109 protein-coding genes, 2 tRNA genes and 3 pseudogenes (2 of these 114 cut by a window edge) are annotated in these 113,009 nt (G+C 65.6%); 65 read left to right on the plus strand and 49 right to left on the minus strand.

Annotation, left to right across the window (positions count from 1 at the left end):
- Positions 1-437: the 3' portion of an alpha/beta hydrolase gene (locus tag ASE69_RS18325; RefSeq protein ID WP_056489719.1), read on the plus strand. Its footprint begins 331 nt before the window's first position; the window shows 437 of its 768 coding nt (coding positions 332-768); its start codon lies beyond the left edge, outside the window; it ends in the stop codon at positions 435-437.
- Between the two features lie 5 nt (positions 438-442).
- Here ASE69_RS18325 and ASE69_RS18330 read toward each other — a convergent pair whose 3' ends face one another.
- From ASE69_RS18330 to groES, 3 genes are all read right to left on the minus strand, one after another.
- The gene (locus ASE69_RS18330) at positions 443-1,006 is read right to left on the minus strand and encodes a Uma2 family endonuclease (RefSeq protein WP_056489721.1); all 564 of its coding nucleotides are present in this window, start codon (positions 1,004-1,006) and stop codon (positions 443-445) included.
- A gap of 197 nt (positions 1,007-1,203) precedes the next feature.
- The gene (groL, locus tag ASE69_RS18335) at positions 1,204-2,847 is read right to left on the minus strand and encodes a chaperonin GroEL (protein ID WP_056052034.1); all 1,644 of its coding nucleotides are present in this window, start codon (positions 2,845-2,847) and stop codon (positions 1,204-1,206) included.
- A 66-nt stretch (positions 2,848-2,913) separates the two neighbouring features.
- Positions 2,914-3,201, minus strand: coding sequence for a co-chaperone GroES (gene groES / locus ASE69_RS18340; protein WP_056052039.1), 288 nt, complete (start codon positions 3,199-3,201; stop codon positions 2,914-2,916).
- Positions 3,202-3,692: 491 nt separating this feature from the next.
- Here groES and sppA point away from each other — a divergent pair, with 491 nt between their 5' ends.
- Both sppA and ASE69_RS18350 read left to right on the plus strand, forming a co-directional pair.
- Positions 3,693-5,648, plus strand: coding sequence for a signal peptide peptidase SppA (sppA, locus tag ASE69_RS18345; RefSeq protein ID WP_082453233.1), 1,956 nt, complete (start codon positions 3,693-3,695; stop codon positions 5,646-5,648).
- Positions 5,648-6,235, plus strand: a complete 588-nt coding sequence (locus tag ASE69_RS18350; RefSeq protein ID WP_056489723.1) for a GNAT family N-acetyltransferase — start codon at positions 5,648-5,650, stop codon at positions 6,233-6,235. Before sppA ends, ASE69_RS18350 begins: the two co-directional genes overlap by 1 nt.
- Positions 6,236-6,549: 314 nt before the next feature.
- On the opposite strand, the gene ASE69_RS18355 is transcribed toward ASE69_RS18350, so the two are convergent.
- Positions 6,550-7,188, minus strand: a complete 639-nt coding sequence (locus tag ASE69_RS18355; protein WP_056066054.1) for a trimeric intracellular cation channel family protein — start codon at positions 7,186-7,188, stop codon at positions 6,550-6,552.
- Positions 7,189-7,384: 196 nt separating this feature from the next.
- Between ASE69_RS18355 and ASE69_RS18360 the strand changes: the two genes are divergently transcribed.
- Together ASE69_RS18360 and ASE69_RS18365 are read left to right on the plus strand one after the other, a co-directional pair.
- On the plus strand, positions 7,385-7,690 hold the full coding sequence (locus ASE69_RS18360) for a glycine zipper 2TM domain-containing protein (RefSeq protein WP_056489725.1): 306 nt from the start codon (positions 7,385-7,387) through the stop codon (positions 7,688-7,690).
- A 106-nt stretch (positions 7,691-7,796) separates the two neighbouring features.
- On the plus strand, positions 7,797-8,225 hold the full coding sequence (locus ASE69_RS18365) for an OsmC family protein (RefSeq protein WP_056065668.1): 429 nt from the start codon (positions 7,797-7,799) through the stop codon (positions 8,223-8,225).
- 57 nt (positions 8,226-8,282) lie between these two features.
- On the opposite strand, the gene ASE69_RS18370 is transcribed toward ASE69_RS18365, so the two are convergent.
- The gene (locus tag ASE69_RS18370) at positions 8,283-8,504 is read right to left on the minus strand and encodes a hypothetical protein (RefSeq protein ID WP_056052052.1); all 222 of its coding nucleotides are present in this window, start codon (positions 8,502-8,504) and stop codon (positions 8,283-8,285) included.
- A gap of 111 nt (positions 8,505-8,615) precedes the next feature.
- Between ASE69_RS18370 and ASE69_RS18375 the strand changes: the two genes are divergently transcribed.
- The 3 genes from ASE69_RS18375 to ASE69_RS18385 all read left to right on the plus strand — a co-directional run bounded on the left by ASE69_RS18375 (position 8,616) and on the right by ASE69_RS18385 (position 11,378).
- The gene (locus tag ASE69_RS18375) at positions 8,616-9,347 is read left to right on the plus strand and encodes a hypothetical protein (protein WP_156362404.1); all 732 of its coding nucleotides are present in this window, start codon (positions 8,616-8,618) and stop codon (positions 9,345-9,347) included.
- 364 nt (positions 9,348-9,711) lie between these two features.
- On the plus strand, positions 9,712-10,086 hold the full coding sequence (crcB, locus tag ASE69_RS18380; RefSeq protein ID WP_056489728.1) for a fluoride efflux transporter CrcB: 375 nt from the start codon (positions 9,712-9,714) through the stop codon (positions 10,084-10,086).
- Complete coding sequence (locus tag ASE69_RS18385; RefSeq protein WP_082453234.1) at positions 10,083-11,378, plus strand: RluA family pseudouridine synthase; 1,296 nt, start codon at positions 10,083-10,085, stop codon at positions 11,376-11,378. The genes crcB and ASE69_RS18385 overlap by 4 nt, the downstream gene beginning before the upstream one ends.
- 364 nt (positions 11,379-11,742) lie before the next feature.
- Here ASE69_RS18385 and ASE69_RS18390 read toward each other — a convergent pair whose 3' ends face one another.
- The gene (locus ASE69_RS18390; protein ID WP_056489730.1) at positions 11,743-12,237 is read right to left on the minus strand and encodes a DUF1440 domain-containing protein; all 495 of its coding nucleotides are present in this window, start codon (positions 12,235-12,237) and stop codon (positions 11,743-11,745) included.
- Positions 12,238-12,351: 114 nt separating this feature from the next.
- Between ASE69_RS18390 and ASE69_RS18395 the strand changes: the two genes are divergently transcribed.
- The 3 genes from ASE69_RS18395 to ASE69_RS18405 are packed head-to-tail and all read left to right on the plus strand — an operon-like array spanning position 12,352 to position 13,900.
- Positions 12,352-13,011, plus strand: a complete 660-nt coding sequence (locus ASE69_RS18395; RefSeq protein WP_056489732.1) for an HAD-IA family hydrolase — start codon at positions 12,352-12,354, stop codon at positions 13,009-13,011.
- Positions 13,008-13,226 (plus strand): hypothetical protein, encoded by a 219-nt coding sequence (locus ASE69_RS18400; RefSeq protein WP_056489735.1) that lies wholly within the window; start codon positions 13,008-13,010, stop codon positions 13,224-13,226. Before ASE69_RS18395 ends, ASE69_RS18400 begins: the two co-directional genes overlap by 4 nt.
- Positions 13,223-13,900, plus strand: a complete 678-nt coding sequence (locus tag ASE69_RS18405) for an ATP12 family chaperone protein (RefSeq protein WP_056489737.1) — start codon at positions 13,223-13,225, stop codon at positions 13,898-13,900. Before ASE69_RS18400 ends, ASE69_RS18405 begins: the two co-directional genes overlap by 4 nt.
- A gap of 115 nt (positions 13,901-14,015) precedes the next feature.
- Here the strand turns inward: ASE69_RS18405 and gmk are convergent, their stop codons facing one another.
- The 5 genes from gmk to ASE69_RS18430 all read right to left on the minus strand — a co-directional run bounded on the left by gmk (position 14,016) and on the right by ASE69_RS18430 (position 17,357).
- Positions 14,016-14,666, minus strand: coding sequence for a guanylate kinase (gmk, locus tag ASE69_RS18410; protein ID WP_056489738.1), 651 nt, complete (start codon positions 14,664-14,666; stop codon positions 14,016-14,018).
- A gap of 72 nt (positions 14,667-14,738) precedes the next feature.
- Positions 14,739-14,939, minus strand: a complete 201-nt coding sequence (locus ASE69_RS18415; RefSeq protein WP_056052077.1) for a hypothetical protein — start codon at positions 14,937-14,939, stop codon at positions 14,739-14,741.
- Positions 14,936-15,148: a hypothetical protein gene (locus ASE69_RS18420; protein WP_056489740.1), complete on the minus strand. Its 213-nt coding sequence runs from the start codon at positions 15,146-15,148 to the stop codon at positions 14,936-14,938. Before ASE69_RS18420 ends, ASE69_RS18415 begins: the two co-directional genes overlap by 4 nt.
- A gap of 148 nt (positions 15,149-15,296) precedes the next feature.
- Entirely contained in the window at positions 15,297-16,685 is a 1,389-nt protein-coding gene (gene fumC / locus ASE69_RS18425) for a class II fumarate hydratase (protein WP_056489742.1), read from the minus strand.
- Positions 16,686-16,871: 186 nt separating this feature from the next.
- Positions 16,872-17,357: an SspB family protein gene (locus ASE69_RS18430; RefSeq protein WP_056489744.1), complete on the minus strand. Its 486-nt coding sequence runs from the start codon at positions 17,355-17,357 to the stop codon at positions 16,872-16,874.
- Positions 17,358-17,428: 71 nt separating this feature from the next.
- Here ASE69_RS18430 and hisB point away from each other — a divergent pair, with 71 nt between their 5' ends.
- The 9 genes from hisB (at position 17,429) to ASE69_RS18470 (ending at position 23,432) form a co-directional block, all read left to right on the plus strand.
- Positions 17,429-18,016: an imidazoleglycerol-phosphate dehydratase HisB gene (gene hisB, locus ASE69_RS18435; RefSeq protein WP_056489746.1), complete on the plus strand. Its 588-nt coding sequence runs from the start codon at positions 17,429-17,431 to the stop codon at positions 18,014-18,016.
- A complete protein-coding gene (locus ASE69_RS18440) occupies positions 18,013-18,330 on the plus strand; it encodes a YciI family protein (RefSeq protein ID WP_056489748.1) in 318 nt (105 codons plus the stop codon). The genes hisB and ASE69_RS18440 overlap by 4 nt, the downstream gene beginning before the upstream one ends.
- Positions 18,327-18,947: an imidazole glycerol phosphate synthase subunit HisH gene (hisH, locus tag ASE69_RS18445; RefSeq protein WP_056489750.1), complete on the plus strand. Its 621-nt coding sequence runs from the start codon at positions 18,327-18,329 to the stop codon at positions 18,945-18,947. Before ASE69_RS18440 ends, hisH begins: the two co-directional genes overlap by 4 nt.
- Positions 18,944-19,681: a 1-(5-phosphoribosyl)-5-[(5-phosphoribosylamino)methylideneamino]imidazole-4-carboxamide isomerase gene (hisA, locus tag ASE69_RS18450; RefSeq protein WP_056490314.1), complete on the plus strand. Its 738-nt coding sequence runs from the start codon at positions 18,944-18,946 to the stop codon at positions 19,679-19,681. The genes hisH and hisA overlap by 4 nt, the downstream gene beginning before the upstream one ends.
- Positions 19,682-19,919: 238 nt before the next feature.
- On the plus strand, positions 19,920-20,693 hold the full coding sequence (hisF, locus tag ASE69_RS18455) for an imidazole glycerol phosphate synthase subunit HisF (protein ID WP_056489752.1): 774 nt from the start codon (positions 19,920-19,922) through the stop codon (positions 20,691-20,693).
- Positions 20,694-20,697: 4 nt separating this feature from the next.
- On the plus strand, positions 20,698-20,874 hold the full coding sequence (locus tag ASE69_RS22650) for a hypothetical protein (RefSeq protein ID WP_200924200.1): 177 nt from the start codon (positions 20,698-20,700) through the stop codon (positions 20,872-20,874).
- Between the two features lie 32 nt (positions 20,875-20,906).
- Positions 20,907-21,224, plus strand: coding sequence for a phosphoribosyl-ATP diphosphatase (locus ASE69_RS18460; protein ID WP_056489754.1), 318 nt, complete (start codon positions 20,907-20,909; stop codon positions 21,222-21,224).
- A gap of 107 nt (positions 21,225-21,331) precedes the next feature.
- Entirely contained in the window at positions 21,332-21,709 is a 378-nt protein-coding gene (locus tag ASE69_RS18465; RefSeq protein WP_056489756.1) for a histidine triad nucleotide-binding protein, read from the plus strand.
- A 112-nt stretch (positions 21,710-21,821) separates the two neighbouring features.
- Positions 21,822-23,432, plus strand: a complete 1,611-nt coding sequence (locus tag ASE69_RS18470; protein WP_056489758.1) for an amino acid permease — start codon at positions 21,822-21,824, stop codon at positions 23,430-23,432.
- Positions 23,433-23,561: 129 nt separating this feature from the next.
- Here the strand turns inward: ASE69_RS18470 and ASE69_RS18475 are convergent, their stop codons facing one another.
- Positions 23,562-24,560 carry an adenosine kinase gene (locus tag ASE69_RS18475; RefSeq protein ID WP_056489760.1) on the minus strand — a complete coding sequence of 333 codons (999 nt, stop codon included), beginning with the start codon at positions 24,558-24,560 and terminating at the stop codon, positions 23,562-23,564.
- A gap of 484 nt (positions 24,561-25,044) precedes the next feature.
- On the opposite strand from ASE69_RS18475, the gene ASE69_RS18480 reads away from it, so the two are divergent.
- The 4 genes from ASE69_RS18480 (at position 25,045) to ASE69_RS18495 (ending at position 26,854) form a co-directional block, all read left to right on the plus strand.
- The gene (locus tag ASE69_RS18480) at positions 25,045-25,734 is read left to right on the plus strand and encodes an EI24 domain-containing protein (RefSeq protein ID WP_056489762.1); all 690 of its coding nucleotides are present in this window, start codon (positions 25,045-25,047) and stop codon (positions 25,732-25,734) included.
- Positions 25,731-26,102, plus strand: a complete 372-nt coding sequence (locus ASE69_RS18485) for a hypothetical protein (protein ID WP_056489765.1) — start codon at positions 25,731-25,733, stop codon at positions 26,100-26,102. Before ASE69_RS18480 ends, ASE69_RS18485 begins: the two co-directional genes overlap by 4 nt.
- Before the next feature lie 146 nt (positions 26,103-26,248).
- A complete protein-coding gene (locus ASE69_RS18490; RefSeq protein WP_056489766.1) occupies positions 26,249-26,551 on the plus strand; it encodes a hypothetical protein in 303 nt (100 codons plus the stop codon).
- Positions 26,552-26,632: 81 nt separating this feature from the next.
- Entirely contained in the window at positions 26,633-26,854 is a 222-nt protein-coding gene (locus tag ASE69_RS18495; protein ID WP_136188474.1) for a hypothetical protein, read from the plus strand.
- Positions 26,855-26,893: 39 nt separating this feature from the next.
- Here ASE69_RS18495 and egtD read toward each other — a convergent pair whose 3' ends face one another.
- From egtD to ASE69_RS18515, 4 genes are all read right to left on the minus strand, one after another.
- Positions 26,894-27,871 (minus strand): L-histidine N(alpha)-methyltransferase, encoded by a 978-nt coding sequence (gene egtD / locus ASE69_RS18500; RefSeq protein ID WP_056489770.1) that lies wholly within the window; start codon positions 27,869-27,871, stop codon positions 26,894-26,896.
- Positions 27,871-29,139, minus strand: coding sequence for an ergothioneine biosynthesis protein EgtB (egtB, locus tag ASE69_RS18505; RefSeq protein WP_082453235.1), 1,269 nt, complete (start codon positions 29,137-29,139; stop codon positions 27,871-27,873). Before egtB ends, egtD begins: the two co-directional genes overlap by 1 nt.
- A gap of 48 nt (positions 29,140-29,187) precedes the next feature.
- The gene (locus ASE69_RS18510) at positions 29,188-29,772 is read right to left on the minus strand and encodes a cob(I)yrinic acid a,c-diamide adenosyltransferase (RefSeq protein WP_056489773.1); all 585 of its coding nucleotides are present in this window, start codon (positions 29,770-29,772) and stop codon (positions 29,188-29,190) included.
- A 148-nt stretch (positions 29,773-29,920) separates the two neighbouring features.
- Positions 29,921-30,151 carry a twin transmembrane helix small protein gene (locus ASE69_RS18515; protein WP_056052241.1) on the minus strand — a complete coding sequence of 77 codons (231 nt, stop codon included), beginning with the start codon at positions 30,149-30,151 and terminating at the stop codon, positions 29,921-29,923.
- Between the two features lie 83 nt (positions 30,152-30,234).
- Between ASE69_RS18515 and ASE69_RS18520 the strand changes: the two genes are divergently transcribed.
- Positions 30,235-30,585, plus strand: coding sequence for a DUF3147 family protein (locus ASE69_RS18520; RefSeq protein ID WP_056489776.1), 351 nt, complete (start codon positions 30,235-30,237; stop codon positions 30,583-30,585).
- Positions 30,586-30,884: 299 nt separating this feature from the next.
- Here the strand turns inward: ASE69_RS18520 and gluQRS are convergent, their stop codons facing one another.
- On the minus strand, positions 30,885-31,712 hold the full coding sequence (gene gluQRS, locus ASE69_RS18525) for a tRNA glutamyl-Q(34) synthetase GluQRS (protein WP_056490319.1): 828 nt from the start codon (positions 31,710-31,712) through the stop codon (positions 30,885-30,887).
- 92 nt (positions 31,713-31,804) lie between these two features.
- Between gluQRS and ASE69_RS18530 the strand changes: the two genes are divergently transcribed.
- The 3 genes from ASE69_RS18530 to ppc all read left to right on the plus strand — a co-directional run bounded on the left by ASE69_RS18530 (position 31,805) and on the right by ppc (position 35,552).
- Positions 31,805-32,371 carry an HNH endonuclease gene (locus ASE69_RS18530; protein ID WP_056052248.1) on the plus strand — a complete coding sequence of 189 codons (567 nt, stop codon included), beginning with the start codon at positions 31,805-31,807 and terminating at the stop codon, positions 32,369-32,371.
- Between the two features lie 25 nt (positions 32,372-32,396).
- Complete coding sequence (locus ASE69_RS18535; RefSeq protein WP_056489779.1) at positions 32,397-32,771, plus strand: hypothetical protein; 375 nt, start codon at positions 32,397-32,399, stop codon at positions 32,769-32,771.
- A 105-nt stretch (positions 32,772-32,876) separates the two neighbouring features.
- Positions 32,877-35,552 carry a phosphoenolpyruvate carboxylase gene (gene ppc / locus ASE69_RS18540; RefSeq protein ID WP_056489782.1) on the plus strand — a complete coding sequence of 892 codons (2,676 nt, stop codon included), beginning with the start codon at positions 32,877-32,879 and terminating at the stop codon, positions 35,550-35,552.
- A 112-nt stretch (positions 35,553-35,664) separates the two neighbouring features.
- On the opposite strand, the gene ASE69_RS18545 is transcribed toward ppc, so the two are convergent.
- Entirely contained in the window at positions 35,665-36,057 is a 393-nt protein-coding gene (locus ASE69_RS18545; protein WP_200924201.1) for an acyl-CoA thioesterase, read from the minus strand.
- Entirely contained in the window at positions 36,054-38,108 is a 2,055-nt protein-coding gene (locus ASE69_RS18550; RefSeq protein ID WP_056489788.1) for a S9 family peptidase, read from the minus strand. The genes ASE69_RS18545 and ASE69_RS18550 overlap by 4 nt, the downstream gene beginning before the upstream one ends.
- A 622-nt stretch (positions 38,109-38,730) precedes the next feature.
- On the opposite strand from ASE69_RS18550, the gene ASE69_RS18555 reads away from it, so the two are divergent.
- Positions 38,731-40,539, plus strand: coding sequence for an aminopeptidase P family protein (locus ASE69_RS18555; RefSeq protein ID WP_056489791.1), 1,809 nt, complete (start codon positions 38,731-38,733; stop codon positions 40,537-40,539).
- A gap of 6 nt (positions 40,540-40,545) precedes the next feature.
- Here ASE69_RS18555 and ASE69_RS22655 read toward each other — a convergent pair whose 3' ends face one another.
- Positions 40,546-40,683: a hypothetical protein gene (locus ASE69_RS22655; protein ID WP_165895508.1), complete on the minus strand. Its 138-nt coding sequence runs from the start codon at positions 40,681-40,683 to the stop codon at positions 40,546-40,548.
- A gap of 89 nt (positions 40,684-40,772) precedes the next feature.
- On the opposite strand from ASE69_RS22655, the gene ASE69_RS18560 reads away from it, so the two are divergent.
- Positions 40,773-40,847, plus strand: a tRNA-Thr gene (locus ASE69_RS18560).
- A gap of 87 nt (positions 40,848-40,934) precedes the next feature.
- Here the strand turns inward: ASE69_RS18560 and ASE69_RS18565 are convergent.
- Positions 40,935-42,023 (minus strand): Gfo/Idh/MocA family protein, encoded by a 1,089-nt coding sequence (locus ASE69_RS18565; protein ID WP_056490323.1) that lies wholly within the window; start codon positions 42,021-42,023, stop codon positions 40,935-40,937.
- A 42-nt stretch (positions 42,024-42,065) separates the two neighbouring features.
- On the opposite strand from ASE69_RS18565, the gene ASE69_RS18570 reads away from it, so the two are divergent.
- The 7 genes from ASE69_RS18570 (at position 42,066) to ASE69_RS18600 (ending at position 50,291) form a co-directional block, all read left to right on the plus strand.
- Positions 42,066-42,959, plus strand: a complete 894-nt coding sequence (locus ASE69_RS18570; RefSeq protein WP_056490325.1) for an aldo/keto reductase — start codon at positions 42,066-42,068, stop codon at positions 42,957-42,959.
- Positions 42,956-44,023 (plus strand): LLM class flavin-dependent oxidoreductase, encoded by a 1,068-nt coding sequence (locus ASE69_RS18575; RefSeq protein WP_056489794.1) that lies wholly within the window; start codon positions 42,956-42,958, stop codon positions 44,021-44,023. Before ASE69_RS18570 ends, ASE69_RS18575 begins: the two co-directional genes overlap by 4 nt.
- Positions 44,024-44,370: 347 nt before the next feature.
- Positions 44,371-45,618, plus strand: a complete 1,248-nt coding sequence (locus tag ASE69_RS18580; protein WP_056489797.1) for an MFS transporter — start codon at positions 44,371-44,373, stop codon at positions 45,616-45,618.
- 86 nt (positions 45,619-45,704) lie between these two features.
- Positions 45,705-48,038, plus strand: coding sequence for a TonB-dependent receptor (locus tag ASE69_RS18585; RefSeq protein ID WP_056489800.1), 2,334 nt, complete (start codon positions 45,705-45,707; stop codon positions 48,036-48,038).
- A gap of 134 nt (positions 48,039-48,172) precedes the next feature.
- Positions 48,173-48,631, plus strand: coding sequence for a DUF2721 domain-containing protein (locus ASE69_RS18590; protein WP_056065567.1), 459 nt, complete (start codon positions 48,173-48,175; stop codon positions 48,629-48,631).
- The gene (locus tag ASE69_RS18595; protein ID WP_056489804.1) at positions 48,628-49,050 is read left to right on the plus strand and encodes a DUF4345 domain-containing protein; all 423 of its coding nucleotides are present in this window, start codon (positions 48,628-48,630) and stop codon (positions 49,048-49,050) included. The genes ASE69_RS18590 and ASE69_RS18595 overlap by 4 nt, the downstream gene beginning before the upstream one ends.
- A gap of 62 nt (positions 49,051-49,112) precedes the next feature.
- A complete protein-coding gene (locus ASE69_RS18600) occupies positions 49,113-50,291 on the plus strand; it encodes an MBL fold metallo-hydrolase (RefSeq protein WP_056489807.1) in 1,179 nt (392 codons plus the stop codon).
- Between the two features lie 291 nt (positions 50,292-50,582).
- Here ASE69_RS18600 and ASE69_RS18605 read toward each other — a convergent pair whose 3' ends face one another.
- Together ASE69_RS18605 and ASE69_RS18610 are read right to left on the minus strand one after the other, a co-directional pair.
- Positions 50,583-50,969 carry a VOC family protein gene (locus tag ASE69_RS18605; RefSeq protein ID WP_056489810.1) on the minus strand — a complete coding sequence of 129 codons (387 nt, stop codon included), beginning with the start codon at positions 50,967-50,969 and terminating at the stop codon, positions 50,583-50,585.
- A 166-nt stretch (positions 50,970-51,135) separates the two neighbouring features.
- Entirely contained in the window at positions 51,136-51,966 is an 831-nt protein-coding gene (locus tag ASE69_RS18610; RefSeq protein WP_056489813.1) for a ferredoxin--NADP reductase, read from the minus strand.
- A gap of 166 nt (positions 51,967-52,132) precedes the next feature.
- Here ASE69_RS18610 and uvrB point away from each other — a divergent pair, with 166 nt between their 5' ends.
- The gene (gene uvrB, locus ASE69_RS18615) at positions 52,133-54,331 is read left to right on the plus strand and encodes an excinuclease ABC subunit UvrB (RefSeq protein WP_056489816.1); all 2,199 of its coding nucleotides are present in this window, start codon (positions 52,133-52,135) and stop codon (positions 54,329-54,331) included.
- A 51-nt stretch (positions 54,332-54,382) separates the two neighbouring features.
- Here uvrB and ASE69_RS18620 read toward each other — a convergent pair whose 3' ends face one another.
- A complete protein-coding gene (locus tag ASE69_RS18620) occupies positions 54,383-54,760 on the minus strand; it encodes a PRC-barrel domain-containing protein (RefSeq protein ID WP_056489819.1) in 378 nt (125 codons plus the stop codon).
- Between the two features lie 112 nt (positions 54,761-54,872).
- On the opposite strand from ASE69_RS18620, the gene ASE69_RS18625 reads away from it, so the two are divergent.
- Positions 54,873-55,454, plus strand: coding sequence for a hypothetical protein (locus ASE69_RS18625; RefSeq protein ID WP_235518973.1), 582 nt, complete (start codon positions 54,873-54,875; stop codon positions 55,452-55,454).
- Positions 55,455-56,138: 684 nt separating this feature from the next.
- Here ASE69_RS18625 and ASE69_RS18630 read toward each other — a convergent pair.
- From ASE69_RS18630 to ASE69_RS22260, 5 genes are all read right to left on the minus strand, one after another.
- The gene (locus tag ASE69_RS18630; protein WP_056489821.1) at positions 56,139-56,624 is read right to left on the minus strand and encodes a DUF2501 domain-containing protein; all 486 of its coding nucleotides are present in this window, start codon (positions 56,622-56,624) and stop codon (positions 56,139-56,141) included.
- Positions 56,625-56,694: 70 nt separating this feature from the next.
- Positions 56,695-57,321, minus strand: coding sequence for a hypothetical protein (locus ASE69_RS18635; protein ID WP_235518975.1), 627 nt, complete (start codon positions 57,319-57,321; stop codon positions 56,695-56,697).
- Positions 57,322-57,365: 44 nt separating this feature from the next.
- Positions 57,366-58,883 (minus strand): fumarate hydratase, encoded by a 1,518-nt coding sequence (locus ASE69_RS18640; protein WP_056489828.1) that lies wholly within the window; start codon positions 58,881-58,883, stop codon positions 57,366-57,368.
- Between the two features lie 217 nt (positions 58,884-59,100).
- Positions 59,101-59,895 (minus strand): hypothetical protein, encoded by a 795-nt coding sequence (locus ASE69_RS18645; protein WP_056489831.1) that lies wholly within the window; start codon positions 59,893-59,895, stop codon positions 59,101-59,103.
- Positions 59,896-60,143: 248 nt separating this feature from the next.
- On the minus strand, positions 60,144-60,557 hold the full coding sequence (locus tag ASE69_RS22260; RefSeq protein ID WP_156362405.1) for a hypothetical protein: 414 nt from the start codon (positions 60,555-60,557) through the stop codon (positions 60,144-60,146).
- A 172-nt stretch (positions 60,558-60,729) separates the two neighbouring features.
- Between ASE69_RS22260 and ASE69_RS18650 the strand changes: the two genes are divergently transcribed.
- The gene (locus ASE69_RS18650) at positions 60,730-61,512 is read left to right on the plus strand and encodes an NAD-dependent deacylase (RefSeq protein ID WP_056489834.1); all 783 of its coding nucleotides are present in this window, start codon (positions 60,730-60,732) and stop codon (positions 61,510-61,512) included.
- Positions 61,513-61,691: 179 nt separating this feature from the next.
- Here ASE69_RS18650 and era read toward each other — a convergent pair whose 3' ends face one another.
- From era to lepB, 3 genes are all read right to left on the minus strand, one after another.
- Positions 61,692-62,615, minus strand: coding sequence for a GTPase Era (gene era / locus ASE69_RS18655; protein WP_235518981.1), 924 nt, complete (start codon positions 62,613-62,615; stop codon positions 61,692-61,694).
- Positions 62,616-62,887: 272 nt separating this feature from the next.
- A complete protein-coding gene (gene rnc / locus ASE69_RS18660; RefSeq protein ID WP_414883461.1) occupies positions 62,888-63,592 on the minus strand; it encodes a ribonuclease III in 705 nt (234 codons plus the stop codon).
- A complete protein-coding gene (lepB, locus tag ASE69_RS18665; protein ID WP_056489840.1) occupies positions 63,547-64,356 on the minus strand; it encodes a signal peptidase I in 810 nt (269 codons plus the stop codon). The genes rnc and lepB overlap by 46 nt, the downstream gene beginning before the upstream one ends.
- A gap of 125 nt (positions 64,357-64,481) precedes the next feature.
- Here lepB and pgi point away from each other — a divergent pair, with 125 nt between their 5' ends.
- The 3 genes from pgi to gorA all read left to right on the plus strand — a co-directional run bounded on the left by pgi (position 64,482) and on the right by gorA (position 67,977).
- Positions 64,482-65,972: a glucose-6-phosphate isomerase gene (gene pgi / locus ASE69_RS18670; protein ID WP_056489844.1), complete on the plus strand. Its 1,491-nt coding sequence runs from the start codon at positions 64,482-64,484 to the stop codon at positions 65,970-65,972.
- Between the two features lie 144 nt (positions 65,973-66,116).
- A complete protein-coding gene (locus ASE69_RS18675; RefSeq protein WP_200924202.1) occupies positions 66,117-66,494 on the plus strand; it encodes a DUF4174 domain-containing protein in 378 nt (125 codons plus the stop codon).
- Between the two features lie 109 nt (positions 66,495-66,603).
- Positions 66,604-67,977, plus strand: a complete 1,374-nt coding sequence (gene gorA, locus ASE69_RS18680) for a glutathione-disulfide reductase (protein WP_056489851.1) — start codon at positions 66,604-66,606, stop codon at positions 67,975-67,977.
- 79 nt (positions 67,978-68,056) lie between these two features.
- Here the strand turns inward: gorA and ASE69_RS18685 are convergent, their stop codons facing one another.
- Complete coding sequence (locus ASE69_RS18685) at positions 68,057-68,848, minus strand: enoyl-CoA hydratase/isomerase family protein (RefSeq protein WP_056490334.1); 792 nt, start codon at positions 68,846-68,848, stop codon at positions 68,057-68,059.
- 324 nt (positions 68,849-69,172) lie between these two features.
- On the opposite strand from ASE69_RS18685, the gene ASE69_RS18695 reads away from it, so the two are divergent.
- The 5 genes and pseudogenes from ASE69_RS18695 to ASE69_RS18715 all read left to right on the plus strand — a co-directional run bounded on the left by ASE69_RS18695 (position 69,173) and on the right by ASE69_RS18715 (position 76,479).
- Positions 69,173-72,118, plus strand: coding sequence for a carboxypeptidase regulatory-like domain-containing protein (locus ASE69_RS18695; RefSeq protein ID WP_056489857.1), 2,946 nt, complete (start codon positions 69,173-69,175; stop codon positions 72,116-72,118).
- A 75-nt stretch (positions 72,119-72,193) separates the two neighbouring features.
- Positions 72,194-73,642, plus strand: a complete 1,449-nt coding sequence (locus ASE69_RS18700) for a glucoamylase family protein (RefSeq protein ID WP_056489860.1) — start codon at positions 72,194-72,196, stop codon at positions 73,640-73,642.
- A gap of 65 nt (positions 73,643-73,707) precedes the next feature.
- The gene (locus ASE69_RS18705; RefSeq protein ID WP_056489862.1) at positions 73,708-74,904 is read left to right on the plus strand and encodes a thiolase family protein; all 1,197 of its coding nucleotides are present in this window, start codon (positions 73,708-73,710) and stop codon (positions 74,902-74,904) included.
- Between the two features lie 145 nt (positions 74,905-75,049).
- Positions 75,050-75,826 (plus strand): annotated as a pseudogene (locus ASE69_RS18710) (SDR family NAD(P)-dependent oxidoreductase).
- Between the two features lie 5 nt (positions 75,827-75,831).
- Positions 75,832-76,479, plus strand: a complete 648-nt coding sequence (locus ASE69_RS18715; protein WP_056489865.1) for a hypothetical protein — start codon at positions 75,832-75,834, stop codon at positions 76,477-76,479.
- 7 nt (positions 76,480-76,486) lie between these two features.
- Here ASE69_RS18715 and ASE69_RS18720 read toward each other — a convergent pair whose 3' ends face one another.
- The 5 genes from ASE69_RS18720 to ASE69_RS18740 all read right to left on the minus strand — a co-directional run bounded on the left by ASE69_RS18720 (position 76,487) and on the right by ASE69_RS18740 (position 81,605).
- Positions 76,487-76,708 carry a polymer-forming cytoskeletal protein gene (locus tag ASE69_RS18720; protein WP_156362406.1) on the minus strand — a complete coding sequence of 74 codons (222 nt, stop codon included), beginning with the start codon at positions 76,706-76,708 and terminating at the stop codon, positions 76,487-76,489.
- Positions 76,709-76,714: 6 nt separating this feature from the next.
- The gene (locus ASE69_RS18725; protein ID WP_056489870.1) at positions 76,715-78,094 is read right to left on the minus strand and encodes a dihydrolipoamide acetyltransferase family protein; all 1,380 of its coding nucleotides are present in this window, start codon (positions 78,092-78,094) and stop codon (positions 76,715-76,717) included.
- The gene (locus ASE69_RS18730) at positions 78,094-79,101 is read right to left on the minus strand and encodes an alpha-ketoacid dehydrogenase subunit beta (protein WP_056053047.1); all 1,008 of its coding nucleotides are present in this window, start codon (positions 79,099-79,101) and stop codon (positions 78,094-78,096) included. The genes ASE69_RS18725 and ASE69_RS18730 overlap by 1 nt, the downstream gene beginning before the upstream one ends.
- A gap of 56 nt (positions 79,102-79,157) precedes the next feature.
- Positions 79,158-80,447, minus strand: coding sequence for a thiamine pyrophosphate-dependent enzyme (locus ASE69_RS18735; RefSeq protein WP_056490339.1), 1,290 nt, complete (start codon positions 80,445-80,447; stop codon positions 79,158-79,160).
- Between the two features lie 138 nt (positions 80,448-80,585).
- Positions 80,586-81,605, minus strand: coding sequence for a fumarylacetoacetate hydrolase family protein (locus tag ASE69_RS18740; RefSeq protein ID WP_056489873.1), 1,020 nt, complete (start codon positions 81,603-81,605; stop codon positions 80,586-80,588).
- 151 nt (positions 81,606-81,756) lie between these two features.
- Between ASE69_RS18740 and ASE69_RS18745 the strand changes: the two genes are divergently transcribed.
- The 4 genes from ASE69_RS18745 (at position 81,757) to ASE69_RS18760 (ending at position 84,888) form a co-directional block, all read left to right on the plus strand.
- Positions 81,757-81,987 carry a DUF6894 family protein gene (locus ASE69_RS18745; protein WP_056066769.1) on the plus strand — a complete coding sequence of 77 codons (231 nt, stop codon included), beginning with the start codon at positions 81,757-81,759 and terminating at the stop codon, positions 81,985-81,987.
- Between the two features lie 177 nt (positions 81,988-82,164).
- Positions 82,165-82,899 (plus strand): Crp/Fnr family transcriptional regulator, encoded by a 735-nt coding sequence (locus tag ASE69_RS18750; protein WP_235518982.1) that lies wholly within the window; start codon positions 82,165-82,167, stop codon positions 82,897-82,899.
- Positions 82,900-83,124: 225 nt separating this feature from the next.
- Positions 83,125-84,564, plus strand: coding sequence for a DEAD/DEAH box helicase (locus ASE69_RS18755; protein WP_056489876.1), 1,440 nt, complete (start codon positions 83,125-83,127; stop codon positions 84,562-84,564).
- A gap of 57 nt (positions 84,565-84,621) precedes the next feature.
- On the plus strand, positions 84,622-84,888 hold the full coding sequence (locus tag ASE69_RS18760) for a hypothetical protein (RefSeq protein ID WP_056489878.1): 267 nt from the start codon (positions 84,622-84,624) through the stop codon (positions 84,886-84,888).
- A 221-nt stretch (positions 84,889-85,109) separates the two neighbouring features.
- Here the strand turns inward: ASE69_RS18760 and ASE69_RS18765 are convergent.
- The 5 genes and pseudogenes from ASE69_RS18765 to ASE69_RS18785 all read right to left on the minus strand — a co-directional run bounded on the left by ASE69_RS18765 (position 85,110) and on the right by ASE69_RS18785 (position 89,018).
- Positions 85,110-85,778 (minus strand): annotated as a pseudogene (locus tag ASE69_RS18765) (nitroreductase).
- A 124-nt stretch (positions 85,779-85,902) separates the two neighbouring features.
- Entirely contained in the window at positions 85,903-87,198 is a 1,296-nt protein-coding gene (gene hslU, locus ASE69_RS18770; protein ID WP_056489881.1) for an ATP-dependent protease ATPase subunit HslU, read from the minus strand.
- A gap of 119 nt (positions 87,199-87,317) precedes the next feature.
- Positions 87,318-87,860 (minus strand): ATP-dependent protease subunit HslV, encoded by a 543-nt coding sequence (gene hslV / locus ASE69_RS18775; protein ID WP_056066793.1) that lies wholly within the window; start codon positions 87,858-87,860, stop codon positions 87,318-87,320.
- Positions 87,861-88,159: 299 nt separating this feature from the next.
- Positions 88,160-88,393 (minus strand): annotated as a pseudogene (locus tag ASE69_RS18780) (3TM-type holin); the annotation flags it as partial.
- An 88-nt stretch (positions 88,394-88,481) separates the two neighbouring features.
- On the minus strand, positions 88,482-89,018 hold the full coding sequence (locus ASE69_RS18785; protein ID WP_056489888.1) for a glycoside hydrolase family 108 protein: 537 nt from the start codon (positions 89,016-89,018) through the stop codon (positions 88,482-88,484).
- 536 nt (positions 89,019-89,554) lie between these two features.
- On the opposite strand from ASE69_RS18785, the gene ASE69_RS18790 reads away from it, so the two are divergent.
- A complete protein-coding gene (locus ASE69_RS18790) occupies positions 89,555-91,837 on the plus strand; it encodes an NADP-dependent malic enzyme (RefSeq protein ID WP_056489891.1) in 2,283 nt (760 codons plus the stop codon).
- Between the two features lie 219 nt (positions 91,838-92,056).
- On the opposite strand, the gene ASE69_RS18795 is transcribed toward ASE69_RS18790, so the two are convergent.
- Positions 92,057-92,133 (minus strand) — tRNA-Pro (locus tag ASE69_RS18795).
- A gap of 93 nt (positions 92,134-92,226) precedes the next feature.
- A complete protein-coding gene (locus ASE69_RS18800; protein WP_056489894.1) occupies positions 92,227-92,535 on the minus strand; it encodes a putative quinol monooxygenase in 309 nt (102 codons plus the stop codon).
- 170 nt (positions 92,536-92,705) lie between these two features.
- Between ASE69_RS18800 and yajC the strand changes: the two genes are divergently transcribed.
- The 4 genes from yajC to ASE69_RS18820 are packed head-to-tail and all read left to right on the plus strand — an operon-like array spanning position 92,706 to position 96,016.
- Positions 92,706-93,050, plus strand: coding sequence for a preprotein translocase subunit YajC (gene yajC, locus ASE69_RS18805; RefSeq protein WP_056066746.1), 345 nt, complete (start codon positions 92,706-92,708; stop codon positions 93,048-93,050).
- The gene (gene secD / locus ASE69_RS18810) at positions 93,050-94,654 is read left to right on the plus strand and encodes a protein translocase subunit SecD (RefSeq protein WP_056489897.1); all 1,605 of its coding nucleotides are present in this window, start codon (positions 93,050-93,052) and stop codon (positions 94,652-94,654) included. Before yajC ends, secD begins: the two co-directional genes overlap by 1 nt.
- Before the next feature lie 14 nt (positions 94,655-94,668).
- Positions 94,669-95,634, plus strand: coding sequence for a protein translocase subunit SecF (secF, locus tag ASE69_RS18815; RefSeq protein WP_056489900.1), 966 nt, complete (start codon positions 94,669-94,671; stop codon positions 95,632-95,634).
- Positions 95,635-95,641: 7 nt separating this feature from the next.
- Complete coding sequence (locus ASE69_RS18820; RefSeq protein ID WP_056489903.1) at positions 95,642-96,016, plus strand: MTH938/NDUFAF3 family protein; 375 nt, start codon at positions 95,642-95,644, stop codon at positions 96,014-96,016.
- A gap of 126 nt (positions 96,017-96,142) precedes the next feature.
- Here ASE69_RS18820 and ASE69_RS18825 read toward each other — a convergent pair whose 3' ends face one another.
- Positions 96,143-97,318 carry a glycosyltransferase gene (locus ASE69_RS18825; RefSeq protein ID WP_056489906.1) on the minus strand — a complete coding sequence of 392 codons (1,176 nt, stop codon included), beginning with the start codon at positions 97,316-97,318 and terminating at the stop codon, positions 96,143-96,145.
- Between the two features lie 300 nt (positions 97,319-97,618).
- On the minus strand, positions 97,619-98,443 hold the full coding sequence (locus ASE69_RS18830; RefSeq protein ID WP_056489909.1) for a class I mannose-6-phosphate isomerase: 825 nt from the start codon (positions 98,441-98,443) through the stop codon (positions 97,619-97,621).
- Positions 98,444-98,687: 244 nt separating this feature from the next.
- On the opposite strand from ASE69_RS18830, the gene ASE69_RS18835 reads away from it, so the two are divergent.
- Positions 98,688-99,587 carry an outer membrane protein assembly factor BamD gene (locus ASE69_RS18835; protein WP_414883463.1) on the plus strand — a complete coding sequence of 300 codons (900 nt, stop codon included), beginning with the start codon at positions 98,688-98,690 and terminating at the stop codon, positions 99,585-99,587.
- 80 nt (positions 99,588-99,667) lie between these two features.
- Positions 99,668-101,332, plus strand: coding sequence for a DNA repair protein RecN (recN, locus tag ASE69_RS18840; protein ID WP_056489916.1), 1,665 nt, complete (start codon positions 99,668-99,670; stop codon positions 101,330-101,332).
- A gap of 122 nt (positions 101,333-101,454) precedes the next feature.
- On the opposite strand, the gene ASE69_RS18845 is transcribed toward recN, so the two are convergent.
- Positions 101,455-101,799 carry a hypothetical protein gene (locus tag ASE69_RS18845; RefSeq protein WP_056489919.1) on the minus strand — a complete coding sequence of 115 codons (345 nt, stop codon included), beginning with the start codon at positions 101,797-101,799 and terminating at the stop codon, positions 101,455-101,457.
- A gap of 126 nt (positions 101,800-101,925) precedes the next feature.
- On the minus strand, positions 101,926-102,897 hold the full coding sequence (locus tag ASE69_RS18850; protein WP_056489922.1) for an SDR family oxidoreductase: 972 nt from the start codon (positions 102,895-102,897) through the stop codon (positions 101,926-101,928).
- Positions 102,898-103,010: 113 nt separating this feature from the next.
- On the opposite strand from ASE69_RS18850, the gene ligA reads away from it, so the two are divergent.
- From ligA to ASE69_RS18880, 6 genes are all read left to right on the plus strand, one after another.
- Positions 103,011-105,134, plus strand: a complete 2,124-nt coding sequence (gene ligA, locus ASE69_RS18855) for an NAD-dependent DNA ligase LigA (protein WP_056489925.1) — start codon at positions 103,011-103,013, stop codon at positions 105,132-105,134.
- A 205-nt stretch (positions 105,135-105,339) separates the two neighbouring features.
- Positions 105,340-108,810 (plus strand): TonB-dependent receptor, encoded by a 3,471-nt coding sequence (locus tag ASE69_RS18860; RefSeq protein ID WP_056489928.1) that lies wholly within the window; start codon positions 105,340-105,342, stop codon positions 108,808-108,810.
- A 138-nt stretch (positions 108,811-108,948) separates the two neighbouring features.
- Positions 108,949-110,094, plus strand: a complete 1,146-nt coding sequence (locus ASE69_RS18865) for a sensor histidine kinase (protein WP_082453239.1) — start codon at positions 108,949-108,951, stop codon at positions 110,092-110,094.
- On the plus strand, positions 110,091-110,888 hold the full coding sequence (locus ASE69_RS18870; RefSeq protein ID WP_031393111.1) for a LytR/AlgR family response regulator transcription factor: 798 nt from the start codon (positions 110,091-110,093) through the stop codon (positions 110,886-110,888). The genes ASE69_RS18865 and ASE69_RS18870 overlap by 4 nt, the downstream gene beginning before the upstream one ends.
- A gap of 308 nt (positions 110,889-111,196) precedes the next feature.
- The gene (locus ASE69_RS18875) at positions 111,197-112,210 is read left to right on the plus strand and encodes a cell wall hydrolase (RefSeq protein ID WP_082453240.1); all 1,014 of its coding nucleotides are present in this window, start codon (positions 111,197-111,199) and stop codon (positions 112,208-112,210) included.
- A 440-nt stretch (positions 112,211-112,650) separates the two neighbouring features.
- Positions 112,651-113,009 carry the 5' end (the start) of an ABC-F family ATP-binding cassette domain-containing protein gene (locus tag ASE69_RS18880; RefSeq protein ID WP_056489932.1) on the plus strand. Its footprint extends 1,510 nt past the window's final position, so the window shows 359 of its 1,869 coding nt (coding positions 1-359); it begins with the start codon at positions 112,651-112,653; its stop codon lies off the right edge, out of view.

Below are 113,009 nucleotides of genomic sequence, written 5' to 3' on the forward strand. Positions count from 1 at the left end.
CGTTCGTGGATCTGGCGAAGCGGCTGGTGCCAGGCGGCAAGCGGTTCCTGTTTGGCGACGGACTTGGCGCAGCAGTGGCGCTGCACGTGGCCGCGGATCTATCGACTGGAACGAGCGTCGACGGAGTTGTGACGCTCGGCGCGTTCGACTCTTTCGCGCGGTTCGTGCCCGGCCTGGAGCGTGGCCTATATGCAGCGGCGTTCGACAATGTTGCGGCTATCCGTCGCGTGACGATGCCGGTGCTGCTGATGCACGGCCGCAAGGACGAAGTCGTGCCGTTCGCCGCGGCGGAGCGGTTGCGCGCGGCGGCTGGTGGCAAGGCGTTGGTCGTGCCGATCGATGGCGAGGCGTATCACAGCTTCGACTTGAGCCACATCGCACCGGTGGTGTGGCGTGCGCTGGACCAGATTGCGGCGGACGGGGCGGTGGCCAAGTAGCGAGTTTAGTCGCGAGCGAAGATTTCGGTGTGGGGGATCGTCAGGTTTAGTGACGGCAAGACCACGTCGTGCGGCTGGGCGAACATGTCGTCGCGCCATGTCGTTGGTCCGAGACGCTGGACGACGCGGGTCAGTTCGTTCTCGGGGTCGGCGAAAACGATCGTGTCGACCGATGCGAGTTCGCGGTATTCGGCGAGCTTTGCGCCTTGATCTATTTTCGCGGTCGAGCCGGAGAGGACTTCGAAGATTATCCTGGGGTCGTTGAATACGCGCTGTTCTTCGCGTTCGCGAGTTGCCGGATTGCCGCAGAAGACGCTGACGTCGGGGTAGCGCAGATCGGTGTCATTGACCCGCACACCCATGTCGGAGTTGTACGCTCGGCATCCCGTACCGCGGAGCTCCCCGGCTAGGAATACAAGGATGTTGGTGGCAACCCGAGAATGGGCGGGAGTGCCGCCGGTCATCATGCGGATGACACCGTCGACCAGCTCGAACTTGCGGTCGGTGCCGAAGTCGATTGCGAGGAACTCGTCGACCGTGATCTTCTTGTAGAGGGGATCGTGCCGCATGGGTGTGTTTTACCACTTGTCTGCGGACAAACAAAGGGCCGGGGATTGCTCCCCGGCCCTTTGCTTTGGTCGTCTGTTCGGAACGGAGGACCGGCGAAGCCGGCCCTTTTCGTCGGACGGGATCGGTGGCTTGCGCCGCCGACCCGCCGGCCGTTCTGATTTCGTGTCGGGAGGAGCGTCGCTCCTCCCGTCCGAAATCAGAAGTCCATGCCGCCCATGCCGCCCATGCCGCCGCCGCCCATGGGCATGGCGGGCTTGTCTTCGGCCATTTCGCTCACAGCCGCTTCGGTCGTGATCAGGAGGCCTGCGACCGATGCTGCGTTCTGCAGCGCGGTGCGGACGACCTTGGTCGGATCGATCACGCCGGCTTCCACCAGGTTCTCGTAGGTGTCGGTCGCGGCGTTGAAGCCGATGTTCGAGTCGTTGCCGTCGAGCAGCTTGCCCGAAACAACCGCACCGTCATGACCGGCATTCTGCGCGATCTGGCGAACCAGAGCCGTCAGCGACTTGCGCACGATGTCGATACCGCGCGTCTGGTCGTCGTTCGCACCCTCGAGGCCATCAAGCGCCTTGGTTGCGTACAGCAGAGCCGTACCGCCGCCGGGGACGATGCCTTCTTCGACGGCTGCGCGGGTTGCGTGCAGGGCGTCGTCGACGCGGTCCTTGCGCTCCTTGACTTCGACTTCCGACGAACCACCGACCTTGATCACGGCAACGCCACCGGCAAGCTTGGCGAGACGCTCCTGGAGCTTCTCCTTGTCGTAGTCGCTGGTCGTGTTCTCGATCTGCTGGCGGATCGCTTCGGTGCGGCCCTTGATCGTGTCGTGATCGCCGGCACCGTCGACGATGACGGTGTTGTCCTTGTCGATCGTGACGCGCTTGGCGGTGCCGAGCATGCCGAGCGTAACGGTCTCGAGCTTGATGCCGAGGTCTTCCGAGATCATCTCGCCCTTGGTCAGGATCGCGATGTCCTCGAGCATCGCCTTGCGACGATCGCCGAAGCCCGGTGCCTTGACCGCTGCGACCTTCAGGCCGCCGCGCAGCTTGTTGACGACGAGCGTGGCCAGAGCCTCACCCTCGATGTCCTCGGCGATGATCAGGAGCGGACGACCCGACTGAACGACGGCTTCCAGGATCGGGAGCATCGCCTGCAGGTTCGAGAGCTTCTTCTCGTGGATCAGGATGTAGGGATCCTGAAGCTCGACGGTCATCTTCTCGGGGTTGGTGATGAAGTACGGCGACAGATAGCCGCGATCGAACTGCATGCCCTCGACGACGTCGAGCTCGAATTCGAGACCCTTCGCTTCCTCGACGGTGATCACGCCTTCCTTGCCGACCTTCTCCATGGCTTCGGCGATCTTCTCGCCGACTTCACGGTCGCCATTGGCCGAGATGATGCCGACCTGCGCCACTTCCTTCGAACCCGAAACCGGCTTCGAACGCGCCTTGACGTCCTCGACGACCTTGATCACGGCGAGATCGATGCCGCGCTTTAGGTCCATCGGGTTCATGCCCGCTGCGACCGACTTCATGCCCTCGCGGACGATCGCCTGGGCGAGAACCGTCGCGGTGGTCGTGCCGTCGCCGGCGATGTCGTTGGTCTTCGAGGCCACTTCGCGCAGCATCTGCGCACCCATGTTCTCGAACTTGTCCTTGAGCTCGATCTCCTTGGCGACGGTGACGCCGTCCTTGGTGATGCGCGGTGCGCCGAAGCTCTTGTCGATGACGACGTTGCGGCCCTTGGGACCCAAGGTCACCTTGACCGCGTCGGCGAGGATGTCGACGCCGCGGAGGATGCGTTCACGCGCGTCGCGGCCGAATTTTACGTCCTTGGAAGCCATGTCAGCTGCCCTTTCGTATAAGTTGGAAAGTCACGATAAGGTTACACCAAAGTAACCCGGCAGAAGTCAGCCGACGATCCCGAGGATGTCAGATTCCTTCATGATCAGAAGGTCTTCGCCGTCGACCTTGACCTCGGTGCCTGACCATTTGCCGAACAGGATCTTGTCGCCGGTCTTGACGTCGAGCGGGGTGATCGTGCCGTTCTCGGCGCGAGTGCCGGTGCCGATGGCGACGACTTCGCCTTCCTGCGGCTTTTCCTTGGCGGTATCGGGGATGATGATGCCGCCAGCCGTCTTCTCTTCGGCTTCGAGGCGCTTCACCAGCACGCGATCATGCAACGGACGAAAGTTCATGGGGTCCATGTCCTTTTGGATTGTGACAGATTTCTGGCACTCGAGGTTATCGAGTGCCAACGGACGGCATATGTGCCTCGGGGTGCGGCATGTCAAAGGTTCCGGGCGCGAAATTTTTCGGGCGGGCGTGGTATTCGGGCATCGTGGCTGAGGGGGTGAGCCACCACACTGCCGAGCACTGCCGTTCTCCTGCGCACGCAGGAGTCCAGGGTGACGGAGGGCGGTGCTTGCTATCCTGGGCTCCTGCGTTCGCAGGAGAACAAGGAGAGTTGGGTCCATGCTGCCTTCTGCTCCCCTTCCACTTGCGGGAGGGGTTAGGGGAGGGGCTTTCCGGGCGGGGTGCTTGTGGGACTCCCCTCCCCTAACCCCTCCCGCAAGCGGGAGGGGAACTGCGTGGTGGTTGGGTAGATGTGAGGGCTAGAACGCTTCCTGTGTTGGACGCGTAATACAGGGCATTTACCTGTGCGCCACGTTGCTCTAGCTCTCTTGCCATGACAGATACCGCTGCGCCGTCCTACGCCCCCTCCTATGTCGACCCTGCCCGCCCGCCGCGGCGGAAATGGCGGCTCGTGCGGGGCGTGTGGAAGTTCCTTGTCGCGATCAAGGATGCGCTCGTCCTGATCGCGATGCTGTTGTTCTTCGGGCTGATCTTCGCGGCGCTCAATGCGCGGCAGAGCACGACGGCGATCAAGGACGGCGCGCTGGTGCTCGACCTCAACGGCTCGATCGTCGAGCAGCCGGAGGAGCAAGCCGCGTTCGCAGCACTGTCGGGGCAGAGCCGGACGCGGCAGTTTCGCCTGCGCGACGTGGTGCGCTCGATCGATACCGCGCGTACCGATGCGCGCGTGAAGGTGGTCGTGCTCGATCTCGACAGCTTCGGCGGGGCCTATCCTGCGGCACTCGGCGAGGTCGGCGATGCGCTGGCGCGAGTGCGTGCGAGCGGCAAGCCGGTTCTCGCCTATGCGACCGCGTATACCGATGGCGGCTACCGCCTCGCGGCGAATGCGAGCGAGATCTGGGTCAACACGCTGGGGGGCACGATCTTCATGGGGCCGGGCGGCAACCAGCTCTATTACAAGGGCCTGATCGACAAGCTCGGCGTCAACGCGCACGTCTACCGCGTCGGTCGCTACAAGTCGTTCGTCGAGCCTTACACGCGCGCCGACCAGAGCGAGGACGCGCGCGCCGCCAGCACCGCCCTGTATGGCACGTTGTTCGCGCAGTGGCGTGAGGCCGTCGCGAAAGCACGCCCCAAGGCGCAGATCGCGCAGTTCATGAGCGCGCCCGACAAGGTCATCCTCGCCTCGAACGGCAACATCGCCGAGGCGAACCTGCGCGCGGGCATCGTCGACAAGCTCGGCGATCGCACCAGTTTCGGGCGGCGCGTGGCGGAATATGCCGGCAGCGATGCCACCAAGCCGGCGGGCAACTACACCGCGATCAAATACGACGCGTGGGTGAAAGCCAACCCCCTCCCGACCGCGGGCGATTCGATCGGCGTGCTGACGATCGCCGGCGAGATCGTCGACGGCGAGAGCGGCCCCGGCAAGGCGGCGGGCAAGACGATCGAGAAGGCGGTGCTCGACGGGCTCGCCAAGAAGACGCTGAAGGCGCTGGTGGTACGCGTCGATTCGCCGGGTGGATCGGTGATGGCGTCGGAGCAAATCCGGCTCGCGATCCTCGAAGCCAAGCGGCAGAAGCTGCCCGTCGTCGTGTCGATGGGCGGGCTGGCCGCGAGCGGTGGATACTGGGTGTCGACGCCGGCCGACGTGATCTTTGCCGAACCCGGCACGATCACCGGCTCGATCGGCATCTTCGGCGTGATCCCGACCTTCGAGAACGCGCTCGCCAAGATCGGCGTGACCAGCGACGGCGTGAAAACCACGCCGCTGTCGGGCCAGCCCGACATCACCGGCGGCACCACGCCGATGTTCGACGCGATCGCGCAGGCGGGGATCGAGAACGGCTATCGCCAGTTCGTCTCGCGCGTGGCGGCATCGCGGAAGATGACGCCGGCGCGGGTCGACGAGATCGGCCAGGGCCGCGTCTGGGACGGCGGCACCGCGCGCCAGATTGGGCTCGTCGACCGGTTCGGCACGCTCAAGGACGCGATCGACGAGGCTGCCAAGCGCGCCAAGCTCGATCCGGCGAAGGTGCATGCCGAGTATCTGGAGAAGAAGCCGGGCTTCCTCGCGACGATCGCGCAGGATCTGGGCAATGACGGCGACGACGATGCCGCAGACGGGGCCGGCGGCGGCGATGCGTTCGCACACGTCGCAGCGGACCGACGCCAGATGCTCGCGCGGGCGGTCGGCGACATGAAGCGGCTAGCGACGTCGGGCTCGATCCAGGCGCGCTGCCTCGAGTGCGGCGGAATGGGGCCAACGAGTGCGGGTATCGGCGATGCCAAGCTGCTCGACCTGCTGCTGGCGCGGATCGGGTTCTGATGGCTGTGACCGCAACTGGCAACGGCGGCGGGATCGTCATCCGGGCGGCGGTGCCGGAGGATGCCGCGTCGATCGCAGCGATCTATGCGCCGCACGTGCTGGTGGGCACGGTGTCGTTCGAGACCGAGGCGCCGGATGCGCGACAGATGCGCGCGCGGATGGCGGCGTCGGACGGGCTGTACCCGTGGCTGGTCGCGACGATCGGCTCCGAGGGTGGCGTGCTGGCGTATGCCTATGCGTCCGCGTTCCACAAGCGCGAGGCGTACCGGTTCGCGTGCGAGACGACGATCTATGTCGCGGACGCGGCGCAGCGCCAGGGTGCGGGGCGGCTATTGTACGAGGCGCTGATCGATACGCTGCGGGCTCAGGGGTTCACGCAGGCGATCGGGGCGATCGCGCTGCCGAACGATTCGTCGATCAAGCTGCATGAGGCGGTCGGGTTTCGGCGGGCCGGGGTGTACCGCGAGGTCGGGTACAAGAATGGGCAATGGATCGATGTCGGGCATTGGCAGTGCGAGCTGAACGAACCGGCGGTGCCGCCGGTGGAGCCGAAGCGGTTTGCGGATGTTGGGGTTGTGCGGGGGTAGAGCTTCCGCGCCTCACTATAGAAGGCTCGCGCGAACACTCACACCACCCCGGCGGAGGCCGGGGCCCAATTGGTGAGGTTGTAGTAACGTAGCGCGGTCCGTCGTTAGCAACGTCCCCCAATTGGGCCCCGGCCTTCGCCGGGGTGGTGGCGGTGTTGGGAGGCGCTTTCTCCAATGAGCAGAGATAAGGCCGACGAGTGGTAACTGTCGGTTCAAGCTCAACGGACCGCCCTCTCCTTCTTGTTCTCCCGCGAAGGCGGGAGCCCAGACTGGGTCCCCGCCTTCGCGGGGAAACATAGTAAAGGTCGGCGAAGTTAGCGGCGGCCACCGTACGCAGGCAGCGCTAGATGAAAGCGGATCGCAGCAGCTCTGAGTGTAAACCCTGCACTCGCCGCGATCACCGCCGCCAAAGCCAGCGGCACGCCCAGCAACACCAGCCCGACATAACTCGCCGCCGCCAGCGCTGCTGCCGTCACGTACAGTTCGGGTCGCATTAGGATCGACGGCTCGCCCGCCAGCACGTCGCGGATGATGCCGCCGACGCAGGCGGTCATCACCCCCATCAGCGCCGCGGGCACCGGTGGTACGCCGTAGCCGAGCGCCTTCGCCGCGCCGTACACCGCGTACGCCGCGAGCCCGACCGCGTCGAACCAGCCAAGCGCCTCGTCCTTCCACCATCGCTCGGGCGTCACCCAGATCAGCAGCGCTACGCCCAGGCACACGCTCGCGGCGCGCGCGTCGTGCACCCAGAACACCGGCGCGCCGATCAGCAGGTCGCGCACCGTGCCGCCGCCGACGCCGGTGATCAGCCCGAAGAACACGAGCGTCACGAACGTCTGACCGCGCTTCGCCGCCGCCAGCGCACCCGACGCGGCGAACACCGCAAGCCCGGCCAAGTCGAACCACGGTGCGGCGACGGGGAGGATCTCGACGGGCAAGGGCACGGGCAACATCGCGGCGGCGTAACCGGCCTGCCATCCAGCGTAAAGCGGGACCGCGGAATGATGCCCGTCGGCTGTTGATAGCAACGCCCCGATGCCGGCCGCGAAGATGAACGCCAGCATGAACGCGGTGTTGTTTTTGGTTCATGCAACTGGCGCTATAGCGGCTTCGTTATACCAGCAGATCAATTCACTAGGGAGTTACATCATGCGTAAGTTCGTTTTGGCCATGGGCCTCAGCGCAATGGTCCTGCCGACCGTCCTCGTTCCCGTGTCGGCCGCCGATGCGCGCGATCGTCGCGAATGGCGTGGTCGTGACGGCCGCGTCTACTGCAAGAAGAACAACGGCACGACCGGCACGATCATCGGCGGCGTCGGTGGCGCACTGCTCGGCCGCACGGTCGACACCCGCGGCGACCGCACGGTCGGCACGCTGGGCGGCGCCGTCCTCGGTGGACTCGCCGGTCGCGCGATCGACAAGGGCACGAGCAACAACAACCGTCGTTGCCGCTAACACTCATCGGCTAAATCAATGCCGCTATTTCGGTAGTTGCGCGTTGTGGAAAGGCGTCGTGGGAAACCGCGACGCCTTTTTTCTTGTCCGATAAGGGATCAAAACGATGACCACACGCAGCGGTTCGGCAAAGTATGAAGGCCTCGGCAAGAGCGGCAAGGGCCATGTCTCGACGCAGTCGGGCGTGCTGTCCGACAGCCCGTACGGCTTCAACACGCGGTTCGAGAACGAGCCCGGCACCAATCCCGAAGAGCTGATCGCGGCCGCGCACGCGTCGTGCTTCACGATGGCGCTGAGCTTCGCGCTCGCGGGCAAGGGGTATGAGGCCGGCACGCTCGAGACGTCCGCCAAGGTGACGCTCGACAAGGATGGCGACGGGTTCAAGATCACCAAGTCGGCGCTGACGCTGAACGCGAAGGTCGATGGCATCTCGAAGGAGGAGTTCGAGGCGATCGCCGCGGATGCCAAGGCGAACTGCCCGGTGTCGAAGGTGCTTAACGCCGAGATCACGCTGGAGCACAACCTCGCCGCATAACGGCAGGTAGGTTTCGCAATCAGGAGGGCCCGGTGGAAACGCCGGGCCCTTCTTGCGTCAGATGATCCCGCCGCCGAGGCTGAGGCGGAGCGCGAAGATGATGATCAGCACGATGTTGAGGTTGCGGCCGCCGCTGCTCGATGACAGCGCGCCGACCGCGGCCCCGACGATGCCGATCGGGATGACGAGCCAGTTCATCCAGCCAAGCAGCGGGATGAACGCGACGAGGCCAAGCACCAAGGTGACGAGGCCGATGAGGATCGAGACGATGTTCAGCATAGAGTGAACATGGCGAGTCGCATGGGTTCGGGCAAGATCGGCGTCACGCGCTCGACTGGGGACATGCGGAAAACGCTTTCTTCACCGCCTTTCGCGCATAGGATGGCGGTGATGACTTTTCCCTTGCGCCCCGCCCTGATCCTTTTGCCGCTCGCGCTAGCCGCGTGCGGACGGTCGTCGACCGACCAGCAGGATCTCAACAGCCTCGATGCCGAGCTGACCAATGGCGCAGTACGCGATCCGGCGCTGACGTCGTCGCTGGGGGGGCAGATCATGGTCGATCCGCGGCTGGCACAGTCGTCGAATACCGACGCGGTGCGGCCACCGCCTCGGCCGGATAGCGGCGCGGTGCCGCCGGAAGGTCCGCTCAAGGCAGATCCGGTCGATCCGCGGACGCTGAAGCGCGCGCCGACGGCGTCGAATGACTGTCCGGAGTGCAAGTCGGCGAATGGCGCGCTGACGTTGGGGGCACTGGCGGAGCGGCAGACGACGCCGGATGCCGGGGTTTGCGCGCAGAAGATTGGGTATTCGGCGGGGTGGGCTAACCGGTTGCCGGCGGACCTGCCGCTGTATCCGGCGGCGCGGTTGACCGAGGCTGCTGGGGCGGATCGCGATGGGTGTCGGTTGCGCGTGGTGAGTTTTGCGAGTGCTGCGCCGATGCAGAAGATGCTCGACTGGTATTTCACGAAGGCGACCGCGGCGGGGTATTCGGCTGGGCATAGCACGGATGGGCGGCAACATGTGCTGGGCGGGGTTCGGGGGAACGACGCGTATGTGGTGTACGTGACGGCGCGGGCTGGTGGCGGGAGCGATGTGGATCTGGTTTCCAACGCTGGGCGGTGACGAGCGGTTTGGCGCTACTGAAAGCCTCCCGACAATCTTCGCTTGAGATTCACCTCCCCGGCGGAGGCCGGGGTCCAGTTGCGGAACGTCGCTAACTGAGCGCGGTCCTTCGTTATTGCCACCTTTCCAACTGGGCCCCGGCCTTCGCCGGGGTGGTGGTACGCGGGGTGGCGTGTTGGGGTGGCGTCATCTCTTCCCTCCTTGTTCTCCCGCGAAGGCGGGAGCCAGACTGGGTCCCCGCCTTCGCGGGGAAACAATTTGGGATAGGGCGCGCACGGTAATCTCGAACCAACGCAATGGAGCGCCACACGTCTCCACTGCGGCGCACCTTTCCGTTTTGCCCGATTCACGCTAGGGCGCGAGAATGCTTCCCCTTCTCTATGTCATGGTCGGTGGTGCGGTCGGGTCCGGCGCGCGCTATCTGACTGGCCGCGCGATGCTGTCGTTGCTGGGGCCTGACTATCCCTTTGGTACGCTTGCCGTGAATTTGATCGGCGGGTTGCTGATGGGGGTGCTGGTTGGCGTACTCGCCCGCAATACCGCTTCGGAAACGTGGCGGCTGTTGCTCGGCGTGGGCGTATTGGGGGGATTCACGACGTTTTCGGCGTTCTCGTTGGACGTCGTCACGATGATCGAGCGAGGCGCGATCGGCGTCGCGTTCGGCTATGTTTTGGTGTCGGTGATCGGTTCGGTCGCCGCGTTGTTCGCGGGTCTCTCCGCAGTAAGGGCCGTCGCATGACTGCGGGCAAAAGCGATAGCGATTCCGGCTTTCGGGAATTCAACGTCGGGTTCGACGATGACGGCATCCGGCTCGACCGGTGGTTCAAGCGACATCTGCCCGAGACGAGCTTCACGACGGTGGCGATGTGGGCGCGCACCGGGCAGCTCCGCGTCGACGGCGCGCGCGCGACGCCGGGCGACCGGATCGCGGCGGGCCAGATGCTCCGCGTGCCGCCGCCCGAGGCCGACAAGGCCGCCGCGGACGTGGACAAGCCCAGGCGTGTCCGCGAACGCGTGATTTTGTCGGACGAGGAGACCGAGCTTGCGCAGTCCATGGTCATCCACAAGGATTTCCAGGCGTTCGTGCTGAACAAGCCGCCGGGCCTGGCGACGCAGGGCGGGACCAAGACGACGCAGCATGTCGACGGGCTGCTCGATGGGCTGCAGTACGACAACGAAGGGCGGCCGAAGCTGGTCCACCGGCTCGACAAGGACACGAGCGGCGCGTTGCTGGTGGCGCGGACGTCGCGGGCGGCGGCGTTCTTTGCGAAGGCGTTTTCGGGGCGGACCGCGCGGAAAGTCTATTGGGCGCTGGTGGTCGACGTGCCGTCGATCGAGGACGGCATGATCGAGCTGCCGATCGCGAAACAGCCGGGCACCGGCGGCGAGAAGATGCACGTCGACGAGGCCGAGGGCGCACCGGCGCGGACGCGCTACCGCGTGATCGAGCGCGCGGGCAACCGTGCGGCGTGGGTCGAGCTACAGCCGTTCACGGGACGGACTCACCAGTTGCGCGTGCACATGGCGGCGATCGGGCACCCGATCGTCGGTGATGGCAAGTACGGTGGGGCCGCTGCGTTCCTGACCGGCGGGATCTCGCGGAAAATGCATTTGCACGCGCGGCGGATCAAGGTGGATCATCCGGATGGCGGGTCGATCGACGTGACCGCCGAGCTGCCGACGCATTTCGCGGAGAGCTTGAAGCAATTGGGCTTCGAAGAGAAGCTGGGCGACGACCTGGTGCTCGACGAGAAGACCGCGCCGACGCGCGAGCAGATGAAATCGCGGGCTAAGGCGCATGCGAAGTCGGTGCGGAAAGACCGTAAAGGTGAGCGGCGTGGGCGTGGGATTGTCGAGGAAAAAACGACGGGCAAGCCTGCGCCGAAGACAAGTGGGCCTCGGACCGGGGCTGGGTCGAAGTTCGGGGCGCCGCGGAGCGGGCCTCGGGTTGAGGGGGCCAAGCCGGCTGGGCGCGGGCGTCCGGGTGGGGCTGGGAAGCCTGGGCCGCGGAGTGGGCCTGGGACTCGGTAATTGATGGCTGCCGCCTAACGTGCCCTCACCCTTCCCACGGCCAAATGGCCGCGGGCCCCTTCCCTCTCCCCGAGGGGAGAGGGTGAAGTGATCAGACTGGGCGCTCAGGCCTAACCATATTGCGCCACCCCGGCGGAGGCCGGGGCCCAGTTGGGGGACGTTGCTAACGAAGGGCAGGGCTCCGTTATTGCCGCCTTTCCAACTGGGCCCCGGCCTTCGCCGGGGTGGGGTGGTTGGTAAGCGATAGCTTATCCGCACATTCCGCTCCCCCGCGAAGGCGGGGGTCCAGGGGCCACGATCGCGGCGCTGCTTGGTTCCTGGGCCCCCGCGTTCGCGGGGGAACCAGATGAGCGCAGTTAGCGCCCTACTTCAGCCAACCCAGCAGCAACCGCCGCACACCCTCAGTTACCGTCCCGAACACGATATGCGACGCCGCGCTATACAGATGCGTTGTCGGCGCGGTGTTCCACGGCGCATCGCCAAGACCCGCCGCCGGCACCGCCGCCTCGTCGAGCAACGCCGTCGTCGCGGCCGCGAACGCGGTGCCGTAGCCTGCCGTCACCGAAGGCCGGTATTCCGCCGCAACCGCGTAGGCGATCCCCAGGCCTGCCCCGAGTGCATAATGCACAACCTGTCCGGCGAACGGCTTGCGGTCGTCGGGAACGTCGTGGCCGACCAGCACCTGCGACACCTTGTCCGCCGCCTTCTCCGTCGCAGGCTCGGCATCGCTATCCGATGAGGACAGCGCGGCGACGCCGGCCTGGAAGCGGTCCATCACGAACGAGGCGGCGAGGCCTGCGACCAGGCCCACAGCGGCGGCCGCCCAGATGTTTGGGGTGTCGGTCTGTGCGTGCGCCATCGTTGAGTCTCCAGAGGTGTCCGACACGAACCGTTCGCAGGCGCGCGCGTTCCGGTTTGGCGTTCCCTCGCGTGCACGCGTGATCTACGAGGCGGCGATGCGTTGGAAAATCTCATGATCCGTCTTGCCGTGTTCGATTGCGACGGGACGCTCGTCGATAGCCAGGCGAATATCTGTGTCGCGTGCGAGCGTGCGTTCGAGGGCGCCGGGATGATCCCGCCGCCGCGTGCGGACATCCGGCGAATCGTCGGCTTGAGTCTCGTCGAGGCGATGCAGGTCTTGCTGCCGACAGCGGACGAGGCACTGCATCGGTCGCTCGCTACCGACTACAAGAACGCGTTCCATGCGATGCGGGCGAGTGGCGAACTGGCCGACGAGCCGTTGTTCGAGGGGATTGCCGAGGTGATCGAGACACTCGCCGCAGACGGCTGGCTGCTCGGCGTGGCGACGGGGAAGTCGGACCGGGGTCTCGCGCATATCCTCGCGGCGCACGGGATCACCGATCGGTTCGTGACGGTGCAGACCGCGGATCGACACCCGTCGAAGCCCGATCCGGCGATGCTGCTCGCGGCGATCGCGGAGGCTGGTGCGAGGGTGGAGACGACCGCGATGATCGGCGATACGAGCTTCGACATGGCGATGGCCTGCGCGGCCGGTGTACGCGCCGTCGGGGTCGCGTGGGGGTATCACGACGTGCACGAGCTTTCCGATGCGGGTGCGGATGTCGTTGCGACGGCCGTGCCGGATCTGCTGCACATGGTGGCTGCACGATGACCGATGCCGACAAATTGGCGCAGCGACGCTGGTTCGTGCTGGTCGGCGTGCGGCTGGCGGGGGTTGCGGGCGCGTTGCTCGGGCTGATCCTGATCGCGCGCGCGCATGATCTGGGGCCCAAGATCCTCGGGACGGCGATCGTGCTGTCGGCGATGGCGATGATCGCGATCGTGCCGCGTAGTCTTGCGCATCGCTGGCGGAGTCCTGACGCGTGAAGCGGTTCTGGAAAGACGTCGCGATCGATGCGGACCGGGTGGTGACGCTAGACGGCAAGCCGGTGCGGACGCCCGGGCGGCGGCCGCTCGCGCTACCAACCGATGCGCTGGCCGAGGCGGTCGCAGAGGAATGGCGTGCGGTCGGTGAGACGATCGACCCGCGGACGATGCCGCTGACGGGCCTGGCCAATGCGGCGACCGATCCGATCGCGAACGATCCTGCGCAGTTTGCCGCGCGGCTGGCGGCGTATGGCGAAAGCGACCTGCTGTGCTACCGCGCCGACGGTCCGCCGTTGCTGGTCGAGCGGCAGGCGGCGTGGGATCCGCTGCTGGCGTGGGCGCGGGGGCGGTATGACGTGACGTTCGCGGTGACGGCGGGCGTGATGCATGTCGCGCAGCCGGCAGCGACGATCGCGCGGCTGCATGAGGCGGTCGCGGCGTATGACGATTTCCGGCTGGCGGGGTTGTCGCCGGTGGTGACGCTGACGGGCTCGCTGGTGATCGGCCTGGCGGTGATCGAGGGTGAGATCGATGCCGATGCGGCTTGGGCGGCGGCGGGAATCGACGAGGACTGGTCGGTCGAGATGTGGGGCGAGGACTGGCAGGCGACTCAGTTGCGCGAGTTGAAGCGCAAGGAGTTTGGGGTTGGGGTAGAGTTTTTGGGGCTGCTGTAACCTGCTCCCCTCCCTGGAAGGGAGGGGTTGGGGGTGGGTGGGCCTGTTGGCTGACGCAGCGATCCCCCAGCGGCCGACCCACCCCCGGCCCCTCCCTTCCAGGGAGGGGAGAGGACTAGCGCGTCAGTCGGCGGATGAAGCCGATCAGCCCGGTCTGGCGTGACCGCTTCAACCGTTCCGCCGCGAGGATCGTCTTCACGCCGCGGATGCAGCTGTCGACGTCGTCGTTGACCAGCACGTAATCATAGCCGTCCCAGTGGCTGACCTCGTTTGCCGCGCGCGACATGCGGGCTTCGATCACTTCTTCCGAATCGGTGCCGCGGCTGGTGAGGCGGCGATGGAGTTCTTCCATCGACGGTGGGAAGATGAAGACGCGGACGACGTCGCCGCCGGCGATCTGGAACAACTGTTGCGCGCCCTGCCAGTCGATGTCGAAGAGCACATCCTTGCCGGCTGCGAGCAGTTCCTCGACCTGCGCGCGGGGGGTGCCGTAGCGGTGGTTGAAGACGTGTGCCCATTCGAGGAACTCGTCCTTCGCGACCATGTCGCGAAAGCCTTCGAGGTCGGTGAAATGATAGTCCTTGCCGTCGACTTCGCCGGGTCGCACCGACCGGGTCGTGACCGAGACCGACATCTCGAGTTCGTGCTCGTCCGCGAGCAGTCTGCGCGCGATCGTCGACTTGCCGGCGCCGGACGGCGAGGACAGGACGAACAGGACTCCGCGACGACGGAAACCATGCGGGTCGGACGGAAGTGTGTGGGGCATGCGCGCCCTTGCCGCGGACTGCGCATGGGCGTCAACCCATGCGCGGCCTGCGCGTGGTATTACGAAGGCGGATTAATAGCCGGCCTTGCGCGCCTTGTTGCGGTCATAGGCCTTCTTGGCTGCATAACCGCCGCCGAGGATCATGCCGAGCGGGCCCATACGGCGCATCAGGCCCATCGCCACGACGCCCTTGACTGCGCCCGAGGCGCCGCCCGAACCGTCGCGACGGCCCATCTCGCGGCCGACCAATGCACTGATAATACGTCCGATCATGCTTCTGACTCCCCGAAAACCTGGTCCTTGAGTTCCGCTGCACCGCGCAGCACTGCCCAGCCGATCGCGTAGGTCACGGCTAGCGGCACGACGACCTTGAGTACGTTGGCGGTGATCGCACCGATGATCGCGCCGTCCGCGTTGCCGTCATCGCCGCTGAGCGAGTCGATGCCTGCGCCGATCAGCGCGCCTATGGTCGTTGCGCCCACGTAATTTCTCCTGTCCGTGTGGCGGGTTAGCGTTTGGCGGAGGATTGGGTTCCCATCCGCCCACGTGTTCTCCTGCGCACGCAGGAGTCCAGGGTTTCGGGCGGCGCGCTTGGTACCCTGGGCTCCTGCGTGCGCAGGAAAACGGAGGTCAGCGGCCGAGCATCGATTCGGGTTTGACGACGCGGTCGAAGGTTTCGGCGTCGACGAGGCCGAGCGCGAGGCCCGCCTCCTTCAGCGTCAGGCCTTCGGCGTGCGCGTATTTGGCGATCTTCGCGGCGGCGTCGTAGCCGATCTCGGGGGCCAGCGCCGTCACCAGCATCAGCGAGCGGTCGAGCAGCTCGGCGATCCGCCCGCGATTGGGTTCGATGCCGTCGACGCAGCGTTCCGCGAACCCTTCCATTGCAGTCGCCAGCAGGTCGATCGAGCGGAGCACGTTGGCGCCGATTAGCGGCTTGAACACGTTCAATTCGAGGTGGCCCTGCATCCCGCCGACCGTCACCGCGACGTGATTGCCCATCACCTGGCCGGCGACCATCGTCAGCATCTCGCACTGGGTGGGATTCACCTTGCCCGGCATGATCGAGCTGCCGGGCTCGTTCGCGGGAAGGTCGATCTCGCCGAAGCCGCAGCGGGGACCGGAGCCGAGCAGACGAATGTCGTTGGCGATCTTGGTCAGCGCGACCGCCAGCGTGTTGAGCGTGCCCGAGAGGTGGACGAGCGGGTCATTCGACGCGAGTGCCTCGAATTTGTTGCGCGCGCTGACGAACGGCAGGCCGGTGATTGCCGCCAGTTCGTGCGCGATCGCGTCGCCAAAGCCGGCGGGGGCGTTGAGGCCGGTGCCGACTGCGGTGCCACCCTGCGCGAGGATGACCATGCCGTGGCTGATCGCGGGCTCGATACGGTGACGGCAGCGGTAGAGCTGGTTCGCATAACCCGAGAATTCCTGGCCGAGCGTCAGCGGCGTCGCGTCCTGTAGGTGCGTGCGGCCGATCTTAACGATGTCGTCCCAGGCGTTGGCCTTCGCATCGAGCGCGGCGTGGAGCTTGTCGAGCGCGGGGATCAGGCGGTTAGTGGTGGCGATCGCGGCGGCGATGTGGAGCGCGGTCGGGAAGCTGTCGTTCGACGACTGGCTCATGTTGACGTGGTCGTTGGGGTGGACCGGCGACTTGCCGCCGCGGGTGCCGGTGAGGACCTCGTTCGCGCGGCCGGCGATCACCTCGTTGGCGTTCATGTTCGACTGCGTGCCGCTGCCGGTCTGCCAGATGACGAGCGGGAACTGGTCGTCGAGCTTGCCGTCGATGACCTCCTGCGCGGCGGAGTCGATCGCGGCGGCGATGGTTTCGTCGAGGCCGTGGGTGCGGTTTACGCGGGCTGCGGCTTGTTTGACGAGGGCGAGCGCGTGGACGATCTCGATCGGCATGCGTTCGCGTGTGGCGAAGGGGAAGTTTTCGATCGAGCGTTCGGTTTGCGCGCCCCAGTATGCGGCGGCTGGGACTTCGATCGGGCCGATCGTGTCGGTTTCTGTGCGGGTGGTCATAGGGGGAGAACCTTCCGGGGCTTGCGTGGGTCCCTCGCCCCTTCGGGGAGAGGGAGGGAGGAGCCGCAGGCGACGGAAGGGTGAGGGGTTTTGGGAGGAAGCGGCCTTAGCCTCACTCCCCTCTCCCTTCTCACGGCAAGTGCCGCGGGCCCCTTCCCTCTCCCCGTAGGGGCGAGGGAGTTTGGGTCACTTCTTCCGTTTGAAATCCACGGCTACGACGTTCGAGCCATCCTCGATCGGCACCGCGGTCGGGCCGTCGTTTTCCGCTTCGTCGTGGTCGCCGAGCGCGTCCTCCGCACCTTCTTGCGCCTGGAAGCGGAGTTCGAAGCTTACCGCCGGGTCCTGGAACGCTGTGATCGCCGAGTACGGGATTACCAGCTTCGACGGCACCTGATTGAACGACAGCCCGATCGAGAAGCGCTCGTCGTCGACGATGAGGTCCCAGTAGCGGTTCTGCATGACGATCGTCATCTCGTCCGGGAAGCGCTCGATCAGCCGCTTGGGGATGTCGACGCCGGGGGCCTGCGTCTTGAAGGTGATGTAGAAATGATGCTCGCCGGGAAGCCCGCCGGCCTCCGCGACCGAACCGAGCACGCGGCCGACCACGGCACGCAGGGCTTCTTGTACGATCTCGTCGTACGGAATCAGGCTATCGGGCAGTCCATCGGTCATATCCCTTGGGTAGCGCCATTCGGATGCCGGTCAAGATTGCATGCGTCGTGGCGCACGTTATGGGAGGTGGCATGCGCACCGCCACGATCACCCGCTCCACCGCCGAGACGGCGATCGACGTCACCGTGAACCTCGATGGGACCGGCGTGTACGACGTCGAGACCGGGGTCGGTTTCTTCGATCACATGCTCGAACAACTCTCGCGCCACTCGCTGATCGACATCCGCGTGCGGACCAAGGGCGATCTGCACATCGACGAACATCATACCGTCGAGGATACCGGCATCGCGATCGGGCAGGCGTTCGCGCAGGCGCTCGGCGATAAACGCGGCATCGCGCGGTACGGCGATGCGCTGTCGCCGATGGACGAGACGCTGACGCGGGTGGCGCTGGATATTTCCGGGCGGCCTTGGCTGGTGTGGAAGGATTTGTTTTCGCAGAAGCGGCTCGGGGGGATGGATACCGAGATGTTCGAGCATTTCTTTCACAGCTTCGCGCAGGCGGCGGGGATCACGCTGCACGTCGAGACGCTCTACGGGTCGAACAACCACCACATCGCCGAGGCGGCGTTCAAGGGTGTCGCACGTGCGATGCGGACCGCGATCGAGATCGACCCACGCAAGGCCGACGCTATTCCGTCGACCAAGGGAATCCTGTGAGCGATCCCTTTGCGCGGACCGACGCGCCGTTGTGCGTGGTCGTGCTGACCTATGGCGCGCCGCTGGATGCGATCGATGCGCGGATGAAGGAGCATGTCGCTTGGCTCGCCAAGGGCTATGCCGAGGGCGTGTTTCTCGCATCGGGCCGGCAAATTCCGCGTACCGGCGGCGTCATACTGATCCGCGGGGAGAAGGCGGCGGTCGAGGCGGTGGTCGCGACCGATCCTTTCGTGAGCGGTGGGCTGGCGACGGCTGAGATCACTGCATTCACGGCGAGCATGGTCTTGCCCGAGATCGCCGGGCTGCTGAAGTGACGCTCGCGCTGATCGATTATGGCGCGGGGAATCTGCATTCGGTCGAGAATGCTTTGCGGACGGCGGGGTGTGTCGATCTGGTCGTGACTTCGGATGCGGACGTCGTTGCGAAAGCTGAGCGGATCGTGTTGCCGGGGGTGGGCGCGTATGGCGCTTGTGCGGCGGCTTTGCGCGCGGTGCCGGGGATGGTCGAGGCTTTGAACCGGCGGGTTCTGGATGAGGGTACGCCGTTTCTCGGGATCTGCGTCGGCATGCAGTTGATGGCCGAGGCTGGCGAAGAGATGGGGACGCATGCCGGGCTTGGCTGGGTTTCGGGGCGCGTGCGGCGGCTGGAGCCTGGGACGATGGAGGCGAAGGTGCCGCATATGGGGTGGAACGACGTCGTTCCCTCCGTCGCGCATCCGCTGATCGAGCCAGGCGAGGCTTATTTCCTGCATAGTTTTGCGTTCGAACCCTCTGATCCTGGGAGCGCCGACGTGCTTGCGACGACCGACCATGCTCGCCCGGTCACTGCGGCGATCGGTCGCGACACGATGATCGGCGTGCAGTTTCATCCTGAGAAGAGCCAGCGCTATGGCCTGGCCTTGCTCGAACGATTCCTGGAGTGGCGGCCGTGAGCCTGATTATCTTTCCCGCGATCGACCTGAAGGCGGGCCAGGTGGTGCGTCTCGCCGAGGGCGATATGGACCGCGCGACCGTCTATGGCGACGATCCTGCGGCGCAGGCGATGCTGTTCGCCGAGGCGGGTGCGGAGCATCTGCACGTGGTCGATCTCGACGGGGCGTTCGCGGGGGCTTCGGTCAACGGCGACGCGGTGCGGTCGATCGTCGCGCAGTTTCCGGGGCATGTGCAGCTTGGCGGCGGTATCCGGACGCGGGCGAGCGTCGAGGGCTGGTTCGATCTGGGCGTGTCCCGCGTCGTGATCGGCACGGCGGCGCTGGAGGACCCCGAGTTCGTGCGCGGCGTCGCGAAGGATTTTCCCGGCGGGATCGTCGTCGCGGTCGACGCGAAGGACGGCATGGTCGCGACCAAGGGCTGGGCGGACGTGTCGACCACGACTGCCGTCGATCTTGCGCGGCGGTTCGAGGATGCGGGAGTGGCGTCGTTGCTGTTCACCGATGTCGGGCGCGACGGGATGCTCAAGGGGTGCAATGTCGACGCGACGGTCGATCTGGCGCGGTCGGTGGACATTCCGGTGATCGCTAGTGGCGGGGTGAAGGGCATTGCCGAGATCCACGTTCTCGCGTTGCATGTGCGGGATGGCGTCGAGGGCGTGATTACCGGGCGGGCTTTGTATGATGGCCGGCTCGATCTCGCGGCGGCGATGAGCGTGGCGAAGGCAGCAGGATGATTCACGCGGAGACGCGGAGACGCGGAGGAAGTGAGAGCTTTTCGCGCAGAGGCGCAGAGAACGCGGAGGAGGTGTGCGGCAGCATTCATTGCTTCCTCATTGGCAACAGAACCCCGCCCGCCCCAGCGCACCCTTTCTTCTCTGCATCCTCTGCGACTCTGCGCGAAAATTGCTTAGCGGCTTTGCCGCGTCTCCGCGTCTCCGCGTCTCCGCGTGAACAAAACCTTCGGCCCAGCGCATGACGGTTCGCGCGCGCGTCATTCCGTGTCTCGACGTTGCCGATGGGCGCGTGGTGAAGGGCGTAAACTTCGTTGAACTGCGTGATGCGGGCGATCCGGTCGAGCAGGCGCGGGCGTATGATGCGGCCGGGGCGGACGAGCTGTGTTTCCTCGATATCGGTGCTTCCTATGAGGGTCGGGGTACGATTCTCGACGTCGTGCGACGGACTGCGGCGGTGTGCTTCATGCCGCTTACCGTCGGCGGCGGTGTGCGGACGGCGGACGATGCGCGGGCATTGCTACTGGCGGGGGCGGACAAGGTCGCGGTCAATTCGGCGGCGGTCGAGCGGCCGGAACTGGTCGCGGATATCGCCGAGCGTTTCGGCAGCCAGTGCTGCGTCGCGAGTGTCGATGCGCGGCGTTCCGGTGAAGGGTGGGAAGTGTTCACGCATGGCGGTCGGCGCGCGACCGGGATCGATGCGATCACGCATGCGCTGAAGCTTGCCGAACTGGGCGCGGGCGAATTGCTCGTCACGTCGATGGACCGTGACGGCACGCGCAGTGGTTACGACCTCGACCTGATCCGGGCGATTTCCGACCGGGTGAGCGTACCCGTGGTGGCGAGCGGTGGGGTCGGTGGGCTCGACGATCTGGTGGCAGGGATCCGCGACGGGCATGCGAGCGCAGTGCTAGCGGCGTCGATCTTCCATTTCGGGCAGGCATCGATCGGCGATGCGCACGCCGCGCTGGCGGCGGCGGGGATTCCCGTGCGCTCGCCGATGCGTCCGGCCTGATCTAATGATCGCACTGCCCTTCCTCGCGGTGCAATCGGGGCATAGCGGCATCGTTCATCCCCGCACCGGGCCCGAACTGTCGGACATCGCACTCTTCGGGTTTGCAGCGATCGGCGTGTGGCTGGTGCGGCGGGCGTTGCGGAAGCGGTTCGCGAAGACCAAACGACCCGCAGAGGATTGACCCGCCTGCGCACCTGCTCCAGCACGCCGCGCATGGACCCCGTATTCGACCGCCTCGAGGCGACCATCCGCGCCCGCCGCGATGCGCCCGCCGACACTTCCTATACCGCGAGCCTGTTCGCGAAAGGCCGCCCGAAGATCGCGCAGAAGCTCGGCGAGGAAGCCGTCGAGACGGTGATCGCGGCGTGCTCGGGCGACGAAGCGAGCATCGTGCCGGAAGCGGCCGACTTGATGTTCCATCTGGCCGTGTTGCTGGCGGATGCAGGGCTTAGCCTAGACGACGTGCGAGCCGAGTTGGAGCGGCGCGAGGGTGTTGGCGGCTTGGTCGAGAAGGCCGGGCGGACGGGCTGACCTGCCGCTTGCGGGAGGGGGCGGGGGAGGGCATGACGCACATGCTCCGCCGGGATCGGGATGGCCAGCCCCTCCCCTAACCCCTCCCGCAAGCGCGAGAGGAATATATGTCGATCGACGCCACCCAGCCTTATGACGACCAGAACATCTTCGCGAAGATCCTGCGCGGCGAGATCCCGTCGAAGCGGGTGTACGAAGATGACTTTGCGATCGCCTTTCATGACATCAATCCGCAGGCGCCGACGCATCTGCTCGTGATCCCCAAGGGCGCATACGTGTCCTGGGACGATTTTTCCGCGCGTGCGCCAGACGCCGAGATCGCCGGGTTCATCCGCGCGGTGGGCACCGTCGCGCGCGCCACCGGCCTTGTCGAACCGGGCTATCGCCTGCTCGCGAACATCGGGCAGGACGGACACCAGGAGGTGCCGCATCTGCATGTTCATGTCTTCGGCGGGCGCCCGCTCGGGCCGATGCTGACGCGATAGGCCAGCTTCACCGCACTAAAGGATTGCGCGTAATAAAATTGCCATTAGGCTCGGGCGCTTGAGCAAAGGGGGCCATTTGACCCGGCCCTCGCTATCCCCGGGGGACACCGCGTTGATTTTTGGTCGCGTAAAATCGCTGGATGCCATTCTGGCGACGGCAGAGAAAAAGGGTCTGGCGCGAACGCTCAGCGCGTTCCAGCTGACGCTGCTGGGCGTCGGTGCGGTGATCGGCACGGGTATCTTCGTGCTGACGTCCGAAGCCGCGCAGAAGGCCGGGCCGGGCATGTTGCTGAGCTTCGTCGTCGCAGGCTTCGTCTGCGCGGTTGCGGCGCTCTGCTATTCCGAACTCGCGTCGATGGTGCCGGTGTCGGGCTCGGCCTACACCTACACCTACGCCGTCACGGGTGAGTTGCTGGCGTGGATGGTCGGCTGGGCGCTCATCCTCGAATATGCGGTCGGCGCGAGCGCGGTTGCGGTGGGGTGGTCGAACCATTTGGCCGGGCTGCTCGACGGGATCGGCTTCCATATTCCCAACGGGTTGCGCAACGCGGACGCGCTGATGGCGAACGTCCAGGTCGCGTTCGGCGCGACGCCCAACGCAGATCTTCAGACCGCGATGACCGTTGGCGGGTTCATCAACCTGCCCGCGGTGATCGTCATCGCGCTGGTCACTTGGCTGCTGGTGGTGGGCACGACCGAGAGCGCACGCGTCAACGCGGTGCTGGTGCTGATCAAGATCGCCGCGCTGACTGCGTTCATCGCGCTGACGATCCCGGTCCTTAAAGCCGATAATTTTCATCCGTTCCTGCCCTACGGCGTCGGCAATCCGCTGAGCTCGTCGGGTGTCGGCGTGCTGGGTGCGGCGGCGTCGATCTTCTTCGCCTATGTCGGCTTCGATGCGGTTTCGACGGCGGCGGAGGAGACCAAGAACCCGCAGCGCAACGTGCCGATCGGGCTGATCGCCAGCCTCGGCATCTGTACGTTGTTCTACCTGCTGGTCGCGTCGGGCGCGATCGGTGCGATCGGTGCGAACCCGGTGACGACCGCCGATGGCGGTATCCTGGCACCGGGCTCGGCCGAGATGGCCGGGCGTTGCGCGGCGATCGTCGCCGGCGGCGCGATGGAGCCGCTGGTGTGCTCGAAGGAAGCACTCGTCCATGTGCTTCAGGTCATCAACTGGCCGATCATGGGCCGGCTGGTCGGGCTTGCGGCGGTACTGGCGCTGCCATCCGTCGTGCTGATGATGATGTTCGGCCAGACCCGCGTGTTCTTCACGATGGCGCGCGACGGCCTGTTGCCCGCCAAGCTCGCGTCGATCCACCCGAAGTTCCGTACGCCACACGTCGTCACGGTCGTGACGGGTATCGCCGCGGCGATCGCAGCGGCGGTGCTGCCGGTCGGCAAGCTCGCCGATTATTCGAACGCGGGGACGTTGTTCGCGTTCATGATGGTGGCGATCTCGGTGATGGTCCTGCGCAAGACCGATCCCGGCCGCAAGCGTCCGTTCCGCACGCCGGCGGTGTATATCGTCGCGCCGCTCGCGATCATCGGCTGCGTCGGGCTGTACCTGTCACTGCCGTTGACCGCCAAGCTGGTGCTGCCGGGCTGGGGTGCGATCGGGTTGGCGATCTACTTCCTGTATAGCCGCTCGCGCAGTCATGTCGGGCTGGGGCTCGACGATGGTGTAGCAGAGGACGACCGGACGCCTCCGGCCAGCCACTGATCGAGTCCAACGAAAAAAAGGGCCGCGGGAGAAACTCCCGCGGCCCTTTTTTGTGCCTTCGCACCAAGCTTGTTCTCCCGCGGAGGCGGGAGCCCAGTCTGCGTCCCCGCCTTCGCGGGGACACGTGCCTCAGCCGATGTGCTTGGCGGCTAGCGCCTTCATGTCGACCATCGGGCGGGCGCCGACATGACTGATGATCTCCGCCGCGCAGACCGCACCGAGCTTCAGCGACGCCTGCAGGTCGTAGCCCTGCGCCTGACCGTGGAGGAAGCCAGCCGCGAACAGATCGCCCGCGCCGGTGGTGTCGACGACCTTTGCGATCGGCTCGGCCTTCACTTCGGCGCGCGCGCCGTTCTGGATCGCGCAGGCGCCGTGCTCACCGCGGGTGACGACCAGGGTCGGGACCTGTGCGGCAATCTTGGCAACCGCTGCATCGAAATCTTCGGTCTCGGCAAGCGAGGCGAGTTCGCTCTCGTTGGCGAACAGGATGTCGATCAGGCCGTCCGACAGCAGCTGGCGGAAATCGCCGCCGTGGCGCGAGATGCAGAACACGTCGCTGAGCGTAAAGGCGACCTTCCGCCCTGCGTCGCGCGCGCAATCGATCGCGGCGCGCATTGCGGCGCGCGGCTCTTCGGGATCCCAGAGATAGCCTTCGAGATACAGGATCGCGCTGTCGGCGATCATCGCGGTGTCGATCGCGGCGGCGGGGAGGAACTGGCCCGCGCCAAGGAAGGTGTTCATCGTGCGCTGGCCGTCGGGCGTCACGAAGATTAGGCAGCGGCCGGTGGTCGGATCGCCGGCGCGGACGGGGGTGGCGAACTCGATGCCGATGCTGCGGACGTCATGCGCGAAGACCTGGCCGAGCTGATCGTCGGCGACCTGGCCGATGAACCCGCATTTGCCGCCGAGCGCGGCGATGCCGGCGACGGTGTTGGCGGCTGAGCCACCGGAGATTTCCATGCCGGGGCCCATCTTGGCGTAGAGTGCGTCGGCTTCTTCCGACGAGAACATGAGCTGCATCGAGCCCTTGGCGACGCCGATCTCGGTGATGAACGCGTCGTCGGCGGTGGCGAGGATGTCGACGATCGCATTGCCGATCGCGACGACGTCGTAAGTGGGTGTGCTCAAGGGGAAACTCCGGGGGTGCGGGAAAGCTCTGCCGTAAATCGCGGGGGGGATTGGTGCAACTGGTGTGGGGGGTGGGAATGATTGGCCACAACGAACGCAATGATCGAAAAGGGGATTAATAGCTGGGAAAGGCCACCACCCCGGCGGAGGCCGGGGTCCAATTGGGGACGGTGATAACGACGGGCTGCGCCTCATTACGACGACCTTTCCAATTGGGCCCCGGCCCCCGCCGGGGTGGTGGCTTTAATTTGGAAGGGCCAAACTTCGGCGGCTCGGCGGTTTGGATAATCCGTGACACACCCCCCGCCCTCTGCTGTTCCCCCGCGAACGCGGGGGGCCAGGGTCTCGGGCGGTGCTCGTGGTTTAGCTGGGCCCCCGCGTCCGCGGGAGAACGGGACAAGGACGGGCTGCCGAAAAGCCAAAACGACGGAGACACGGCGGAAACGCGCGTTGACCTTCGCCTGCACCCACGGCATCCCGAGCCATGCTCCGCGCCCTCGCCCTCTCGCTTGGCCAGCTTACCGATCCGCCCGTGCTCCGCGTGTTCGTCAAGTCGATGGTCGTCACGCTACTTGTCTTCGCGCTGCTCGGCGCTGGCACGTGGTGGGGTACGCAAGCCGCACTGGCCGCGTGGCTCGACTGGCATTCCGGCGGGCTCGCGGCCGCGTTCGCGCTGTTCGTCACGATCCTGGCGCTGTGGCTGCTGTTCCGTGCCGTCGCGATCGCCGTGGTCGGGATTTTCGCGGACGAGGTCGTCGAAGCGGTCGAGGCGCGGCATTATCCCGACGCGCTGCGCACCGCTCGCCCTGTCCCGTTCGCGCGCAGCCTCGCGATGGGGCTACGCTCCGCTGCGCGCGTCGTGCTCGTCAATCTGGTGATGGTGCCCGTCTACATCGCGCTGCTCGTCACCGGTGTCGGCACGGCGGCCGCGTTCTTCGTCGTCAACGGCTGGCTGCTCGGGCGCGATCTGGGGGACATGGTGGCGGCGCGGCATATGGACGCGGCGGCGATGCGGGGCTGGCGTGCGACGACGAAGGGGAGGCGGTTCGTGCTGGGGCTTGCGAACACCGGGCTGTTCGTGGTTCCGGTCCTCAACATCACCGCGCCCGTGCTGGGGGCCGCGATAGCGACGCATTATTTCCACAGCCAGTATTCTCGCAAAGGCCGACCATGACGCGATTGACCACTATAGCCATCGCGCTGGCACTCGGTAGCGGACTGGCAGGCTGCGCCGCACCGATCGCGAAACCTGCGGTCGGACGCCCGGCGATCCCGTATACGAGCGTCGGCCTGGAACGCGTGCTTGGCCAGGATGCCGCCGGCCTGACCAAGCTGTTCGGCCCACCCGACGCCGACGTCCGCGAGGGCAGCGCACGGAAGCTCCAGTTCCAGAGCGGGATCTGCGTGCTCGACGCGTATCTCTATCCCAAGGGGTCGGATGCCCCCCGCGTGACGTATCTCGACGCGCGAGAACCCGACGGGAGCACGATCGACCGTGCGAGTTGCGTCGCGGCGCTGACGCGACGGGAAGGCGGGAAGTAAAGCACGGTCGCGCAGTAGGCTTGCACTTCTGCGGTCAACGCATCCGATAAAGATTAACCGCGCTGACCTCGTCGATGGGCAACGGGAGCGCGAGATCGGTTCACCGTGCCGTCGCGTGAAGCGATCGCATACGACCCGCCGACACTATGGACGCACGCTCCATCACGCCGCACGACGGTGATCCACCCGGGGGGCCGGAGTCAGTGATCGTGTTGAAGACCATGTGGAATATGCCCGCAAAGGTAGTGCGCGAGCATGCAGCGAACGAAGAGGACATCGGCAAGTCCGTCGCCAGCGGATCTTTGCAAGAGATGGTTCGGGCATTCGATGGGTATGACGACGTCGAAGCGGCGGACCTGATCATTCAGTGCGCGGGCCGCGACCGACCGATCACCTGGGACGAAATCCGGGACCTTCGGCGTATCGAGGCCCAGAGCGCGGGAGACTGACACGCGTCAATATCCCGCTCGTCATGGACTTGGTGCGACGGAGCGTTATGGCGCCTGGAGACCCGATAGCGAAAGACGATCATGGCAACGACCGTAATTACCCCGAGCGGCCCCGGCGCGATGGAAGCCGGCCTGATTCTCGACGAAGACGGCCAGCGCTTCGTCGTGCTGACATTCAAGGAACCGGGGGGCGAGCCGACGCTGGTCACCTTCACGGTTCCGATTTTCCAGCATTATGTCGAGCATCTTGTTCGCACCGCCGCATCGGCTGACGATGAGGCGAACTGGGGCATTCCCGGCTGAGTCTAGGCGGCGGGCAACTCGTCCGGAACAGGCCCAGCCTCAGGGCGCTGGCCGCTCCACCTGAGCTTCGGCCAGATACACGCCGAACAAACCTTCGGTATCGGTCCATGCCGCCACCGGCGTCCATCCGCCCGACCGCAGGAGGATCCGCGCATCCCGTGCGCCATATTTGTGGCTGTTCTCGGTGTGAATCGTCTCACCCACGGTCATCTCGAACGATCGCCCGTCAATGGTGAACGCGACGTCGCGCACCGCCTCCAGATGCATTTCGATCCGAGCGCGATCATCGTTCCACACAGCCTTGTGCCGGAACGCGTCGACCGGGATGTCGCCGTCCAGTTCGCGGTTGATCCGCTCTAGCAGGTTCAAGTTAAACGCCGCCGTCACGCCCTGCGCATCGTCATACGCGGGCACTAGCACGTCCTCGCTTTTGATCCGGTCCATCCCGATCAGCAGCATCGCGCCCACGCCAAGCGAAGACCGCATCGCGCGCAGCAGGTCGACCGCCATCAACGGGATCATGTTGCCGATCGTCGATCCCGGAAAGAACCCGAGCTTGGGCGTATCCGCGATCGTCTTCGGCAAGCTCAGGGGCCGCATGAAGTCCGCCTCGAACGGCAGCACCAGTAGGTCGGGGAACTGATCGCCCAGCACCTTCGACGACTCGCGCAGGAAATCCCCCGAGATGTCGATCGGCACGTATACCGACGGCGCTACGGCATCGAGAAGGATCGGCGTCTTGGTCGACGATCCCGAGCCGAACTCGACGACCGCACGCCCTCCGCCTGCAAGCGTCGCGACTTCAGGGCACGCGGTCTCAAGAATCGAGCGCTCGGTCCGCGTCGGATAATATTCCGGCAGATCGGTGATCTTCTCGAACAGCTCCGAGCCGCGCCGGTCGTAGAACCACCGCGCCGGGATTGCCCGCGGCCGCCGCGCAAGGCCGTCCAGCACGTCCGCACGGAATTGCGGGTCGGCAAGCATCTGCTGGCCGTCCTCGATCTCAGGCTTCAACATCACATATCTTTCGCGAGACGCACACCGGTGAACTGCCACCGTTGGTGCGGATAGAAGAAATTGCGGTAGCTCGCGCGTGCATGGCCGCGTGGCGTCGCACAGCTGCCACCGCGCAGGATGAACTGTGAACTCATGAACTTGCCGTTGTATTCGCCAACGGCACCGGCCGCGGTCACGAAACCGGGATACGGACGGTACGCGCTGCCGGTCCACTCCCATACGTCGCCGAAGAACGCCGGGCCATTCGTCGCAGGCCGAGGCTCGACCGGACCCGCCACGTCCATCTGGTTGCCGCCGTTCGCGTCGTGCGTAGCGGCCGCAGCCTCCCATTCGAACTCGGTCGGCAACCTTGCGCCAGCCCAGCTCGCATACGCATCCGCCTCGAAGAAGCTCACATGCGTCACTGGCGCGGCAGGATCGATCGCGCGTCGGCCGTCGAGCCCGAACCGCGTCCAGCCCGCCTCGCCCTGCTCCCAATACAGCGGCGCGACGATGCCCTCGGCCTTCACCCACGCCCAGCCATCCGCCAGCCAATGCCGCGCTTCGGTGTAGCCGCCATCGGCAATGAACGCCGCCCACTGGCCGTTCGTCACGGTACGGTCCGCGATCGCATGCGGTACCAGCAGGGCGGCGTGACGCGGTCCCTCGCAATCGAATGCGAACCCATCGCCGTCATGCCCGACCTCGACGATCCCGCTCTCGCGCGCGATCCACCCGATCGGCCCCGGCATCTCGACCGGCACTTTCCGCGGCGCCGGCCACATCGCCGGCTCCAGCGGGTTCTCGGAAAACATGTGGAGGATGTCGGTCACCAGCAGCTCCTGGTGCTGCTCCTCGTGATGACACCCAAGCGCCACCAGCGCCTGCGCATCCGCCGATAACTCAGACAGCGCATCGAGCAGCGCCGCATCGACATGCGCGCGGTACGCCCGCACTTCGTCAAGCGACGGCCGCGTCACCATCCCGCGTCGATCGCGCGCGTGGCGTCGCCCCTCGGCCTCGTAATAGCTGTTGAACAGAAACGGAAAACGCTCGTCGTGGAGCGCGTAACCGGCGACATGATCGCGCAATACGAACGTCTCAAAGAACCAAGTCGTATGCGCCAGATGCCACTTGGTCGGCGACGCATCGTCCATCGATTGCACCGTCGCGTCCGCATCCGACAGCGGCGCGGCAAGCGCCAGCGACAGCGCGCGTACGGCGGAGAAACGCTCGCTCAGATCCGACGAAGGAGCGGGGGTGAGATCGGGACGAATAGGCTGCGGCATCGGTTATCCTTCAATGCGTCGCCCAGTACCGCAACGCGCGAACGCCGATCACGCCTGCGCGCGCGTAGCCCCCGGTCGCCATAGAACGTCGCCGGCCCCGTTTTGGTTCACTACGCGCGACGCCACGAACAGGAAATCGGATAGCCGGTTAACATACGCTAATGCCTCGGGATTCAACGGCATATCGTGCGTCGCCGCGACTGCGGATCGCTCCGCGCGACGCGAAATCGCCCGCGCCAGATGCAGCGCGGCGGCCTGCGGCGATCCGCCCGGCAGGATGAAACTGCGCAACGGCGCGAGGTGCGCGTTCATCGCATCGATCTCGCGCTCGAGTCGCTCGACCTGCGCCGGCACGATCCGCAGCACCATCTCCGACGGTGCAAATCCGTCGTCGGTTGCAGGCGTCGCAAGGTCGGCACCAAGATCGAACAGGTCGTTCTGGATCCGCTCCAGCGCAGCGGCGAGCGGATCATCGCCAAGCGCCACCACCGCCACTCCGATCGCGGAGTTCGCCTCGTCGACATCGCCGATCGCCTGCATCAGCGCGCTGGCTTTCGACATGCGCGAGCCGTCGACCAGCCCCGTCGTGCCGTCGTCACCCGTTCGCGTGTAGATCTTGTTGAGCTTGACCATCGGTCGATTCCTTCTGTCCGACCATGCAGTGCCACAAGTCCGTCACCCTAGCGAAAGCTGGAGTATCCCTCGTCGCTCGCGACATCCACCTGACATCGAGATCCCAGCTTGCGTTGGAATGACGGTCATTAGGAAAGTGCGTTAGACTCTAGTTCCGTCCCGCCGCGAACAGGATCACGACGACGATCAGGATCGCCAGCGCCTGGAAGAAGATCCGCTGCTGCATCATCCGGTTCGATTTGAGCGACGCCGCGCTCGGGCCGTTGCCATCGCGGACCTGCGCCGTGCCCTCCTGCAGGAACGACACGACGCCCCGCACCAGGGCCACGACGGTCGCGATCATCGCCGCGATCAGGAGGATGACGAGGAATGTGTTCATGAAGGGAATGTAAGCGCACCGGATGCTGCTAGCAATGGCCGTAGCAGTGTTGCGGAACCCTTCGTGATGCGCGCAAATGCTGCATGTTATACTTGACGCTGAAAGCCTTGATTTCCGGCATTCTTATCGCCGCCGCCTCGGAGATCGCCAAGCGCTATCCCGGCTTTGGCGCGCTGGTCGCCTCGCTGCCATTGGTGTCGGTGCTAGGCATGATCTGGCTCTGGCGCGACAAACCTGATCCACGGACGATGGCCGCGCACGCCGGCGCGACCTTCTGGTACGTCCTGCCATCCCTGCCGATGTTCCTGCTGATCCCGGCACTGCTCCGCCACGGCGCGCCGTTCTGGGTATCGCTGGTGGCGGGGTGCGTGCTGACGATCGCGCTGTATGCGGCGATGACGTGGGCCGCGCCAAGGCTGGGGATCGAGCTTTAGCGCACCCACTCCAAGCAAGAGCACCACCCCGGCGAAGGCCGGGGCCCAATTGGGAAGGCCGAGGTAACGAAGCGATAAGCCTCATCATCACCGTCCCCCAACTGGGCCCCGGCCTTCGCCGGGGTGGTGGCACGTTACAGGCGTCGTACCCTGCTACTCTAATGTTTCCCCGCGAAGGCGGGGATCCAGGCTGGGCTCCCGCCTTCGCGGGAGAACAAGGAGGCACGGGTTACGATCCGTTTCCCGCCACACCTTGCTTGATCAACACGCTCACGATCAGCAGCGCAAGCCAATCGCCATCACCCGCTCCGTACCCGAGCCGCCAACGCCACCCCATCCTCACCACCATCACGCATCTCAGCCAGCGACAAAGCCCCATCCCGCTTGGCCAGCCGCCGCCCCGCCGCATCTACCACCAGCGGATGATGATGATACGCCGGTACCGGCAACCCTAGCAAAGCCTGCAACACCCGGTGCACGTCCGTCGCCGCGAACAGGTCCACCCCGCGCACCACGTCCGTCACGCCCTGCGCCGCATCGTCGAGCGTCACCGCCAGATGATAGCTCGCCGGCGCATCCTTCCGCGCCAGCACGACATCCCCCTGCGCAAGCGGATCCGCAACGACGGTCCCGGCGATCGCATCATGCCACGCAAGCACGCCGGTAACCGCCACAGCCTTCGCCATGTCGAGCCGCCAGCAATGCGCCAGATGCATCCGCGCAGCGACCTCCTCCGCGCTCAGACCGCGACAAATCCCCGGATAGACCGGCCCGACATCCCCCTGCGGCGCCGACGCGCTCGCCGCGATCTCCGCCCGCGTACAGAAACAGGGGTAAACCAGCCCGCGCGCCTTCAGCCGCTCCAGCGCAGCGTCATACGTAGCCAGCCGCTCCGACTGGAACACCAGCGAATCCCAACGAAGCCCAAGCCACGCCAGATCCTCCAAAATCCCCGCGACGAATTCAGGCCGACTCCGCGTTCCATCGATGTCCTCGATCCGCAGCAGGAACCGCCCGCCCCGCTCCCGCGCATAGTCATGCGCGCGGATCGCCGACACCGCGTGGCCCAGATGCAACCGCCCGGTCGGGCTCGGCGCGAACCGCGTTACGACCGGTCCGTCGCTCACCACGCTTGACCGACCGCTACGCGCCGTGCTGTCATGGCGGTGTCATCGCTGTCGTCCATAGGGCGCTCTGCGAAGCCTGAGTGGGAGGAGCCGTGTTTCACCCCGATCTGATGCGTCATCCGGATGGTTGTCCGGCGCTCGTGCTGAATGCCGACTACACGCCGCTTTCCTACTATCCGCTCAGTGTCTGGCCGTGGCAAACCGCGGTCAAGGCTGTCTTCCTCGACCGTGTCGACATCGTTGCCACTTACGAACGCGAAGTCCGCAGCGCCAATTTCGCGCTGAAGCTGCCCTCGGTGATCGCGCTCAAGCAGTTCGTCCGACCGTCGCAATTTCCCGCCTTCACCCGCTTCAACCTGTTCCTGCGCGACAAGTTCACCTGCCAATATTGCGGCAAGCTGCGCGATCTCACCTTCGACCATGTCGTCCCCCGCGCGCAAGGCGGTCGTACCACGTGGGAGAACGTCGTCACCGCCTGCTCGCCCTGCAACCTCAAAAAGGGCGGTCGCACGCCGAAACAGGCGGCGATGCCGCTGCATATCGAGGCGATCCGCCCGACCAACTGGCACCTTCAGGAACACGGCCGCAGCTTCCCGCCCAACTACCTGCACGACACGTGGCACGACTGGCTCTATTGGGACATCGAACTCGAGGCCTGACGGCATCGATACGACGGGAGATTCTATGCAGGTGAAACTGGTAGCGGCGCTCGCCGCGACGGGAATTCTGGTGTCCGCGTGCGGCAACAAGGATGAGCAGCGCGCGCAGGCTGACGCCAATGCGGTCGGCTTCGTGCCGCCCTCGGTAACCTCGCGGCTCGATTTCGGCGCCAGCATGGAACGCCGCTTTCGCACGCTCGACCGCAACGGCGACGATCGCGTCGCCAAGGACGAACTGCCCTCGCCCAACGCGCGCATCAAAGCATTCGACCGCAACAAGGACGGCGTCATTACCGCGATCGAATGGAGCGAAGGCACGCTCGCCTGGTTCGACAGGATGGACCTGAACCACGACGGCACGGTGACGTCGGAAGAGCGGGCGGAGTCGCGTAAGCGCTGATCTCCGCAACAATGTGTCGTGTAACGCTCTAGACAAGCGACTATTTAAGCGTGACGCGTGGTGTTCATAGTTGACCTAAACCCTGCCGCAGCGCAGCAGGGAAACATGGCTAGCCTCCCCGCAATCGCGAACAATTCCGACATCCGATTCCTCGGCAAACTGCTCGGCGACGTCATCCGCGCCTATGGCGGTGAACGTCTGTTCGAGGCGACCGAGACGATCCGAAAGGCGTCGGTCGAGCGCCACCGCGACGTGTCCGAAGGCAAGGCGCGCGACGACCGCGCGGTCGACCTCAGCCTCGAAAAGCTCAGTCTCGACGAGACGCTCGACTTCGTTCGCGGGTTCATGCTGTTCTCGATGCTCGCCAATCTCGCCGAGGACCGCCAGGGCATCGCCGCGGAAGACGGCGCCGATCTCGCCTCCGCGATCGCCCAGCTCGAATCCGAAGGCATCGACCGCACCCAGATCCGCACGCTGCTCGACCACGCGCTGATCGCCCCCGTGCTCACCGCGCACCCGACCGAAGTGCGGCGCAAGAGCATGATCGATCACCGCAACCGCATCGCCGAGCTGATGGGCCTGCGCGATCTCGGCCGCGACACGACGCCCGACGGCGACAGCGTCGACGACGCGATCCTCCGCCAGATCGCTTTGCTCTGGCAAACCCGCGTCCTGCGCCGCGACCGCCTCTACGTCACCGACGAGGTCGACACCGCGCTCAGCTACCTGCGCGACGTGTTCCTTCCCGCGCTCCCCGCGCTCTACCAGCGCTGGGACCGCGCGCTCGGCGAACGCACGCCTAGCTTTCTCCGCCCCGGCAGCTGGATCGGCGGCGATCGCGACGGCAACCCGTACGTCACCGCAGATTCGCTCAAGACCGCGCTGGCAAAGGCGAGCGAAGCCGTCCTCGGCTATTATTGCGACGCGGTGCACGCGCTCGGCGCCGAGCTCTCGATCTCGACCGAACACGCCCCCGCCGATGCCGCGGTGCAGGCGCTCGCCGACGCCAGCGGCGATAATGCCGCCAGCCGCAGCGACGAGCCCTATCGCCGCGCGCTCTCCGGCATCTACGCCCGGCTGTCCGCGACGCACGACGCGCTCACGGGGAAGCACTCCCCCCGCCCCGGCCGTCTCGTTGGCGAGCCCTATGCCAACCCCGCCGACTTCCGCGCCGACCTCGTCACGCTCGCGCATGGCCTGGGCATCGCGCTGAAGACCGGCGGCGCGCTCGGTCGGCTGATCCGCGCGGTCGAGACGTTCGGCTTCCACCTCGCCACCTTGGACCTTCGCCAGAACAGCGCCGTCCACGAACGCGTCGTCGCCGAACTGCTCCAGGTCGCCGGCGTAGAAGACGAGTACCTCGCGCTCGACGAAGACGCGCGCGTCGCGCTGCTCCGGCGCGAACTCGCCAATGCCCGCCCGCTCACCTCGCGCTTCGCCGAATATTCGGAGGAAACCGCCGGCGAACTTGCGATCGTTCAGGCCGCCGCCGACGCGCACGCCGCCTACGGCCCGGCGTGCATCACCAACTACATCGTCTCGATGGCGCAATCGGTCAGCGACCTGCTCGAAGTGAACCTCCTGCTCAAGGAAGCCGGCCTCTATCGCCCCGGCGAAACCCCGACCGCGGCGATCATGGCGGTCCCGCTGTTCGAGACGATCGGCGATCTCGAAGCCGCCCCCGCCGTCATGACCGCCTGGTTCGCGCTCCCCGAGATCGCCACCATCTCCAAGGCGCGCGGCCATCAGGAAGTGATGATCGGCTATTCGGACAGCAACAAGGACGGGGGATATCTCACCTCCACCTGGCAGCTCTCGAAAGCCTCGACCGCACTCAAACCCGTCTTCGCAAAGGCTGGCGTCGGCATGCAGCTGTTCCACGGCCGCGGCGGCGCGGTCGGGCGCGGCGGCGGCTCGGCGTTCCGCGCAATCCGCGCGCAGCCCTCGGGCACCGTCCAGGGCCGCATCCGCATCACCGAGCAAGGCGAAGTCATCGCCGCCAAATACGGCACGCGCGACGCCGCGATGACCAATCTCGAAGCGATCGCGTCGGCCACGTTGCTCGCGAGCCTCGAACCCGAACGCCTGTCGAACGCCGACAACGCAAGCTTCTCAGCCGCAATGGACACGCTCAGCGACACCGCATTCCACAGCTACCGCGACCTGGTCTACGGTACGGAGGGTTTCCGCACCTTCTTCCGCCAGATGACCCCGATCGCCGAAATCGCCGGCCTCAAGATCGGCAGCCGCCCCGCCAGCCGCACCAAGTCCGACCGCATCGAAGACCTCCGCGCGATCCCCTGGGTGTTCAGCTGGGCGCAGGCGCGCGTCATGCTCCCCGGCTGGTACGGGGTAGGCCGTGCGATCGCCGATTTCGAGGACAAGGCGCTGTTGAAGGACATGGCGCAAGGCTGGCCGCTCTTCGCCTCCGCGCTGGCGAACCTGGAGATGGTGCTCGCCAAGTCCGACATCGGCATCGCCGAACGCTATGCCGGGCTGGTCGAGGACGGCAAGCTCCGCGAGATCTTCACCACGATCCGCGACGGCTGGCACCAGACACACGACGGACTTTTGCAGGTCACCGGCCAGTCCCGCCTACTCGAAAAGCACCCCGCCCTAGACGCCTCGATCCGCCTCCGCCTCCCCTATATCGAGCCGCTAAACCTCCTCCAGATCGAACTGATCAAACGCCGCCGAGCAGGCGAGGACGACCCCCGCATCGGCGAAGGCATCCTCCTATCCATCAACGCCATCGCCACCGCCCTGCGAAACAGCGGCTAAATCTGCTCCCCTCCCGCCTGCGGGAGGGGTCGGGGGAGGGCGTGCCCCACCGACCGGACGCCAGTACGTACGTCGCGCCCTCCCCTAACCCCTCCCGCAAGCGGAAGGGGGATTACGAGTAAAACGGCGCAGCGACATCCTCGCGCACCCGCATCAACCGCCCAGTCGCGCGGTCGAGCAAAGCCCAAGTGGTCACCGCCTGCAGCTTCACCTTCCCATCATCCCCGACGAACCGCACATGCCGATCGAACCGAGCCCCCTTAGGAGCCCCCTCGACCCAAGTCTCACCAACGACGGTCTCCCCCGCAACGACACTCCCGCGGTAATCGATCTCATGCCGCGTCACGACCCACACATACGCCAGCTTGTGCTCGGCCGGCGCCACAGCCTCCCAATGCGCAGTCGCGATGGCCTGGATCCACTGCACCCAGACCGCATTGTTCACATGCCCAAGCTCATCGATATCCGCGTCCTGCGCCGTGATCGAGAGCGTGAACCGGCTCACCCCGCGACGCCCAGCTGCCACAGCACGAACGCGTGTTCCTCCGCGCCCTCCCGCAGCGATTCGAACCGCCCCGACTTGCCGCCATGCCCCGCGCCCATGTTGGTCTTGAGCAGCAGCACATTGTCGTCGGTCTTCATCAACCGAAGCTTGGCCGCCCACTTCGCCGGCTCCCAATACGTGACGCGCGGATCGTTCAACCCGCCGCTGATGAACATCGGCGGATAAGCCTGCGCCTTGACGTTGTCGTACGGCGAATACGATCGGATCAGCGCGAACGCCGCCTCGTCCTCGATCGGATTGCCCCACTCCGGCCACTCGCCCGGCGTCAGCGGCAAGCTCTCGTCGAGCATCGTGTTCAGGACGTCGACGAACGGCACATCGGCGATAACCGCCCCCCACAGCTCGGGATCGGAATTGACCACCGCCCCCATCAGCTCGCCGCCAGCGGACCGCCCCGCGATCGCGATCTTCCCCGCCGACGTCCACTGCGCGTCGACCAGCGCCTTCGCCACATCGACGAAATCGTTGAACGTGTTCGCGCGCTTCTCCAGCTTACCATCCAAATACCATTGCTGGCCCAGATCATCGCCGCCGCGGATATGCGCGATCGCATACGCGAACCCGCGATCGAGCAAGCTCATCCGCCCGGTCGAGAAGCCCGGCGGGACCGCATAGCCGTACGCACCATAGGCATAGAGGAACAAAGGCGCCGACCCATCGCGCACGAACCCGGCCGGATACACGATCGAGACCGGGATCTCCGTCCCGTCCCGCGCGGTAATCTTGAGCCGCTCGGTCGCGTATTTCGCCGCGTCATACCCGCTCGGGATTTCCTGCACCTTGAGCATCGTCCGCTCACCGGTATCGACGTCATAGTCGTACACCGTCCCCGGCGTGACCATCGACTCATACCCCAGCCGCAACACCGTCATGTCGTATTCGGGATTGTCCCCCAGCCCGGCGACATAGCTCGCCTCGGGGAAGTCGATCCGCTTGCCCTCGGTCGGCGTCTCGTACCGGTGGATCGCGATCTGATCCAAGCCGTCCTCGCGCCCATCGACGACGAAGAAGTCCTGATAGCACTCCACGCCCGTCATATAGAAATGCGGCGAGGCCGGGATCAGCTCGCTCCACGCATCCGGCTCCTCGACCAGCGCGGTGCACAGCCGAAAATTCGGATCGACGTCGTTGGTATGGATGAACAGCGTCCCGTCATGCTCGTCGACATCATATTCGCGACCCACCTTCCGCGCCGACACGAGGATCGGCACCGCCAAAGGCTCGTGCGCCGGCAGCAGATACAGCTCGCTGGTCACATGATCGCTGGTGGCGATCACGATCCATTTCCGCGAACTCGTCTCGCCGACCCCGACGCGGAAGCCCTCGTCCTCCTCGTGGAACAGCACGACGTCCTCGGAGATCGGCGTCCCCAACCGGTGGAACCGCGCATTGTCCGTCCGCCACTGCTCGTTCGCCAACCCGTACAGGAAGCCCGCATCGTCCGCGGTCCAGACGATCTCGCTGAGCATCCCCGGGATCACGTCGGGCAGATGCTCGCCGGTATCCAGGTCCTTGACCCGAACCTCGAACCGCTCGCTCCCATTGTCGTCGATCGCATAGGCGAGATAGCGCCCGTCATTGCTGACCGAGAACGCGCCGAGCCGGAAATACTCATGCCCCTCCGCCAGCGCCGGCTCGTCGAGCAACAGCTCGTCGTCACCGCCCGCAACGGGCTTCCGCCACCATTTCTTATACTGCCCGCCGGTCTCGTACGCGGTCCAGTAGAGCCAGTCGCCATCCTTCTGCGGCACCGAGGATTCATCCTCCTTGATGCGCGCCTTCATCTCTTCGTAGATCGTATCGACCAGCGCAGTGTGCGGCGCCATCTGCTCCTCGAAATACACATTCTCGGCCGCCAGATACGCCAGCACGTCGGCGTCATCGACCTCCGGATAGTTCGGATCCTTCAGCCACGCATACGGATCCTCGATCGTCACGCCATGCGTGGTGAAGCTGTGCGGGCGCTGTTCGGCGATGGGGGGCGTGGTCATGCCGGTGTGTTAGCCGGGCGGAGGGTGGAAGCCAAACGCTGCGGCGTTGCAGGCGTGACGGCCGACCCAGCCAACACCACCCCGGCGAAGGCCGGGGCCCAATTGGAAAGGTTGCACTAACTGCGCGCAATCCTCCGTTATTGCCGTCCCCCAATTGGGCCCCGGCCTTCGCCGGGGTGGTACAAAACTTCGGTGGCGCCCCTAACTCTGTTTCCCCGCGAAGGCGGGGACCCAGACTGGGCTCCCGCCTTCGCGGGAGAACAAGCAGCAGGAACGCGCGATAGCAGCTAAGAACACCACCCCGGCGGAGGCCGGGGCCCAGTTGGCAAGGTCACCGTAACGAAGCGCGGTCCTCCGCCATCACCGCTCCGACTAGCCACGTCCTACCTCGGGAAAATGGTCGAAAGTACCGGCCAACGCTGCAAGCGCATTCCCTCCCCCGCCCGCGCCCGCTGTCCTACCCATCTGCTTTCTGTCACAACCCCCGGCATGACCGTGACCGCCCGATCCACACCCCTATCCATACCGTCGCGCCCGTCCCCCACGCCCACCGGATGCCTGTATTGAAACCTCGCCAGCGTCTGCACTTTCTATACTTCACTTTTGACGAGAGACCGAACCGATGACCCCGACCGCCCGCTTAGCCGACCGCCTCGTGGCCCTCCGCGCCCAGCTAACCGCCGATGATCTCGACGGTTTCGTCATCCCGCTCACCGACGAACACATGAGCGAATATGTCGGCGGCTACGCGCAGCGCCTCGCCTGGCTCACCGGCTTCGGCGGCTCGGCCGGCACCGCGGTCGTCCTCGCCGACCGCGCCGCGATCTTCACCGACGGTCGCTACACGATCCAGGTCCGCGAACAGGTCGACGGCGCGCAGTGGGACTATGCCGACGTCCCCCAGACCAGCCCCGCCGCCTGGCTCGCCAAGCATGCCCCCGAAGGCGGCCGCATCGGCTACGACCCGTGGCTCCACACCGGCACCTGGGTCGCGGAAGCCACCACGGGCCTCGCCGACCGCAGCGCGACTCTGGTAGCGGTCGACACCAACCCCATCGACGCGATCTGGACCGACCGCCCCGCCCCCTCCCCCGCCAAGCTGACCGTCCAGCCCGACCAGTTCACCGGCGCATCCTCCGCCGAAAAGCGCGCGAAGATCGCCGACTGGCTCTCCGAGCAGAACGCGGACGCGGTCGTCCTCACGGCGCTGGACTCTATCGCGTGGGCGCTCAACGTCCGTGGCGGCGACGTCGACCACACCCCCGTCGCGCTGTCCTATGCGATCGTCGGCGCGGACGGCACGACCGACCTGTTCGTCGCCCCCGACAAGCTCGACGACGCGGTCCGCCAGCATCTCGGCAACGCCGTCCGCCTCCACGACCGCACCGCCTTCGCCGCCGCCCTCGCGACCTATGCCGGCAAACGCGTCGCCGCCGATCCAGAACGCGCGGTCGCCGCGATCACGCAAGCGCTGCAGGCGGGCGGCGCGAAGATCCTGCCGCTGCGCGATCCGGTCGTGCTCGCCAAGGCGATCAAGAACCCCGTCGAGATAAGCGGCCACCGTGCCGCCTCCGCACGCGACGGCGCCGCACTCGCGCGTTTCCTGCGTTGGGTCGAAAGCGAATGCGTGAAGGGGGGGCAAACCGAACTCAGCGCCGCCGCCAAGCTGCTCGCCTTCCGCGAACAGACCGGCCTGCTGAAGGATACCTCGTTCGACACGATCTCCGCCACCGGTCCGCACGGCGCGAGCCCGCATTACCATGTCACCGAGGAGTCGAGCGCGCCGATCGAACCCGGCCAGCTCTACCTGATCGACTCCGGCGGCCAATATGCCGACGGCACCACCGACGTGACGCGCGTCATGCCGATCGGCGAACCGACCGAAGAGATGCGCGACCGCTTCACGCGTGTCCTGAAGGGCCATATCGGCATCGCCACCGCGGTCTTCCCCGACGGCACGATGGGTGGCCAGATCGATGCGTTCGCGCGCCGTCCGCTATGGGAAGCTGGCCTCGATTTCGCGCACGGCACCGGTCACGGCATCGGCGCGTATCTCGCGGTGCACGAGGGTCCGCAGCGGATTGCCTCGCCCAATTATCCCGGCGGCGCGGCGATGGAGCCCCTGCGTGCCGGCATGATGCTGTCGAACGAGCCCGGCTACTACAAGGCGGGTGAATACGGCATCCGCATCGAGAATCTGATCCTGATCGAACCGCGCGCCATTCCCGGCGCCGACCGGGAGATGCTGGGCTTCGAGACGCTCACCTTCTGCCCGATAGAACGCACGCTGATCGAGCCGGCGTTGCTGACGACCGAAGAGCGCCAATGGGTCGACGACTATCATGCACAGGTGCTGGCGGTCCTGACCCCGGAAATGACCGACGCGGCGGATCGCGCCTGGCTCACCGCCAAATGCGCGCGATTGTCTTAAGGGCGGTCAACTAGAGGAATCATCCTTGGTCGCAGGCGCCGCCCCGACGGCGCGCGCCTGCGCCTTCCTGCGCCGCAGGTTCTCGCGCAGCGCTGCGGCCATGCGTTCGGCCTTCTCCGCCGCCTTTCGATCCCGATCATCCATAAATATGCCTTACATTGCGGCGCGGTGCCTTGACAATGATCCCGCCCTCGTCTCTTAGCCCCACTCCGCCGGCAGCGATGCCAGCGAGTGCTGCCGTAGCTCAGTGGTAGAGCGCATCCTTGGTAAGGCTGAGGTCGTGAGTTCAATCCTCACCGGCAGCACCATTTTCTTCCTGTATGTCACCGTGACGACCATTCCCTGCGGGGACACCGACTTCCGTCGGGGTCCGTATTGACGCTTCCGCGAACGTTCTAGAGCCCGAGTTCGGCCATCGTCACAACGCGGTGCTCGCGAGCGCTGATCTCGGCGGCGGTGCCGATCGCGACGGCGCGCAGGCCGTCCTCCGCGGTGACTTGGACCGGCCCCTCCCCGCGGACCGCTGCGGCAAACGCAGCGTGCTGGTAGTAGGTCGCGCCTTCGTGTGAGCCGGCCGCCTTGGCAGCGGGGTCTACGACGACGTGGGTACGCTCGACCTGCTTCGCGTTCAGGAAGCCGACACGGGGGGAATAGACCAGTTCACCCGCCGGGATCAGCACGTCGAGGCGGGCGGCATCACCGGTGGCGGACATCTCCTCCTGGTTCTCGGCACCGTCGGCGAACATGCTGAGGTCGAGCATCGCGCGCACGCCGTTGGCGAAGTCGACAGTTGTGAAGCTGTTGTCGATGATGTCTGGGCGTTGGCCGTCATAGCGTTCGTCGAGATGGTTCACGTCCATCGCGCCCGAGCAGTATACGCGGACCGCTTCCGAGCCGACGATCAGCCGCATCAGGTCGAAGAAATGGCAGCATTTCTCGACCATCGTGCCGCCGGTGTTGGCGGAGAAGCGGTTCCAGTCACCGACCTTGGGCAGGAACGGGAAGCGGTGTTCGCGGATCGAGAGCATCTGGAGCCGGCCGACGCGGCCTGCGCGCACCTGATCGATGAACGCGGCGGCGGGGGGCATGAAGCGATATTCCATGCCGGTCCAGAACGGCTTTGCGTGAGTGGCAGCGCGCTCGACGATCCACCGCGCATCGTCGATCGTCGTCGCCAACGGCTTCTCGCAGAGGATCGCGGCGTCCATGGCGAACAGCCGTTCCAGCACGTCGCGGTGCGTGTTGTTGGGCGAGGCGATGACGATCGCGTCGACGTCGGCGCCCTTCGCGAACGCCTCGACCGTGTCGAACCGTGCGACATCGGCGGCGCGGTCGCCGAGCGCTTCGCCCAGTGCATCTGTCGCCCAATCGATCGAGGTCGCGACCGGATCGGCGATCGCCACGATCTCAGCACCGGGCAAGATCGCCAGGTTGCGAAGGTGTTCGACGCCCATCATGCCCGTTCCGACGACGCCGTATCTGATCGTGGCTACCAAGCTGTCATTCCCTATGCCATGGCCGCCTGCATGACGACGATCCGCCTTTCCAACGACCTTCGCCCGCTCGGCAAGAGCGAAATCCTTGTTTCACCGATAGCCTGGGGCATGTGGCGGCTGGCCGGAGAGGTCGCCCCGGTCCACGCCATGATCGAGGCGGCCTTGGGGGCCGGGATCAACTTCTTCGATACCGCCGATATCTATGGCTGCGACGTGCCCGCCGGGTTCGGCTCGGCGGAGGAACTGTTCGGGCGTGCGCTGGCCGAAGACCGGTCATTGCGTGCGAAAATGGTGATCGCGACCAAGGCGGGCATTCGTCCCGGCATCCCGTATAATTCGAGCGCGACGTATCTTGCCGATGCGCTCGACGCGTCGCTGACGCGGATCGACCTCGAGCAGGTCGACCTGTACCAGATCCACCGTCGTGACTTCCTGACGCATCCGCAGGAGGTGGCCGAAACGCTGACCCGGATGGTCGAGGCGGGCAAGATCCGCAGCATCGGTGTCTCGAACTACAGCGTGGACGAGTTCGACGCGTTGCAGGCTTTCCTCGGCCAGCCGATCGTCAGCACGCAGCCCGAGTTCTCGCCGCTGCGCACTGCGCCGCTGTTCGACGGGACGCTCGACCACGCGATGCGGCTCGATGTCGCGGTGATGGCGTGGTCGCCGCTCGGGGGCGGACGGCTGGCGCAGGGCGATCATCCAGCGGCCAAGCTGCTGGCCGAGCATGGCGCGCGCTACGACGTCGATGCGGCAACCGCGACGCTCGCGTGGATCATGGCGCATCCGGCGCGGATCATTCCGATCGTCGGCTCGCAGAATCCGGCGCGGATCGCGGCGTCGGCGGATGCATACGAGGTCGAGTGGACGCGGGCCGAATGGTATGGCGTGCTACAGGCCGGGATGGGCGAGAATTTGCCATGAGCGACTTGCCTCCCTGCGAAATCAGCTGGTTCTCGGCGCTGTGCGACGACGATTACGAGTTTCTCGGCGTGCCCGACGCGGCGCTGAAATCGAGCTGGGAGCATTGCCGCGACATCGTCGTGCAGGCGGAAACCGCGGGGTATGACAATATCCTGTTGCCGTCGGGCTATGCGCTGGGGATCGACACGACCGCGTTCGCCGCGGGGATTGCGCCGATGCTGAAGCGGTTGCGACTGCTGATGGCGGTGCGGATCGGCGAGAGCTGGCCGCCGCAGCTTGCGCGCCAGATCGCGACGATCGACCGGATGCTCGGCGGGCGCCTGGCGATCAACATCATTTCGAGCGACCTGCCGGGCGAGAAGCTCGAGAGCGCGCCGCGGTACGCGCGCACGGTCGAGGCGATGCACATCCTGCGAACGTTGCTCGACGGCAAGCCGCTCGATCATGACGGCGCATTCTGGAAGCTGAAGGTCGATCCGCCTCGGGTGACGACGGTGTCGGGGACGTGTCCGGCGTTGTATTTCGGGGGGCTGTCGGAGGCTGCGCGCGATGCGGCGGCGACCAATGCCGACGTGTATCTGATGTGGCCGGATACGATCGATGCCGTGCGCGCGATCGTCGCGGATTTGCGGTCGCGAGCGGCGAAACACGGCCGCACGCTTAAGTTCGGCTACCGCGTCCATGTCGTCGTCCGCGAGAGCGAGGCCGAAGCCCGCGCTGCCGCCGACCGGCTACTCTCGAAGCTCGACGATGCCGAGGGTCGTGCGATCCGGGAGCTCTCGCTGGATTCGCAGTCGGCCGGCGTGCGGCGTCAGGCCGAGCTGCGCGAAGGATCGGACGACGGCTATGCGGAGGCGAACCTCTGGACCGGGATCGGCCGCGCCCGCTCGGGCTGCGGCGCGGCGATCGTCGGCGATCCGGATCAGGTACTGGCGAAACTGAACGCGTACCGGGCGGAGGGGATCAATGCGTTTGTTCTCTCCGGGTATCCGCATGCGGCCGAGGCGGATCTGTTTGCGCGGCATGTGTTGCCGCGGATCGAGCATGGGCCTTTGGTGATCTGAGCAACTCGACCCCTCCAACAATCGACCACCCCGGCGAAGGCCGGGGCCCAATTGGGGGACGGTAGTAACGTAGGGCGGTCTGTCGTTACTGGGGACTTTCCGATTGGGCCCCGGCCTCCGCCGGGGTGGCATTGGGTTGGCGATGCCCTTTCCCCGTCCCCCTCCTTGTTCTCCCGCGAAGGCGGGAGCCCAGTCTGGATCCCCGCCTTCGCGGGGAAACAAGCGTGCTCGAAGGAGATGGCCGCGAAGCCAATCCGGAGTGAGCCCTACCCCCTGCAACCAAATAACCGGCTCCGCGAAGAGAAACTGGCTAGCCTCCCCGCCACGCTCGTCCATGCTAAGCGCGTATGACCCAGCCTACCAAGACCGTCGCGCAACTCAGCGCTCGCGCCCGCGCGCTGTTGTTCGCGCTCGTCGTCACCGCCGGTATCCTCAACCTCGTCGACCGCCAGATCATTTCCGTCCTGAAGCCGATCATCGCCGCCGATCTCGGCTGGAGCGACGATGATTACGGGACGCTTGCCGCATGGTTCCAGGGCGGCGCGGCGTTCGCGTTCCTGTTCACCGGGTGGATCGTCGACAAGCTCGGCGTCAAATGGGCGAACCCGATCGGCGTCGCGGCGTGGAGCGTCGCGGCGATGGCGCATGGCTGGGCGCGGTCGATGACCGAGTTCGTGATGATCCGAGTTAGCTTAGGCGCGACCGAGGCGATGGGGACACCGACCGGCATCAAGACGATCGCGTCGGTGCTGCCCAAGAACTGGCGATCGAGCGGGTTCGGCGCGACCAACGCCGCCAACAGCATCGGCGCGATCCTGGCCCCGCTGGCGATCCCAGGTGTCGCGTTGCTGGTCGGGTGGCGCGGGACCTTCGTGGCGGCAGGTGCGCTCGGGCTGGTGTGGGCGGCGGTATGGCTGGTCGCGACGAGGCGCGTGACTTTCTCCCCGCCCCGTCCGGTCGAGACGGACACCGCTCCCCTCATCGAGTACGGTCCGATCCTGCGCAACCGCCAGACCTGGGCGATCGCGGTCGCCAAGATCCTGTCGGACGCGACGTGGTGGCTGTTGCTGTTCTGGCTGCCGGACTTCTTCCACCGGCAATACGGGCTGACCGGCGTCGCGCTCGGCGTGCCGCTCGCCATTGCCTATGGTGGCGCGGCGGTCGGATCGTTGCTCGGCGGCGGCGTTTCGACGCGGTTGCTGAGTCTTGGCTACAGCGTCAACGCGGTGCGCAAAGGCATCTTGCTGGTCGCCGCGCTGTGCGTCCTGCCGATCCCGCTGGTGCTGTACGCAGGCAATTACGCGCTAACGATCGGGCTCATGGCACTGACGCTCGCCGCACATCAGGCATTCTCGACCAATCTCTTCGCGCTGATCGCCGATGTCGTGCCACAGGCCAAGCTCGGCCGCGTGACCGCATTCGGATCGTTCAGCGGCAATGTCGGCGGCATGGTGATCGCCAAGGTCGCGGGGCTCGTGCTCACCGCAGGGCTCGGCTATCTGCCGTTGTTCCTGTTCGCGAGCGTCTCGTACCTGCTCGCGATCGGGTGGATCCAGCTGCTGCTGCCGGTGCTGCGACCAGTCGAGCCGCGCTAAAGCTGACACGACGCGGCGCAATGCCGTTCTTTATACCCATCGTCAGAATGGGAATTAAAAGACGCTATCATTTCGGGAGGGAAACCATGCTCTATCCACGCACCCAGCGCAGTCTCGCGCTACTTGCCGGCACCGCCATGGCCGCGCTCGCCATGCCGGCCTTTGCGCAGGAAGCGCCCACACCCGCTACGCTCGCACCCGTCCCCACCCCCGCCCCGGTTGCGCAGAGCGACGAGGTGATCGTCACCGCGCGCTATCGCAACGAGACACTCCAGTCGGTGCCGATCGCGATCACCGCGGTCAGCGGTCAGTCGCTCGCCGAGCGCCAGTTGAACACGGTCGAGAACATCGCCGCGACGATTCCGTCGGTCGGCTTCCGCAGCGGCGCGTCGAACAAGGATCGCACGATCTTCATCCGCGGCGTCGGTACGATCACGACCTCGCCCGGCGTCGAGCCATCAGTATCGACCGTGCTCGACGGCGTCGTCCTCACCCGCCCCGGCCAGTCGACGCTCGACCTCGGCGAAGTCGAGCGGATCGAGGTGTTGCGCGGGCCGCAGGGCACGTTGTTCGGCAAGAACGCCTCGGCGGGCGTGGTCAACATCGTCACCCGCAACCCGAGCGACGAATTCCGCGCGTTCGGCGAGGCGGGCATCACCTCCGACGAGGAATACCGGATCAAGGCCGGCATCTCGGGCGCGCTCGTCCCCGGCAAGGTGCAGGCGCTGATCGGCGGGCTGTACGACGACTATAAGGGCAACGTCCGCAACGTCGCGCGCAACCAGGACGTCAACGGCTATCGACGCTATGGCGCGCGCGGCAAGCTGGTCGTCACGCCGTCGGACGACCTGAAGTTCACGATCATCGGCGATTACCTCCACTCGCACGATACCACCCCGACCAGCGTCTATGCGGCCACCAGCCGCACGGCGTATCCCACCGGTGTCGTCACCAATTCGCCCGACCTCGCCGCCGCGCTGGGTGCAAGCGGGATCGTCGCGGGACCGAGCAATCGCCGGACCAACAACAATTCGATCACCGACGTGAAGGACGAGAATTACGGCGGGTCGGTCACCGGCGAACTCGCGCTTGGCGATTACCACATCACCTCGATCACCGGTTGGCGGCAATGGCTCAACAACCAGCGCCAGGACTACGACAGCGTCGCCGCGCTCTCGACCGCGTTCCCGTCGGGACAGGACGCAGGCAGCGTCGACACCAAGCAATTCTCCGAGGAACTGCGCCTCACCTCGCCCAAGGGTGGCCTGATTGATTACGTCGTCGGCGCCTATTACCTCCACGCGACGAACGACGAGCGGTACCAGCGCACGCTGACCTCACTCGCGGCCGGCGGCGCGCAAACGACGACCACGGGCGTCGCGAACTACGGCATCACCAACGACAATTACGCACTGTTCGGTGAGGCGAACGTCAATTTCACGCCGAAATTCCGCGGTATTGCCGGCTATCGCTCGACCTGGGACAGCCTCGACTTCTACCACGTCCGCACCTCGACCGCGGATCCGCTCAATACCGGCGCGGCAGCGCTCGACCGGCCCGGGGTCCGCGCGTATCACAACGCGACCGGCGGGATCGACAAGCGCGGCGACAGTTATCGCCTCGGGCTCCAGTATGATCTCGGCGAGCATGCGCAGACCTATTTCACGTACTCGCACGGCTATAAGGGGCCGGCGTACAACGTGTATTTTAACATGCGCTCGCTCAACGCGACGACGCCGCTGGATGAAGTGCCGCTGAGCCCGGAGACGTCCAATTCGTACGAGGTCGGGCTGAAGGGCAGTACTGCGAACCGTGCGCTGAGCTACAGCTTGGCGGCGTTCACGACCAATTTCGACGGGTATCAGGCGAGCTTCAACGACGTCGTCGCGGGGGCGCAGGTCAGCCGGCTGATCAACGCCGGATCGGTACGCTCGCGCGGGGTCGAGGCGGACGTAACGCTGCGCCCGACCAAGGGCCTGACGCTCGACATCTCCGCCGCCTATACCGATGCGACGGTGCGCAACTTCCTCTGCCCGACCGGCGCGCCGACGAGCTGCAACATCAACGGCCAGCCGCTCCCCTATGCGCCGAAGATCAAGTTGTACGAGAATGCGGCGTACAAGTTCGGGCTGACCGATACGCTGGCGCTGGAACTCCAGACCGACGTCACGTTCAGCAGCAAGGTGCAATATTCGCTCGCAGAGACGCCGAGCACGATCCAGCCTTCGTACGCGATCTGGAACGCGAGCGTCGCGGTGCTGAGCGATACGTCCGGCTGGCAGCTGCGCGCGTATGTGAAGAACCTGACGAACACGTCCTATTCGTCGTTCCTCACCGCGGGCACGTTTGCGGGCACGGTGCGGTTCGTGCCGCGCGACGACAAGCGCTATGCCGGGCTGCTGCTGCGCAAGGACTTCTGACCTAGCCCGGAATCCACCTCTGCTGATGTCGTTGCGGCTGGACCGACTCCTTCGGTCGACAAGCCGCTGTAATTGCGGCGCCATGCGGTACGCGCGTTCTTCCTATCGGCCGCGTTTTACCACATGGTGCCCGTATGCCGACGATACCCGCCGTCTCGACGATCGCCCAGACGATCCAGCTTTCGCTAGCGCCCGTATTCATGCTGGCGGGTATCGGCCAGTTACTGAACGTGCTTGCCGGCCGCCTGTCGCGGGTGATCGACCGTGCGCGAAAGCTGGAACACCTCCACGCGAGCAGCACCGGGCCGGAGCATGTCCGCTTCGTCTGGGAACTGCGCCTGCTCGACCGCCGGATGACGATCATCAACGCGGCGCTGTTCCTCGCGGTCTCCAGCGCGATCATGACGTGTATCCTGATCGCGCTGCTGTTCATCGCCGAACTCGCGAAGCTGCATTTCGGGACGTACGTGGCCGTGTGCTTCATTCTCGCGATGATCCTGCTGATCGCGGCGCTGATCTCGTTCATCTTCGAGGTGCGGATTTCGCTCCGCGCATTTCGTATCCGCCCCGAATTGCTGAGGCCTCTGCCATGACCGGCTCGATCGAGAAGCGCCTGTTGCAGGCCGTGATTGCGGTGGCGTGCCTGTTGCCGCTGATCGTCGGCGGCCAGGGTATCCTGCACGGCCCTGCGCCGTTCGGGCATCTAGCCGATGTGCCGAGGGATCTCGACAGCCATTTCCGGTATATCTCGGGGATATTCTTCGCGACAGGTCTCGGGTTCGTGAGTTGCATTCCGAATATCGAGCGCAAGGGGCCGCGGTTCCGGCTGCTCGGCGGGCTGATCTTCGTCGGGGGCGTGTCGCGACTGATATCGTTGATCGCGGTCGGCGTGCCATCGCGGGGCCATGTCCTTGGCTTAGGCATGGAGACGATCGTCGTGCCGTTGCTGATGCTGTGGCAATGGAATTTCGCACGGCGGAATTTCGCGCGGCGGAACGCATTGCGCGCTTGATCTGAACGATGATCGCCAGCGTGCGTTAGGGCGACATCCAATCCCATGCAGACAGGAACGCCGTGACGAGACTATTGAAGATCGTCGGCGGTGCGATCCTGTTGCTGGTCGTGATCGGTGCGCTGATCGTGACGATCGTGCCGCAATTCCTCGACCGGATCTATTATCGCGGGTCGGCGTCGAGCCATTTCGACGGTGCGCGGTTCTTCAATCCCGACGGCGACGCAGATACCAAGCAGATCCAGCCCAAGGGTAGCGGCGGTGGCCGTGCGAGCTTCTTCTGGAAGTATTTCACGGGCAGCGATGGCCGGCCTGCGTGGCCCACGTCGGTCGCGGTGAACCGCGTCGCACCGCCGGCCCAGGTCGAGGGCGAGCGGATGGTCGTGACGTGGGTCGGCCATGCCAGCGTGTTGATCCAGACGCAGGGGCTCAACATCCTCACCGATCCGGTCTGGGCGGAGAAGGCCGGGCCGCTGGGCACGGGGCCGCGTCGTGTCGCCGAGCCGGGGATCGCGTTCGATGCGCTGCCCAGGATCGACCTCGTGCTGGTCAGCCACAATCACTACGACCATCTCGACAAGGCGACGCTGAAGCGGCTCTGGCAGCGCGATCGGCCGCGGATCGTCACGAGTTTGGGCAATGACAGCGTGATCGGCCAGACCGGCGCGCAGGCGACCGCGCTCGACTGGGGGCAGCGGGTGACCATCAAGCCCGGCGTCGCTGTCGTCGTCACGCGCAACCACCATTGGGGCAGCCGCTGGTTCACCGATCGCAACCGCGCCTTGTGGTCGAGCTTCGTCGTGACGCTGCCGGGCGGGAACGTGTTCTTTGCGGGCGATACCGGCATGGGCGACGGCCAATGGCCGGTCGAAGCGGCGGCGCTCGGGCCGGTCCGGCTGGCGCTGATCCCGATCGGTGCGTTCCGATTCGTCGATGGGCAGATGGAATCGGGCAGCCATATCGGGCCGGTCGATGCGGTCGAAGTATATCGCCGGCTCGGCGCGGCGCACGCGATCCCAATCCACTGGGGGACGTTCCGACTGTCGTTCGAGGGGTATGACACGCCACCGAAGCTGCTGGCGGCGGCGATGCGGTGTACGGGGCAGACTGGGTTCGAGCCCGTGGCGATCGGGCGGCCGGTGGAGGTTGCTGGGTATGTGAAGCCGGCAGCGGTTACGCCGATGCCGCGGGAGGCTTTGCTTAAATGCCTCGATACGCCACAGGTTCGCGCGCTCCGCTAAATTCTCCGTCACCCCGAAGCTGTTCGTCGGGTATCCTCTTCAAGCTAGTAAGCTTGTTTCCCCGCGAAGGCGGGAACCCAGACTGGGCTCCCGCCTTCGCGGGAGAACAAGGAGGATGAAGGGTAACGCCGGCCACACATCCGACCACCCCGGCGAAGGCCGGGGCCCAGTTGGAAAGGTCGCAGTAACGGAAGACCGCGTTAAGTTAGCGACGTTCCCCAACTGGGCCCCGGCCTTCGCCGGGGAGGTGTACCCGCTCGGACGCGATAGGCGCCGAACACAGCCCGCGCTTTACCCCATCTTGAACACGCAAAGCTTGTTGCCGTCGGGATCGCGGAAATACGCGCCGTAGAAGCCCATTTCCTCGGGTCCACGCGTGCCGGCAGCGCCTTCGTCCGCGCCGCCGAGTTCGATCGCCTTGGCGTAGACCTGATCAACCTGCTCGCGCGAATCCGCTGCCAGCGCGACCATCGTGCCGTTGCCCGCAGTCGCGGCAGCGCCGTCATAGGGCTTGCCGATCACGAGCATCGGCTTGTCGGGGCCCGCGCCGTAGAAGGTCAACTGGCGGGCGTCGGGCATCTGCATGAGGCGCTTGCCGCCGACCGTCGCGAACAGCGCGTCGTAGAATGCCAGCGCCGAGTCGATGTCGTTGGTGCCGAGCGTCGCGTAACCGATCATGGGTCTCTCCTCTTATGATTGAGGAGCGATATCGACGGGTTGCGCGGGGGACGCAACTAGCTGCTCCCTCGCGAAGGCGGGGGTCCAGGCCCGAACCCTCCCGGCATTCGACGGTGCAGTAATCCCTGGGCCCCCGCGTTCGCGAAAGAACCAAAGCTTAACGCCATCAGCCGACGAAGGCGCGCTCGATCACGAACGTACCCGGCTTCGAATTCGCGCCTTCCTCGAAGCCCTGCGCCTCGAGCATCACAGCGAATTCCTTGATCATCTCGGTCGAACCACACAGCATCGCGCGGTCGGTCTCGGGGTTCAGCTTCTGATCGCCGCGCACCGGATGGCCGAACAACGACGCATCCTCGATCAGCGCGCCGATCCGCCGCGTGGTGCGGAACGGCTCGCGCGTCACGGTCGGGATGTAGTGGAACTGAGTCTGCGCCTCGTCGGCGATCAGCGGGTCCTCCGCCAGCAGCCCAACCATCTCGTCGTGATAGGCGAGATCGCTCACGCGGCGCACGCTGTGCACGACGATCACCTGTTCATACGCAGCATAGACGTCGGGATCGCGCATCAGGCTGAGGAACGGCGCGAGGCCGGTGCCGGTCGAGAACATGAACAACCGCTTCCCCGGCAGCAGCGCGTCGAGCACCAAAGTACCGGTCGGCTTCTTGCCGAGATACACCTCGTCGCCGGGCTGGATCAGCTGGAGCTTCGAGGTCAGCGGGCCGTCCTCCACCTTGATCGACAGGAACTCGAGCTCCTCCGAATAATGCGGCGATGCGATCGAATAGGCGCGCATGATCGGCTTGCCGCCTTCCTGCGGAAGACCGATCATCACGAACTCGCCCGAGCGGAAGCGGAACGTCGAGGGCCGCTCGATCGCGAAGCTGAACAGATGTTCGTTCCAGTGACGCACCCACAGCACCTTGGCGTTGAGGAACGCGGGGGTCTCGGGGATCAGCGCGGGCGCGCGGGTTGCTTCGACGGTCGGGGCGGTCATGCGTCTATTCCTTGGCCTGCGCGCTGGCGCTGGCGGATCGATGGCTTGCGAAACGGTCGCATTATGGGCGCGAGCCGGACGGGTCAACAACAGCTAAACTTGGCATCGGCCAAACAGGTCCCGTGGCCGTTGCCGACTCACCGTATGTTCCCCATATTCCCCCTCGATGGCCATTCAGATCCGCACCAGTCTCGCCGAGCCCGAAACCGGCGAAAGCTTCGTCCCGCACCGCCCGACCGCGCGTCCCGACAAGATCGAGGGCGGCAAGCGGTTCAACCTCGTCAGCGAATACGAACCCGCGGGCGACCAGCCGACCGCGATCGCCGAACTCGTCTCCGCGATCGGCGACGGCGAGAAGGATCAGGTGCTGCTCGGCGTCACCGGCTCGGGCAAGACCTTCACGATGGCCAGCGTCATCAACCGCGTCCAGCGCCCCGCGCTGATCCTCGCGCCAAACAAGATCCTGGCCGCACAGCTATACGGCGAGATGAAATCGTTCTTCCCCGACAACGCGGTCGAATATTTCGTCAGCTATTACGATTATTACCAGCCCGAGGCGTATGTCGCGCGATCGGATACGTACATCGAGAAGGAATCGTCGACCAACGAGTCGATCGATCGGATGCGGCATTCCGCGACCCGCGCGCTGCTCGAACGCGACGACGTGATCATCGTCGCGTCGGTGTCGTGCCTGTACGGCATCGGCTCAGTCGAGACCTATTCGGCGATGATCTTCGACCTCAAGAAGGGCACGACGGTCGACCAGCGCGAGATCGTGCGAAAGCTCGTCGCGCTCCAGTACAAGCGCAACGACGCGGCGTTCCAGCGCGGCAATTTCCGCGTGAAGGGCGATACGCTCGAGATTTTCCCGTCGCATTACGAGGACAGCGCGTGGCGCATCTCGTTCTTCGGCGACGATATCGAGGAGATCATCGAGTTCGATCCGCTGACCGGCAAGAAGGTCGCGTCGCTGAACTCGGTGCGCGTGTACGCGAACTCGCACTACGTGACGCCCGGCCCGACGCTCAAGCAGGCGGGCGAGGCGATCAAGCACGAGCTGGCCGAGCGGCTGAAGGAGCTGGTGCTGGAGGGCAAGCTGCTGGAGGCGCAGCGGCTCGAGCAGCGCACCAACTTCGATCTTGAGATGATCGCCGCGACCGGCTCCTGTGCGGGGATCGAGAATTACAGCCGCTTCTTGACCGGTCGCATGCCCGGCGAGCCACCACCCACGCTGTTCGAATATCTCCCCGACAACGCGCTGCTGTTCGTCGACGAGAGCCACGTCACGATCGGCCAGATCAACGGCATGTCGCGCGGCGATCACCGTCGCAAACTGACGCTCGCGGAGTATGGCTTCCGCCTGCCGAGCGCGATCGACAACCGCCCGCTGCGCTTAAACGAATGGGACGCGATGCGCCCGCCGACGACCTATGTCTCGGCAACCCCGGGCAGCTGGGAGATGGAGCAGACCGGCGGCGTGTTCGCCGAACAGGTCATCCGCCCGACCGGGCTGATCGATCCCCCCGTCGAGATCAAGCCGGTCGAGGAACAGGTGCAGGACCTGATCGTCGAGGTCGGCAAAACGACCGCGCTTGGCTACCGCACCCTAGTCACCACCCTGACCAAGCGGATGGCCGAAGATCTGACCGAATACATGCACGAAGCGGGCATAAAAGTCCGCTACATGCACAGCGACGTCGAAACGCTGGAACGCATCGAACTTATCAGAGATCTCCGTCTGGGCGTCTACGACGTCCTGATCGGCATCAACCTGTTGCGTGAGGGATTGGACATCCCCGAATGCGGGCTGGTCGCGATCCTCGATGCGGACAAGGAGGGCTTCCTGCGCTCCGAAACGTCGCTGATCCAGACGATCGGTCGCGCGGCGCGCAACGTCGACGGCCGCGTGATCCTGTATGCCGACCGCGTCACCGGATCGATGGAGCGCGCGATGAACGAAACGTCGCGCCGCCGCGAGAAGCAGGTCGCGTACAATACCGAGCACGGCATCACCCCGACGACGATCCGCCGCAACATCGGCGACATCATCGCGCACGTCGCGAGCCAGGATCAGGTGACGATCCCGATCGACGAGGACCGTCCGCACATGGTCGGCCACAACCTGCGCGCGTACATCGAGGACCTCGAAAAGCAGATGCGCAAGGCGGCGTCGGATTTGGAGTTCGAAACGGCCGGGCGATTGCGCGACGAGATCCGCCAACTGGAGAACGAGGAACTCGGCCTGCCGGTCGACCAGCAGAAGGCGCCGGTCATGGGTCGCTCTAACGAGGGCAAGCCGGGCACGCGAAAAACGCGTTACGGCAAGAGCCAGAAGATGCGGATGGGGGGCTCACGGTCGCGGTGATCGCGGACGTCACCGGTGCGGGCAACTTACCCGCACCGGTCGAAGTGGAGCTTAACTGACGACGAGGTCCTCGCTGTTCGACCCGTAATAGCTTGCCACACGGTCGGCATAGGCCTGGTCGAACACCGGTGCGTTGTTCGCCCAACTGGGGCCGCCTTCCAGAACGCGCTTGTCGATCGTGACCACGTAGAGGTCGCGGACGGCGTCGAACTGGAGCAGCGAGAACGGCAGCGGGTAGAAGCTCTTGCCCATGCCGAGGAAGCCGCCGAGGCTGAGCACGGCATGCGTGACGCGGCCGGTGCCCTTGTGGACCATGAACGCGTGGACCGAGCCGACATTGTCGCCGTCGCGGCTCTCGACCTTCATCGTGCCGGAGATGTTCGACTGGACGAGCAGCTGGGTCGGCGTCTGGGCGGCGGTATCGGACATGAACGTTCTCCTGATTTCTTCCGTCGCTGAACCGGTATCACCGTGCGGCGGTTCCCGGCTAGCGCGCTTCGTCGTACTTGAGCGACTGCCGGGCGTGCCGCATAGCGATGCGATGCGCACTCCGTCCCCTCACCTCGTCGGCTTGCGATCGCTTGCCCACCCTCTCGTCCTAGCGCGGCTTGCCGGTCTGGCGACGCTCGCGTCGATCGCGGGCTGCGTGCCGCCACCGCGGGCCGAAGCGCCGCCCCCGCCGCGTACCGTGGCCCCGCCCGCTGCTCCGGCACCGCGCCCGGTACCGATTGCTGCGGATTGGCGCGACTGGCCGTATTCGCCGGGGACGTGGGTGTATCGCCGCGATGCGCGCGGTTCGATCGCGTTGTTCGGGCCTGCCAATGCCGATGCGTCGCTGACGGTGCGCTGCGACACGGCTGCACGCCAGGTCTATCTGTCGCGCGCGGGGAGCACGCCGACGCCGCTGACGATCCGCACGTCGAGCGTGACGCGGGCCGTCTCCGTACAGCCGACCGGAGGCACGCCGCCTTATGTCGCGGCCTCACTGATGCCGAACGATTCGTTGCTGGAGGCGATGGGGTTCAGTCGCGGGCGGTTCGTCGTCCAGCAGGCCGGACTGCCGCCGCTCGTCGTGCCCGCCTGGGCCGAGATCGAACGCGTCACCGAGGATTGCCGCGGCTGATTTCGTTGAACCGGCAGTCGCACAGGATTGACCGAAAACTTCCGTAAAACAAGGCTTGTATCGCAGGCGCGGTCGGCACACATTGGCGTTGCGGTCAGGCTTGGCCGCGTTGTTTCAACAAGCGAAAGGAGGTGATCCGATGTCTCATGGTTCAGCAGTGAGTTCGGTTCGGTTCGTTCGGGGGACGCACCGCTAAGTCCGCCGGTCCGCGTGGGGAGTATCCTCTCCCAGTCAACACGTGGTCCATAGGATAGGCGGTACGCATGGTCCTCCGGGCTGGAGCTCTCCGGCCGCTGACCATGTCAGGAGGCTGTCGGTTCGTCGTGAGACGATCCGGCAGCCTCTTTTCGTTTGTGAGAACTACGGGGCGTGGTGGCATGCTGTGCTTGGGGCAAACTCATTGCCCGGCCCGCGCCGCCTAATGTGAGGCCAGTTCCAGACTCCACAGCACTACGTACTTGATCGGTTAAGTTTTGCGGCATTGTATGGCCGAAACTATCCAGAGATTCCGGGACGTTTGGCACGCCGCCGTCCGTGACAGATCGAAGGGGCAGTTCACGTCTTTGTTCTCCCGCGAAGGCGGGAGCCCAGTCTGGATCCCCGCCTTCGCGGGGAAACATGCTGGTTCAGGTACACACGCTGCGCTTTGCTCCGTAGAGGCGTCGGCTGCCCAAGACCGCCGCCCTACAGGAACGACTTCGCCCGGTTAAGGACTATGCTGCACATCCGCGTCTTCACCTGCCCGCCGAGATCGTCGAGTGAAAACGCCTGGCCGTTCGGCGCCTGCACTTCGCCTTCCTGTCCCGCGGCATAGCCCGGCGACGTCTGCACGCCCTGACGTCCGGTCAGACGCTGGAGGATCGACTGCGCGCCGGTGGCCGGGGCCTTTGCGCTGGCCGCTCGTGACGCAGCATTCCGCCCGCCAGTTAAGGCGCCAAGTGCACCGCCTTGCCCGAGCAGATTGTTCTTCAGGCAATAGCCGAGCAATCCGGCAGCATTGCCCGCGCCGATCGATCCGACGTTCGGCAACGCGCCACCGAGCAGACCGCCGAGTCCCCCGAGGCTGCCCAAGCCACCCTGCGTCGACGCCGATTGTGGCGCGGTGGTCTGGGCCGAGGCCGTGGTTGCGAGGGCGAAGGCTGCGACGAGGGCGATTGCGGTCTTGGGCATGATGAGCGTGCTCCGATAAGGACGTATTACCAACAGGACTGGCCGGGGTGCGTTCCGAACTCGACTTCGTTCAGCCGCCCGCGAAGAACGCGTCGACCGATCCACGCTTGGCGCCCAACGCCGCCGCCACCCGTCGGCGGGCATCGTAATACACCAGCGCCGGCGCGGCCGGATCGGTCGTGCGAAGGCGGGCGGCCTCCGCGTCCGTCAGGCTGCTCTCGCGCGCAACATGATCCGCATACCCCTCCTGCTGCCAGGTCGGGAGCATAGCACTGCGCACTTCGCCAAGATGGTTGGCGATCATGATGTGCGTCGTCTCGTGCGCGATCACGCCGGACAGCGTCCGAGTACCGCCGATCACACGACCGTTCGTCACGCGGTCGGCGGCGACGTCGCTGCGGTTGAAAACGATCGCCGCACTGAAGGGCCGGCGGAATGCAAAGGCGCCCGGCGATTGGATCGCCAAAAGGCGCCACCGCCAGCCACCGTTCGTCAGGAACAACGACCGATCGAGCGAGCCGGTGTAGATCGGACTGGCGCGCAGCAACCCTTCCGCGCGCGCCAGTTCGCTGCCGATCCGCGGATCGATCGGACGCTCGGCATAGACGGTGACGGTGCCGACGTGCTGCTCATACGGAAACGCTAGCAACTGCGGCGCGTGGACGACTGCGACGGCAAGCAGAAGGAGGAAGGCCACGACCCACCGGACGGACCCCCGCCCCCTTCTGACTGCGCGCGTCGTCATGCCGGCGTCAGCAAGCCTTCGCGCGCGATCTTCTCGCGCCACACCAACGGCGCGAGCTGGTGGACGTTCTCGCCCGCGGAATCGACCGCGACGGTCACCGGGAAGTCGCTGACCTCGAACTCGTAGATCGCTTCCATCCCGAGATCGGCGAAGCCGACGACCTTCGATCCCTTGATCGCGCGCGCGACCAGATAGGCCGCGCCGCCGACCGCCATCAGATACGCCGACTTGGCCTCCGCGATTGCCTTGGTCGCATCGCCCCCACGCTCGGCCTTGCCGACCATTGCCAGCAGGCCCTGATCGAGCATCATCCGCGTGAACTTGTCCATCCGCGTCGCCGTCGTCGGCCCTGCAGGTCCGACGACTTCCTCGCCGACCGGATCGACCGGGCCGACGTAATAGATCACACGACCCTTGAAATCCACCGGCAGCGGCTCACCCGCATCGAGCATGTCCTTGATCCGCTTGTGCGCCGCGTCACGCCCGGTCAGCATCTTGCCGTTGAGCAGCAGGCGGTCACCATGCTTCCACGTCTGCACGACGTCGGGCGTCAGCGTGTCGAGATCGACGCGGATCGCGGCCTTGTCGGGCGTCCAGTTGACGTCGGGCCATTCCTCCAGCTTCGGCGCCTCCAGATACACCGGGCCTGAGCCGTCGAGCACGAAATGCGCGTGGCGCGTGGCAGCACAGTTCGGGATCATCGCCACCGGCTTCGACGCGGCGTGCGTCGGCCAGTCGAAGATCTTCACGTCGAGGATGGTGGACAGTCCGCCCAGCCCCTGCGCGCCGATGCCGAGCGCGTTGACCTTGTCGTAGATCTCTATCCGCAGCGCCTCGATATCGTTCCTCGGGCCGCGCGCCTTCAGCTGCGCCATGTCGATTGACCCCATCAGCGACTGCTTGGCGAGGATCATCGACTTCTCGGCGGTGCCACCGATGCCAATGCCGAGCATGCCGGGTGGGCACCAGCCGGCGCCCATCTGCGGGATCATCTCGAGCACCCAATCGACGATCGAATCGCTCGGGTTCATCATCTTGAACTTCGACTTGTTCTCGCTGCCGCCGCCCTTCGCCGCGACGTCGATCGAGACGGTGTTGCCCGGCACCATCTCGACATGCATCACGCTCGGCGTGTTGTCCTTGGTGTTGCGGCGGGTGAAGGCGGGGTCGGCGAGGATCGACGCACGCAGCTTGTTCTCGGGGTTGAGATAGGCTTTCCGCACGCCCTCATCGATCACTTCCTGGAGCGAGCGGGTCGACTCGAGGCGGCAGTCCTGGCCCCATTTGACGAAGATCGTGACGATGCCGGTGTCCTGGCAGATCGGGCGGTGACCCTCCGCGCACATCCGGCTGTTGGTGAGGATCTGCGCGATCGCATCCTTGGCGGCGGGCGATTGCTCGGCCTCGTACGCGACGCCCAAGGCGCGGATGTAATCCATCGGATGGTAGTAGCTGATGAACTGGAGTGCGTCGGCGACGCTTTCGATCAGGTCGGCTTCGGTGATGACGGTCATGCAGCGCCTTTACGGATACAGGTTTGCAGGCGTCTTAGCGGTGATCGTGCGATTTTTGAAGACGGGGTCGGTGCGGTGATCGGGGCGCAAACGGCCAAAGGTTACGATAAGGTCACACCAACGGCCCTGGCGTATCCGATGCCACCAAATAGAAAAGGCCGGGATGGCCTTCGCGCCACCCCGACCTTTCCTAGTTATATCAGAGTCTTAGTGCGATTTACATCGGTGGCGTCAGGCCGTCCTTGCCCACTGCGACCGACCTGGCGCCCTTGGAGCCCGGCGAGATGATCGCGAACAGCTTCTGGCCCTTAGCGAGGACGGTGCGCTCGGCTGGCTCGAACCGGACGATCGGCGTACCGACGGGAACGACGACCTGGGCCTTGCCGCCCTTGTACGAGATGCTCAGCTTGGTCTCGCCGGGCTTGCCTGCGTTGCCGGTAACGGTGCCGTTGGTCATGCCGCTCTGCTGCGCGACCGTGCCGTTCGTCATCGCGCTCTGGCCATCGACGGTGCCGTTGGTCATCGCGCTCTGCCCGTCGACGGTGCCGTTGGTCATGGCGCTCGAGCCGCTCATGCCGCCGCCTGCAGCCGCGACCGCGCCGGGGACGTCCCAGGGATAATGACCCTCGCCTGTGCCGCGCATCGCCTCGGGGAAGATGACCAGTTCGACCGCGCGCAACGCGTTGTCTGGACCGGTCGTCGCGGTGCCGATGAAGTCGCCGTCCTTGAGCGTCGACAGGTCGGACTTCACCACCCAGGCGAACTTGGTGTTGGGGTCGAGCGGCACGGTGGCCGACTTGCCGTCATAGGTCTGGACGGTCAGCGCGTCGGTGCCGATCGCGGTGATGACGCCGCGGACGCGGTTAACCGCCGGGGTCGCGCTCGCCGCGGCGCTGGTGTTGCCCATGGCGATGTTCGCGGTCGAGGTGTTCGAGTCCGTCGAAGTCGTCTGACCACAGCCGCCAAGGACCGCGACCACGCCACTCAGCAGCATCAGCTTTTTCGTCAACATCGCATCGGATCCTTCAGTTCTGCCGGCCTAGACGCCGACATGGTACCTGCGAACGGGTCGCGGACGGCCACGGTGGCGTGGTCGATGCTGCTCAACGTCCGACGGGAGAAACCGGACGCATCGGTCCGATCGGATCACGCGATTGCGGCCCGTCCGCTTTTTCGAGTCAGACGTCGGCGGGGCGCAGCGCGGCGGGGGACACTTGGCCCTGTGAAGAGGCGACGGCCGGGACTGAGCCTATCGGCCCCTCACGATACCGGATGACCTCGCGCCATCAGCACGTCGATCTTGCTCTTGGGCATATTGATCAAGAGCCCGTTCTTGTTTTTTGCAAAGGAGGTGAAGTCTACCTCGACGCTACCGATCGCGCTCGACACCGTCGCAAAGCTTTTACCGACGGACTCGACTTTGCCGATCACCAATCCCTTTGAATCGTGAACGTCCAGCCCCTGCCTAATTTCTCCCGGCAGCGTCGGAACAGGCCGCGTCGTCAATCGATTGGAGTCGGCAACGCCTACTTGGAACTCTTCGAAAACCCGCTGACGGTTTAAGTCTCCAGGACCGCTGTTGTTCGGCCCCGCTCCCGCGCCCGCTTGTTGAGCCTGTACTCCGGCCGCCGATGCGATGATTGAGACGATCATACCAAGCAGGACTCTACGCATTTCTTCCTCCCCTAAACATTTTATACTTTCAGCTTATCCTGATTGCGAGCTAACGACAATACTTGGCTATTGCCGCCGCCGAGTTGGCGAGACTTGGTATTGCCCCACCCCAAAGCGGAAAGGCTGCTTTCCACCACTTTCCGACATTCCCTCACTCGCGTATTCTGTCGCCATGCGCGATATCCAGAACATTGTAATCCTGACGGGCGCGGGCGTTTCCGCCGAGTCCGGCGTCCCCACATTTCGCTCTAAAGGCGGCGTAACCTATTGGGATGTTTACGAAAGCGATCTGGCTCCAAAAAGCTATAGGATCGAGGATGTTTGCACGCCCGAGGCGCTCGCGGCGGATCCGGAACTGGTGCACCGGTTCTACGATCTGCGGCGCACGGCTCTGGCGACGGTCGAGCCTAACGCCGCGCACCACGCGCTGGCGCGGCTGGATGCGGCTTGGAAGGGCGAGTTGCTGATCGTTACGCAGAATGTCGATGACCTGCACGAGCGGGTGGGGGCGACGCGGATGCTGCATATGCATGGTGAGTTGTTGTCGGCGCTGTGTGCCGTTTGTGGGGCGCGTGAGCCTTGGTCGGGGGCATTGCCGGAGGGGTCGGTGTGCGACGCGTGCGGGGCCGCGGCGTTGCGGCCGGACATCGTGTTCTTTGGCGAGATGCCGTACCAGATGGAGCGGATCGAGGCCGCGCTGGCGAAGGCCGATCTGTTCGTTTCGATCGGAACTTCGGGCGCGGTGTATCCGGCGGCGGGGTTCGTGCAGACCGCGGCGTATCATGGGGCGCGGACGCTGGAGCTGAACCTCGATCCTTCGATGGGGAGCGTGTTTTTCGAGCAGACGCGGATTGGCGCGGCGGGGGTGTTGGTGCCGGCTTGGGTTGATGAGGTGCTGGGCTCGTTACCTGGCATCCACCCCGGCGGAGGCCGGGGCCCAGTTGGGAATGCCTGAGTAACGGAGCGCTGTCCGTCGTGACGACCGTCCCCCAACTGGGCCCCGGCCTTCGCCGGGGTGGTTGTGGGGCGGGCGCGGGTTGGTGCTGACCTAGGGTGGAAAGATTGTTCTCCCGCGAAGGCGGGAGTCCAGTCTGGGCCCCCGCCTTCGCGGGGGAACAGTCTTTTGGACGAGGGTTAGTCGACCCAGTCGAGGCCCATGTCGCGGTAGACTTCGCGGTCTTCGTCCCAGCCGGGTTTTACCTTTACGTGCAGGTAGAGATGCACGGGCTTGCCGGTGATCGAGGCGAGTTCAATGCGGGAGCGGGCGCCGATTTCCTTGATGCGGACACCGCCCTTGCCGAGCACGATCGCGCGCTGCGTGGGGCGTTCGACGAGGATCTGCTGGTGGATTTCCAACGAGCCGTCCTGGCGTTCGATATACTGCTCGGTCTCGATCGTGCTCGCATAGGGCAGCTCGGCGTGGAGCTGGAGATAGAGCTGTTCGCGCGTGACCTCGGAGGCCAGTGCGCGCTCGGTCGAGTCGGAGACCTGGTCCTCGGGGTAGTGCCACGGACCTTCTGGCATCGCCTTGGCGAGCTGCGTCTTGAAGTGGGCGAGGCCGTCGCCGGTGCCGGCGCTGATGAAGAACGTCTCGGCGAAGGGGAGCAGCGCGTTCAGTTTCTCGGCGTGGATCAGCAGCTTGGTCTTGTCGGCGAGATCGACCTTGTTGAGGATAAGCCAGATTGGCTCGGTCCGGCCGACCAGCGATTCGACGATCGTGGTGACCTTGCCGCCGATCCCGCCCTTGGCGTCGACCACCAGCGCGATGATGTCGGAGCCTTCCGCGCCACCCCAGGCGGCGGCGACCATCGCGCGGTCGAAGCGGCGCTTGGGCTCGAAGATGCCGGGGGTGTCGACGAGCAGGATCTGCGTGTCGCCTTCGATCGCGACGCCCATCAGTTTCGCACGCGTCGTTTGTGCCTTGGGGCTGACGATCGCGACCTTCTGGCCGACGAGCGCGTTGACGAGCGTCGACTTGCCCGCGTTCGGCGCGCCGACGATGGCGACTAGGCCGCAATGCTTGGGGGCGGAGATTTCAGGCGTGGTAGGTTCGGTCACTTAGGCTCTTTTCGGCATCGGGATATTCGGAGGCCATCATACAGACAAAACGCCCTCGCGTCATTCCCGCCAAACTGCGGCCTCACTCGCCGGCGCGTCGGGTGCAGTCCGAGAAGGAGAAATGGTTCACGCGGAGGCGCGGAGATGGTGTGGATGGGGCTCGCGCCGTCTGCGATCATGCGCCGCCGATTATCTCGGAGGCGTTCGGGGCAAGGCCGGAGTTCCAATCGGACCGCCTCCGCGGCTCCGCGTCTCCGCGTGAACCAACCTTCTTAGCCGAGCTTCTCGAGCAGTGCCTTGGCCGCAGCGGTCTCGGCTTCCTGTTTGCTGGAGCCCGTCGCGGTCGCTTCGGCGAGTTTGCCGACTGACACCAGCATCGTGAATTTGGGGGCGTGGCCGGGGCCGGTGCGTTCTACGATGGTGTATTCGGGGGGCTTACGGTTGTGGGCGGCGGCCCATTCCTGGAGCGCGGACTTGGGGTGTTGCGGGGCCTTTGCGCCGGCTTGCACCCTGTCGCCCCAGGCGCCACGGACGAACTTGCGCGCGGCGTCTAGGCCGGCTTCCTGGTACCACGCGCCGATCAGCGCTTCCATCACGTCGCCGAGCACGTTGTCGCTGTCGCTGGCGCCGTCGTCGCGGGCCTGCTTGCCGAGTTTGAGGTGCGCGCGGACGCCGAGTTCTCGCGCGACGTCGGCGCAGACCGGGCCGGTGACGAGTGCGTTGAGGCGTTTCGACAGCGAACCCTCGGGATCGGTCGCGAACAGTTCGTAGAGCCACTCGGCGATGATCAGGCCGAGGACGCGGTCGCCGAGGAACTCAAGACGCTCATAGTTCGCCGCGGCCTGGCTGCCGTGCGTGAGGGCGCGCTCATAGGGGGCGAGGTTGGTCGGTGCGCGGCCGAAGAGCGTCTTCAGCCAGCTGGCGAGATCGCTCAAAAGCCTTCCCCGATACGGCTCCAGCGCGCGGCACTGACCCAGGTCCACGGCTTCAGCCATTCGGCATCGCCGTCGGTCGAGAAGAAGTTGACGACCGCCTTGCCCTCGACGTTCTCGAGCGGGACGTAGCCCATGCCCTGCGGCGCGGGGAAGCGGCTGTCGCCGCTGTCGTCGCGGTTGTCGCCCATCACGAAGATGTGGCCGGCGGGGATCGTGTAGAGCCCGGTGTCGTCGCGGTCGGGGAGTTCGGCCTGGTCGAGGACTTCGTAGCTGCGCCCGCCGGGAAGCGTTTCGCGAAAGCGGGGGTAGCGGCAGATCTGGACGTTCGCGACGACGTCGACGTACGGCGCGCCGCATTTCTCGGCGTTGAAGTTCTCGGTCAGCGGGATCGTGAAGTCGGCGATGCGCAGCTTCGGGATCGCCTTGCCGTTGAGGTAGACGGTGCCCTGGCGCATCTGGATGGTCTCGCCGGGGAGGCCGATGACGCGCTTGATGACGTCGTGGTCGAGCACTTCGGGTGCGCGGAAGACGACGACGTCGCCGCGGGTCGGGGTGCTGCCGAAGATGCGGCCGGGGATCAGCGGGATACCGGCGGGGAGCGACCAGCGCGAATAGCCGTAGTTCCACTTCGACACGAAGAGATAGTCGCCGATCAGCAGCCGGGGCAGCATCGACTCGGACGGGATGCTGAACGGCGCGAAGATGAAGCTGCGCAGGATCAGCACGACCAGTGCGAGCTTCAGCAGGAAGCGGAAGGTTTCGCTTGTTTCGGAGCGTACGGGTTTGGTCTTCACGTCATTTGCCATCCGCGCGGGTTTGCTCAACCTGCGCCTATCGTCAAGCGTGTGCGGGATACGTGTCACCGAAAGAGCGTTGTCGCGGTCTCGCGCTTGCAGCATGACCGGCGCGCACGTCTATCCGGAGAAGTAGCATGACCGCCGACTGGTCCAAGATCGAAGCCCTGCCCGCCACCAAGCTGACCGACCTGTTCGCGGCGGACTCGGAGCGCCTCTCGAAGCTGAGCCTCGATGTCGCGGGGATCCATTTCGACTGGTCGAAGACGCATCTGACCACGGACATGGTCACCGCGTTCGAGGAAATGGCGAAGGCGCAGGACCTGTCGGGCAAGCGCCAGGCGCTGTTCTCGGGCGAGGTCGTCAACGTCACCGAGGGCCGCGCGGTCGAGCACACTGCCGAGCGCGGCGAGGGCAAGCCCGAGAGCGTCGCGATCGCGCAGGCGAGCCACCAGCGGATGCGGACGCTGATCGATGCGATCGAGGCGGAGGCGCTGGGTCCGGTGCGGCATATCCTGCATGTCGGGATCGGTGGGTCGGCGCTGGGGCCGCAGTTGCTGGTCGATGCGCTGGGGCGTGACGACAAAAGGTACGACGTCGCGATCGTCGCCAATGTCGACGGCGTCGCGCTGGAGGACGTGTTCGCGAAGTTCGATCCGGCGGCGACTTTGCTGGTGGTTGCGTCGAAGACGTTCACCACGACCGAAACGCTGATGAACGCCGAAAGCGTGCTGCAGTGGATGACCGAGCATAATGTCGAGGATCCGTATGGCCGCGTGATCGCGCTGACCGCGTCGCCCGAGAAGGCGATGGAATGGGGTGTCGACGAGACGCGTATCCTGCCGTTCGCGGAGAGCGTCGGCGGGCGGTATTCGCTGTGGTCGACGATCGGATTCCCGGCGGCGATCGCGCTCGGGTGGGACCGGTTCGAGGAACTGCTCGAGGGTGCGGCCGAGATGGACCGGCATTTCCGGCTGTCGGCGCTCCACGAAAACGCGCCTGCGCTCGCGGCGTTCGCCGACCTGTATTACACGCAGATCCGCCATGCCGAGACGCGCGCCCCGTTCGCGTATGACGAGCGGTTGCGGTTGCTGCCGAGCTATCTCCAGCAGTTGGAGATGGAGTCGAACGGCAAGTCGGTGACGGTCGACGGGCAGCCGCTCGGGCGGCCGTCGGCGGCGATAACCTGGGGTGGGGTCGGCACCGAGGCGCAGCATGCGGTGTTCCAGCTGCTTCACCAAGGCACGCATCTCGTCCCGGTCGAGTTCATCGCGGTGATCGAGCCGGGCGATACGTTGCCCGAGGAGCATCACCGGGCGCTGTTGCTGAATGCATTTGCGCAGGGTGCTGCGCTGATGGCGGGCAAGCAGGTCGAGGATCCGGCGCGGAGCTATTCGGGCGATCGGCCGTCTTCGACATTGCTGCTCGATGATCTGGATGCGCGGACGCTGGGCGCGCTGATCGCGTTTTACGAGCACCGGGTGTTCGTGAATGGCGTGCTGTTGGGGATCAATTCGTTCGACCAGTTCGGGGTCGAACTGGGGAAGGAAATGGCGAAGGCTGCGGAGAAGGGCGGTCAGACGTTCGATCCTTCGACGGATGATCTTATCAAGCGCGCTTTTGGGTAATTCCGAGGGGAAACCTCTTTCTTGTTCCCCCGCGGAGGCGGGGGCCCAGGATACCACCCGCAGCGCTTGTGACCCTGGGCTCCCGCCTTCGCGGGAGAACTGGAGGGCGCGGGAGAACTGGAGAGGCTGAGGCGTTACATCCTCATGCCTCTAATCCTTGCCATCGCGCTTGCCGCCTCCCCCACCGTGGCGCAGATGAAGTGGGAGCGGCGCGTGTTGATCGTCTCCGCCCCGACCGCTGATGATCCCTCACTCGCGGAGCAACGCCGCGTTCTCGCCGCTTGGAAGAGCAGCGCCGCCGCCCGCGATCTCACCGTTGTCGAAATCGTTGGGGACACGGTCCGTGGCGCGGGCGACCCAGCCGCAGCGCTCCGCCGCAAATATCGCCTCCCCGCCACCTTCACCGCGATCCTCATCGGCAAGGACGGTGGCGAGAAACTGCGCAGTGCCAAGCCCTTCCCCGCCGCCACGCTGGAGGCGACGATCGATGCGATGCCGATGCGCAAGGCGGGGCAGCGATAGGCTGAGCCGATCAGCGTGATCGCCGCGTCGGGGTTGCCGCCTCGAGCCCCCTGCCCCAGATGGCATGCAAAGCCGCTCGCCAGCGGCACGCGACCTACGAGGACTGCCCGTGACCGACACCACATCCGCGACCGATACCCAATTCGACTATGACCTGTTCGTCATCGGCGCAGGCTCGGGTGGCACGCGTGCGTCGCGCGTCGCCGCAGCGCACGGTGCACGCGTCGCGGTCGCCGAGGAATACCGGGTTGGTGGCACATGCGTCATCCGCGGGTGCGTGCCGAAGAAGTTGCTGATCTACGGCGCGCATTTCGCCGAGGATCTGAAGGACGCCAAGCGGTTCGGCTGGCAAGTGCCCGACGATTGCGCGTTCAGCTGGCCGACGTTGCGCGACAACGTGATGGAGGAGGTCGACCGGATCAACGGCGCGTACACGACCACGCTGCAGAACAACCATGTCGACATCATCCACCAGCGCGCGATCGTATCGGGGCCGAATGAAGTCACGCTCGCCGATGGCACGACGAAGACCGCCGCGAAGATCCTGATCGCGGTCGGTGCGCATCCCTTGACCCCGGAGTTCCCCGGCTCGGAACACGGCATCACCTCGAACGAGGTGTTCCACCTCGACGACGTGCCGAAGCGCGTGCTGATCGCCGGCGCGGGCTATATCGCCAACGAGTTCGCGGGGATCTTCCACCAGTTCGGATCGCACGTTACGCTCGTGAACCGCACCGACGTCATCCTGCGCGGCTATGACGAATCGATCCGCGACCGGCTGCTCCAGATCTCGATGAGCAAGGGCATCGATTTCCGCTTCAACGCGGCGTTCGAGAGCATCGAGAAGGACTCGGATGGCTGCCTGACGGTCAAGATGAGCGGGCATGAGCCGATCGTCGTCGATCTCGTGATGTTCGCGACCGGTCGTTTGCCCAACACGAAGGGCCTCGGGCTCGAAACCGCGGGCGTCGAGATGGACGCGGCCGGCGCGGTGATCGTCGATGAGGACAACAAGTCGAGCTGCGCTTCGATCTTCGCGGTCGGTGACGTCACCAACCGGATCCAGCTGACCCCGGTCGCGATCCGCGAGGGGCAGGCGTTTGCGGACACGTTCTTCGGTGGCAAGCCGACACGCGTCGATTACGCCAACGTCCCCGCCGCGGTGTTCAGCCATCCGCCGATGGCTGGCGTTGGCATGACCGAGTCGCAGGCGCGGGAAGCACTTGGCTCGGTTAGGGTGTATTCGAGCGACTTCCGGCCGATGAAGAACGTGCTGGCGGGCCGTAACGAGCGTTCGCTGTACAAGATGATCTGCGATGGCGAGACCGACCGGGTCGTCGGCATCCACATGATCGGGCCGGACTGTCCGGAGATCCTGCAATCGGCTGCGGTGGCGGTGAAGGCGGGGCTTACCAAGGCCGATTTCGATGCGACGGTCGCGCTGCATCCGACGATGGCGGAAGAGCTTGTACTGATGAAGTAGGGCTCGACCCCGCTTCAAGCCTGTTCCTCCGCGCTGGCTAGAGCGCGGTCCGGGCCCCCGCCTTCGCGAGGGAACATTTTCAGGTGCCGGTAAAGTTGCCCGGACGGCGCTCGCTGACGGCGCGGACACCTTCGGCGAAGTCGTTGGTCTTCTGCAACCAGGCCTGTTCGGCGAGTTCGTGATCGGTCTGTGACTGGACCAGCGCGAACAGGTCGCCGCGCATCGTCTTCCGCGTCGATCCGACCGCGAGCGGCGCACCAGCCGCGATCTCCCTTGCGAGCGATAACGCCTCCGCTCGCAACTGGTCCGCGGGTACCACCGCTTCCGCCAGCCCCCAGGCCTCCGCCTGCTCGGCGCGGATACGACGCGCGGTCAGGGCCATCAGCAGCGCGCGCTGGCGACCGATCACGCGCTCCAACACCGCGGAGATACCGAAACCGGGGTGGAAGCCGATCTGGACGAAGTTGGCGACGAACTTCGCATCGGGCGAGGCCACGCGAAAATCGGCGACCAGGGCGAGGCCAAGCCCCGCCCCGACCGCCGCACCCTGGATCGCGGCGACGACCGGCGTCTCGACCGCGAACAGCTTGGCGGCGGCGACGTAGAACGGGTTGCGCTCGCCCTCGGTCCGGTCCGCGGCAACCGGATTGGCATTGACGAGATCCGCCCCCGCGCAGAACACCTTGCCTTCGGATTGCAGGACGATCGCGCGCACCTCGCGGTCGGCATCCGCGGCGGCGAACGCGGCGCCGATCGCCTCGATCAGCGCGAGATCGGCAAAGTTGTGCGGCGGCCGCGCGAACGTGACGATCGCGACATGCCCGTCTCGGATGACGTCGACGCCGGAAAAACCCGAGGGATCATTGGTCATCTTCGGCCTCATTACTGTCGAACGCGGCTAATATGGGCCGCAAACATGGATTGTGGCGATTATGACACGGACCGTCGCCGAATCCACGCCCGACGTCTTCCAGCCATTGGCAGAGTTCGAGAAGCGAGCGTAGAGCCTCGATCCCGGCAGCGCGACAAAGATCATGGCGCCGGGGCCGTCTTCATCGGGAGCGGCAACCGGAGAGGTCCAGGGCATGGGGTCGCGACCGTCGCGAGCAGCAGCATTCGGCACTGCCATCGGCAGGACGGCCCCGATTGTGCCCAGCCATTTGCCGATCCCGTCCAACACAGGGGACTATTCGACATGAAGACCATGATGGTCGCGGCGCTGCGCGCTGCGCTGGTGACGACGACGATCCTCGGTTCGGCAGTCGCCCTGCCGACCACCGCGACCGCGCAGACGACGACCGCCGCGATCCGCGGACAGGTTCGTGATGCGGCGGGCGCGGCGGTGGCCGGCGCCACCGTGGTGGCGGTGAATACCAGCACCAACCAGACCTTCCGCGCCACGAGCAGCGCGAACGGCAGCTATATCCTCAACGGCCTGCGCCCGGCGCCCTACACGATCACGGTCACCGGACCGAACGGCGACGTCTCGGTGCAACGGATTTCGGTGGGCGTCGGACAATCGGCGACGCTCGACGCCGTCCTGGCCGCACCCGCGCCCGCGTCCACCACGCAGACGGACGCGACCACCGGCGGTGCTGCCAATGACGGCGGCGACATTGTCGTCACCGCCGGACGCCTGGTCGAGACGAAGACCTCCGAAGTCGCGACCAACGTCAGCCAGAACCAGATCCGCATCCTGCCGCAGGGCGATCGCAACTTCCTGACCTTCGCCGCGCTGGCCCCCGGCGTTCGCTACAACGACAGCGAGACCAATAAGGGCATCGTCGCCGGTGCCTCGCCCGCAAGCCAGGTCAACGTGTTCATCGACGGTACCAGCCTGAAGAGCCAGACGCTCGGCGGGATCGCCGGCCAGACCGACAGCCGGGGCAATCCGTTCGGCCAGCTCGCGGTCGGAGAGTTCCGCGTGCTGACGCAGAACTACAAGGCGGAATACGAGCAGGCCGGGTCTGCCATCGTCACGGCGATCACCAAGTCGGGCACCAACGACTTCCACGGCGAGATGTTCGGCCAATATACCGATCGCAGCCTGACCGCGGCCAACATCCTCGATCAGCGTGCTGATCGGGGCAAGCCGAAGTTCGAACGCAAGCAATACGGCATTTCGCTGGGTGGCCCGATCATCAAGGACAAGCTCTTCTTCTTCGGCGCGTACGAAGGCAACGACCAGAACCGTGCATCGAGCGTGACGGTCGGCCAGCGCACACCGGAAAACCTCGCCCGGTTCGGCCAGTATGAAGGCACCTATGTCAGCCCGTATCGCGGCGATTTCTACTTCGGCAAACTGACCTTCACCCCCGACGAGCGCCAGGTGTTCGACCTGTCGTTCAGCCGTCGCCAAGAGACCGACGTCTCGGGCTTCGGCGCCAATTTCGGCTCCGCCAACATCGCGTATTCGGCGGCGGTCAACAAGATCAACAAGACCGACACCTATACCTATAAATGGACGTACACCGGCGACAGCTTCGTCAACGAAGCCAACCTGACGTATCTCGATGCGGTATATAATCCTTCCTCGCTGAACCCCGACGATCCAAGCTTCGAATATCAGGGCGTCATCACCTTCGGCGGCAAGGATTCGACGCAGCGGATCAGCCAGCAGAGCTATGTCCTGCGCGACGACCTGACGTATAACGGACTGCAGAACCACGCGATCAAGGGCGGCCTGCGGTTCGCATTCCAAGATTACGATTTTACCAAGAACTTCTTCGTCCAGCCGCGCTACTTCTTCCAGAACGACGCGACCAAGGGACTCGATTTCAGCTTCCCGGCGCAGGCGCAGCTTGGTGTCGGCAACCCGCGGATCATCGCCTCCAATTCGCAGCTGGGCGCGTACATCCAGGACGATTGGGACGTCACCGACAAGCTACAGATCAACATCGGCCTGCGCTGGGACTACGAGAGCAATCTGTTCAACAACAAATATCGCACCCCCGCAGCGGCGGTCGCGACGTTGAACGCCCTTCCGAGGACCGAGTATTTCGACCCGGCGAACTACATCACCGACGGCAGCGACCGCCCGACCCGCAAGGACATGTTCCAGCCGCGTATCGGCTTCAGCTACGATGTGAACGACGACCAGCGCACCGTGATCTTCGGCGGCTATGGCAAATATTTCGATCGCAACGTGTTCAACAACACGCTCGACGAGCAATTCCGCCTGCAATACGCGACCGGCGTCTTCAATTTTTCGCGCGATGGGCAGCCGCGCGACGGGAACCCGACCGTCCGGTGGGATCCGCAATATCTGACCCGCGACGGCCTGCTGGCCTTGCGCGCTACCGCACAGACCGGCCTGCCCGACCTGTTCGCGGTCAAGAACGACGCCAAGGCGCCGTCCACCGATCAGTTCAGCTTCGGCGTGCGCCAGAAGTTCGGCGTGTTCCGCGCGTCGGTGACCGGCTCGTACGTGCGCGGCCAGAACGGCTACACGCACCTGTTCGCGACGCGCAACGCAGATGGATCATGCTGCGACACGACGATCCCGCGGGCGAACGGCTTCGGCAACGTCCTGATCGGTTATGATGGCCTGCGGACGCGCTACAAGGCGCTGCTGGTGACGATCGACAAGGATTATACCGTCGCGTCGGGCTGGGGCTTCAATCTCGCCTATACGCTGTCGAAGGCCGAGCAGGACGGCGGAGACCTGTTCAGCCTCGATAAGCCGACGCCGGACCAATATGGCTGGCGGCCGATCGCCGACCAGGACGAGCGCCACCGGATCGTCCTGTCGGGCATCGCCGACCTGCCGCTGGGCTTCCAGTTCTCGACGTTGACGACGCTCGGCACGGGTACCGCGTTCCAGTTGCAGGACCAGTCGGCGGGGACCAGCGTCAACCAGCAGGTGATCCGGTCGCTGTACCGGCCGAAGAACTGCCTGGGCAGCGTGTTCGCGTTCTGCGAGGTCAATTTGACGCTGCAGAACAACATCAAGGTGTTCAACACGCACAATATCAACGTCGCGGTCGACCTGCTCAACGCGTTCAACAACAAGAATTACGGCGGTTATTCCGGATATCTGGGCGTTGGGCAGGCCTATTCGTTCGACCGCACCACCAACGCGCCGACCAACCTCCTGACCCTCCCGCGGCGGATCCAGTTCAGGGTTGGTTACAGGTTCTGATGCGTTAAGGACGGGCGACCCTTCCAGTCGCCCGCCTGACCTCATGGTCGTGGCGTACCCTGATCAGGAGTTCGGATGCTCGATCGACGGCAGTTTCTCGGCACCGGGGCGATCTCGCTCGGTGGACTTACCGCGGGATGCACATCGGTCGGGCGGCCGCTGGTCAAGGCGATCGAGAGCGTTACAGGCACGGCGCCGCCAGAACCGCCGCCGTCCGCCAACCCGCTGATCGACAATCTGCAGGAGCGAGCTTTCCTGTATTTCTGGGACACGACCGACCCGGTCACCGGGCTGGCGCTCGATCGCTGGCCGACGCCGTCCTTCTCGTCGATCGCCGCGGTCGGCTTCGCGCTGACCGCCTATCCGATCGGCGTCGTCAACGGCTGGATCACGCGCGAACAGGCGCGCAAGCGGACGCTGGCGACGATGGAGTTCTTCGCGATCGCGCCGATGGGCCCCGAGCCGACCGGCAACAGCGGGTACAAGGGATTCTTCTACCACTTTCTCGGCATCACCAAGGGCCAGCGGTTCGCGCGCGCGGAGCTGTCGACGATCGATACCGCGTTGCTGCTGGGCGGGATGCTGTTCGCGCAGAGTTGGTTCGACGGCGATCACCCCGAGGAACAGCGGATCCGCGCGCTGGCCGACCAGATCTACGGCGCGGTCGACTGGACGTGGATCACGCCGCGTGCGCCGTTCCTGTCGATGGGCTGGCATCCCGAGAACGGCTTCATCCCGAGCGACTGGAATATCTACAACGAGGGGATGCTGATGTATCTGCTCGCGCTGGGATCGCCGACGCATCCGCTGCCGCCATCGACATGGGCGGCGCTGACCGCGCAGTTCGAACCGTCGTGGCGCGGCGATCATCTCCATTATCCGCCGATGTTCGTGCACCAGTACAGCCACGTCTGGGTCGATTTCCGCGGCATCCGCGACGCGTATATCGCGACCAAGGGCATCGATTATTTCGAGAACAGCAAGCGCGCGACGATCGCGCAGCGCGACTATGCGATCGCCAATGCGGGCGGGTTCGCGGGCTATGGCCCCGACATCTGGGGACTGACCGCGTGCGACGGGCCGGGCGATTTCAAGGCGACGATCGGCGGGCGGACGCGGGAGTTCTTCAGTTACTCCGAACGCGGGCCCGGCGCGCGCGACGACGGTACGCTCGCACCTACCGCTGCGGTCGGATCGATCGTGTTTGCGCCGGATCTCGTCATCCCCACGATCACCGCGATGCACGATCGATACGGCAAGGGGATCTACGGCAAATACGGGTTCTTCGACGCGTTCAACCCGACGCTGACCGAGATTGGCGAACCGCTGAAGCATGGCCGGATCGTGCCCGGCGTAGGCTGGGTCGACGTCGATTATCTCGGTATCGACCAGGGGCCGATCGTCGCGATGATCGAAAATTGGCGGACCGGCATGGTGTGGAACACGATGCGCCGGAACCCGCATATCCGACGCGGGCTGGACCGTGCGGGATTTACCGGGGGATGGCTTGCGCGGGTGCCCTAAGGTCTTTCCCCGAAGCTGGCGACCGTATAGATCTCGCGCATACCCGATCCTCGAAAGGTTCCAGCATGCGTGAAGCCGCCATCGTCTCGACTGCCCGTACCGCTATCGGCAAGGCGTATCGTGGTGCGTTCAACGCGACCGAGGCGCCGGTGCTGGCGGGGCACGTGATGAACGCGGTGGTCGAGCGCGCAGGGATCGATCCGGCGCGGATCGACGAGGTGTTCTGGGGGGTCGGCAATCAATGGGGTACGCAGGGCGGGAACGCCGGGCGGATGGCAATCTTCGCGGGTGGGCTGCCGGAGTCGGTGCCGGCGTTCACGCTCGACCGGAAATGCGGGTCGGGGCTGACCGCGGTGGCGCTCGCGGCGCGGACGATCATGTGCGACGAGGCGGATGTTGCGCTGGCCGGCGGAATGGAGTCGATCAGCTATACCGTGACGAAGGACGCGCCGCGCTTCGTCAATGCAAGCGTCGTGGCGAAGGAGCCGGCGGCGTATATCCCGATGATCGAGACGGCCGAGATCGTCGCGGAGAAATACGGGATCAGCCGTGAAGCGCAGGACGAGTATGCCGCGATGAGCCAGCAGCGTGCCGCCGCCGGGCTGGCGAGCGGTGCGTTCGCCGAGGAGATCGTGCCGATCACGGTCGAGAAGGCGCTGTACGACAAGCAGGGCGCGCATGCCGGGATCGAGAGCGTCACCTTGTCGCAGGACGAGGGTATTCGCGCGGGGACGACGCTGGAGGGATTGCGCGGGCTGAAGACGGTATGGCCGGGCGGCGAGTTCTCGGGGCCGGGATCGAGCGTGACGGCGGGCAATGCGAGCCAGCTTTCCGACGGCGCGTCGGCGCAACTGCTGATGGATCGCAGGACCGCGGAGGCCGAGGGCAAGGACATCCTCGGCATCCACCGCGGGTTCCAGGCGGCGGGTTGCAGCCCGGCGGAAATGGGCATCGGGCCGATCTTCGCAATTCCGAAACTGCTCGAGCGCGCGGGGTTGTCGGTCGGTGACATCGGGCTGTGGGAGCTGAACGAGGCGTTCGCGTCGCAGTGCCTGTATTGCCGCGATTTCCTCGGGATCGATCCGGAGAAGTACAACGTCAACGGCGGCGCGATCGCCGTGGGGCATCCGTTTGGGATGACCGGATCGCGGTTGGTCGGGCATGCGCTGATCGAGGGACGCAAGCGCGGGGTGCGCTATGTTGTCGTGTCGATGTGCACGGCGGGTGGCATGGGCGCGGCGGGGTTGTTCGAGATCGTTTGATGCGGGCGCCGACCGGGGCGTGCCCTCACCCTTCCCACGGCGAAGATGCCGCGGGCCCCTTCCCTCTCCCCGATGGGAGAGGGGGTTGTTGCCAAGACCTTGGCGGCGGCGCAGGTTCGCGGCTTCTCGGATGGGGAAGCGGGCTATGACGACGGCATTGATCACCGGCGCATCGGCGGGGTTGGGCGAGGGTTTTGCGCGGGCGCTTGCGGCCAAGGGCAATGCGCTGATCCTGACGGCGCGTCGGGTCGATCGGTTGGAGGCGCTGGCGACCTAGCTGCGTGCGGCGCACGGCGTCACGGTGCATGTGTTTGCCGCCGATCTTGCGGATCAGGCTGGTCCGGACACGCTCATTGCGGCCATCGCAGCCGCCGCGTTGCCGGTCGACATACTCGTCAACAATGCCGGGTTCGGTGCGCGGGGGGATTTCGCGGAGCTCGATAGCGCGCTGCAACTGGGCATGATCGACCTGAATTGCCGTGCGCTGGTGGCGCTGACGCATGCCGTGCTGCCGCAGATGATCGCGCGCGGGTCTGGTGGGATCCTCAACCTTGCCTCGGTCGCGTCGTTCCAGCCGGGGCCGTGGATGGCGGTCTATTATGCGAGCAAGGCGTTCGTGCTGAGCTTTTCCGAGGCATTGCACGAGGAGGTGAAAGGCAAGGGCGTGCGCGTGGCGGCGCTGTGCCCCGGGCCTACGCGGACCGAGTTCGCCGATGTGGCGGGGCTTGGCGATACCGCGCTGTTCGAGCGACTGGCGAGCGATCCGGCGGCGGTCGTGCGTGACGGGTTGGCGGCGCTGGCGGCAAACCGCGCGGTGAAGGTATCGGGCGCGCTCAACTTCGCGATGGCCGAGGGGATACGGTTTACGCCACGGAGCATCGCACGGCGGATCGCGGGGTCGTTGCAGAAGGCTCGGGGGTAGCCCCCATGGTATTTGCGGCGATCACGATGCTGCTGTCGAACGCCGTCAGTCTCACGCCGCCACCAACCATTGCGGCGTCGTTGGCTGGGGCCGAGATCGACATCGCGTTCGTCGACGTGTGCCTTGAGACGCATCCTGCGCTTCGTGCGGAGGACTTTGCCAAGCGTAACACTCGATACGTCGCAGAACGATCCAAGTCTGAAGGCGTCTGGGGACCACTTCGCGATTTGGAGGTCGAGGACGACGCGACAATCGCGCACCGGATCTGCCATCGCAACGAAGTTCGTGCGGCGCTGCACCGGATCGACGTAGCGCTCGATGCCCATGCCGCTGCCTTCAAATCCGCCACGCCGGGTATCGATCGAGGGCTGTGGATCGGATCGATGCACGTCTGTGCCAAAGAAGTGCTGGACGCGATGATCGGCGGTGATCCGCCCGCGCTGTCGATCCGGCTGACGAAAGATGCCACTGCCGTGTTGGAGACGGTCATCAGTCGGTCGATCGATACGCCGATCGCCATCCGTCTGGATGGGGCGGTGATCGCACGACCGGTTCCCTATGATCCCATCGCGTCGGGTCGCATGGCGATCAGCGGACCGACCCGTGAGACTCTGGACCGCGTTCTGCGAGCGCTCAGGGTTCCCTGCCCTTAGGCGATCGTCAGCCGACCATGCCGGTTATGGTGATCTGCCCGCCGCGATCGATGATCTCGCCGTCGACCATGCCGCTGACGAGCACCGTCGCGCCGGGTTCGACGATCAGCGTGCCGTCGATCATCCCGGCTATCTCGGCGGTGGCGCCGGCCGGGACGATCGCGGTGCCGTCGAGCATGCCCTCGAATTTACCCTCGATCGTCAGGTCTCCGCGGTGCATGCCCTTCACGTGCGTTCAGTCGGCGAAGAGCAGGACGGGGGTTTCGAGGTACTTCTTGAGACCCTGGACGAAGCTTGCCGCGTCCCAGCCGTCGACGACGCGGTGGTCGCAGCTGATCGACAGGTTCATCAGCTTGGCGCGGACTACTTCGTCGCCCTTGAAGACGGGGCGTTCGACGATCTTGTTGGGGCCGATGATCGCGACTTCGGGGCGGTTGATGACCGGGGTCGTGGCGATGCCGCCGAGCGGGCCGAGCGAGGTTACCGTGATCGTGCCGCCGCCCATCTCGCTGGGGGCGAGCTTGCCGGCGCGCGCGGCTTCGGCGAGGCGGGTGATCTCGGTGGCGAGCTGCCAGACGTTGCGGTCCTGTGCGTCGCGGATCACGGGGACGGTGAGCCCGGCGTCGGTCTGTGCGGCCATGCCGAGATGGATGGCGCCGTGCCGCGTGACCACGCCGGCCTCGTCGTCGTAGCGCGCGTTGAGCATCGGGAAGTCGGGGATCGTCTTGCAGATCGCGACGATCATCAGCGGCAGCATCGTCAGCTTGGGGCGGCCGCCGCGGTTGGCATTGAGGTCGGCGCGCATCGCTTCGAGCGCGGTGACGTCGATCTCGTCGACATAGGTGAAGTGCGGGATCGCGCGCTTCGATGCAGCCATGTTCTCGGCGATGCGGCGGCGCATGCCGATGACTTTGATGGGCTGGTCTTCGCGGGCGCGGCTGGCGTGCGGGGCGTGGTAGCCTTCGCCCGAGCCGTAGCGGAGGTAGGCGTCGAGATCGGCGTGGCGGACTCGGTCGGAGTCGGTTTTTACCGAGGCTAGGTCGATACCGAGATCGCGGGCGCGGGCGCGGACTGCGGGGGATGCGAGCGCGTGCGCCTTATCCTCCCCGGTACGGGGAGGGGGACCATCCGCAGGATGGTGGAGGGGGGCTTCCACGGGCGGAGCGGCCTGCGGGAACATGCCCACCGGCGCAGTATCTGCCACCGGCGGGGTCGTTTGCGGCACGCCCCCTCCACCCCCGGCTTCGCCGGCGGTCCCCCTCCCCGTTTCGGGGAGGATCTCGACGCCCGGGTTCTCTGCTTCGTATTGTTCGGCGGTTTCGGCCTGGGCCGAGGTCAGCGGCGCGGCGACGACTTCGTCCGCGGCGTCCACTGCGTCCGTCTCGATCACCACGAGCGAGGCGCCGATCGACACCTGGTCGCCGACTTCGCCCGCGAGTTCGACGACGATGCCGGTCACCGGCGATTCCATCTCGACGGTGGCCTTGTCGGTCATCATGTCGGCGATCGGCGAATCCTCCTCGACGCGGTCGCCGATGGCGACGTGCCAAGCGACGATCTCGGCCTCGGAGATGCCTTCGCCGATGTCCGGCAGCTTGAAGGTGAAGCGGGCCATTATGCGTCCTTCATGATCTTTTTCAGGGCTTCGCCGATGCGAACCGGCCCCGGGAAATAGGCCCATTCGAGGCTGTGCGGGTACGGCGTGTCGAACCCGGTCACGCGCTCGATCGGCGCCTCGAGATGGTAGAAACAGCGTTCCTGGACGATCGCCGACAGCTCGGCGCCGAACCCGCTGGTGCGTGTCGCCTCGTGGACGATCATGCAGCGACCGGTCTTCTTCACCGACGCCTCGATCGTCTCGATGTCGAGCGGAACAAGCGTGCGCAAGTCGACGATCTCGGCGTCGATGCCGGCCTCGGCGACGACGGCTGCGCAGACATGGACCATCGTGCCGTAGGCAAGGATGGTGAGCGCCTCGCCCGCACGGACGATCTTCGCCTTGCCGAGCTCGATCTTGTAGTAGCCGGTCGGGACTTCGCCTGCGGGGTGCTTCGACCAGTTCTGCGACGGGCGATCCCAGTATCCGTCGAACGGGCCGTTATAGATGCGCTTGGGCTCGAAGAAGAGCGTCGGATCATTGTCCTCGATCGCGGCGATCAGCAGGCCCTTGGCGTCATAGGGCGTCGACGGGATCACCGTCTTGATGCCGGACATGTGGGTGAAGAGCCCCTCCGGCGACTGACTGTGCGTCTGGCCGCCGAAGATGCCGCCGCCGAACGGCGAACGCACCGTGATCGGCGAGGTGAACTCGCCGGCGGAACGATAGCGCAGACGCGCGGCTTCGGAGACGAGCTGGTCGAGCGCGGGGTAGATATAATCCGCGAACTGGATTTCGGGGACCGGGCGCAGGCCGTACGCACCCATCCCGACCGCGACGCCGATGATGCCGCATTCGGTGATCGGGGTGTCGAACACGCGGGTCTTGCCGTGCTTGGCCTGAAGGCCGGCGGTCGCGCGGAAGACGCCGCCGAAATAGCCGACGTCCTCGCCCATGACGATCACGTCGGGGTCGCGCTCCATCATGATATCCATGGCGGAGTTGATCGCCTGGATCATGTTCATGCGGGTGGTGGGCTCGGCGTCCGTTGCCTCGGACTCGGGTGCCTCGATCATGTCGCTCATGCCTTGCGATCCCATGGGCGGCCGCTGGCCGTTTCTTCGTCGAGCATTTGCTGGCGCTGCTCCTTCAGATGCCAAGGCAGTTCCTCGAATACGCCGTCGAACAGCGATTCGAGCGGCTGGTGCAGGCCGTGGCCGAGGATGCCGTTCTTCTCGGCTTCCTTCTGCGCAGCCTTGACCTGCTCGGCGAGTTCCTTGTCCTGCGCGGCGTGGCGCTCCTCGTCCCATTCGCCGATCGCGATGAGGTGGTCCTTGAGACGCTTGATCGGGTCGCCGAGTGGCCAGGCATTGGGTTCGCCTTCGCTACGATACTGGCCGGGATCGTCGGAGGTCGAATGGCCCTCCGCGCGGTAGGTGAAGTGCTCGATCAGCGTCGGGCCCTGGTTGGTGCGCGCGCGTTCGGCGGCCCATTCGGTCGCGGCGTAGACCGCCAGCGCATCGTTGCCGTCGACCCGAAGTCCGGCGATGCCGTAGCCGACCGCGCGCGCCGCGAACGTCGTCGCCTCGGCACCCGCGAACCCGGAGAAGCTGGAGATCGCCCACTGGTTGTTGACGACGTTGAAGATCACCGGCGCGCGGTAGACCGCGGCGAACGTGCAGGCCGAGTGGAAGTCGCCCTCCGCGGTCGAGCCTTCGCCGCACCACGTCGCGGCGATGCGCGTGTCGCCCTTGGCAGCGGAGGCCATCGCCCAGCCGACCGCCTGCGGATACTGGGTCGTCAGGTTGCCCGAGATCGAGAAGAACCCGGCTTCCTTGACCGAATACATGATCGGCAGCTGCTTGCCGCCGAGCCGGTCCGCGGTGTTCGAATAGATCTGGTTCATCATGTCGACGAGGCTCCAGCCCCGTGCGATCAGCAGCCCCTGCTGGCGATACGAGGGGAAGCACATGTCCTCGTAATCGAGCGCGTACGCCGCCGCGACCGCGACCGCCTCCTCGCCGAGCGCCTTCATGTAGAAGCTGGTCTTGCCCTGGCGCTGTGCGCGGAACATGCGTTCGTCGAACGCGCGGAGCAGCGCCATGCTGCGCAACATGCGGCGCATCACGTCAGGCGACAGCTTGGGGTCCCAGGGGCCGACCGCGTTGCCGTCGTCATCGAGCACGCGGACCAACGTATAGGCGAGATCGATAAAGTCGGACGCCTTGTCGGCGGTGTCGGGGCGGCGCGCCTCGCCAGCGGGCGGCACGTCGACTTCGGCGAAGTCCACCGCGTCGCCGGGGCGGAACTTCGGCTCGGGGATATGCAGCGTAAGTGGCTGCAAATTGGCGCGCGGATGCTCGCTTGCCATCGTCATTCCATCTCCATGAGGCCGCTGTGACCGCGGAACACTCTTACCGAGGCTTGTTATTAAATTTCAACGCAGATTGCGAGGGGGAGTTGCGCATTCACGATGTGCCGCGCGGATTTTTCTCCCCCTCCGCAGAATTTAGCCGCCGACGGTCTGCTCGATCACGCCGAAGATCGGATGGCGCTTGTCGTCCTCCGCCCAGATACGGACGACGTCGCCCTGCTTGAGGAACGGCGTGACGGGCTTGCCACCCTTGATGGTTTCGATCGTCCGCACTTCGGCGAGGCAGGAATAGCCGACGCCGCCCTCGGCAACCGACTTGCCCGGACCGCCATCGGCACCGCGGTTCGAGACAGTGCCCGAGCCGACGATCGTCCCCGCGCCCAGCTTCCGGGTCTTGGCGGCGTGGGCGACGAGCGTACCGAAGTCGAACGTCATGTCCTCGCCGGCCTCGGCGCGACCGAGCGGCTGGCCGTTGAGGTCGACCATCAGTTTCCGATGCAGCTTGCCGTCCTTCCACCAGTCGCCGAGCGAGTCGGGGGTGACGAAGACGGGCGAGAACGCGCTGGCCGGCTTCGACTGGAAGAAGCCGAAGCCCTTGCCGAGTTCGCCGGGGATCAGGTTGCGCAAGGACACGTCGTTGGTCAGCCCGACCAGCAGGATCGCCGCCAACGCCTCGTTGCGACTCGCGCCGAGCGGCACGTCGCCGGTGACAACGACCACCTCGGCCTCCATGTCGCAACCCCAGGACTCGTCAGCGAGCGGGATCGGATCGCGCGGACCCAGGAACCCGTCCGAGCCGCCTTGGTACATCAGCGGGTCATGCCAGAAACTGTCGGGCATCTCCGCCGCGCGCGCCTGTCGCACGAGCGCAACATGATTCACGTATGCCGAGCCATCCGCCCATTGATACGCCCGTGGCAGAGGCGACTCGGCGTCATGCTCGTGGAAGCGGCGCATCGGGATCATCTCGTGCTCGAGATCGGTCGACAAATTCTTGAGGTCGATCGAAAGCCGGTCCCAGTCGTCGAGCGCGGCCTGCAGCGTCGGCGCGATGTGGCTCGCATCGGCATACCAGGCGAGGTCGTTGGAGACGACCACGAGCTTGCCGTCTCGTCCACGGATGGTGTCGGGATGCTTCAGGCTGGCCAGTTTCATGGGGCGGATCCTCTATATGTTTGTACGCATCCTACGCCCGTGACGGAGTTCAAGTCGAGCATGCCGCGTGCAGCAAACCTGATTTTGGTAAGAGCGGAGCCAATGTCGACCTGATAGGTTCGAACTTGCGTAACGGTCGAGGAAGGTAAGCATGCCCAGATACTTCTTCGATATCGACAACCATAAACACGTCAACGACGACGACGGCACGAATCTGGCGGACGACGAGGAAGCACGCGTCCAGGCGGTTATCTTCGCAGGTGATTATCTCAGCGATCATCCGGGGATCGCACGCGACGGCGCTCGGTTCAGCGTAGCCGTCCGGAACGAGGCGGGCAGCGTTCTGCTCACGGTCACGGTGACGATCGACGAAACGAGCTAGCCGAACGGCTGGCCTCGTTTTTCGCCACGGTCCCGGCAATCGGGCGCATAAATGTCATAACATGGGTTTTGTCGGCACGGTCAATCCTGGGATAAGGTGCGTATTGTTGCAACGCGCTATTCCAGAGAGGGTGACAGCGAGAAACGAGTGCTCCTGCACTGGATGCGGAGAGTGCACGTGGATATCTCCACCGTGACTGAGAAGGTGTTACGGAAGTTCGAATCGCGGATGGCGATGGGTGCGGACGATCGCGCGCAGATCGCGGCCTTGCCGTTCAAGGTGCGGACGATCGATGCGTCGACCTATATGCTGCGCGAGGGCCAGCGTCCGACGCGGTGCGCTTTCATTCTCGAGGGGCTGGCCTATCGGCAGAAGCTGACGCCGAACGGCGAGCGCGAGATCGTGTCGATCCTGATGCCGGGCGAGTTCGTCGATCTGCAGAACCTGTTCCTCGATGAGTCCGATCATGACATCCAGGCACTGACGCGGCTGACGCTCGCCGAAGTGCCGATCGCGGCATTGCGTCTTTTCATCGAGGCGTGTCCGGCGGCGGGCCAGGCGTTGTGGATCGATGCGCTGGTCGAGTCGTCGATTCACCGCGAGTGGCTGCTAAATGTCGGACGGCGCAATGCGCGGAGCCGGCTGGCGCATTTGCTGTGTGAATTTTCGGTGCGGTTCCAGAAATCGACGCTTGCCGATGCGATGGCGTATGAGTTGCCGATGACGCAGGAGCAGTTGGGCGATGCGCTTGGGCTCACCCCCGTACACGTCAATCGCGTGCTGAAATCGCTCGAGACCGACGGCCTGATCGCGCGCAAGAAGCGCCAGGTGAGCGTGATCGACTGGCCCCGCCTGCGCGATGCCGCCGAGTTCAACGAGCGCTATCTGCACCTCGGCCAGATCCGCCGCTGACCCCGCCATGGGTGCAAAAAGGGGCGAAGGTTGACTTTTCGACCGTGATACGCCAGATGGCCGCTATCGAGGCGTAATGCAGCGTGATTGGACCCTAGCCGGTCTTAGCTCCGCCTCGGTCGTTTCCAACGGGCTTCCCTTTTCACGCGGGGTGTCAAAACACCACCGCCCCTCGCGCGTCCTTGTGTGGATTCGCGAGCCCGGCATCTATTTGAGAGACTATTCATGTCATTTGCAAACCTCGGCCTCGCCGAGCCGCTCGTCCGTGCGCTCGAAGCCAAGGGCTATACCGAGCCGACGCCGATCCAGGCCCAGTCGATCCCGATCCTACTCGAAGGCGGCGATCTGCTCGGCATCGCGCAGACCGGCACCGGCAAGACCGCGGCGTTCGTGCTGCCGTCGATCCAGCGCCTGACCGAAACCCAGAAGCGCGTCCTGCCGACGCATTGCCGCATGCTGGTGCTCGCGCCGACGCGCGAACTTGCCAGCCAGATCGCCGACAGCGCCCGCGCCTACGGCCAGTTCAGCAAGATGTCGGTGACGACCGTGTTCGGCGGCACCAGCATCAACAAGAACCGCCAGGACCTGAGCCGCGGCGTCGACATCCTCGTCGCCACGCCGGGCCGCCTGATCGACCTGATCGAGCAGGGCTTCTGCAACCTGTCGATGATCGAGATCCTCGTGCTCGACGAGGCCGACCAGATGATGGACCTCGGCTTCATCCACGCGCTGAAGAAGATCGTTCGCATGCTGCCGAAGAAGCGCCAGACTCTGTTCTTCTCGGCGACGATGCCGGTCGCGATCCGCGAGCTGGCCAGCCAGTTCCTGCTCGACCCGAAGACGGTGTCGGTGAAGCCGGCTGCGACGACTGCCGAGCGCGTCGACCAGTATGTCACCTTCTGCAACCAGTCGGAAAAGCAGGCGCTGCTGACGATCACGCTGGCCGATCCGGCGATCGACCGTGCGCTCGTGTTCACGCGCACCAAGCATGGCGCGGACCGCGTCGTGAAGCTGCTCGCCGGCAACGGCATCGCCTCAAACGCGATCCACGGCAACAAGAGCCAGGGCCAGCGCGAGCGGGCACTCGGCGAGTTCAAGCAGGGAAAGGTCAAGGTCCTGATCGCGACCGACATCGCCGCACGCGGCATCGACGTCTCGGGCGTTTCGCACGTCATCAACTTCGAGCTGCCGAACGTCGCCGAGCAGTATGTCCACCGCATCGGCCGTACCGCGCGTGCGGGCGCCAGCGGCATCGCCGTCGCGTTCTGCGCGGATGACGAGAAGGCCTACCTGCGCGACATCGAGCGGATCACCCGCCAGAAGGTCCAGGTCCGGTCGCTGCCGGACGATTTCGTCAACCTGTCGAACCAGATCAAGCAGACGCGCGTGAAGACGATGGGCGCCGACCCCGAGGTCCGGATCGACCGTCCGCGCGATCCGGCACGTCCGCGCGCGACGCATTCGCCGCGGGCGACCGGGACGACCGGTCGCAACTATGCGGGTGCGAGCCGTGGTGGCCAGGGTGGCGGCGGCGGTCAGGGCGGCGGCGGTCGTCCGCAGGGCGGTGGTCGTCCCGGCGGCCAGGGCGGCGGTGGCCGTCCGGCTGGCGGCGGCGGTGGTGGCCGTGGTCCGAGCCGCGGCGCGGGCCCGAGCTCGGCACGCTAAGGAGCATTCGTTCGCCTCGCGGGTTTGGTGTAGACCGGTCCCGCGAGGAGAATGCTCATGGACGTTTCCACTACACCTGTCGCCGAACGCGTCGCGCGCGTGCTGGCGGGACAGCGTATCAGCGCGAATGCCGGCGGCGATGCCGAGTCGGCGTCGCGGCTGATCGACGCGGCGTGGGCGGATTATCTGCCCGATGCGCTGGCGGTGCTGAAGACGCTGCGCGAGCCTGACAGAGCGATGGCGGCGGCGGGCGATCCTGCGGTGTGGGAGGCGATGATCCTAGCGGGGATAAAGGGCGCCAAGCCGGTGACGGTGGTCCTCTAAAAACTTGTTTCCCCGCGAAGGCGGGGACCCAGTCTGGGCACCCGCCTTCGCGGGTGAACAAAATGGAGGCGACGCACCGGCCCATATACACCACCCCGGCGAAGGCCGGGGCCCAGTTGGCAAGGCCGGCGTAACGAAGCGCCTTCATCCGTTACAATCGTCCCCCAACTGGGCCCCGGCCTTCGCCGGGGTGGTGCGCCGTTACGTCGTGACGGCTTGAATCAGACGATCACCGTCAGCCATTCCACTTCGTCCGCGCGCTCTGTGCGCAACGCATTGGCAGGCGCGCTTTTGTCCTCGTAGCCGATCGCCACGCCGCAAAAGAGCACGCGGTCTTCGGGCAGATCCAAGACCCTCCCGACCGTCTCCGGATACATCGCCCAGCATTCCTGCGGGCAGGTGGCGAGACCGGCGTCTACCGCGAGCAGCATTAGGTTTTGCAGGTACACGCCGAGGTCCGACCATTGCGGCGGGCCCATGCGGCGGTCGACTGTGCAGAAATAGGCGGCGGGGGCGCCGAAGAATTCGAAGTTCCGAGCGAACCATTTGTACCGCGCCGGCCTGTCGTCGCGGGGGATGCCGATGTGCGCGTACATCGCTTCGCCGACGGCGTAGCGGCGGTCTCGTTATGGGGCGGCAAGGTCGCGAGGGTAGACGTCGTAGGCTGGGGTTTCGTCGGTTGCGCCGGTGACGATCTTTTCAGCCATGATGGCCTTGAGCCCGGTCATGGCGTCGCCTTGGACAATGGCGATGTGCCAAGGTTGGAGGTTGCCGCCGGTTGCTGCCCGGGAAGCTTTTATCGCGAGGTCGCGGAGGAGTGCGGGATCGACGGGGGTGTCGAGGAAGCCTCGGACGGAGCGGCGAGCGGCTATGGCTTCGGTCACGTCCATGGGTTTCTCCTAAATACCCCCCTCTCCGTTCGCCCTGAGCGAAGTCGAAGGGCATGAGACTCAGGGTGCTTCGACTTCGCTCAGCACGAACGGATGGGGGGAAGGTTTGCCTTCCCCCCATTAGTTACAGCACGAACCGGCTCAGGTCGGTGTTGCGGGCGATTTCCTTCAGCTGGCTGTCGACATAGGCGCCGTCGATGACGAGGTTCGAGCCGCCGCGGTCCTCCGCGTTGTAGCTTACCTCCTCGAGCAGCTTCTCCATCACCGTCTGCAAACGCCGTGCGCCGATGTTCTCAATCTCCGAATTCACTTCGGCGGCGATGCGCGCGATTGCGGCGATGCCGTCTTCGGTGAACTCGATGCCGACGCCTTCGGTGGCGATCAGCGCCTTGTATTGCAGCGGCAGCGACGCCTTCGTGTCGGACAGGATCGCGACGAAATCAGCTTCGGTGAGGCCCTTCAGTTCGACGCGGATCGGCAGGCGGCCCTGGAGTTCGGGGAGCAGGTCGCTCGGCTTGGCGACGTGGAACGCGCCCGAGGCGATGAAGAGGATGTGGTCGGTCTTCATCGGGCCGTACTTGGTCGCAACCGTCGTACCCTCAATTAGCGGGAGCAGGTCACGCTGGACGCCTTCCCGGCTGATCGAACCGCCGCGGCCATCCGCGACTGCGATCTTGTCGATCTCGTCGAGGAAGACGATGCCGTTGGCTTCGGCGTCGGCCAAGGCCGCGCGGCTGACCTCGTCCTGGTCGAGGCGCTTGTCGGCCTCTTCCTCGACGAGCTTGTCCCACGCCGCGTGCACGGTGAGCTTCCGGCGCTTCAACTGCTGGCCGCCGCCGAACGACTTCATCATCTCGCCGAGATTGATCATCTGCGGCGCGCCGCCGGGGATCTCGAACGGCGTGGTCGGCGCCTGCTCGACCTCGATCTCGACTTCGGCGTTATTGAGATGGCCGTCGAGGAAGCGCTGCTTGAAGCTCTCGCGCGTCGCTTCACTCGCGTTCTTGCCGGTGAGCGCGTCGAGCAGGCGCGACATAGCTGCCTCCTCTGCCTTGTCCTTGACGGCGACGCGACGGCGTTCCTTTTCGAGGCGGATGGCTTCCTCGACGAGGTCGCGGGCGATCTGTTCGACGTCGCGGCCGACATAGCCGACCTCGGTGAACTTGGTTGCCTCGACCTTCACGAACGGCGCGTCGGCGAGCTTGGCGAGGCGGCGGCTGATCTCGGTCTTGCCGCAGCCGGTCGGTCCGATCATCAGGATGTTCTTGGGCGTGACCTCGTCGCGGAGGTCTTCGCTGAGCTGCTGACGGCGCCAGCGGTTGCGCATCGCGACGGCGACCGCGCGTTTCGCGGCGGCCTGGCCGATGATGTGGGCGTCGAGCGCGGCGACGATGGCCTTTGGGGTGAGCTGGTCGTTCATTTTGTTACCTTCTCCCCTCCCGCTCGGGAGGGGTCGGGGGAGGGCGTGGCCGCAGCGGAAGGCGTGGGTGGGGTGTATTTCAGCCCCTCCCTTAACCCCTCCCGCAAGCGGGAGGGGGATTACGTGGTCGAATCCATCGTTTCGACCGTGAGGCGGTCGTTGGTGTAGACGCAGAGCTCGGACGCTATGCCCATCGCCTTGCGGCACAACACCTCGGCGTCGGTCTCGTATTCGACCAGCGCTCGGGCCGCGGCGAGCGCGTAGTTGCCGCCGGAGCCGATCGCGGCGACGCCGTTCTCGGGTTCGAGGACATCGCCGTTGCCGGTGAGGATCAGCGTGACGTCCTTGTCGGCGACGATCATCATCGCTTCGAGGTTGCGGAGGAACTTGTCGGTGCGCCAGTCCTTGGCGAGCTCAACCGCGGCGCGCAGGAGTTGGCCCTGGTGCGCTTCGAGTTTGCGTTCGAGGCGTTCGAACAAGGTGAACGCGTCGGCGGTCGCGCCGGCGAATCCGCCGATGACGCTGCCGTCGCCGAGGCGGCGGACCTTGCGCGCGTTGGGTTTCATGACGGTCTGGCCCATCGAGACCTGGCCGTCGCCGATCACGACGACCTTGCCGCCGCGGCGGACCGAGAGGATCGTGGTGCCGTGCCATGTCGGCATGGCGTGGGGGTCGTTGCTCATAGGCGCGATGTAGGGTTTGGTTTTGGGGGTGCAACGCCTGTGCCTGAACGCGCGCCGTTCGTGTCGGCTGACCTCCCGTTCGTGTCGTCCATCGTCCCGAGTAGCGATCGAGCTTGTCGAGAGCGCGTATCGAGGGATTGAGGTTGCGCGTGTCACCTGTACCTCGATACGCGCCCTCGATACGCCCGAGGGGGCTACTCGGTCGCTACTCGGCACGAACGGAAAGGGGAGTGCGAGCGGCATGACGTGCAAGTAGGATCTCGGCACGAACGGTATTCCTACCGCCCCTTCCCCCATTCCCGCGCGACCGTGTAGCCGAGATAGCCGGTGCCGAAGAGCGCGTAGAGGGGTTCGGGGATCGCGTTGAGATACGCCGCCATGCCGGCCGCGACCGCTTGCACCATCTGCGGGCGGACGGCGGCGATCAGGCCTGCGGGGATCGCACCGAGCAGCAATGTGTACATCACGTAGAGGAACGTTGGCCGAGCGCGGGTGATCCAGGGGTCTGGTGCTGGATCAAGGGGTTGCGGGGTCATTGGCTGTCTCCGGCAATCTGGAAGTGCACAAAGTTCACACGCTGGGAGCGTTTTCGCAGGGGCCTCAGGTGCGGTTGGCGAGCCAGCCGTAGAGGAAGGCTTCGTTGGCGGGACGGGTCTCGGCCAGCGCGACGTAGCGTTCGCCTTGGAGGGCCTCGATCGCTTTCAGGAGCACGGTTTCGCCGCCGGGTTTGCGGCGGGCTAGGAAGGAGTCGAGCGCGGTGAGCGTGGCGGGGCCGATGCGGCCGTCCAGGATCATGTCCGGGTAGTCGGTGGCGCCGCGGTTGAGCGCATTGAGCGCACGCTGGAGGAAGGTGGTGGCGACTGCGGGGCCCATGTTAATGCCGGTGTCGAAGAGTTCTTCGGCGATTTTCGGGGCTCGGGGGGCGATCTGGTCGAAGGCCGGGCGGGTCCAGTAGAGGCGGTGGTAGATGGTTTCCGCCTGGTCGCGGGGAAAATTGCGCATGTCTCCGGGGTAGCCGTTGGTGCGGGCTACGCTTTCCGTGATGCCGTAGCGGGTGGGGCCGCCTCGGTCTGCGGGGTGGTTCGAGTAGCCGCCTTCGCGGTCAATGACGGCGTCGATTAGGTGGTCGATGGTCATGATGTGGCTCCCGCCCTGTTTGGGGGTGGAGCGAACCATATTGGTTCGCTGTAGGACAGGGGATTCTTGGCGGGTCATGCCCTGCATCGTTCCCTCACTTCCGCTCTCTACCGTTCCCCCGCGGAGGCGGGGGGCCAGGGTTACGGCGGACGCCGCTCGTGATTCCTGGGCTCCCGCTTTCGCGGGAGAACAAAAAAGGGAGCCCGGCCCATCCGGTCAGATCGCACCTCCCCGGCGGCGGCCGGGGTCCAGTTGGGGAACGGTGCTGAGGGAGGGAGGCGCTTCGTTACCTCTGACGTTCCAACTGGGCCCCGGCCTTCGCCGGGGTGGTGGCCAGTTCCCGGGTGGCACTCAGTTCTGGGGTGATGACCAGTTCCAGGGTAGCCGGCGTGCACCCGCCCGCCAAACCGACGCTACGTCCGCGCGGGGTTGGCGGATTGGTGTGCCTAAGGCTATGCGCTCCCTTGAACATTCGCCGCGGGCTCTGTCTGCGCGCTCAACCCGGTCGCCGCCGCGGCCGACAGGTTAGGAAGACCATGGAAGACGATTTCCGCAAAGCCGCGCTCGATTATCACCGCTATCCCAAGCCCGGTAAGCTCTCGGTCGAGGCGACCAAGCGGATGGCGACGCAGCGCGATCTGGCGCTCGCCTATTCGCCGGGCGTGGCCGCTGCGTGCGAGGAAATCGCCGCCGATCCGGACAAGGCGCGGGATTATACCGCGCGGGGCAATCTCGTCGCGGTCATCACCAACGGCACCGCGGTGCTCGGGCTCGGTGCGATCGGTGCGCTGGCGTCGAAGCCGGTGATGGAGGGCAAGGCGGTGCTCTTCAAGAAATTCGCGGGGATCGACTGCTTCGACATCGAGATCGACCAGCTCGATCCGCAGGCGTTCATCGAGGCGGTCCGCGTGCTCGAGCCGACGTTCGGCGGGATCAATCTCGAGGACATCAAGGCGCCCGAATGCTTCGAGATCGAGACGAAGCTGCGCGAACTGATGAACATCCCGGTGTTCCACGACGACCAGCACGGCACCGCGATCGTGTGTGCGGCCGCGGTCCGCAACGTGCTCGAACTGCGCGGCAAGCGGCTCGACCAGATGAAGCTGGTGACGTCGGGCGCAGGCGCGGCGGCGCTGGCGACGGTCGATCTGCTGGTGTCGATGGGGCTCAATCCCGAGAACGTGACGCTGACCGATATCGCGGGCGTGGTGCACAAGGATCGCGGCGACGTGATGCCGCCGAACATGGCGCGTTATGCGCGGACGACGAACGCGCGGACCCTGCCCGACGTGCTGGAGGGGGCGGACATCTTCCTCGGGCTGTCGGCACCGCGCGTGCTGAAGCAGGAATGGCTGCATTTGCTCGCGCCCGATCCGCTGATCCTGGCGCTGGCGAACCCTGAGCCCGAGATCCAGCCGGCGCTGGTGCATGCGACGCGACCCGACGCGATCATCGCCACGGGCCGCTCGGATTTTCCGAACCAGGTCAACAACGTGCTGTGCTTCCCGTTCATCTTCCGCGGGGCGCTCGATGTCGGCGCGACCGAGATCAACGAGGCGATGAAGGTCGCGGCGGTCGACGCGATCGCGGCCCTGGCACGCGCGACCGCGTCCGACGTGGTTGTCACTGCTTACGGTGGCGCAACGCCGGTGTTCGGGCCGACCTACATCATCCCCAAGCCGTTCGATCCGCGGCTGATCCTGCATGTCGCGCCGGCGGTGGCGAAGGCGGCGATGGATTCCGGCGTGGCGACGCGGCCGATCGAGGATTTCGACGCGTATCTGCGTGACCTCGAAGTGTTCGTGTATCGCTCGGGCCAGCTGATGCGGCCGATCTTCGCGCGCGCCAAGCAGGCGGGGCGCTCGATCGCGTATGGCGAGGGCGAGGACGACCGCACGCTGCGCGCGGTGCAGACGGTGATCGACGAGGGGATCGGGCGGCCGGTGCTGATCGGGCGGCGCGAGGTGATCGCCGAGAAGATCCAGTCGAGCGGGTTGCGGATGGCGATCGGCACCGACGTCGAAGTGCTCGATCCGGGTACCGACCGCGAAGTGTTCGACCCGTTGCTGGCCGGATACAACGCGCTGGTCGGCCGTCGCGGATCGCCGCCCGATAGCGCCGAGCGGGCGCTGCGGACCCGGCCGAGCGTGGCGGCGGCGATGCTGCTGCGCGAGGGGCGCGTCGATGCGGCCTTGTGTGGCGGAATCGGCGACTGGTGGACGCAGATGACCTACGTCATGCCGCTGATCCCGCGGATGCCGGGCGTCTCGCGGCTATATGCGATGTCGGCGGTGATCCTGCGCACCGGCAGTCTTTTCTTCTGCGATACGCACGTGACGGTCGATCCGACTGCCGAGCAGATCGCCGAAATGACGTTGCTGGCAGCTGAGGCTGTGCGCGCGTTCGCGATCGAGCCGAAGGCGGCGTTGCTGTCGCATTCGAGCTTCGGTGCGTCGCGGTCGCCTTCTGCGCAGAAGATGCGCGCGGGGCATGCTTTGCTGAAGGCGGCGGCGCCCGAGTTCGAGTTCGATGGCGAGATGCACGGCGATGCGGCGCTGTCGGAGGCGCTGCGACGGCGACTGGTCGCGGACAGTCCTTTGACCGGGTCGGCGAATTTGCTGGTGATGCCGAACATCGATGCGGCGAACATTGCGGTGTCGTTGTTGTCGGCGTCGACCGAGTCGCTGCCGCTGGGGCCGATGCTGCTGGGGCTTGCGAAGCCGTTGCAGATGATGGTGCCGAGCGTGACCGCGCGGGGGATCGTGAACCTCAGCGCGGTGGCGGTGAGTCATGCGGCGACGGTGAGCGAGACGGCTTAACTGTTCTCCGGTCCCCTTCTTCGCCCCTCCCTGGAAGGGAGGGGTTGGGGGTGGGTCGGTTTCCGCCTGTTCGGACCGGTGGGGCTCAAACCGACCTACCCACCCCCAGCCCCTCCCTTTCAGGGAGGGGAGCGCGGTTGTGGGCGAGCGAGCGTCGCGCAAGAACCAACGCACGCCGCTTGGCCAGCAGCGCCGCGTCTTTTCATCGATGTAAGAAAATGGTCGGAGCGACAGGATTCGAACCTGCGACCCCCACACCCCCAGTGTGGTGCGCTACCAGGCTGCGCTACGCTCCGACCGAACGGGCCGCATAGCAGCCCGAGCCGCGCGCTCTACGCAGGGTCGACGCGCGATGCAAGTCGCAACGCCGCTTGCCAGCAAAGATTGCTTCAGTCGCCCATCAGCGTGCGCCAGAAGCTGCCGTCATAGGCCTTCACGCTGACCTGCTCGATGGTGTACGCGCGCAGGGTGCGACCGAAGGCCTTCTGGTGTTCGGCCTGGCCGTGCGCGGCGATCGCTTCGGGACTCGCCCAGCGTTCGGAGATCCGGATCAGGTCGGGATCGACCAGGTCGAGTGCGAGATTGTAGAACTCGCAGCCGTCTTCCGCGGCGCAGGCGGCCATGTGCGCGATCAGCGTGTCCGCGATCTTCGCACCTTCGCCTGCGGCCAGCTTGATATGTCCCATCACCAGAATCATCGCATCTCTCCTGTTTCGCCCCGGTTTCGCCGTGACTTCGTCGTGGTCTCTACACGAACCGTCCGCGCCTGCGTCAGTTGCACGGGACACCAAGCGATGATAGCGGGCGGACCAATGCGACCGGCCGCGCGGCGCGCGAACCGAGCCACCCTTCACAGATACGGAACTCCATGTTCATCTCACCAGCATACGCCCAGGCCGCAGACGGCGCCGCCACGACGGCGGGAGGCGGGATCGCCTCGTTCCTGAGCCTCGCGCCGCTCTTCCTCGTGTTCGTCGTGTTCTATTTCCTGATGATCCGTCCGCAGCAAAAGCGCATGAAGGCGCTGCAGGCGTCGGTCGCTGCGGTGAAGAAGAACGACAGCGTCGTGACGTCGGGCGGGATCCTGGGCAAGGTGACCAAGGTCGAGGATAATGTCGTCGAGGTCGAGATCGCGCCGAATGTCCGCGTGCGCGTCGTCAAGGCGACGCTGACCGACATCACCAGCCCGAACACGAAGCCGGCGAACGACTGATGCTCGACTTCCCGCGCTGGAAAATCGGGTCGATCATCGGGTTGCTGGCGGCATTGTGCCTGCTGGCGATCCCGAGCTTCCTCCCCGAGAGCACCACGAGCCAATGGGGGCGGATACCGCATCCGCACATCAACCTCGGGCTCGATCTCGCCGGCGGCAGTTACCTGCTGCTCGAGGCGGATACCGCCGACCTCGCCGCGACGCGGATCGAGGCGATGCGCGACAGCGTCGCGGGGACGATGCGCAACGGGACGCCGCGGATCGAGATCGGCGACATTTCGACGCGGGGCGGCCAGCTGACCTTCCTGCTGCGTGACCCGTCGCAGGTCGATGCGGCGCGCGAGCGCCTGCTGGCGATCACCGGCGGTGGCGCCGGGATGAGCGGCCAGCGCGAGTGGGACATCAACGTCGTCGACACGAGCCGGTTCGTGCTCAAGCCGACCCAGGCCGGCCTGACCCAGGCGGTCGACACCGCCATGAAGGACGCGACCGAAGTCGTCCGTCGTCGTATCGACGCGCTCGGCACCAAGGAGCCAACGATCGTTCGCCAGGGTGCAACGCGGATCGTCGTGCAGGTGCCGGGGCTGAAGAACCCGCAGGCGCTGAAGGAGCTGATCGGCAAGACCGCCAAGCTTGAGTTCAAGCTGGTCGACGAGACCGCGAACCCGGCCGACCTGGTCAAGGGGATCGCCCCGGTCGGCAGCCAGGTGCTGCCATATCCGGGCAACCCGCGCGGCGTGCCGTTCATCGCGGTCAAGCGATCGGTGATCATCTCGGGCGACCAGCTCGCCGATGCGCGCCAGGAGTTCGAGTCGCAGACCAACGCAGCCCAGGTGGCGATCACGTTCGACGCGGTGGGTGGCCGACGCTTCGCCAAGGTCACGACCGAGAACACCAACAAGCCGTTCGCGATCATCCTCGACAATTCGGTGATCTCTGCGCCCAACATCAACGAGCCGATCCTGGGCGGTCGCGCGTCGATCTCGGGCAACTTCACCGTCGAGTCGGCGAACGCACTGGCGATCTCGCTGCGGTCGGGCAAGCTGCCGGTCAATTTGAAGACGATCGCCGAGAGTACCGTCAGCCCCGATCTCGGCAAGGATTCGATCCGCGCCGGCGTGCTGGCGTCGATCGTCGCCGCGCTGCTCGTGATCGTGTTCATGTTCGTCACCTATGGCCGGTTCGGGCTGTATGCGAACCTCGCGGTGGTCATCAACATCCTGGTCATCGTCGCGGTCATGGCGATGCTGAACGCAACGCTGACGCTGCCCGGTATCGCCGGGTTCGTGCTGACGATCGGTACCGCGGTGGATGCCAACGTGCTGATCAACGAGCGTATTCGCGAGGAGCGGCGACGCGGGCGTAGCGTCGTCCAGTCGGTCGAGCTCGGCTACAAGGAAGCATCGCGGACGATCTTCGAGGCCAACGTGACCCACGCCATCACCGGCGTGATCATGCTGCTGCTCGGCTCGGGTCCGGTGAAGGGCTTCGCGGTCGTGCTGCTGATCGGGATCTGCACGTCGGTGTTCACCGCCGTCACGTTCACGCGGATGATGGTCGCGCTGTGGCTGCGGAAGAACCGCCCCACCACGATCAATATTTGAGGCGGGAGATAACCATGCGCCTGCTGAAACTCGTTCCCGACAACACGAACCTGAAGTTCGTCTCGCTCCGCAAATGGGCGTTCGGGCTGACCCTGCTACTGTCCCTGCTCGCGGTCGGGCTAGTCGTGACGAAGGGCCTCAACATGGGCGTCGACTTCGTCGGCGGCGTCCTGATCGAAGAGAAGTTCGCGACCCCGCCGTCGATCGACGCGGTTCGTACCGAAGTCGACCGGCTCGGCGTCGGCGAAGCCTCGATCCAGTCGTTCAGCGATCCGAAGACGCTGTCGATCCGCCTGCCCGTTCCGGCGGGTGACGAAGGCGCGACCAACCGCCTCGTCAAGAAGGTCTCGGACGACCTCGCGGTCAAGTTCCCCGGCGCGACTTTCTCGAAATACGACACGATCTCGGGCAAGGTCTCGGACGAGCTGATCAGCAAGGGTCTGCTCGCGGTCGGCCTTGCGATCCTAGGCATCGCGCTGTTCGCGGTGGTGCGGTTCGAGTGGCAGTTCGGCGTGTCGACCGTCGTTGCGATCGTCCACGATCTGTTGATGACGCTCGGCTTCTTCGCGCTGACGCAGTTCGAGTTCGACCTGAACATCGTCGCGGCGGTGCTGACGATCATCTCGTATTCGATCAACGACAAGATCGTGATCGACGACCGTATCCGCGAGAACATGCGCCGGTATCGGAAGATGGACATGCGCGAGATCATCGACCTGTCGGTGAACGAGACGCTGCCACGGACCGTGATGACCTCGGTGACGATCCTGCTCGCGCTGGTCGCGATGCTGGTGCTGGGCGGCCATGTGCTGCGCGGGTTCACCGCGGCGATGATCCTCGGCATCGTGGTCGGGACGTATTCGTCGATCTATGTGTCGTCGTCGTTGCTGATCACGCTGGGGCTGCGGGCCGATCCTGCACCGCGCAAGGGCGGCGTGCAGGACGGCGCCGAGCGGGTTGGTCCGAAGGTCGAGCGTTGATCACGTCATGAGGATGGACCGCGAGAAGACCGATGGGCCGATGATCTCGGCGATCGGTCGGGCCGGGTTCAAGGTCGACGACGGCTATTATACCGCGTTGTCGATCAGTCCTGAGCGTGCGGATGGCTGGGAGCCGCCGGCGTTCGAGGCGCTTGGCGAGGCGGATGTGGCGGCGTTGCTGGCGCTCGATCCGCCGCCGGAGTTCCTGTTGCTGGGGACCGGTTCCGCGCTGCGTCAGCCGCCGCTTGCGTTCAAGAAGGCGGTCGAGGCACGGGGGTTCGGGATCGAGGCTATGGATAGCCGTGCTGCCGCTCGGGCTTGGGCGGTACTGCGTGGTGAGGGTCGCTGGATCGTGGCGGCGTTGTACCCGCTCGAGGGGTGAGCGGAGACTGTTGATCCTCCCCCGCCAGGGGGAGGTGACGGAGGGGGCGGATGCCCAACTGACGTTTCCCTTTCCTCCCCCTCCGTCTGGCAAGGGCCAGCCACCTCCCCCTGGCGGGGGAGGATTCTAGATCCGGTGTTCCGCGGCTAGCGTCGCCAAATGCTCGTAGAGCGCGGCGGTGTTGGCTTCCCAGGTGAAACTGGCGACTGTGGCGCGCGTCGCCTGGGGCGCGGGCGGGTCGGCCAGGAGGACCCCGATCGCGGCGGCGAACGCTAGTGGGTCGCCTATCGTGACGCGGCCTGCTTCTGGCGATGTCACCACGTCATGCGCGCCGCCGGCGTCGGTGATGACGATCGGGGTACCGCAGGCGAGCGATTCGACCCAGGCGTTGGCGAGACCTTCGGACTCGGAGGCAAGCGCGCTGACATCGGCAGCGGCAATCAGCTTCGGGATTTCGGCGTGGGGTACGGCGCCGAGCAGGCGGATGCGGTCGGCTATGCCGAGGCGCGCGATCTGCGCTTCCAGTGTCGATCGCGCGGGGCCCTGCCCTGCGATCAGGAGCGTGACGCCGGGGAGTGCGGCGACCGCGTCGACGACGATGTCGTGGCCCTTGCGCGGGATCAGCGCGCCGACCGAGACGACCAATGGGCCGGCGACGCCGACGGCTGCCTTGGCGGCGGCGCGGTCGACGGGGTGGAAGCGATCCTGGTCGACGCCGGTGTGGTGGACGCGGATGCGGTCGGCGGGCAGTCCCATCGCGACCATGTCGGCCTTCATCGCGGCGCTGACCGCGAGCATGCCCGCGGCGTTGCGGCCTGCGGCGCGGACTTGTGCGGCGGTGGCGGGTGCGTTGCCCCAGATGTGGATGTCGGAGCCGCGCGCCTTGATCGAGACGGGGACGCCGTAGCGCTTGCCGAGCGCGACCGCGGCAGGGCCGTCGGGGAAGAAGAACGAGGCGTCGATGACGTCGAACGCGAAGTCTTCGCGGATCGTGTCGAGGACGGGGACGAGCGCGCGCTGCAACGCTGCGGCGTGGTGGCGGCCCTGGAGGAACGGGCGGACGGTGAAGCGCGGGCGGTGGAGGTCGATGCCTTTCCAGCGTTCGTGCGTCGGGAGCGTGGCGAGGGCCGCGTAGTGGCCGAGGTGGCGGAGCGGGCCTGGCGGGAGGCCTATCGGTGCTACCGTTTGTAATGAAACGTCGGGGTGCGCGGCGAGGCCGAGCGTCTGGCGTTCGACGAAGACGCCGAAATTGGGGCGGGTCGCATCCGGGAACAGGGTGGAGAGGGTTAGGATGCGGAGCATGGACTGGGGGTTACAGGGGGTGGGTTAATGCGGGGTGAGTTTGGGGCTCGATGTCGTGGAACGCGAACTTGCTCACAAGACTCCACCCCGGCGGAGGCCGGGGCCCAGTTGGGGGACGTAGCTAACGGAGCGTGGTTCTCCATTATTGCCACCTTTCCACCTGGGCCCCGGCCTTCGCCGGGGTGGTGGTGGTTGGGGTGGCGTTTGCCCTCGACTACATTGTTTCCCCGCGAAGGCGGGGACCCAGACTGGGCTCCCGCCTTCGCGGGAGAACAAGGAGGCGGGAGGTGAAGGTGTTGATCAGATCCGCTTCGCCAGCGGATACGCGAACAGCAGATCCGCATCCGCGCTCGTCGAGACCGTTTCGCTGCCGGTCATCGTCGCGCATTCGCCGGCCTTGAACGCGACGCCTGCGACATCGCCCGAGCCGGTGATCGGGATTACCCATCCGGTCGTGCCTTCGGGCAGATTGACGACGTGGTCGCCGCCCCTCCAGCGCTCGAGCACGAACTTGGGGCCCTCGACCATGATCGTGCGGCCGGTTTCGACTTCGATCGGCGGCGCGACGGGGACGTAGGGCGTGGGGTCGGCGACCTCGATGCCGTCCTTGAGGTGAAGCTCGCGGTCGCTGCCGTAATCGTAGAGGCGGTAGGTGGTCTCGGAGTTCTGCTGGACCTCGATCACCGTCAGGCCGCCGCCGATCGCGTGGATCGTGTCCGACGCGCAATACATGAAGTCGCCCGGCTTGACCGGCTTCCAGTCGAGCTTGTCCTCGATCGTGCCGTCGATCGCCGACTGCCGGAGTTCGTCCTTCGAGATCGGCTGCTTCGTGCCGACCGCGATCGTCGAGGTCGGCTCGGCGGCGAGGACCGTCCAGCACTCGTCCTTGCCGCGCGGCAGGCCGCGGGCGTGCGCCTGTTCGTCGTTGGGATGGACCTGGACCGACAGCTTCTCGCTGGTGAACAGGTATTTGATCAGCAGGTCGGGGGTGGTGTTGCCGGGCTCCTGGAACCAGACTTCGCCGATCGGCGGCGTACCGGGGGCGGCATCCTCGAACCCGGGCCAAAGCGTGTCGCGACCCCAGGGCTTCTCGACGCGGTGGGTATGCAGCAGGGTGGCGGGCATGGGATATCCTCGACTGGAATGACGGGTCGGCAACGCATGACTATTGCCGTGTGATCCGGGCCGCGAAAAGCCCTTCATTGCCCGGCCCATCGACGCCGTGAATTGGGCTTGGAGCGGGGTGGCGAAAGGGATTGTTCGCAAAGCCCCGCATACGCTAAGGACAACGCCGATGCGTATCCCCCAGTCCCTTCCGAGCATGTCGCGTGCCTTTGCTGTCACGCTCATCGCAGCGCTTGCGCTCCCCATGGCCGGTTGTGCGGGTCGTTCCGCCAAGGGCGACCTTCCTTACGTCGCGCGCGACGTGGGAACGCTGTATTCGACCGCAAAGGCGCGGCTTGATCAGGGGCGCTACAAGGAGGCGGCGCGGCTGTTCGACGAGGTCGAGCGCCAGCATCCCTATTCGATCTGGGCGCGTCGTGCGCAGATCATGTCGGCGTTCAGCTATTACCTCGCCAAGGATTATACCGCGTCGATCAGCTCGGCGCAGCGCTTCCTGGCGGTGCATCCGGGTAACCGCGACGCACCCTATGCTTATTATTTGATCGCGCTCGGCTATTACGAGCAGATCACCGACGTGACGCGCGACCAGAAGATCACGCGCCAGGCGCTCGATTCGCTCGGTGAGCTGATGCGTCGCTATCCGAACACGCGTTACGCATCGGACGCACGGCTGAAGATCGATCTGGTCAACGACCATCTCGCCGGCAAGGAGATGGAGATCGGGCGCTTCTACGAGACGCGCGGCCAGTGGCTCGCAGCGAACGGGCGGTTCCGCACCGTGATCGACAAGTTCCAGCAGACCACGCACACGCCCGAGGCGCTGATGCGGCTGACCGAGACGTATCTGCAGCTCGGCGTGCCGATCGAGGCCGAGAAGGCCGCCGCGGTGCTGGGTCGCAACTATCCGGGCACCGACTGGTACGATCACGCCTACAAGCTGATGCAGGACCATCCGGTGAAGCCGATCGCACCGCTGGCACCGGGCGAGCCAGTCGTGCCGACCGGGACCGCAGGCACGCCGGGTACCGGGGCGCTGGAGCTTCCGAAGGCGAACGGCAACACCGGTGGTACGGGCGCGGGCAGTGTTTCCAGCCCCGCACCCGTCGGTCCGGGCAGCGCGACGCGGACCGGCCCCGGCAACTGATCGCAGAATACGCCATGAGAACCCGGGCGTGAGAACAATGGGGGATCAACTTCGCGTGCGGATCGTCTAAGACGCGCGGGATGCTGACCGATCTTTCCATTCGCGACGTGGTGCTCATCGAGGCGCTGGATCTGGGATTCGGCGAAGGGCTAGGCGTGCTGACCGGCGAAACCGGCGCGGGCAAGTCGATCCTGCTCGACGCACTGGGGCTGGCGCTGGGTGGCCGCGGCGACAGCGGGCTGGTGCGGCATGGCGCGGCGCAGGCTGTCGTGACCGCGACGTTCGATGCCCCTGCCCCCGAGTCGCCGCTCGCGATGTTGTTCGAGGAGAACGGGCTGGAGATCGAGCACGGCGAGCCGTTGATCGTGAAGCGCATCGTCAAGGCGGACGGCGGCAGTCGCGGGTTCGTCAACGACCAGCCGGCGTCGGCGGGGCTGCTGCGCGAGATGGCGCCGCACCTGGTCGAGATCCACGGGCAGCATGACGAGCGCGGATTGCTGAATGCGCGCGGGCATCGGGCGCTGCTGGATATTTTCGGGCGGACCGAGCCTAGGGCTACCGGCAAGGCGTATGCGGGTTTCCGTGCTGCCGAGGCCGAACTGGCCGCCGCCCGCGCGGATATCGAGACGGCGGCGCGGGATCGCGAGTGGCTCGAGCATACGGTTGCCGAACTAACCGCGCTGTCGCCTGTCGAGGGCGAGGAGGAGACGCTGGCGGATACGCGGCGGTCTATGCAGCGCGCGGAGAAGATCGCGGACGACCTCGCCGCGATCGACGATTTCCTCGAGGGCAAGGATGGCGGGATGGCGAAGCTGCGCCAAGCCGCGCGCGTGCTCGAGCGGATCGCGGAGGATCATGTCGCGCTCGGCAATGCGCTGGCGGCGGTCGATCGCGCGGTTATCGAGGCTTCGGTGGCGGAGGAGAGCCTGCGCGATGCGCGGGCGGACATGGCCTATGATCCGCGCGCGCTGGAGGATGACGAGGCGCGGTTGTTCGAGCTTCGGGCGATGGCGCGCAAGCACCGCGTGCAGCCGGATGATCTGGCGGCGCTAGCGGATGAGATGCGCGCGCGACTGGAGCGGCTGGATGCGGGCGAGGGCGGGATCGCGAAGATCGAGGCGCGCGTGTCATCGGCTCGGAAGGCTTTCGATGCGGCGTCCGATGCGTTGACGAAGCGGCGGTTGGCAGCGGCGAAGCGCCTCGACGTGGCGGTGGCGGGTGAGCTGGCGCCGTTGAAGCTGGATGCGGCGCGGTTCCAGACCGTCGTTGCGCCGCTGGGTGAAGAGGGCTGGTCGGCGGCGGGCAAGGACAGGGTCGAGTTCGAGATCTCGACCAATCCGGGCGCGCCGTTTGCCGCGCTGACCAAGATCGCTAGCGGCGGCGAATTGTCGCGCTTCATCCTCGCGTTGAAAGTGGCGCTGGCGGAAGAGGGCGGCGCGTCGACGATGGTGTTCGACGAGATCGACCGCGGCGTCGGTGGCGCGGTGGCGAGCGCGATCGGCGAGCGACTCGCGCGGCTGGCGCTGAGCACGCAGCTGCTGGTGGTGACGCACAGCCCGCAGGTTGCGGCGCGCGGAGCGAAGCATCTGCTGATCGCCAAGAGCAGCGACGGCACAGTCACGCGGACCGGCGTGCGGGCTTTGAGCGAGGAGGAGCGTCGGGAAGAGATCGCGCGGATGCTGTCGGGCGCGCAGATTACCGATGAAGCGCGGGCGCAGGCGGAGCGGTTGCTCGAGCGGGCTTAACGCGCTCAGGTTCAGATGGATTTACCACCGGTCTTGTTCCCCCGCGAAGGCGGGGGCCCAGGATACCGCCCACAGCGTCCTTGACCCTGGACTCCCGCGTTCGCGGGAGAACAAGTTCGGGGTTATGGCATCGCCTGCCGCGGGTGACCCAGGTGGATCTTCAGCACCGGCACGACGATGTAATCGCCGCCGACCTTCCGCAGGCCGTGCAGCGCCCGGCTGCCGAAATCGCCGTCTTCGTGGATCACCGCACGGACCGGCGCCTGTTCAGCGTGGATCATGTCGTCGAGCCCGGCGGCGCTCGCGTCGGAGCGCGGCCATAGCGATTGCTGCACGCGGTCGTCCGCGGACGAATCGTCGTTCCAGTCGTAGCCGATCGCCGGGGCCGGCTTAGGGGAGACGTGAGTGTGCTGGGCGGCGGCGGGAGCGGCAAGGACGATGGCGATGATCATAACTGCTGTTTTCATCGCACCCCCGCTTTCATCCCGGCGAAGGCCGGGGCCTAGTTGGCAAAGTTTAGCTGGAGAACACGGTGCTCCCTTACAACGACCTTGCCAACTGGGCCCCGGCCTTCGCCGGGGTGATGGGCGAATTCAGGACGCGCCGGTGCCGCCGTTCGCGCCGAAGAAGCTGCCGGTGGTGTAGCTGTCGCTCGGGTCCGCCAGCGCAACGTAGAGACCCGCCAGTTCGGCCGGCTGACCGGCGCGACCGAGGGGCGTATCCTGGCCGAATTCACCCATCTTGCCCGGCAATTGCCCGCCCGCAACCTGCAACGGCGTCCAGATCGGGCCCGGTCCGACCGCGTTGACGCGGATGCCCTGCTTGGCGAGCTGTTTCGCCAGCGCCTTGGTGAAGATCAGGATCGCGCCCTTGGTCGAGGCGTAGTCGAGCAACTCCTTTTCCGGGCTGACCGAGTTGACCGACGCGGTGTTGATGATCGACGCGCCCGGCTTCATCAGCGGGATCACCGCCTTGCACAGGTGGAACATCGCGTAGACGTTCGTCTTCATGGTGCGATCGAACTGCTCGAAGCTGATCTCGGCGATCGACTCCTTCGACTGTTGATAGGCCGCATTGTTGACGAGGATGTCGAGCCCGCCGAGTTCGCGGTTCGCGCGCGCGATCAGATCGTTGCAGAACTTCGCATCGGTCAAGTCGCCGGGGATCAGGACGACTTTACGGCCCTCGGCGCGGAGCAGCTTGGCGACGTCCTGTGCGTCGGGTTCCTCGGTCGGGTAATAGTTGATCGCGACGTCGGCGCCTTCGCGCGAGAACGCGATGACGGCGGCACGACCGATCCCCGAATCGCCGCCGGTGACGAGTGCTTTGCGACCGGCCAAGCGTCCCGAGCCGCGGTAGCTCGCCTCGCCGCAATCCGGAACGGGGTGCATGTTGCGCTGGAGTGCGGGCCATTTCTGGCGCTGTTCGGGGAAGGGTTGCGAGGGATATTTGGTCTTCGGATCCGCGAGCGGCGCGGCCCCCTGCGCGAAGGCGGGTGCGGCGGCTGCGGCTAGGCCGGTGACGGCGGCGCCCTTGAAGAGGTCTCGACGGCTGGTGTCTGTCATGATAATGTTTCCCTGAAAATGCCTTGGGATGTCAGCGCGCAAGTCGGGCGAATGTTCACGCCATGTTGATCGAGGTCTTGTCGAAAGGTGGCACCCTCCCCTAACCCGGCGCGATGCCCGACCTTCCCGCGACTGAAACCGAAGCCGCCGCCGAGCTGGAGATGCTCGCCGCGCAGATCGCGTATCATAACGCGCGCTATCACACCGACGACGCGCCTGAGATCAGCGACGCCGACTATGACGCGCTGGTGCGGCGCAATGCGGTGATCGAGGCTGCATTTCCGGCGGCGGCGCGGAGCGATTCGCCGAGCCGGACGGTAGGCGCTGCACCCGTAGGGCACCTCGCGAAGGTCGCGCATGCCAAGGCGATGATGAGCCTCGACAACGCGTTCGCGGACGAGGAAGTCGAGGAGTTCGTCGCGCGCGTGCGCCGGTTCCTGAAGCTGGCGGACGACGAACCGGTCGCGCTGACCGCGGAGCCGAAGATCGACGGACTGTCGTGTTCGCTGCGGTATGAGGACGGACGCCTCGTGCAGGCCCTCACGCGTGGCGATGGCCAGGTCGGCGAGGACGTTACCGCCAACGTTCGCACGATCGGCGATATTCCTCAGCAATTGCACGGCGAAGCGCCCGCGATCTTCGAGGTTCGTGGAGAGGTGTATATGGCGAAGGACGACTTCGCCGCCTTGAACGCGCGCCTGCTCGCCGAGGCCGAGGAGACCGGCAAGGACGCACGGCAGTTCGCCAACCCGCGCAATGCCGCCGCCGGATCGCTGCGCCAGAAGGATGCAAGCGTCACCGCGAGCCGGACGCTCCGGTTCCTCGCGCATGGCTGGGGCGAGGCGAGCGTCGTGCCGGGCGAAACGCAGGCCGAGGTCGTCGACACGTTGCGCGGCTGGGGCTTCCCGATCGCCGACGGGTTCGCGCGGGTCGAAGGAACGGCTGCGGCGCTCGACGTTTATCGCAAGATCGAAGCCGAGCGCGCCGACCTGCCGTTCGACATCGACGGCGTGGTCTACAAGGTCGACCGGCTCGACTGGCAGGCACGACTGGGTCAGGTCGCGAAGGCACCACGCTGGGCGATCGCGCACAAGTTTCCGGCCGAGCGTGCGCAGACGCTGCTCGAACGGATCGACATCCAGGTCGGACGGACCGGTGCGATGACCCCGGTCGCGCGCCTCTCTCCCGTCACCGTCGGCGGGGTCGTCGTGACCAACGCGACGTTGCACAATGCCGACGAGATCGAGCGATTGGGCGTGCGGCCGGGCGACCGCGTGCTCGTCCAGCGCGCCGGCGACGTGATCCCGCAGATTGTCGAGAACCTGACGCCGGACGCCGCGCGCGAGGCGTACGTCTTCCCCCACATTTGCCCCGAATGCGGGTCCGCGGCCGAGCGCGAGGAAGGCGAGGTCGTCTATCGTTGCACCGGCGGGCTGATCTGCCCGGCGCAGAGAGTCGAGCGACTGATCCACTTCGCCTCGCGCCACGCGTTCGACATCGGCGGGCTCGGCCAGACGCTGATCGAGGCGTTCTTCCGCGACGGACTGATCGAATCGCCCGCCGACATCTTCCGCCTGACCGAGGAACAACTCGCGGCGCGCAAGAAGGACGGGCGCGTGTGGGCGGCCAAGGTCATCGCGGCGATCGAGACCAAGCGGACGATCCCGCTCGACCGTTTCCTGTTCTCGCTCGGCATCCGCCACGTCGGCGAGATTACCGCACGAGACCTTGCGCGACGCTATGTGTCGGCGAAGGCGCTCGGCGCGGTACTGCGTCACGCGGTGTTCCTGCGCGGCCAGATCGAACCGGTGATTGGCGAACCCGAGCGCAAGTTCGTGCTCCGTCGCGACAAGCTGCTGGTCGGTGCGATCGAGACGGCCGGGATCGGTCCCGAGGTGGCGAGCGCGCTCGTCGGCTTCTGTGCCGAACCCCACAACCGCCGAGTCGTGTTCGACCTGTTGCGCGAAGTGAAACCCGCGGACGTCATACACGAAACGCGCGAGTCGCCGGTGACCGGGCAGATCCTGGTTTTTACCGGCAGCCTTGAAACGCTCAGCCGTGACGAGGCCAAGGCGCAGGCGGAGGCGCTAGGCGCACGCGTCGCCGCGTCGGTGTCGAGCAAGACGGGGCTCGTCATTGCCGGGCCGGGTGCTGGCTCGAAGCTCAAGAAGGCGACCGATCTCGGCATCCGCGTGATCACCGAAGCCGAATGGGCCGAGATCGTCGCCGCCAGCTGAGGCGCGGACCACACTCCCCACAATGGTTCCGGCTACCCCGAAAGGGTTCGATTGCGTGGCTTTTTTGCAACGCACCATGACCGAGTGTGTCTGTGACACTTCCCGACTCGCCAATGTCACAGAACCGAAATATCCGGCGTGCAGGGGCGCGGCAGGCCGAACGAAAAGTCGCGGATCTCGAGCAGAAGCTCAAAGGGGAACTTCAATGCGTAACAACCTATTCCTGGGTGCGGCAGCGATTGCGCTGATCGCCCCGATGACTGCGTCCGCGCAGGAAACCACCTCCTCGATCCGCGGCACCGTGACCGCGAATGGCGCGCCGGTTAACGGCGCGACTGTCGAGATCACCAGCCCCTCGACCGGTTCGCGCTCGACCGCGACCACCGACACATCGGGCACGTTCAACGTCAACGGCCTCCGTCCCGGCGGCCCCTACACCGTTGCCGTCGCAGCAGCCGGCTATGGCAGCAAGCAGGTCACCGACGTCAACATCACCGTCGCGCAGGCGTTCGATCTTCCGATCGATCTGGCCACCGACGCTGCTGGTGGCGCCGACGAGATCGTCGTGACCGCCGCCAGCCTGCCCAACGCGCGGTCTATCTCGCAGGGGCCGACGACCGTCCTCAACGCGCGCCAGATCGCCAACATCGCTTCGGTCAACCGCGACATCCGCGATCTCGAGCGTCGCGATCCGTTCGCCCGCCTCGACGACAGCCCCTCGGGCGGCCGTTCGGTCTCGTTCGCCGGCCAGAACGCGCGCTATAACCGCTTCACCGTCGACGGCGTGTCGGTCAGCGACAATTTCGGCCTGAACAGCGATGGCCTGCCCAGCCGCCGTTCGCCGATCCCGCTCGACGCGATCGGCCAGTTCCAGGCACAGGTCGCACCATATGACGTGCGCCAGGGCAACTTCCAGGGCGGCGCGATCAACATCGTGCTGAAGTCCGGCACCAACGACTTCCACGGCACCGGCTTCTACTCGCAGTCGCGCGACGAGTTCGTCGGCAAGCGCACCAAGGACCTGCGCGTCAGCGTCCCCAACTTCAAGACCGAGAACTACGGCGCCGAACTGTCCGGCCCGATCATCAAGGACAAGCTGTTCTTCATGGTCGCCGGCGAGCGCCTTCGCGGTGGCCGTCCGATCGCTGAGGGTCCGACCGACAACAACGCCGGCACCAGCATCCTGGGCATCAGCCAGGCGCAGGTCGACCAGATCAGCGCGATCGCGAAGTCGGTCTATAATTACGACACCGGCGGCGTGCTGCGTAACCTCGGCGACAAGGACGACCGCGTCGTCGCCAAGATCGACGCGAACATCACCGACAAGCAGCGTCTGTCGTTGACCTACACCTACGCCAACGACGCCATCAACCTGCTCCAGAACACCTTCCCGACGGCACCGACCGGTCTGGGCCTGGCGTCGAACGCCTATATCCAGGGCAACCGCCTGCACACCGGCGTCGCGCAGTTGAACTCTGAATGGTCGGACAGCTTCTCGACCGAAGTTCGTGGCTTCTACAAGAACTACACGCGTATCCAGGATCCGTTGCTCGGCCGCGGCTTCGCGCAGTTCCGTGTTTGCACCAATCCCACGAGCACGGCCGCGACAGCGGGCCTGACCGTCTCGCCAACCGCCTGCGAGAACAACGCCGGCACCGTGTCGTTCGGTCCTGACAGCTCGCGCCAGACCAACGAGCTGCGCACCGAGACATGGGGTGGCCTGGTCCAGGCGCGCCTGACCATGAACGACCATGACGTTCGCGTTTTCACCGAAGTCTCGAGCGTATCGATCTTCAACTCGTTCCTGCAGAACAGCGCTGGCAGCTATTATTTCGACTCGATCGCGGACCTTCAGAACCGCAATGCAGGGTCGTTTGCGTACGGCAACGCGATCGTGGGCAATAACGGCCTGGCCGCGCTCGATCCCAATGCCGCCGCAGCACAGTTCGGTTACCAGAGCTACACGTTCGGCGTGATGGACTCGTGGAAGGTTACGCCGACGCTGAACGTCAGCTTTGGCGCACGCTACGACCTGTATGCGATGGACGACAATCCACCGCTCAGCGCTGCCTTCGCCAGCCGCTATGCGAACGGTGCGATCGTCAACGGCCAGCGCATCAACATCAACAACAACAGCGCGAACATCTCCGGGTTCGACCTGTTCCAGCCGCGCGCCGGCTTCGACTGGAAGCCATCGCAGCGTATCAGCATCCGCGGCGGCGGCGGTGTCTTCGGCGGCGGTACGCCCGACGTCTATGTGTCGAACAGCTTCTCGAACACCGGCGTGCTGACCAATTCGTTCAGCGTCAGCCGCACCGCGACCGGGTTCAACGGCTTCCCGGCTGGCACCCCGGCTGCCACGCAGGCAGCCACCGCCTCGGCCCTTCTGACCGGCGTTACCGGTACGTCGGTTCCAGCCGCGGCCAACACCTTCCTGACGGGTGGTTCGGTTCCGGCCAACTCGACGGTCAATGCGCTCGACCCGAACTTCAAGATCCCGTCGCAGTGGCGCGCCACGCTGACGGGCGAGTATAGCGCAAACCTCGGCCCGCTCGGCGACAACTGGGTATTCGGTGCCGACCTGCTGTACTCGAAGGTTCGCAATCAGGTGTATTTCACCGACATCCGTTCGGTGCCGATCGCCGGTTCGCTTACCCCGGACGGCCGCCAGCGCTACCAGAACCTGATCGATGGCGGTGCGACGAGCACCAACACCAACACCGACATCCTGCTGACCAACACGAACAAGGGCCGCGCCTACATCGCGGTCGCGCGTCTCGACAAGGCATGGGATTCGGGGCTGAGCATCAACGGCAGCTTCACGTACCAGGACGTCAAGGACGCAGCGCCGGCAACGTCGTCGACCGCGGGTTCGAACTATTCGAACGGTGCGTTCGTCGATCCCAACAACGTTGCCTATGGCATCTCGAACGACCAGGTTAAGTACTTCTTCAAGTACGGCGTAAACTACGACCACGCCTTCTTCGGGGACTACAAGACCACGTTCGCGCTGTTCGGCGAATCGCGGATCGGCCATCCGTTCAGCTACACGTTCCAGGATTTCGGCAACAACGGCAGCGGCCGCGCGTCGGTATTCGGCACCACGGGCGTCAGCTCGAACTCGGGTACGGGCGGCAACCGCTACCTGATGTACGTGCCGACGCTGGACGATGCGAAGGTCTCGTACAGCAGCGCTGCGGTTCGCGATGCGGTCAACGCGTTCATCGACTCGTCGGGTCTCGGCAAGTATCGTGGCAAGACTGCGCCGCGTAACGGCTTCAACTCGAAGTGGTTCACGCGTCTCGACCTTCACGTCGCGCAGGAAATTCCGACCTTCGTCGGCGGCTCGCGCGTCACGCTGTTCGCGGACATCGAGAACTTCACGAACTTCCTGAACAAGAACTGGGGCCAGCAGCGCGAGTACGTCTTCCCGTACAACACCCCGGTGGTCCGGGTGCAGTGCTTGCAGACCGCGGTGCCGACCGGCATCGCGCCGGGTGCGGCCAATCCTGCCGGTGGCACCTATGGCGCCGTGGCGACCAACGCCGGACAGGCTTGCGCCCAGTATCGCTACTCGCCAGTCGGCGGCAGCGCGAACTTCACGCCGCAGCCTGACCAGGTTTACGTGAACCAGTCGCTCTACTCGATCCGTATCGGTGCGCGCTTCACGTTCTAAAGCGCGTCCGACCTGATCGGTCGAATTGGCCGCCGCTTCCCTCGGGGTGCGGCGGCCTTTTTCGTTTTGCGGCCTAGCGCCCGACCAGACCGTTCGGCTTTTGCGTGTGCCTTGCGCGGCGTGTAAGACGGTGGGCCAATGGCTAATTCTTCCGTCCCGCCCCCCGGCTCATCCGCCTTGAACTCGACCCGGCGCCTGCCCTTCACTGCGCGGCCGTTTTTCGAGAACAAGGCGCGCGCGTTCTGGATACTCCAGGCGGTCGGGTGGAGCGGGTATCTGCTTCTGCGCGGCGTTGTGTCGATCTCGAACGGGCTGTCGCTCGACGGGGTGATCCCGGTGATCGTCGAGGCGATCGTGGGGTATTGCATCACGCTGCTGCTCTCGACGATGTACGGCCAGTATCGGCGGATGAACCGGTTGGTCGGCATCTTCTTGACGATCGCGACGCTCGCCGCGGCGACGTTCCTGTACGCGGTGCTCGACGCGTTCACCTTCTCGTTCATCGCGACCGCGACGCCGGGGGTGACTCTCACGCGGCTGCTGGGGTCGGTGTACGTCACCTTCACGGTGCTGTTCGGGTGGTCGGCGCTGTATTTCGGGATCAATTTCTACCTGATCGTCGAGCAGCAGATCGACCAGATGGAGCATCTCGAGAACCAGGCGTCGTCGGCGCAGCTGGCGATGCTCCGCTATCAGCTCAACCCGCATTTCCTGTTCAACACGCTGAACTCGATCTCGACTTTGGTGCTGCTCAAGCAGACCGAGCGGGCGAACGCGATGCTGAGCCGGCTGTCGTCGTTCCTGCGCTATACGCTGGCGAACGAGCCGACCGCGCACGTCACCGTCGCGCAGGAGGTGGACCAGCTGAAGCTGTATCTGGAGATCGAGAAGATGCGCTTCGAGGATCGGATGCGGCCGAAGTTCGACATCGATCCGCGCGCCGAACGCGCGCGCCTGCCGTCGCTGCTGCTGCAACCGCTCGTCGAAAACGCGATCAAATATGCCGTCACGCCGCAGGAGGAAGGCGCCGAAATCTGCGTCGAAGTGCGGCTCGCCGGGGAACGCGTGCAGATCGCCGTATCCGATACCGGTCCGGGCTTGATCGAGGGCCGGATCGGTTCAAGCCAATCCACAGGCGTGGGGCTCGCTAATATTAGAGACAGGTTGGCTCAGGCATATGGGCCCGACCACCGTTTCGAAACCCGCTCCACGCCCGCTGGCGGCTTCTCGGTGGAAATCGAGATTCCGTATCAGCTTGAAGACGTGAACAGAGAGGCCTCATGACCATCCGTACCATTCTCGTCGACGACGAGCCGCTGGCGATCCAGGGGCTGGAACTCCGACTCCAGGCCCATGAAGACGTCGAGATCATCGAAAAATGCTCGAACGGCCGCGAAGCGATTCGCGCGATCAAGACGCACAAGCCCGATCTAGTCTTCCTCGATATCCAGATGCCGGGGTTCGACGGGTTCTCCGTCGTGCAGGGGCTGATGGAGGTCGAGCCGCCGTTGTTCGTGTTCGTCACCGCCTATTCGGACCATGCCTTGCGTGCGTTCGAGGCACAGGCGGTCGATTATCTGATGAAGCCGGTCGAGGAATCGCGACTGGCCGACACGATCGAGCGGGTTCGGCAGCGTTTGAGCGAGAAGCGTGGCGTCGAGGAAGTCGATCGGTTGCGCGAAGTGCTCGCCGATGTCGCGCCGGATGCGGCGGCGGACATGCCGGATGGGGACGCGGTGTCCGCGAACCGGTTCGAGAAGCTTATCAACATCAAGGATCGCGGACAGATCTTCCGCGTCGATGTCGATACGATCGAGCGGATCGATGCGGCCGGTGATTACATGTGCATATATACCGGCGATAATACGTTGATCCTGCGCGAGACGATGAAGGATCTGGAGAAGCGGCTTGATCCGCGCAGGTTCCAGCGGGTGCATCGGTCGACGATCGTGAACCTGGATCTGGTGAAGCAGGTCAAGCCGCATACTAACGGCGAATGCTTCCTGGTGCTGAATTCGGGTGCGAGCGTGAAGGTTTCGCGGTCTTATCGTGATGTGGTGGCGCGGTTCGTTCACTGAGTTCGAGCCCGTCGTCCTAGCCGCGTCCCTGTCATCCTAGCCCCGTCCCCGTCATCCTGACGAAAGTCAGGATCCAGGGTCATTGAGGGCATCGCTTGTTACCCTGGATCCTGACTTTCGTCAGGATGACGGACGCGGGGGGGTGTGGTCGGGGCGAGCTTCCGGGAGCGTGCTCTTCCACTTCCGTCCTTGCCGATCGAGGTCCCGACTTTCGTCGGGATGACGGGGGTGCGCTCCCTTAGCGGGCGCTTTCCCCGTTTCCCGTGGCCATTAACCAGTCCCTAAACCCCGCGGCCTAGAGCGGGGGGATGAAGACGTCGGGTTACGGCCTTTATCCGCATGTGCTGATCAGCCTGCCTGCTCTGGTGATGGCGACGTCGTGCGTGCCGGCGGATCGGCCGGCGGTGATCGCTCGGGTCCAGCCGGAGCGGAACTCGCGAGCCTTGCTGAGCCGGATGGCGTTGCATGTGCCGGACGACATCTCGGCGAAGATCGCGACGGCCGCGCCTGATGCGCCGTTTGCGGCTGCGGCGCCGTTCGTTGCTCCACCGTTTCTGACTTCGAACTCTGTCGATGACGCTAGCCGCGCCGCGGACTGCCTGACCGCGGCGGTGTATTATGAGGCGCGATCGCAATCCGAGGATGGGCAGCGGGCGGTGGCGCAGGTGGTGTTGAACCGGGTGCGCGACCGGGCCTTTCCGAACAGCGTTTGCGGGGTCGTGTACCAGGGGGCGGAGCGGCGGACCGGGTGCCAGTTCAGTTTTACCTGCGATGGCTCGATGAACCGGGCGCGGGAGCCGGGGGCTTGGGATCGCGCGCGAGCAGTCGCGGCGGCGGCGCTTGGTGGGAGCGTCTATGCGCCGGTCGGGGCGGCGACTTCGTTTCATACGACGAGCATTTTGCCTTGGTGGGCGTCGAGTCTTGCGCGGATCACGACGGTTGGGGCGCATGTGTTCTATCGCTGGCAGGGGGCGTTGGAGCGGGCGCTGACGTTTCGGCAGGCTTATGCCGGGGTCGAGCCTGGGGTTCGGGGTGTTAGCTTTTCCGGTGGTGTTGTGACGGCGGTTGCGGCGCAGGTTGCTGGGGTTACGGTGCATTATGGCAATCGGGACGACGTTGCGGACTCCGGTGCGGAGCCGGCCGATGCGCTGCATGGGGTGACGGTGCACCGGGGGGTGTTGCGTTCTGGCTCGGCGATGGCGGGCGCGGCGGTTGTCCAGACGCGGTTGGTTTCTGGGGTGCGGGTTCACGTTGGTGGGCGGGCGTCTGCGATGATCGGCAGCGGTAACGCCGCCGACGCGGTAGTGTCGGACGAAACCTGATAGCTCCCTCCCCTTCAGGGGAGGGTCGGGGTGGGGCACTGCCACAAGCGACACGTTCGCGGACAAGCCCCATCCCAGCCCTCCCCTGAAGGGGAGGGAGTTTTAAAGGCTCCCTATTCCAATACCTGCAGCACCCCGGCGAAGGCCGGGGCCAGTTGGGGGACGTGGCCAACTGCGGACTGTGCTTCGTTACGACCACCTTGCCAACTGGGCCCCGGCCTTCGCCGGGGTGGTGGCCATGCGGAGTGGTCATGGGCCTCAATATGCCCTTTCTTGTTCCCCCGCGGAGGCGGGGGTCCAGGATCTCGGGCGGTGGCGTTTGTGATCCTGGGCCCCCGCCTTCGCGGGGGAACAGCTTCTTCCAAAGGAGCTCTCGCCGCTCCACCGCGAGAGACACCCGACCCTCGCAAAACCATGCTGCATCTGCTAACGGCTCGCGCATGCTGAACCTGAACAATATCACGGTGCGCCTGGGCGGACGCGTTATCCTCGATGGCGCCACGGCCGCGTTGCCGCCGGGCTCGCGCGTCGGGCTGATCGGGCGCAACGGCGCGGGCAAGTCGACGATGGTGCGCGTGATCGCGGGGCAGTTGGAGCCGGACGACGGCTCGGCCGACATGCCGAAGGGCGCCCGCATCGGCTACCTCGCGCAGGAAGCGCCGCACGGCGTGAAGACCCCGTTCGAGACCGTGCTCGAAGCCGATCTGGAGCGCGCCGCGCTGATGATCGAGAGCGAGACGAGCGAGGATCCCGACCGGCTCGGCGACGTGTACGAGCGGCTGATCGCGATCGACGCGTA

This window comes from Sphingomonas sp. Leaf208 (assembly GCF_001421415.1).
Lineage (GTDB): Bacteria > Pseudomonadota > Alphaproteobacteria > Sphingomonadales > Sphingomonadaceae > Sphingomonas.

Coding starts and splice junctions, on each gene's coding strand:
- ASE69_RS18330 (WP_056489721.1), bottom strand. CDS start 1,006: ATGCGGCACGATCCCCTCTACAAGAAGATCACGGTCGACGAGTTCCTC.
- groL (WP_056052034.1), bottom strand. CDS start 2,847: ATGGCTTCCAAGGACGTAAAATTCGGCCGCGACGCGCGTGAACGCATC.
- groES (WP_056052039.1), bottom strand. CDS start 3,201: ATGAACTTTCGTCCGTTGCATGATCGCGTGCTGGTGAAGCGCCTCGAA.
- sppA (WP_082453233.1), top strand. CDS start 3,693: ATGACAGATACCGCTGCGCCGTCCTACGCCCCCTCCTATGTCGACCCT.
- ASE69_RS18350 (WP_056489723.1), top strand. CDS start 5,648: ATGGCTGTGACCGCAACTGGCAACGGCGGCGGGATCGTCATCCGGGCG.
- ASE69_RS18355 (WP_056066054.1), bottom strand. CDS start 7,188: ATGTTGCCCGTGCCCTTGCCCGTCGAGATCCTCCCCGTCGCCGCACCG.
- ASE69_RS18360 (WP_056489725.1), top strand. CDS start 7,385: ATGCGTAAGTTCGTTTTGGCCATGGGCCTCAGCGCAATGGTCCTGCCG.
- ASE69_RS18365 (WP_056065668.1), top strand. CDS start 7,797: ATGACCACACGCAGCGGTTCGGCAAAGTATGAAGGCCTCGGCAAGAGC.
- ASE69_RS18370 (WP_056052052.1), bottom strand. CDS start 8,504: ATGCTGAACATCGTCTCGATCCTCATCGGCCTCGTCACCTTGGTGCTT.
- ASE69_RS18375 (WP_156362404.1), top strand. CDS start 8,616: ATGACTTTTCCCTTGCGCCCCGCCCTGATCCTTTTGCCGCTCGCGCTA.
- crcB (WP_056489728.1), top strand. CDS start 9,712: ATGCTTCCCCTTCTCTATGTCATGGTCGGTGGTGCGGTCGGGTCCGGC.
- ASE69_RS18385 (WP_082453234.1), top strand. CDS start 10,083: ATGACTGCGGGCAAAAGCGATAGCGATTCCGGCTTTCGGGAATTCAAC.
- ASE69_RS18390 (WP_056489730.1), bottom strand. CDS start 12,237: ATGGCGCACGCACAGACCGACACCCCAAACATCTGGGCGGCCGCCGCT.
- ASE69_RS18395 (WP_056489732.1), top strand. CDS start 12,352: ATGATCCGTCTTGCCGTGTTCGATTGCGACGGGACGCTCGTCGATAGC.
- ASE69_RS18400 (WP_056489735.1), top strand. CDS start 13,008: ATGACCGATGCCGACAAATTGGCGCAGCGACGCTGGTTCGTGCTGGTC.
- gmk (WP_056489738.1), bottom strand. CDS start 14,666: ATGCCCCACACACTTCCGTCCGACCCGCATGGTTTCCGTCGTCGCGGA.
- ASE69_RS18415 (WP_056052077.1), bottom strand. CDS start 14,939: ATGATCGGACGTATTATCAGTGCATTGGTCGGCCGCGAGATGGGCCGT.
- fumC (WP_056489742.1), bottom strand. CDS start 16,685: ATGACCACCCGCACAGAAACCGACACGATCGGCCCGATCGAAGTCCCA.
- ASE69_RS18430 (WP_056489744.1), bottom strand. CDS start 17,357: ATGACCGATGGACTGCCCGATAGCCTGATTCCGTACGACGAGATCGTA.
- hisB (WP_056489746.1), top strand. CDS start 17,429: ATGCGCACCGCCACGATCACCCGCTCCACCGCCGAGACGGCGATCGAC.
- hisF (WP_056489752.1), top strand. CDS start 19,920: ATGACGGTTCGCGCGCGCGTCATTCCGTGTCTCGACGTTGCCGATGGG.
- ASE69_RS22650 (WP_200924200.1), top strand. CDS start 20,698: ATGATCGCACTGCCCTTCCTCGCGGTGCAATCGGGGCATAGCGGCATC.
- ASE69_RS18460 (WP_056489754.1), top strand. CDS start 20,907: ATGGACCCCGTATTCGACCGCCTCGAGGCGACCATCCGCGCCCGCCGC.
- ASE69_RS18465 (WP_056489756.1), top strand. CDS start 21,332: ATGTCGATCGACGCCACCCAGCCTTATGACGACCAGAACATCTTCGCG.
- ASE69_RS18480 (WP_056489762.1), top strand. CDS start 25,045: ATGCTCCGCGCCCTCGCCCTCTCGCTTGGCCAGCTTACCGATCCGCCC.
- ASE69_RS18485 (WP_056489765.1), top strand. CDS start 25,731: ATGACGCGATTGACCACTATAGCCATCGCGCTGGCACTCGGTAGCGGA.
- ASE69_RS18490 (WP_056489766.1), top strand. CDS start 26,249: ATGGACGCACGCTCCATCACGCCGCACGACGGTGATCCACCCGGGGGG.
- ASE69_RS18495 (WP_136188474.1), top strand. CDS start 26,633: ATGGCAACGACCGTAATTACCCCGAGCGGCCCCGGCGCGATGGAAGCC.
- egtD (WP_056489770.1), bottom strand. CDS start 27,871: ATGTTGAAGCCTGAGATCGAGGACGGCCAGCAGATGCTTGCCGACCCG.
- egtB (WP_082453235.1), bottom strand. CDS start 29,139: ATGCCGCAGCCTATTCGTCCCGATCTCACCCCCGCTCCTTCGTCGGAT.
- ASE69_RS18510 (WP_056489773.1), bottom strand. CDS start 29,772: ATGGTCAAGCTCAACAAGATCTACACGCGAACGGGTGACGACGGCACG.
- ASE69_RS18515 (WP_056052241.1), bottom strand. CDS start 30,151: ATGAACACATTCCTCGTCATCCTCCTGATCGCGGCGATGATCGCGACC.
- ASE69_RS18520 (WP_056489776.1), top strand. CDS start 30,235: ATGTTATACTTGACGCTGAAAGCCTTGATTTCCGGCATTCTTATCGCC.
- ASE69_RS18535 (WP_056489779.1), top strand. CDS start 32,397: ATGCAGGTGAAACTGGTAGCGGCGCTCGCCGCGACGGGAATTCTGGTG.
- ppc (WP_056489782.1), top strand. CDS start 32,877: ATGGCTAGCCTCCCCGCAATCGCGAACAATTCCGACATCCGATTCCTC.
- ASE69_RS18550 (WP_056489788.1), bottom strand. CDS start 38,108: ATGACCACGCCCCCCATCGCCGAACAGCGCCCGCACAGCTTCACCACG.
- ASE69_RS18555 (WP_056489791.1), top strand. CDS start 38,731: ATGACCCCGACCGCCCGCTTAGCCGACCGCCTCGTGGCCCTCCGCGCC.
- ASE69_RS22655 (WP_165895508.1), bottom strand. CDS start 40,683: ATGGATGATCGGGATCGAAAGGCGGCGGAGAAGGCCGAACGCATGGCC.
- ASE69_RS18570 (WP_056490325.1), top strand. CDS start 42,066: ATGACGACGATCCGCCTTTCCAACGACCTTCGCCCGCTCGGCAAGAGC.
- ASE69_RS18575 (WP_056489794.1), top strand. CDS start 42,956: ATGAGCGACTTGCCTCCCTGCGAAATCAGCTGGTTCTCGGCGCTGTGC.
- ASE69_RS18580 (WP_056489797.1), top strand. CDS start 44,371: ATGACCCAGCCTACCAAGACCGTCGCGCAACTCAGCGCTCGCGCCCGC.
- ASE69_RS18585 (WP_056489800.1), top strand. CDS start 45,705: ATGCTCTATCCACGCACCCAGCGCAGTCTCGCGCTACTTGCCGGCACC.
- ASE69_RS18590 (WP_056065567.1), top strand. CDS start 48,173: ATGCCGACGATACCCGCCGTCTCGACGATCGCCCAGACGATCCAGCTT.
- ASE69_RS18595 (WP_056489804.1), top strand. CDS start 48,628: ATGACCGGCTCGATCGAGAAGCGCCTGTTGCAGGCCGTGATTGCGGTG.
- ASE69_RS18605 (WP_056489810.1), bottom strand. CDS start 50,969: ATGATCGGTTACGCGACGCTCGGCACCAACGACATCGACTCGGCGCTG.
- ASE69_RS18610 (WP_056489813.1), bottom strand. CDS start 51,966: ATGACCGCCCCGACCGTCGAAGCAACCCGCGCGCCCGCGCTGATCCCC.
- uvrB (WP_056489816.1), top strand. CDS start 52,133: ATGGCCATTCAGATCCGCACCAGTCTCGCCGAGCCCGAAACCGGCGAA.
- ASE69_RS18620 (WP_056489819.1), bottom strand. CDS start 54,760: ATGTCCGATACCGCCGCCCAGACGCCGACCCAGCTGCTCGTCCAGTCG.
- ASE69_RS18625 (WP_235518973.1), top strand. CDS start 54,873: ATGCGCACTCCGTCCCCTCACCTCGTCGGCTTGCGATCGCTTGCCCAC.
- ASE69_RS18630 (WP_056489821.1), bottom strand. CDS start 56,624: ATGCCCAAGACCGCAATCGCCCTCGTCGCAGCCTTCGCCCTCGCAACC.
- ASE69_RS18640 (WP_056489828.1), bottom strand. CDS start 58,883: ATGACCGTCATCACCGAAGCCGACCTGATCGAAAGCGTCGCCGACGCA.
- ASE69_RS18645 (WP_056489831.1), bottom strand. CDS start 59,895: ATGTTGACGAAAAAGCTGATGCTGCTGAGTGGCGTGGTCGCGGTCCTT.
- ASE69_RS22260 (WP_156362405.1), bottom strand. CDS start 60,557: ATGCGTAGAGTCCTGCTTGGTATGATCGTCTCAATCATCGCATCGGCG.
- ASE69_RS18650 (WP_056489834.1), top strand. CDS start 60,730: ATGCGCGATATCCAGAACATTGTAATCCTGACGGGCGCGGGCGTTTCC.
- lepB (WP_056489840.1), bottom strand. CDS start 64,356: ATGGCAAATGACGTGAAGACCAAACCCGTACGCTCCGAAACAAGCGAA.
- pgi (WP_056489844.1), top strand. CDS start 64,482: ATGACCGCCGACTGGTCCAAGATCGAAGCCCTGCCCGCCACCAAGCTG.
- ASE69_RS18675 (WP_200924202.1), top strand. CDS start 66,117: ATGCCTCTAATCCTTGCCATCGCGCTTGCCGCCTCCCCCACCGTGGCG.
- ASE69_RS18685 (WP_056490334.1), bottom strand. CDS start 68,848: ATGACCAATGATCCCTCGGGTTTTTCCGGCGTCGACGTCATCCGAGAC.
- ASE69_RS18695 (WP_056489857.1), top strand. CDS start 69,173: ATGAAGACCATGATGGTCGCGGCGCTGCGCGCTGCGCTGGTGACGACG.
- ASE69_RS18700 (WP_056489860.1), top strand. CDS start 72,194: ATGCTCGATCGACGGCAGTTTCTCGGCACCGGGGCGATCTCGCTCGGT.
- ASE69_RS18705 (WP_056489862.1), top strand. CDS start 73,708: ATGCGTGAAGCCGCCATCGTCTCGACTGCCCGTACCGCTATCGGCAAG.
- ASE69_RS18715 (WP_056489865.1), top strand. CDS start 75,832: ATGGTATTTGCGGCGATCACGATGCTGCTGTCGAACGCCGTCAGTCTC.
- ASE69_RS18725 (WP_056489870.1), bottom strand. CDS start 78,094: ATGGCCCGCTTCACCTTCAAGCTGCCGGACATCGGCGAAGGCATCTCC.
- ASE69_RS18730 (WP_056053047.1), bottom strand. CDS start 79,101: ATGAACATGATCCAGGCGATCAACTCCGCCATGGATATCATGATGGAG.
- ASE69_RS18735 (WP_056490339.1), bottom strand. CDS start 80,447: ATGGCAAGCGAGCATCCGCGCGCCAATTTGCAGCCACTTACGCTGCAT.
- ASE69_RS18740 (WP_056489873.1), bottom strand. CDS start 81,605: ATGAAACTGGCCAGCCTGAAGCATCCCGACACCATCCGTGGACGAGAC.
- ASE69_RS18745 (WP_056066769.1), top strand. CDS start 81,757: ATGCCCAGATACTTCTTCGATATCGACAACCATAAACACGTCAACGAC.
- ASE69_RS18755 (WP_056489876.1), top strand. CDS start 83,125: ATGTCATTTGCAAACCTCGGCCTCGCCGAGCCGCTCGTCCGTGCGCTC.
- ASE69_RS18760 (WP_056489878.1), top strand. CDS start 84,622: ATGGACGTTTCCACTACACCTGTCGCCGAACGCGTCGCGCGCGTGCTG.
- hslU (WP_056489881.1), bottom strand. CDS start 87,198: ATGAACGACCAGCTCACCCCAAAGGCCATCGTCGCCGCGCTCGACGCC.
- hslV (WP_056066793.1), bottom strand. CDS start 87,860: ATGCCGACATGGCACGGCACCACGATCCTCTCGGTCCGCCGCGGCGGC.
- ASE69_RS18785 (WP_056489888.1), bottom strand. CDS start 89,018: ATGACCATCGACCACCTAATCGACGCCGTCATTGACCGCGAAGGCGGC.
- ASE69_RS18790 (WP_056489891.1), top strand. CDS start 89,555: ATGGAAGACGATTTCCGCAAAGCCGCGCTCGATTATCACCGCTATCCC.
- ASE69_RS18800 (WP_056489894.1), bottom strand. CDS start 92,535: ATGATTCTGGTGATGGGACATATCAAGCTGGCCGCAGGCGAAGGTGCG.
- yajC (WP_056066746.1), top strand. CDS start 92,706: ATGTTCATCTCACCAGCATACGCCCAGGCCGCAGACGGCGCCGCCACG.
- secD (WP_056489897.1), top strand. CDS start 93,050: ATGCTCGACTTCCCGCGCTGGAAAATCGGGTCGATCATCGGGTTGCTG.
- secF (WP_056489900.1), top strand. CDS start 94,669: ATGCGCCTGCTGAAACTCGTTCCCGACAACACGAACCTGAAGTTCGTC.
- ASE69_RS18820 (WP_056489903.1), top strand. CDS start 95,642: ATGAGGATGGACCGCGAGAAGACCGATGGGCCGATGATCTCGGCGATC.
- ASE69_RS18825 (WP_056489906.1), bottom strand. CDS start 97,318: ATGCTCCGCATCCTAACCCTCTCCACCCTGTTCCCGGATGCGACCCGC.
- ASE69_RS18830 (WP_056489909.1), bottom strand. CDS start 98,443: ATGCCCGCCACCCTGCTGCATACCCACCGCGTCGAGAAGCCCTGGGGT.
- ASE69_RS18835 (WP_414883463.1), top strand. CDS start 98,688: ATGGCCGGTTGTGCGGGTCGTTCCGCCAAGGGCGACCTTCCTTACGTC.
- recN (WP_056489916.1), top strand. CDS start 99,668: ATGCTGACCGATCTTTCCATTCGCGACGTGGTGCTCATCGAGGCGCTG.
- ASE69_RS18845 (WP_056489919.1), bottom strand. CDS start 101,799: ATGAAAACAGCAGTTATGATCATCGCCATCGTCCTTGCCGCTCCCGCC.
- ASE69_RS18850 (WP_056489922.1), bottom strand. CDS start 102,897: ATGACAGACACCAGCCGTCGAGACCTCTTCAAGGGCGCCGCCGTCACC.
- ligA (WP_056489925.1), top strand. CDS start 103,011: ATGCCCGACCTTCCCGCGACTGAAACCGAAGCCGCCGCCGAGCTGGAG.
- ASE69_RS18860 (WP_056489928.1), top strand. CDS start 105,340: ATGCGTAACAACCTATTCCTGGGTGCGGCAGCGATTGCGCTGATCGCC.
- ASE69_RS18865 (WP_082453239.1), top strand. CDS start 108,949: ATGGCTAATTCTTCCGTCCCGCCCCCCGGCTCATCCGCCTTGAACTCG.
- ASE69_RS18870 (WP_031393111.1), top strand. CDS start 110,091: ATGACCATCCGTACCATTCTCGTCGACGACGAGCCGCTGGCGATCCAG.
- ASE69_RS18875 (WP_082453240.1), top strand. CDS start 111,197: ATGAAGACGTCGGGTTACGGCCTTTATCCGCATGTGCTGATCAGCCTG.